Below are 115,343 nucleotides of genomic sequence, written 5' to 3' on the forward strand. Positions count from 1 at the left end.
CGCCGATGGTACTGCTAACGCGGGAGAGTAGGTCGCCGCCAGTTTTTATTTTTGAAAAGCCTTTGCATAGTAATGCAGAGGCTTTTTCGTTTTTATGAACTATCACCAATTTATCACTTCTCATTAACCTATTACAAACTTGTCAATTATTACTTATCAATTATCACTACCACCTGTCACTTTTTATTCTTGACGCCAAACAGCTAATACTGAATACAAAGTGAATGGAATAGCTACATAAGTTATAGTGATTATTGTAAACATGTAAGTTGTAAGACTTAATGCTATAAAATTATAATAACCATAAAACTTAAAAACTTACGACTAATAACTGCCTGATTATAAATTATATATATTCAAGTTTATTATTATAACTCTAATCCGTGAGAATCGGGTATACTGATTAGGATAAGGAAAAATTATTTTTATAGGATTCTCAGAGATTAATTATACAGATAAATATTATTACTTGTTTATGGCTATCCTCAAAATAATATAATAATGTCGCCATACCTTTGATTGTATAACAAATTCAATTTTAAAGTTATGACTACAAAATTTATTAAACCCGGACCTAAGCCTAATAAGCCAGATGGAACTCCGGATAGAAGAAGGAGGGTAACACCAGAAGTAAAGCCAAAGCATCCAGAATTAAAACCACATAAACATAAACCTGGAGCATAAATAAAAATCCCCGATAATATTATCGGGGATTTTTTTATAATGTATTGTTTTGATTTTAGACTTCTGTATTCAGATCCCAATTTTGAAGATAGTCATGAACATGCTTTAGGAACATTCCACCTAAAGAACCATCTACTACACGGTGATCGTAAGAGTGACTCATGAACATAAGGTTTCTGATTGCAATAACATCTCCGTCAGGAGTTTCCAATACAGCAGGTTTTTTAACAATAGCACCAACAGCTAAAATTGCAACCTGTGGCTGAGGAATAATAGGAGTACCCATTAAGTTTCCAAAACTTCCAACATTAGATATCGTATAAGTTGCACCTTGTGTATCTTCAGGTCTCAATTTTTTATTTCTTGCTCTGTAAGCCAGGTCATTAATTGCCTTTGCTAAACCAGAAAGAGAAAGCTGATCTGCATTTTTAATTACCGGAACAATAAGGTTACCATCCGGAAGGGCAGTAGCCATACCAATATTGATGTTTTTCTTTTTAATGATTTTATCACCATCAACAGAAACGTTGATTAATGGGAAATCCTGAATAGCTTTAACGACTGCTTTTATGAAAATTGGCATGAAAGTTAGCTTTTCACCTTCACGTTTTTCGAAAGCGGCTTTATGTTTGTTTCTCCATTTTACAACATTTGTAACATCAGTTTCAATAAATGAAGTTACGTGTGGAGCAATCTGCTTAGCTTTCACCATATTTTCTGCGATAATTTTTCGCATTCTGTCCATTGGAACAATCTCATCTCCTGCAGCAACAGGGATTGTAGATGTCGGAGCAGGTACCGGAGTGCTTTTAGCAGCTAGAGCAGCTGGTGTACTTGTTGTAGTATTTGCTGCATTACCTCTGTTTGGAAGGTATGCTAAGATATCTTCTTTTGTAATTCTGCCTTCAAGGCCGGAACCTTTAATAGACTTAAGTTCAGCTTCAGTAATATTTTCCTGTTGTGCAATAGATTTCACAAGAGGAGAGAGATATAAATCTGTACCAGATAATGAATCTGTAGCTACAGTTTGTGCAGCAATAGGTTGCATTAGTTCTTTCTCTACTTCTGGCTCAATAACAGTTGCAGTTGCAGCAACCGAAGCTTCTGCAGTAATATCAGCATTTCCTTCCCCGGCAATTTCCAAAATAGCGATAGCTTCGCCAACTTTTGCTACTTCTTCTTTTTGTTTTAAAATCTTTACAATTTTACCGGAAACAGGAGTCGGAACATCAGAATCAACTTTATCGGTTGCAATTTCTACAACGGAGTCATCTTCACTTACAGTGTCGCCTTCGTTATACAACCATGTGATAATCGTCGCTTCCATCACACCTTCTCCCATTGAAGGAAGTAATAATTTATATTCTGCCATAATTACTTTTTCTATATTTTACAAATATAATCAAAAAAATAGTTGTTGCAAATAATTTAATTTAGAGAGCTTTTTTTTGAAAAAAATATAATTAAAAATTCTAAATAAATAGTTCAAGTATTTGCAAAATAATTATTAATCAGGGGAGTATAAAACTATAATCTAAAAAGAATAAAAGAATTAGAAATGAAATAAATAATGGTATTTAATATTATTATATCGTCATTAAATAGTAAATCTATAGCTTTCGAAATTACAATTTATAGCAGATCTACTTTTTTATATTTACTGATATTATGGGGTTTAACCTCTTTTTTTACTAAATGAATGCATAAGGATAAATGTTATTTTCTGATGATTCTGGAAACTGAATATTTTTGGATCAATATGTGCCCCAAAAATTACGCTTGCATTTACAATTAGGTATAAAACTCCAAAAGTCAGAATTTTCAGAGACAGGAATTCTTACATTTATATATAGATTAAATCCATTCAGTTTGGAAGACTTCCTGAAAATGTTTTTTGATTTTTAATTTTACTTCTTCAATATCTACCTCCCTTTCCAGTTCTCTTTTAAGAGATGTTACCTGTTTGTCTTTTATACCGCAAGGAATAATATATTCGAAATAGCGAAGATCTGTATTTACATTTAATGCAAAGCCATGGATTGTAACCCAGCGACTGGCTTTCACGCCCATTGCACAAATCTTTCGAGCATATGGTTTGCCTACATCCAGCCAAACACCTGTTTCCCCTGGAGAACGTTCTCCTTTTAGTCCATATTCGGCAATAGTCCGGATGATAATTTCTTCCAGCTCTCTCATATAACGGTGAATATCTGTGTAGAAATTTTCAAGATCCAGAACAGGATAGCCTACAATCTGGCCATAGCCATGGTAGGTGATGTCTCCGCCACGATTTGTTTTTACATAAGTTGCATCTATTTCTTTCAGCATATCATTATTAGCAAGCATATTTTCTTCGTGCCCGCTTTTCCCCAATGTATAAACGTGCGGATGTTCAACAAAAAGCAGATGGTTTTCTGTTTCTGTTGTATCTTCCGGCTGAAGTTGTCTGTTATTTATTTTTATATCTATATTACTCTTCAGAAGCTTTTCCTGGTAGTCCCATGCAGACTGGTAATCCAATACACCAAGTTCCTGAAAAATAACATTATGATTAATTTTAGAATTCATTTTTCGTAAAAATTTCTATACAAATTTAAAGGTTTTGTAAAGGGAAAGCAAGTATATTCATTGGGAAAAACTATCTCTGTATTCGATAGCTTATTTTGTATAATTTTACAAAATAGGAATAGTAACAATGTTATTTTATAAATTTGTAAAAAAGACTTTCAATGCGAGTATTACTTTTGGAGGATGATTTAGTATTATCATCAGAGATTTCAACTTTCTTAGCGTCTAATGATATTTTGTGTGAGACATCATCTGATGGAGAGGAATTTCTGACGAAAACTACCGGGGCGGCTTATGATATCTATCTTTTGGATATTAATGTACCAAAAATAAACGGACTGGAAGCTACACAAATTGTAAGAGATACTGATCCCAATACTCCAATTATTATTATCTCTGCCTACGATGATATTTCAGATAAAAAGGAAGCCTTTTTACGTAAAGCAGATGATTATCTTGTAAAACCTTTTTTACTTGAGGAACTCCTGTTGAGAATAAATTCTTTGTTAAGAAGAAGAGAGGCTCCTAAAAAAGAGGATGAAAAGATTATTATTGATGATCTTGAAATCCTTCCTGCTGATGGAAAAGTTTACAGAGCAGGCAATGAAATTAGCCTTACAGTAAGAGAGTTCCAACTATTAAAACTTTTGGCTGATGCTAATGGAAGAACTCTGTCCAAGCAACATATATCGGATCAGGTATGGCAGAATCATTTCCAGACAACCAATAATACTATTGAGGTTTACATTAATTTTCTAAGAAAGAAAATAGATAAAGACTTTAAGCATAAACTAATCCATACTCGTCCCGGATTCGGATATTATCTTGCCAGTCTGAAATGACATTAAAACGTAAAATAGCATTTAATTTTAGTATTGCATATTCTTTGATTTTTGCAATTGTAATGGTCATTATTTATTATACCAGTTATGATTTCAGAAAAGAAAAATTTCTGGAAAGAATGCATAATAAGCTGGAATTTACAATACAGCTTATTTTAAAAAATGAAAATGTTGATGTTAAGGGGGCCAATTTCGAAGTCGATGAAATTGAGGATGAATTGTTTCATGATGAAACATTAATTTTCAATAGCAACAAGAAACTTATATATAGTACTGTTAAAGACGAAAATATTACCTGGGATGAAGGTTTACTGTATCAATTGGATCAGACAAGTGAAGTCCACGTTCAAAATAAAGATCAGGAGTTACTAGGGGCTCATGTAAAAATAAGGGATAAAGCTTATTATATTCTGGTAACTGCGCGTGACCGAACAGGGCAGCTTAAATTGGATTTCTTAAAATATGTATTAATTATAACATATCTTATTACGACTGTATTTGTCTGGGTTTTCAGTTATAATTTTGTTAAAAAGCTTTTGACTCCCTTAGACAAATTTACTCAGCAGATTACAGAAATTACAGCTCATAAGCTTACTACCAAACTGGAAGAAAACAAATCTGAAGATGAGATTAGTGTTCTGGCAAGAGCTTTTAATACGATGATGATTCGTATTAATGATGTTTTTCAAGCACAGAAAGAGTTTACAGCAAGTGCATCACATGAAATCCGAACACCATTAACGAGAATTACATTTCAATTAGAAAATCTAAGTAATAAAAGTGATATCCAGCCAGATACCAAAACTACGTTACAAAATGTTACAAAGGATATCCATCAGTTATCTGATTTAACGAGCTCACTTATTCTGCTTACAAAATTTGACAGAGAAAATATTCAACAAATTTTTAAAGAAGAACGTATTGACGAAATTATTTTTGATGCCTATGAAGTCGTTCTAAAGACTTATCCTCAGCTATATCTTGATTTTAAGATTGATGAAAATGAGGAATTAACATTAGCTGTAAGAGGAATAAGGTCGTTACTTGAGATTGTCTTTATCAACTTGTTCAAAAATGCTGTTTTATATAGTGATAATTCAGAAGTATCTGTTTCTATACATGAAAATGATAATGAGCTCCACGTTATTATGGAAAATAATGGCCCTGTTATTTCTGATGAAGACCGTAATAAACTGTTTGAAGCTTTTATAAGAGGCAAAAATTCACAGAATATCAATGGTTCCGGACTGGGATTAAAAATTGTACAACGTATCCTGGAATATCACCAGGCAAATATTTCTTATTCTGCAGATTCAAATAAGAATATTTTCACTTTAATATTTCCTACACATTCGATAAATAAATAATTTTAAGCTTATTTTAAGCTTAAATTAAGATTGTTTTAAAATAGGAATTACATTTTTGTAATGTTTAAAAAGTATAGCATGAAAAAATGTATTCCGTTTTTTCTAATGACATCCGTTTTTGTATACAGTCAGCAGCGGATGACATTGGAAGAATGCGAAGAGTCCTTTCAAAAGAATAATCTGCAACTGATTGCTGCTCAGTATAATATTAGCGAAGCGGAAGCGGATATTATTCAGGCAAAAATATGGGATCTCCCTAATTTGTCTGTTGAACTTAACGCAATAGACCCTGAAAATAAAAAGATTTTTCATATTGGCAGCACCGGAGCTAAGGAAGTGGGAATAGAACAACTTTTTGTATTAGGAAGAAAAAGAAAAAATGAAGTCGCTTTTGCCAGGTCGAATAAAGAAATTGCAGAAATGCAGTTCCAGGGACTGCTCGTAGATCTTCGTTCTCAGCTTAGAAGTACCTTTTATAATATTCTTTTTGAGCAAAAAAAAGAAGAAAGTCTGGATGTTCAGTTAAAGTATTTTACAGATTTGCTGAATGCTTATAAAGTTCAGACCCAAAAAGGGAATGTATCTCTGAAAGATATGGTAAGGCTTCAGGCATTGGTTATCAATGTACAGAATGATAAAATAGAGGTTAGTAATAATATTATTCAGCAAAAGCAAACACTGAAATTATTAACAGGCAGTGATACAGAAGTTCTTCCGGAACTTTCTGACGATAATATGAATCAACAGCTGGAAAAACAGCCGCTGATAAGTATTTCCGAATTGCAGCAAAAAGCATTGGAAAATAATGCCGATTATTTGACCGCTAAAAAAATTACGCAGAGTAGTGAACTCAATTTAAAATGGCAAAAATCACTTAGTGTACCGGACCTTACTATAGGTACCCGTTGGACACAAAGAGGAGCTGCTTTCGATAATCAGTTGGCACTTAGCTTTGGTATTCCTATTCCGCTGTGGAATAAAAATAAAGGAAATCAGATGAAAGCAGAATATCAGATTCAGGAAAACAAAAAAACTGAAGAAAGGTTGAGGCAGGAACTTGTCTCACAAGTAGATACTGCATATCAGACATGGAAGAATCAATATCAGCAATATTTTTCCTTGAAACCTCAGGACTTGCAGGATATGGAAACTGTATATAATGGAATTCTGAAGAATTTCAGAAAAGGTAATATCAGTCTTATAGAGTTCACCGATTTTATGGAGAGTTACAAGCAAAGTATTTTGCAGATCTATGAAATCCAGAAACATATTATAACATCCGCTGAAGAAATCAATCGTTTAACACAATCCAAAATCTTTTACTAGTATATGAAGCAGATAATTACAGGCTTATTGACAATCTCAATACTTGCTGCGTGCAGCAAGGAAGAGCCTCAGAAAAAAGAGAGTATTGTAAAAGGCTTTGAAATAAGCAAGGAGATGATGCAGTCTACAACCCTTGGTGAAGCCCAAAAAGAACAGATTAAAGAACAAATGAGTTTCTTTGGTAAAATTTCCGCTGACAGAAACAGTTATATAGATATTTATCCTTTGGTAGGAGGTAATGTACTGACAGTAAATGCTGAACTAGGAGATTATGTACACAAAGGTCAGGTTCTGGCTACAATACGAAGTACAGAAGTGGCAGGTTTTCAGAAAGACCTTAGTGATGCTAAAACAGATTTGGCAGAGGCAAAAAATAAACTGAGAGTAGCCCAGGAACTTTATGAAGGAAAATTGAATACCAGAAATGAAGTTTTGACAGCCAAAAGCGAACTTACAAAAGCACAGGATCAGCTAAAGCGTGCGGAAGCTGTTAGTACAATCTATAACGTAAAGAATGGCAATATTTACTCTGTCGTATCTCCAATCAATGGTTATATCGTACAAAAGAATATTAATAAAGATATGCAGCTTAGAAGTGACCGCTCGGACAATATTTTCGACGTGGCCAACACAAAAGATGTTTGGGCATTAGTTAACATCAATGAAACTGATATTGACCGAATAGATCTTGGGATGAAGGCAGAGATCACGACGCTAAGTTATCCTGATAAAGTCTTCCATGGTAGAATTGACAAGATATTTAAAATTATAGATCCGCAAACCAATGCTATGCAGGCAAGAGTGGTTTTGGATAATTCGGAAGGACTTTTGGTACCAGATAGTAAAGCAACAATTAAAGTAAATAATACGCTGAATGAAACAGCAGTAGCGATACCTACTTCTGCGGTAATCTTTGACGATAACAGATACTTTGTTGTATTATTTGCATCCCAGAGTAATATAAAAGTTCGTGAAATAAAAATACTGAGACAGACCGGAGATAAAACTTATGTAGCTGAAGGAGTGAATGAAGGTGATAAGGTTGTAACCAATAATCAGTTACTTATTTACAGATCATTAAAAGAGTAAATAAGAAATATTAAATCTGAATTGAATGAATAAGTTCATTAAAAATATAATAGCATTTTCTATCAAGAACAAGGCTTTCACCTTTATCTGGGTGGGGATTTTGGCTATAGCAGGTATTGTAAGTTTCAGGAATATGCCAATTGAAGCCTTTCCAGATGTTACCAATACCCAGATAACGATCATTACACAATGGAATGGTAGAAGTGCCGAAGAAGTGGAGCGTTTTGTAACAACACCTATAGAGCTTGCAATGAGTCCGGTGCAGAAGAAAACCAGTGTACGAAGTACCACCATGTTTGGATTGTCCATTGTCAAAATTATTTTCGATGACGGAGTAGATGATACCTTTGCCAGAAACCAGGTCAACAACCAGTTGAGAACACTAAGTTTTCCGGATGATGTCGCTCCCGAAGTACAACCACCTTACGGCCCCACAGGGGAAATATTCCGTTATACACTGGAAAGCCCGAAACGAGATTCCCGGGAGTTACTTACTTTACAGACCTGGGTTGTAGACCGTGCATTACGCGGTGTTCCGGGGGTGGCGGATATCAACGTATTCGGAGGGCAAGATAAAGTTTATGAACTGAGTATTGATCCGGTAAAATTGGAAAAATACAGTCTTACTCCTTTACAGGTTTATGATGCTGTAACCAAGAGTAATCTGAACGTAGGTGGAGATGTTATAGAAAAAAGCGGACAATCTTACGTAGTACGAGGAATTGGTCTTGTAAAAACAATAGAAGATATAGGCAATATTACAATTGAGACTAATAACGGAAACCCTGTATTGGTAAAGAATATTGCTGAAGTAAAAGAAAGCTCTATGCCACGTGTAGGACAGGCCGGATTAAACGGAAAAGATGATGTGGTAGCGGGTACAGTGGTTATGCGGAAAGGAGAAAATCCACGTGAAGTTCTGGTAGCACTGAAAGCAAAAATTGCTGAACTGAATAGTAAAACCTTACCTAAAGATGTGAAACTGGTCACTTTCTATGATCGTGATAATCTGATGGATTTCACGACTCGTACAGTAATGCACAACCTTCTTGAAGGAATTGTATTGGTAACAGTAATGGTATTGATCTTTATGGCCGATTGGCGTACAACTGTTATCGTGTCTATTATTATTCCGCTATCATTGTTGTTTGCATTCCTATGTCTTAAAATAGCAGGGATGAGTGCAAATCTTCTTTCATTGGGAGCTGTAGACTTTGGTATTATTATCGATGGTGCTGTCGTCATGGTTGAAGGCGTCTTTGTAATGTTAGATCACAAAGCCAAAAGATATGGAATGGAGCGCTTTAATAAATTGGCAAAAGGAGGTTGGATCAAGCAAACCGGAACAGGTTTGGGGAAAGCTATTTTCTTCTCAAAGCTTATTATTATCACCTCGCTAATTCCTATTTTCTCTTTCCAGAAGGTAGAAGGGAAAATGTTCTCTCCATTGGCCTATACTCTTGGATTTGCATTATTGGGAGCATTGTTATTTACATTAACATTGGTTCCTGTACTTATGCATATTTTATTGAATAAGAATGTGCGCGAAAAGCATAATCCATTTGTATCTTTCTGGGACAGGATTGTAGAAAAAGGATTTACGTTTGCATTCAGAAATAAAAAAATAAGTCTTATTGCAGCGATTTCCTTAATGGTGGTAACTATTTTCTCGGGAAAATTTCTTGGGACGGAATTCTTGCCAACCCTTAATGAAGGCTCACTATGGGTAACAGCAGAATTACCGATGAGTACATCACTGAAAGAGTCTATGAAAAAGACCAATGAACTGAAAAAAGTTATTGCTTCATTTCCCGAAGTTACTGGAGTTCTTTCCCAGACAGGGCGAAGTAATGATGGTACTGACCCTAATGGTTTTGGCTTCGTACAATTTGCTGTTGCCTTACAACCTCGTGAAGAATGGAAACGTAAGATTACTTATGACGAACTCATCAATGAGATGAATGTTAAGCTAAAGAAATTCCAGGGAATTACATATAATTATTCACAACCTATTTCAGATAACGTTGCTGAAGCAGTAGCAGGTTTCAAAGCTGAAAACGGGATTAAGATTTATGGTGACAATCTGGAAACCTTAGATCGTTTGGCCAAAGAAGTTTATAAAGAGATCCGCAAAGTGAAGGGCGTAAGAGAACCGGGGATTATCAAAAATATAGGGCAGCCAGAAGTAAGTGTTGTACTGGACAGACATAAGATGGCGGAATATGGTGTAATGCCGGCTGATGCGCAATCTGTTTTAGAAATGGCTTTTGGAGGTAAAACAGCTTCACAAATCTATGAAGGAGAACGTAAATTTGATATAAGACTTCGTTACGCCCCGGAATACCGTAAGTCGGAAGAGGATATTGCTAAACTGATGGTGCCTTGTCAGGATGGAACGCTTATTCCTATGAAGGCTATTAGTGATATTACTAAAGATAATGGAGCTGCCTTTATTTATAGGGACAATATCAAACGTTATATTGGAATCAAATTTTCGATCAGAGACCGTGACTTAGGAAGTACAATAGCCGATGCACAGAGAAAAGTGGCTTCCATAAAACTTCCAGATGGCTATTCTATCGGCTGGACTGGACAATTCGAAAACCAGCAACGTGCGTCTAAACGCTTAGGGCAAGTTGTACCTATCAGTATTATAATGATTTTCTTCCTTTTATTTATCCTGTTTGGGAATATGAAAGATTCATTACTAGTATTAGCTAACGTACCATTTGCACTTATTGGAGGTATCATCGCACTTCATGTAACAGGTATGAATTTCGGAATTTCTGCAGGGGTAGGAATGATAGCACTTTTTGGAATTTGTATTCAGAATGGTGTAATTCTTATTTCCGAATTCCATAGTAATGTAAAGAAAGGCTTCCATATAGATAAAGCTATTCTGGAAGGGGTGAAAGTAAGAACCCGTCCTGTAGTTATGACAGCTCTAATGGCTTCTATAGGACTAATGCCGGCTGCGATGTCTACAGGTATTGGTTCTGAATCTCAGAAGCCGCTGGCAATTGTAATTATCGGGGGGTTGGTTTCGGCAACTGTACTTACATTGCTCATTTTCCCAATTATCTTCTGGATCTTTAACAGAACTAAAAAAAGAGAACTTAACTAAAACTCGTTTAATATTAAATATAAACCCTGTCAGAAATTTCTGACAGGGCTTTTTATATAGTATAGCTTTAGTATAAATATACTTTGAACTATAAATTTTCTTTATCTTTTATAGTAACATCATAAAGATCCGATCTTCTGTCTTTTAGTATTTGTACAGCACCATTATGGTGAAGCTCTTTTAGCAGATTAAGGTCTACATCTACTATTAATGTCATTTCAGTATTCGGAGTAGCTTCTCCTTTTACAGCATTGGAAGGGAAGGCAAAGTCTGAAGGTGTAAATACCGCAGCCTGTCCAAATTGTATATCCATATTGCTTACACCAGGAAGGTTTCCTACACAACCCGCAATGGCAACATAGCACTCATTTTCTATTGCTCTGGCAGCGGCACAGGCTCTTACACGGGTATAAGCATTTTGAGTATCGGTAAGATAAGGTACAAATAATATCTTCATACCCTGATCTGCAAGGATTCTGGAAAGTTCCGGAAATTCTACATCGTAGCATACCATTATTCCAATTTTACCACAATCGGTATCGAAGGCTTTTACTTCATTTCCACCCAACATACCGTAGTATTTTCGCTCGTTAGGAGTGATGTGTATTTTTCGGTATTCGTCTCGCTTTCCGTCACGATGGAGAAGGTAGCTGGCATTATAGAGATTCCCATTTTCAAGTATCGGCATACTGCCTGATATGATATTGACGTTATAGCTTACGGCAAGTTCCGCAATTTTATCTACAATCTCTGCAGTCAGTTTTGAAAGTTCCTCCATGGATTCTCTTTCATTCAGATGATTATATGCTGCCAAAAGGGGAGTGTTGAATAATTCCGGGAAAACACAAAAGTCGGATTCATAATTGCTGATTACATCCACAAAGAATTCTACCTGCTGATAAAATGCCTCAATATCTCTGAATTGTCGCATCTGCCATTGCACCAGACCAATACGGATTACACTATCCAGCATTGTATTTTGCTTCTGCGTGTAATAGATGTTATTCCATTGTAATAAAACAGCATATTCTTCGGATTCAGTATCACCTTTCAGATAACCTTTCAGTATTTTAATAGGAGAAAAGTTATTGGAAAGCTGGAAAGACAGAACCGGATCGTAAATTTCTTTTTTACGGACTTTATTAATGTACTGACGTGGTGTAAGTTCCTTACTGTGGGTGTGGTAATTTGGAATTCTACCGCCAATAATAATTGACTTCAGATTTTTAATTTCACATAATTCTTTTCTGGCATCATATAATCTACGTCCCAGTCGCAGGGATCGAAACTCAGGGTGAACAAATACCTCTATACCATAAAGAACATTACCATTGTTGCTATGGGTATTGAAGGTTCCGTTTCCCGTAATCTCATCGTAAGTATGCTGATCTCCGAATAATTCGTACTGTACCATTATAGAAAGTGCCGCAGCTGCTAATTTACCATCTACAGTAATACACAATTGCCCCTCAGGGAATATAGACGTTAGTTTTTGAATATTTCTTTTTGCCCAGGTATTATCCTCTATATCGGGATAAGCCTCCTGCATGGATTCTACAAGCTCATCATAATCGTCTAAGCTTAATTTTCGGATATCTACTTGCATAATACTGTATTTTGTTTGAATATAACCATCCGAAAATCTTTATATGCTTTATGCTAAAGCATCGGACAGCGTGTTAACGAAGTTAACTAATTTACCTTTATTACATTCATAAATAAAATCTTTCAGGCTCTTACTTTCATAGCTGAAATTGCCAACAATGGCAAGTTTCATTTTATAATTAGAAAACTTCTGAAGAATATCTCCTGCCATTTTATTTTTCAAATCAAAAAAGTCGGATGTAATATTCTGTTCCCTGATAATAATTTTATCGAAGCCCTGATAATAAAGATCTGCCAAAAGGTCTAATCCATCCTGCATTTGCTGAATTAGCACTTTGTCGGAGTTCAGTTCTGCAACTTTTATTCCATTAACAGTATGTTCCTGTACAGTATACATTTTGATTTATTTATTAACTGGTTCAGCATAAATTTTATAATCAACATTTGATGAAAATGTTGTGTACTCCATCAATGCGATCTTAGAAGTAGGGGTTATCCATATTGCTAATGTTTTTTCTCCATTTAGCCTAGCTGAAAAATGATCATCAAATTTTTGATCTAAAGAACCTTCTGCTTCAACAGTATATGTGGGTTTTGAATATAGTTTGGTAATATAGTTCTTTAATATATCTTTATTTTGCTTTGTATAAAATGGATTATCCGAACTATTTGGAATATTCCAGTGATTATACAGTGTGATAGACGGAATATTATCAGTTTTTTGCTTGCGGATTGAAAATGAATAGGGTTTGGTTATATTAGAATATCCTGTATTTATAGCTTCTGGATTAAATTCTTTCCAGTTTGTATTCAGGAAATTTTTGCTATTCTTTATATTTATCTTTACAGAATCTTTTAAGACAACTTTATTGCCTTTATAGCCATACAGATATGTAGTACTGGTTTCTGGAAGGTAATAATAATTGGACCATGTTAGCATCAGTTTCAAAGAATTCTCCTTCGCATTCAGTATAACGACTCCTTTATCTTCACCTTTTGTTTTTACAACTATTGAATCATAAGACATTCTCAGGTCATATATAGACACATTCTGATCTTTTACGGTTGGTTCAAGATAGAAGTTTACAACGTCAAAAATATTAGCTTCTGATTCTTTTGTTTTTAGACTAAGTTTAGCAAAAGGAGGCTTAGATTCTTCTTTATTTTCAGATATTCCTTCTGTTCTGTCTGAACAAGCAATAAGAGAAATAAAAAAGGAAATGGATAGTATACTTTTCTTCATTTTATAGTGTAAAGGGTTTGTTACAAATATACTGTATTCATCGTGGTAACAAACAACTTTTCTATTTAATTCTCTAACTATAGACTTTTTTGTAAAGTTACCTAATCAGATTTATTATAATTGGATGTAAAGTTGCATAAAATAAATAAGGTTGCCTAAACAGACAACCTTATGAAAATCTATATATTGTAGCAATATTTATTTTGCAGCTAGTATTTTTCTGTTCGTTAGTCTAAGGAACCTGGCAACCAGGAATAGGGCAGATATAGTAAGTCCTAAGCCTAATGCAATCCACATTCCGAACGCTCCCATTTTAAGGGTGTAACATAGGAAATACCCTAATGGAATTGTAATGATCCAATATGCAACGAAAGTAATAGCACTTGGAACTTTTACATCCTGAATACCTCTAAGACATCCTAAACAAGTCACCTGAATACCATCTGAAAGCTGGAACAAAGCAGCAATAATAAGCAGCTTGGAAGCTAACGTCATTACATTGATATCATCGTTCTGTACGAAGAAATGTGGAAGTATATTTCTGCCCAGAATAAAGGCTAGCCCACAAACAATCATAAACAAGAATGAAATTTTTATATTATTGATTCCTACATTTCGAAGGCCTACAAAGTCTCTTTCTCCCAATTTTCTTCCTACCATAACTGTAGAGGCTACACTAAATCCAACACATAGATTGAAGGTAAAAGATGCCATGGATAATGCAATCTGGTGAGCCGCAATGTCAGTTGAACTAACCAGTCCACAAACAAAAGCTGCACCTGCAAAAGCACTTACTTCAAAGAATAATTGCAAAGCTGTCGGGAAACCGATTTTCAGCATTGTATTGAATATGCTTTTAGAAAATCCTGCAATTTTCAGGTGAAAAGCTTTGATGTATTGAGAAGTTCTTGGATCTCTGTACAATACAATGTACAAGAATACCACCATAAATATTCTGGCAATAAGTGTTGCTAGAGCAGATCCCCTTACTCCCATAGCTGGTAAACCAAGTTTACCTTCAATCAGTATATAATTCAGAACAATATTCAGGATATTGGCAATAATTGTTGCTTTGGTTACTCCTAAAGTAAAAGATAAACCTTCTGAAACTTCTCTGAATGTCTGGAATACCATGAATGGAATCATACTGAATGCCATAATGGTTAAGAAATGTATGGTATCCGGAATGATTTCAGTTGGTTGATCCATATGATAGAGCAGTGGCATACCAAGCAGAATACCAAGCATCATAAGAAGTCCTACTGCCAGATTAATGACAAAACCATGACGGAATACACTATTAATTTTATCATGGTCTAGTCTGGAGTGTGCTTCGGATACCAGTGGAGGTATTGCATAGGAAAATCCCATCGCAAATACGAAGAACGAAAAGAAGGTGGCATTCCCCAAAGATACAGATGCCAGGGCCTGTGCACCAAGGAGTTTACCTACGATCATATTGTCGAACAAGTTCACCGAAACTTGTCCGAGCTGTGTGATCATAACAGGTAACGCGAGCTTCAGAGAATCCCGCGTATATTTTTGATTTAAAAATTTCATAAATTATTTTTTTACAAATTTGGAGACGTCGTCTGCCGTAACGGGGCTTTGGCCTAAGATGATTAATCTTTCAACAACGTTCCTTAACTCACGGATATTTCCGGTCCAGCTAAAATTCTGTAATGCTTCAATAGACTCATCGCTGAAATTCTTTTTAGCAGTTCCCTGCTCGTCCGCAATGATCTTTGAAAAATGCTCCACCAAAAGAGGGATATCATCTTTACGGTCATCCAGCTTAGGAACACGAATTTCAATTACAGAAAGTCTGTGGTAAAGGTCCTCACGGAATTTTCCTTTTTCTATTTCTTCCTGAAGATTTTTATTGGTAGCTGCAATTACACGTACGTCTACTTTTATTTCTTTATCGCTTCCGACAGGTGAGATTTTGCTTTCCTGCAATGCACGAAGAACTTTAGCTTGTGCAACAAGGCTCATATCACCAATTTCATCCAGGAATATAGTCCCGGTATTAGCCAGTTCGAATTTACCTTGCTTGTCTTTTATAGCTCCGGTAAAAGATCCTTTTACGTGCCCGAAAAGTTCAGATTCAATAAGTTCAGACGGAATAGCAGCACAGTTAACCTCGATCATAGGACCTTTTGCACGTTCAGAAAGATCGTGAACTGCATGTGCCACCAATTCTTTTCCGGCTCCGTTTGGTCCGGTAATTAGTACACGTGCATCGGAAGGTGCTACTTTTTCAATCATTTCCTGAATGTGCTTCAAAGCTTCAGAGTCACCAATCATTTGATATTTCTTGGTAATTCTTCTTTTAAGCTGTTTGTTTTCAGTAAGCAAAACATTCTTCTGGTGTTGAAGTACTTTTCTGTCCAGGGCATTTCTTACGCTGGTAATCAGTCTGTTGATATCAATAGGCTTGGAGATAAAGTCATAAGCACCATCTTTCAGGCATTTTACAGCAGTATCGATGTCTGCGTGGCCGGATATCATAACAAATGTAGTGTCAGGCTTTATTTCCAAAGCTTTCACTAATAGTTCATTACCCGCCATTTTCGGCATTTTAATATCCGAAATAACTAAGGCAAAATCGTCCTTCTCGATTAGTTTGAATCCCTCCAAACCATCTTCAGCAACTACGATATCATAACCTTTGCATTCATCTTCAAGAATGCTGGATAAAACGCCAGAAATAGCCTTTTCATCCTCAACAATAAGAATTTTTTGCATAGTAGCAAAGATACGGAATGCTTTTGAGTTGGGAAAGTAGGGCTGTTAAATAATTTTGTATCTGATTATTACATTTTACCCTCCTAATTTTAGGTATTTTTAGTCTCATATGTTTTTGAGAAATTTGGATAATGGCAATTTTTATGAAGATCATAAAATATAAATGGAATAGTGCAGTACAAAGGATTATAATTTTTATCCTTTTCACTTTCTTGCAGATAAATATCTCTGGACAATATTATAAAAAAACAGACAGTTTATTGCGAGTTCTGAAGGTTGCTAAAAGTGATACTTCCAGAATTGTTGTTATGGGAAAACTGTCTAAGGGATATTTTTTGCAAAATGATTCTGCCAGAGCTTTTACATATGCTTATAAAGCACGTGCATTAGCCCACCGAGGTTCTTTTATACTTTATAAAGCTTATGCAGACCAAACTATTAATTATTTGCATACAGGGCTTATGCATAAAGACAGTATATATTTTTATAGCAATAAAGTACTTACACAACTAAAAGGTAATAATTCTCCGCAGGCTATAAAGCTTATTGTTCCGGCAACCAATAGTTTGGCAGTTACATATTCTGCCAGTGGGGCTATAAGAAAGTCTACAGAATTACTGATCTCTAATCTACCCAGATTAGAAAAAATAAAAGATTATAAATTATTAAGTGCTATGCTACATAACATTGCTCATAGTTTTCTCGATATGGGAGAATATGAAAAAGCATATTCTTATTTACAAAGGAGTCTCTATTTACTGGAAAAATATAAGGGAGAACCTGGCTTGAAAGCACATTTTTATTTAACCGGAGCTACTGTATTGTACAATATGGATAGCATTAACAGAATGGGAGAATATCTTGATAAAGCAAAAGTAAACATTGACAAGATAGATATCCCGATGATTAGTTTTGGAAGATATTATGCCTACAGAGCTAAATATTATGCTAAAAAAAATAGAATTAAAGAGGCTGAAGCGATGCTGAATAAAGCCTTTATAGAATATCATAAATTCAATACAAAATACCATTATTATGATGTATACTGGGCTAAGGAAGAAATTGCAGTTGCAAAAGGAGATTATGTACAAGCTAGAGAAATTGCAAAAGATATTCATCAAAAAGCTATTGCCGAGAAATTTGATGAATCGGCTTTAGCTGCTGCTAAGAAGGTTTCCGAATATTCAAGGCGTTTGGGAGATTATAAAACAGCCTATCAGTATCTGAAAAAATATACTGTATATGAAGACAGTATCAAACGTGAGAAGACTATAGTTGAAGTACATGATTTGGAAACTAAATACAAAACTTCTGAAAAAGAAAAACAGATAGCAATGCTTCAGTCGGAAAAAAAACAAACTCTTTTACAGAATAAGAATCAACAATTATTGAATTGGCTCTTAGGTATAGGATCTATTATATTTCTTCTCATTATTGCATTTTTAATTTATTTAGTTAAAAATAATAAAAAGCATAATGCACAAAAGCTGAAGGAAGTAGAAAACCAGCAACAGCTTAAAATGGCTCAGGCCATGCTGGAAGGTGAGGAACGTGAACGGGAAAGAGTGGCTCGTGATCTGCATGATGGATTAGGAGGTGCTTTATCCGGAATTAAACTAAAGTTATCTGGACAGCAGAAAAAAGAAAGCATACCAGTAATAGACCATGTTATATTACAATTGGAAAACTCTATAAATGAACTTAGAAATATCTCACGAAACCTGATGCCGGAGGCATTGCTAAGATCAGGACTGGAAGTTGCTTTACACGATTTATGCATTTCTATGACAAGAGAAGATATGTTGATAGAGTTTCAGTCATCCGGGATTCAAAAAATAAATCCGCTTAGCAGCCAAGTTAATACTTACCGTATCATTCAGGAACTCTTGTCTAATGCCATCCGGCATAGTGGGGCAAATAAGATTCTTTTACAATGCATCCAGGAAAACAAACGCTTTTATATCACAATAGAGGATAATGGTTGCGGATTCGATTCTGATAATATTCAAAATGCAAAAGGTCTGGGATGGAGCAATATCCAAAATCGCGTAAACTATATGAAAGGAAAGATGGATGTAGATTCTATTATTCATCAGGGAACCACAATTAACATAGAACTTAATATTTGATATGAAAAGTATTATAGCAGTTGTAGACGATCATCCTATTGTTACTGAAGGCGTGAGGTCGCTTTTGGAAGAAAATAAAGCGGGTAAGGATATTATAAGTTTCACAAAAGGCAAAGATCTGCTTGTTTATCTACAACAAAAGATCATAGATATTATATTACTGGACATAATATTACCCGACCTGGATGGCATTGATCTTTGTAAAACAATAAAAGAAATCGCTCCGCAGACAATTGTTGTAGGATTCAGTAATCAGGCAGAAAGAAGTATTATTTTACAACTCTTACAAAACGGAGCTTCGGGTTATTTGTTGAAAAGCGCTTCTGCTGATGAGTTGCTTAATGGAATAAAACAGGTACTGAAAGGTGAAATTGTATTGTGTAGTGAAGCAAAAAAAGTTATGGCAGCGGCGCAATTTCCGGAACATAAAAGAAAGGTATTGCCTTCTATCACCCGTCGGGAGAAACAACTTCTTCAGTTGTTGGCAGAAGGAAAGACTACTATAACTATAGCCGATGAATTGTTTCTTAGCCGTTTTACAGTAGATACCTATCGCAAAAATCTCTTGCAAAAATTCGAAGTGAAAAACACCACAGAGCTTTTAATGCTGCTGGTGCAAGAAAAGCTCATTTAATTTTTCAGCAACCTCCTAATGTTAGGAGGTGCAAAAAGCCGATAAATAGGTATTGTATCCCCACTTATGGGGATATAATTTTGTTATGACCAATCGTAAGACCCCAGAAACTAAATAACAAAATTATCGAGATGAAAAAAACATTTTTTTTGAGTATTGCTCTTACTCTAATGAGCATCTCTCTAACACAGGCACAAAGTCTGTTTGATAAAATAGACAATATAGCCAATCAGGTGAACCGGGCTGCTAATACTACTGAAGGAGCTGCCAAAACCGGAGGAGGAATTCTTTCCTTATTTGGTAAAAAAGGGAAATCCAAAACAACAGGCAATCAAACTACTATTCTGATTTCAGGCGGAAATCTTGCTTATGTAAAAAAACTAAATACTCTTATACAGGGCATAGATGGAGTCACTGAAAGCCAAATGAAATTTAATGCTGAACAATCTGCTATAACATTATTGTATAGTGGATCTACAGAAAATCTCCTGTCTAAAATTCAAGAAAAAAGCAAGGATATAGTGAAAGATGAATATGTAACAGGAATAGAACAGGGCACATTGAATATTAAACTAAAATAAAAATTTAAAATTTACAATTATGGAAAAAAATGGAATTAAGAAACTAGTGCTTGGGGCAGCATTAGTATTAGGTACTAGTCTATTTTTTATTGGCTGTAAAAGCAGTAATGATTCAGATAATAACCCGTCTGGTAGTATAGATCCTGTTGTAGGAACTTTTAAAGGAACTATTGAAGATGGTGAAAATCCTGATATAAAATATTATAACGCCGTTGTTATAGTTAGTAAGGTAGATGATTCCCGTGTAAAGGTAACACCAAAATCGGGAGAAGCCTATTCAGGTTATACGACAAAAACCATAAAGGTTGCTAACCCTGTAGGGGCGAGTGTTGTAGGAAGTGATGAACAAGGGAGTGTAGCATATCTTATTGATACAAAATCTCTTAATGTAAGTACCGAGAAAAACTCAGCACAGGATAAAACTTACATTTTTAATGGTTCAAAGCAATAAGATTTAGGATCATATCATAAATTGAATTATACAACAAAAACAAACGATGAATCAGATTTTGTATGATGAAAAAATTTGGTCATCAGAGAGACTTTTGAAAAGTTTCTAAAAGTATCCCCGGCTTAGTACCGGGGATTTTTATCAATAATATCAATAATGACTTTTGCAATCCGTTCTGCCTTAGTTTGTTCTGATTTCGCAGCATATATCCATTCTGTGATTGTTTTCTTTTCACCATCAGTATAAGTCATAAATTGATCATATACATAAGGCTCTTCCAGAAGACAAAGCTTTAGCTCTTCAGGGGTTTCAAAGGGATTATGATCTTCATATAATACAATATGTACATAATCTCCTTCCTGTTTTTTTATTCTTTTTCTTATTTCAGCTTTTATTGGCAGGAACAAACGACCGTTTCCCATCGGTTGCAGATTATAATTTTTAATCTCATAGTCGTCAATTGTTCCGCACACTTTTACCCAACCAAACGGCGTATTCTGACCTGGTGGTATTTCAGGGAGTCTTACAAAAGTCCATCCACCTTTTCCGCTGAATTTTTCCAGAAGATATATTTTATCTGTTAAAGGAATCATACTTAGTTTTATGTCTGCAAAAGTAATATAGTAAAAAGACAACAGTATGTCAGGAATTACCAAATTAACCGTGATCCTGTAAAAATATATTTTGATGTACCCACAGTGCTTCGTCTTCCGGAGTTACTTTGTCTGTTGTACTGTCTGTTCTGCTAAAAGTTGCAGCAGGATAGTCGTATGGTAAACTTCCGTTGTAATAAGGTCCTACAATACCCAGCATCCAACCATTTTCAGCAGCCCAGTGAGGTTCGTTTATTCTGTATCTGAAAACTTCATAATGAAAATCATCATCTTCCTTGTCCGAATCGATACTTACCCGTTGCAGGTATTCCAGCTCGTCGGGAAATGCATTAAGTTCTGTAGGATAGACCAGCCAGTTTACCAGATTAGATTCGGCCGCTTTCTCAATGGTGTAAAATTCCTTTGGAAATAGATCTGTCTTATTGTATTCATCCAAAAGTTGGTAGGTAAGCTCTCGGGTAGAAGGCTTAACAACAAAAGGGTAGACGTGCTGTTCGGTAACTATTTTATCACTATCCAAAAGATTCTGAAGCTCCTGTATAGATTTGTAGGTTCCCCAGGATTTCATCCACTGATAAAATTCTGCTTTATAATGATTATCGTTTAATCGGGAAATTAGATTCCTGATATACTTACTGTTAATCTCATAATCAGAAATTGTAAAGGTTAGAAATACTTCTTTTCCGGTGATCTGTGTGAAGAAATTTTCCTGTTTTAATTTTTCCAATACTTCAACACAGGTTTCATAAAGTTTGTCCTGAAAATCTAAAAACCAATCGTCATCATCACTATGTTTGTCCAGTTCTTCTCTTAGTAAGGTACTAATTTCGTTGAATTCCTGATCTGCACCCTGCATTTCATATTTCCATTCTGCTGGTTCAAATTTGTAATAGGTGACATCGTTTGTAGGAGTCTTTTCCAGATGTTTTAGGGTATTTGCAGAAGGACAAACGGTCATAGCACCTTCATCGCTATAGAGAGCAAAGGCATAAAGGCCTTCTGATCCTGCTTTTTCATATATTTCTAAGAATGCTTTTTTAGTAGCAATTTCTATTTTGTGTTTTAGTATTTCAAAATTCATATTGATGTTTTGTAGGTAACTAAAATACAAAAAAATCAATGTGATAAAGGCAGACAGAGGGTTAATAAATAAAAGCCTTGGCAAAGCTCCAAAACTCTGACAAGACCATATACCAATACCAAAGCATTGGTGTAACATAAATTGAACTTTTGATTATATTTCCGAGTGAAGACCTATTTTATTTCCTTCAGAATCCAGTATAAATGCAATAAGTCCGGCTTTAATATTTATAACAGGGGAGATTAGTTCTCCACCTGCGGGTTGGACTTTATCCAGAACAGATTGAAGGTTGGGACTTGCATTAATGTATACTACCGTTCCGTTAGCAGATGGAGAACTGTTTTCAGACTCTGTCAATACCCCCGTTACTCTGCCGGATGTCGCTTGTATTACTTCCGGATTATAAGGGAAGAAGGTAAGGGTTTCATTCGTTTCTGCAATAAATTGAGATGTCATTTCAATATCCAGAATTGTTTCGTAAAATTTTTTCGCGCGTTGTGTATTATTTACAGGAATTTCGAACCAAGTAATAATATTCGTTTCAGAACTGATCTTTTGTAATCTTTGCATAATGTCTTTTTGTAGAGACAAATGTCAAAAATATTGAGAAGTATAACCTGTGACAATTGTCACAAAATTAGCCGGTGGTTCTCCGTTTGCGTATTCTGCTGAGGGTTTCTCTTGCAACTCCCAGAAAAGATGCTAGCTGAGAGAGTGAAATTCTCTGCACCATTTCAGGATGCTTTTGTTCAATATATTCCAGGCGTTCTTGTGCAGAATATAGTTGGAATAGGGTAGCAAATTTTTCCTGCTTGGTAGCGATTAATCGGACACAGTGCCTCCCCAGATTTTCTATTTCCCGACATTCCTGTGCTGCCTGATAAAGTTTGGCTTTATCAAAGACAATAACCGTTAGTGGTTCTCCTGCAATAATATTATATGCTGATATCTGACCATTGCCAAAACTGTCAATATTGGTTGCAATCTCGTTTTCAAAGAAAAACTCGGTGTTTTTGTCTACACCGTTGATGTCATAAAAGCTTCTGCAATAGCCTTTTTCAATATAGAATAATGAAGTACAGGTTTGTCCTTCCTGTAATAATAATTCGTTTTTACGGAACTTTTTTGCCGTTAGCGCGGGCTGGAGTATCTCCCAACTTTCATCTGAAAATTCGGTAAGGGAGCGGATAAATTCCAAAAGACTATTCATGTTCAGACTTTTCTTAGTACTAAGTTTATGTTCAACCCTTATTTTTCAGTGCATTTTCTCACAAAATATATCTTGTAAGAAAATGCATTTTCTTTATGAAGAGCCTGTTTAAGTTTTATGATTGATATTCTTTTATAGTCTAGCCAGACTGAGCTGAGTTTATAGAGAGCATGACGAGCTATCGAAGCCTTTAGAATATCGAAGCAGGTTCTAAATATTATAATCTCTTGCTCCGAAAATAGAAGAACCTATTCTTACAGAAGTAGAGCCACATTCAATAGCCAACTGATAATCACCACTCATTCCCATAGATAGAGTTTCCAGTTTTTTCTGAATAGAAAGCTGGTCAAAAAGTCTTTTCAGAAATAGAAACTCTCTTTTGGTTTGTTCTGTATCATCTGTAAAAGTCCCGATTCCCATAAGGCCAGTGATTTCTATATTTTCAAAATGCCCTTGGATATATTTCAAAAAAAGCTCTTTGGTTTCTGAAACTTCCATTCCGGTTTTTGAATCTTCTTCCGCTATTTTTACCTGAAGAAGAACCTTGATTTTACGATTGTGCTTTGCGGCCTGCTTATTAATTTCTTCTAAAAGCTTTTCAGAATCTACACTTTCAATAGTATCTACGAACTCTGCAACGTACTTTACTTTATTGCTTTGCAAATGTCCGATCAGGTGCCATTGGATATCATTAGGAAGTACAGGTTGTTTGGCAACCATTTCCTGAACTTTATTTTCTCCGAAAACCCTTTGTCCAAGATTGTAAACCTCCTGGATAGCCTCAGCAGGATGGGTTTTGGATACTGCAACCAGTTTCACATTTGTAGGTAAAGATTGTATAATTTCTTCGTAGTTTTTCTGTATAGACATGTTGGGTATTTATAATGAAAATTCTTCTCTTTTTTTCTTAGGTAAACCTTTTACTACCTGGTCGTAGGAATGCTGAATAAGTTCTTTTAGAAATTTTTCAGGAAGTTTTCCTTCAAAATTTACAGTATTCCAGTGGTTTTTATTCATGTGATAGCCAGGCTGGATATCGTCATACTCTTCCCGAAGATCAATGATAAGTTCCGAATCATATTTCAGATTAACAGTGAAATTGGGACGGTCTAATCCACATAAAGCGAACACTTTATCAGCTACCTTAAATACAAGTGTATGCGGTCCGAAAGGAAAGTCTTCAGTCACTGCTTTCATCTGCAGGCAATATTCTCTAAAAGTTTCTATGTCCATGGGAAAGAGATTTGATAATCAAAATTACCGAAATATAAAGGTATAAAGCAAATTGAATCTAAAAAGAGATTTAGTTTATTAAGAAGAAATATAAAAGCTTCACAGTATTTTATTTATTTTCCATATATGGCTTTTTGGAATAATTTCATGCCCTCTGTAGCCGAAGTTTTAAAGAATTTTTTCTCATCAGTAACATTCTGACTAAGGTGAGGATCGATTACAAATATTTCACAGCCTGCCGGGACATAGTGGAGTAGCGATGCTGCAGGATATACCTGTAAGCTTGTACCTATTACAAGCAGAATATCGGCTGCAGAAGCTATAGTTGCTGCATTTTCCATTTCCGGAACCATCTCGCCAAACCATACAATATGCGGACGAAGCTGAATTCCGTTTTCATCCAGATCGCCAAGGTTCAGATCGTTTTCCCAAGGAATAATACTTTCCTCATCATTTACAGGTCTTGCTTTCTTTAGTTCTCCATGTAGATGAATAATGTTTTTGGATCCGGCTCTTTCGTGAAGGTCATCCACATTCTGTGTTATAATATGTACATCAAAATCCTGTTGAAGTTCAGCCAGGATATTATGAGCCTCATTTGGTAGGACTTCACTAAGCTGACGCCTGCGCAGATTGTAAAACTCTAGTACAAGTTCCGGATTTCGGGCAAAACCTTCCGGGCTTGCTACATCTTCAATTTTATGATTTTCCCAAAGTCCGTTAGAGTCCCTGAAAGTTTTAATACCACTTTCAGCGCTAATGCCGGCACCGGAGAGAACAACTATTTTTTTCATAAGAAATTTTAAAAGTCTGTGAGATTTAGTTATAATTATTTAATTTTTTTAACTGTAATATCATCTAATAATACGGCTGAATTGCCTGAGTTTTTTACAGAAATACGTATTGTTTTCATATTGTAGGCCTGGTCTTTTCCTGTAATGAATTCCAGATGTTGTTTAGAATAATTGTTTTGTCCCGTAAACTCCAGAGTTTTAATAGGGGACAATGCTCCAGTAACAGGTGCTACATCCTCTACACTAATGATTCCTTTATTTTTTGAGGAAAATTCTAATCGATAAGCAGTTTCTGGCATTAAATAAACATATTGTTCAATATTTTCTCCAGGATTTAGTAAAGCTGCTGTACTGTTTTTAATACCTTTTTGTGGGACTAAAGTAGCATTTCCTTCCCATGGAAGAAGACTTCCGCTATCTTCAAAACCCGGATTCGGGAGTTCGTTTCCTTTTTCCAGAGGCCAGTTGTAAGCCCGGATATAGTCAACATCCATATTTACATTTCCTTTAGAGCTATAACTTCCCAGAAATACATTCATAAAATGATTAGGCGAGTAGATCTGATGCTTGTCTGTGTAAGCTTTAATAAGTTTTCCGTTAATATAATGTTTAATACTTGTAGGTGTCCATAGGATGCCGTGTGTTACCCACTTGTTTATATGATCAATTCCCTCAGCTATATGAGTAGCCAGATTGCGCTGAAAAACGCCTTTTTGGTCTACATGACCGTGTAGAACAAACTGAGCATTAAGATACTCGAATACATCTATCTCAAATAATTGTCCTTTAGGTCTTATGCCTTTGGTACTGTTCAGATTAGTTCCCTGCTCCAGATAGTATCGCAGATCCGGACCCGGAGAATCGAACCAGAATGCAGTATTAATCCCTTCCGGATTTCCACTACTGTTTCGTCTTACTTTTACTTCAAAGTAACCGCCACGGCTATTATCCAGAAGGTTTTCATTTTTTTTCCAGTCGTAGGTTTGTATTGAAGAAATCTTTTGACCCCCGCTTGGGCTATAAGACCGCTTTGGAAGAGAATCGCTGACATATAAATTGATAAACTTACCATTGAGGTTATATGCAGGCTGTTGAAGCTGATCGGCCAGCATTTCCTGTTTGGAGGCTTCGGAAGTATAGTTGAGAGACGAAAAGTAATTTGTTGTCCATTTATTTTTGTTCAATAACTTATCATTGAATTCATCCTGCCAGAAAATTTTCATGCCTTGAGGAACTGCCTCGGAACTCGGGTTATTCTTTAGTTCATTCAACTCCGAAGTATCCAATGTCCATTGTCGTGAAGTTTTTACAATTTGCTTTTGTAATCCCTGTGGGGTTTCTGCCCATACATAATAGGTAGTTTCTGGTTTTACATTTTGTATATAGAAAGCTTCGCTATTATTGATTGTGGCATTGGGTGAGGCTGGTTTTGTATTTTCTGCAGACCAGTAAAGTTTGTAGCCTGTATTCTGCTGCATTGGAAGGTTTACCCGTATCCAGCTTCTTGTTCCCAGTAGCTGCAATGTATTTTCCGATTTTGTATACTGAGCAAATATGCTTCCGGTTGAGAAGCACAATAATAAGATCGTTTTTTTCATGGTATAGTTTTGATAAAATAAAAGCCGAAAAATTTTTCGGCTTTTATTTTGTTTATTTAATGTTCGTAGATTTTGTTGTATAAATCTATGAACTTTTCTTTAATTATTTTACGTTTCAACTTTAGAGTAGGTGTTAGCAGACCCTCATCTATACTCCATACAATTGGAGTGAGCTCAAATTTCTTAATCTGTTCCCATTTTCCGAGATGTTTGTTTAGTGCTTCTATTTCCTGTCCTATACGCTGTTTCACATCTTCATTAGCAGCAATTTCTTCGTTGGTCGAGCCAATGTTTAATCCTTTTCTTTCAGCCCATGCTTTTATGAACAAAAAATCTGGTTGAATAAAGGCAGCCGGCATTTTTTCACCATCACCAATAACCATAATCTGTTCAATAAATTTAGAGGCTTTTGCACTGTTTTCTATTACCTGAGGTGCAATATATTTACCACCTGAAGTTTTGAACATTTCTTTTTTACGGTCGGTAATTTTTAGGAATCCTTCATCGTCAATAAATCCGATATCACCTGTTTTAAAGTATCCGTCCTCGGTAAAAGCTTCTTTAGTTTTTTCCTCATCCATGTAATAACCCTTGAATACAGAAGTTCCTTTTACCAGAATTTCTCCATCCTCAGCAATTTTTACCTCGGCATTTTCGATAGGCCATCCTACGGTACCAAATTTTCTGTGTTTGAAACTGTTTACTGCAATTACCGGTGATGTTTCTGTTAATCCGTAACCCTCCAGAATTGGAATACCTGCACCGTGGAAAATTCTGTTTAATCTAGGTGACAAAGCTGCAGAACCAGAAACCAGTGCTACGATGTTACCACCAAGACCTTCTCTCCATTTTGTAAAGACCAGTTTGTCTGCGATCCATCCTTTTATACCTAGATTTTTTCCAAGATCATAATCTTCAACGAGTGACAAAGCCCAAAGGAAGATTTTAGTTTTCATACCACCAGCAGAAGCTCCCGTATTATAGATTTTGTCGTATACTTTTTCCACCAAACGAGGTACTACAGTCATAAACTGAGGTTTTACCTCTTTTAGATTATCTCCAACTTTATCTATGCTTTCTGCAAAGTAGATAGAGTAACCATTATGCTGATAAAGGTATAATAACATTCTTTCGAACACGTGACACAAAGGCAGGAAGCTAAGGCACTTCATTTCTCTGTAGTCCAGTTTTACTTCCGGAATTCGAGGATTAGAATTCAATACATTGGATACAATATTTTCGTGAGTAAGGGCTACGCCCTTAGGACGTCCGGTTGTTCCGGAAGTATAGATCAGTGTAGCAATATCATCTGTCTTAATGGTATTGGCAATATCTTCAATCTCAGATTGTGTACTGTCATCCTCACCCAGGTCCAGAATTTCCTTCCAGTTTGGTGCACCTTTTACATCATCAAATGCAAATACCCCCATCAGACTGGATATCTTTGGTTGTACAGAAACCAGTTTGTTATATAACTCTTTATCGGAAACAAAGCAGTATTTTATTTCAGCATTGTTAAAGATGTATTCATAATCTTCTTCACTGATAGTAGGGTATACAGGTACACTGATTACTCCGATCTGGGACATTCCGATATCCATTATAGCCCACTCTGTACGGTTATTATGAGAAATAAGTCCAATTTTATCTCCGGGTTTAATTCCCAGTTTAATTAGACCTCTTGATATTTTGTTTGCCTGAGTGATATATTGTAACGTAGAGGTTTTTACCCATTCGCCATTTTTTTTTGTGGCAAAGGCATCCTCTTTTGGATATTTTTCTAATGCTTTATGAGCAAAGTCAAAAATTCTTTTTGCGGACATATTGAAATTACTTTAAGGTGAGTTTCGTAAAGATAAAATATTTATTCTTTCTATCAAAAATAAAAATCTTTTTCGGATTTTTAAAAAATTGTATTTTTACGAAAAATAACTTAATAATAATATGGACTTTAATTTATCAGAAGAGCAACTGATGATTCAGCAGGCAGCAAGGGATTTTGCACAGAACGAACTTTTACCTGGGGTAATTGAAAGAGATGATCAGCAAAAATTTCCGGCCGAGCAGGTAAAGAAAATGGGTGAAATGGGCTTCCTGGGTATGATGGTAGATCCTAAATACGGAGGTGCAGGAATGGACAGTGTTTCTTATGTATTAGCAATGGAAGAGATCTCTAAGATTGATGCTTCCGCAGCTGTTGTAATGTCGGTAAATAACTCTTTGGTATGCGCAGGACTAGAGCGCTTCGCAAGTGAAGAACAAAAAGTAAAGTACCTTACACCTTTAGCAAAAGGAGAGGTGATTGGTGCTTTTGCTTTATCTGAGCCTGAAGCAGGATCTGACGCTACATCACAAAGTACTACTGCAGAAGATAAAGGAGATTACTATTTACTAAACGGTACTAAGAACTGGATTACCAATGGTAATAATGCTACTTATTACATTGTAATTGCACAAACTCACCCGGAAAAAGGACATAAAGGCATCAACGCTTTTATCGTAGAAAAAGGATGGGAAGGTTTTATAGTAGGTAAAAAAGAAGATAAGTTAGGAATCAGAGGAAGTGATACACATTCTTTGATGTTTACTGATGTAAAGGTTCCTAAAGAAAACAGAATCGGTGAAGACGGATTTGGTTTCAAATTCGCAATGGCAGTATTGAATGGAGGTAGGATTGGTATTGCTTCTCAGGCTTTGGGTATTGCTTCCGGAGCTTACGAACTAGCCTTGAAGTATGCTAAAGAAAGAAAAGCTTTTGGAACTGAAATTATCAATCACCAGGCAGTTGCTTTCAAATTGGCAGATATGCATGTGAATATTACTGCTGCAAGAATGCTATGCTTTAAGGCAGCAGTAGAAAAAGATGCTGGAAAAGATATCTCTGAAAGTGGTGCTATGGCAAAATTATTCGCATCTAAAACAGCTATGGATACAACGATTGAAGCAGTACAGATTCATGGTGGATACGGTTATGTAAAAGAGTACCACGTAGAACGTATGATGCGTGATGCTAAGATCACTCAGATTTATGAAGGAACTTCTGAAATTCAGAAAATCGTAATTTCCAGAGCGATTTCTAAATAATTAAATAAAACACTAAATTCTGCAATTATGTCTGAAACAATCTATGAAAAAAAGAAAAGTGGCTTCGGAAAAGTTATTTTCTGGGTCGTTCTGGTTTTACTTTTGATTTTTGGAGGATGGTTTTACTATAAATACTACTTTGTTTTTGGAGAAGGTGTAAAATCCGGAACTCTTAATTATGTAGTAAAAAAAGGAAATATTTTCAAAACCTATGAAGGGAAAATTATTCAGGATGGTTTCGGCAAAGTTAAAACCGGAAGCGGAATTAGTAGTTATGAATTTGAATTTTCGGTAGAGGATGAAGCCGTTTTTAAACAACTGGAAACCAATAGCGGAAAATATTTTGATCTGCATTATAAAGAGTATCACGGTGTTCTTCCCTGGAGAGGTAATACAGTATATATTGTAGACAAAGTAATCAATACAAAATAAAATAAAATTAAAGCTCCCGAAATTTTCGGGAGCTTTTTGTTTGTAATCTTATTTAGTATTAAGGTTTGTTGCATTGCGAATAATCTACATCAAAAGTGTAATTTTTATCACTTAACTTTTTAGTATTAGTATCACTTCTGGGATTTGGTTTATAAAAGAACATAGTTATTTTATAATTTTTCAGAAAGTTTTTATTTTTATTTAATATCTTTGGTTAGATAATAATTCGATTTCTAAAAAATAATCATCAAATTTTAAAAATATTTCCGCTATGAAAAGAGTAATACTTGCGTCCTGTTTTTTATTGTCTCAATTTGGGACATCTCAATTATTGAAAACTGAAGGTCAGAAAATAGTAAATGACAAAGGAGAGAACGTTTTACTAAGAGGTTTAGGATTAGGAGGATGGATGCTACAGGAAGGTTATATGCTGAAGACAGCAGATTTTGCAGGTCCACAGTATCAAATAAAGAATAAAATAGCAGAGCTTGCAGGAGAAGAAGGTATGCATGCATTTTATAAAAAGTATCTGGAAAACGGAATTACTAAAAAAGATATAGATGCACTGAAATCCTGGGGATTCAATTCTGTGAGACTGCCCATGCATTACAATCTTTATACTTTGCCTATAGAGAACGAAAAGGTTAAAGGACAGGATACATGGCTGGAAGAAGGTTTTCGTATGACCGATGATTTGTTGAAGTGGTGTGCAGAAAACAAAATGTATCTTTTTCTGGATATGCATGCTTTACCTGGTGGACAAGGAAATGATGTAAATATATCGGATAATGACAAATCGAAACCGTCTCTATGGGAAAGTGAAGAAAACAGAAGAAAGTCTGTTGCACTATGGAAGAAACTTGCAGAACGTTACAAGGACAGTCCGTGGATCGGTGGATATGATATTATCAATGAACCTAACTATGGATTTACAGGAAAGAATCTTAATGGATGTGATGAAGAATCTAATGCACCACTGAGAAAATTTATGGTAGATGTAACCAAAGCTATCCGTGAAGTGGATCAGAAACACGTGATTATAATAGAGGGTAATTGTTGGGGAAATAACTACAAAGGAATTTTCCCGCTATGGGATAGCAATATGGTACTGAGCTTTCATAAATACTGGAATAAAAATGACCAGAACTCTATCAAGCAAATACTGGACTACCGTAATCAGTACAATGTACCTATTTGGTTAGGAGAGAGTGGCGAGAATTCCAATGTATGGTTTACGGAAGCCATAAGCCTTATGGAAAATAATAATATCGGATGGGCTTTCTGGCCAATGAAAAAAATTGACAATATTGCCGGAGTAGCCAATGTTAAGATAACACCGGAGTATGAAAAATTATTACAATACTGGAAAAATGGTGGCGAGAAACCTTCTAAGGAATTTGCATCTAAAGCACTGATGCAGATAGCAAACAATTACAAATTCGAAAATACAGAAGTTAAAAAAGATGTAATAGATGCAATGTTCCGGCAAATAAAAAGCAATGAGGTGCTTCCGTTTGCAATACATAAAATACCGGGGAGAATCTTTGCTACCGAATATGATCTGGGAAGAATTGGCGTTGCCTATTATGATAAAGATGCAATTAATTATCGTATAGATACTGGTGAGCAAGTCAACTGGAACTCCGGAGATAAGATGAGAAATGATGGTGTAGATATATACAGCAATAAGGACAAAATTTCCAATGGCTATTATGTAGGAAAGATTGAGGATGGAGAATGGTTAAGCTTTACTTTGCAAAACGCAAAAGTAGGTACTTATAATCTGGAAATTCGTTATGCCAATGCTGGTAAAACAGGTACGTTATCGATAATAGATGTTAATGGGCAAAAAATAGCTGAGGCACAATTACCAGGAACAGGAGGAGATCAGGTTTGGAAAACAACAGTTATAAAAAATGTAAAGATTACTAAAGGAACCGACAGAATAAAACTTCATTTTGATAAAGGCGGGTTTAATCTGAATTATATAGATTTTAAATAAAAATACAGACCACTATCTATACCCATTTATACCAACCACAAAAGGATTATTTCTTTTGTGGTTATTTTTTATTTATAAAAAAATAGCGGATCATAATTTCTTATTTTTGCTAAAAACAAGATAATGGAATTTAATGCCTTAAAAATCTTCACAGAACAGAATCTTTACGACAGTCTGACGATGGGGCATCCATACCATCCCAATAACCCATTGTTTTTGTTTCTGAAGAAAGGGAAAATGGTAATCAAAGAACAGATTAATGTTTTTGAAATCATTGAAAATACCATTATCCTTATAGATTCCCGCTCAGTATACGAAATTATGGAAGTGAGTGATGAGCTGGAAGTAAAAGTTCTTACTTATCAGCGTTCATTTATCAGTAAAATAGGACTGAAATTCAACAGACTGAATATTTACCATAATATAAGAATGGAACTCAGGAGAGGTTATACATTTACCGACAGAGAATTTGAGGTTTTCTGGGATATACTGAAGGGTATAGACTATTTTTTGGATGAAATAGATGATCTTGAATACGCTGTTGAAAGTATTGAGAGTCTTTTTAGTGCATTTATTTATAATGTGTCCAGTTTTGTTATGCGCAACCGGAAGAATACCAAAGGTATGATGACACGTAATCAGGAAATTGTTCTGGACTTTATAGGCTTGGTAGGAGAGAATTATCTTAGCCAGAAAAGCGTAGAGTTCTATGCGCAGACTATGATGCTGTCTACACGCCACTTATCTTCAGTTATTAAAGCTGAAACCGGCAAAACAGCCGGACAAATGATTAATGAATTCATAATAAATGAGGCAAAAGCTTTGTTAGCTTCTACTTTAAAGCCTGTTAATGAGATTTCTAACCGACTAAATTTTAGTGATCAATATTCTTTCAGTCATTTCTTTAAAAAGCATCAGGGGGTAAGTCCTACAGAGTATCGAAACCAGTTTTAGTTAGGTAATCTTACTTTTGAACATCTTTATCTTTTCTTTAAGCATTACCTTGGGCATAATTTCAGCGTAAATTTGCATTGTAAATCTGATTTCTGAGATTTACGAAAAGCAAGGAAAATGAAAAACAAAGTTATAAAATATGCAATAGCAGTAACGCTTTTGTACAGTAGCCTTTTTGCTGCACAAGAAGTAAGAAGTATGACTGCAGATGAGGTGATGACTCTGGCATTACAAAATCATCAACAACTTAGATTATCCGAAAAAAACATTGATATCTCAAAACAACAGACAGTTGTTGCCAAATTACAGAAGCTGCCCACTGTTACCGCTTCTACAAGTCAGTTTTATTTAGGAAATGCACTCATAATAGACAAAGATTTTTCTAACTCTACTAATGTTGCTATGCCGCATTACGGAAGTTCTTATGGAGTACAGGCAAGCCAGCTGATTTTTAAAGGCGGACTTGTAAAGAAGTCTATTGAAATGGCAGGTTTGCGTGAGCAGCTTGCAGCACTGGATCTGGAAAAGAATCAACAGGATGTGAAATTCCTTGTATTGTCAAATTATCTGGATGTTTACAAATTAAAAAATCAGGAACAGATTTTTCAGAACAACAAAAAACTTGCTCAGGAAAGACTAAAGAATATTCAGAAGTTCAACCAACAGGGAATGGTGACCAGAAATGAAGTTATCCGTGGCGAACTGGCTATAAAAAGCTTGGATCAGGGTATCCTTACGCTGACCAATAACAAAAAGATCCTTAATTATAATCTGGATGTTGCTCTGGGACTCCCTCAGGACACCGAGATTAACCCAACGGAAAGACTTGAAGGGAAAGAATTGGTTAAAGGAACCGATTATTATATTGAGCAGGCATACCAGAACAATCCACAGCTAAAGTCAGCAAATACCAATATTGCTGTAGCAGAAAAAAATATTGAGATTATCAATACTGATAAAATGCCTACACTGTCTGGGTTTGGTGGTTACAATATGCAGCGTCCTATTACAACCAGAACACCAGTCTTGGATATGTATTCCAATAGCTGGCAGGCAGGAATCTCTCTAAGCTATAACATAGATAATCTATACAAGACCAAAGAACGTCTGAAAGTAGGAGAGTTACAGAAATCACAGGCACAGGATGCACTAACGCTTACCAGACAGAATATAGATATGACTGTAAATGCAGCTTATATAAAGTATCAGGAATCTATTGACCAGGCAAAGCTGATGGATGATGCCCAAAAACTGGCAGAGGAAAACTATAAAATTACAGAAGCTAAATATTTTAATCAGTTAGCTGTACAGGCCGAAATGATAGATGCACAGAATCAGAAGCTACAGGCAGAACTGGATTTTGTAACTGCAGAGATCAATGTATTATACCAATATTATAATCTTCTGAAATCTACAGGAAATCTGTAAAATCTACTTTTCAACTGATAATTATTAATAAAGAATAACAAGGATATAATGGAAAACAACGATAACGTACAACAAGAAAAACAAACCCAGGAGACAGGTACAAAAGTACAAATGTCAACAGGGATTGAGGCTAAAAAGAAAGCCAACAGAAAAAATAAAATAAAAAACAGAATAGCAAATACCATTGTATTTGTTATCCTTATCGGAGGCTTCTATTGGCTGATCAGAGAATATTTTCATATCGGAGACAAAGACTATACAGAAGCTGCACAGGTTGAAGAGTTCATTAACCCTGTAAATACACGTGTTGCCGGATATATTAAAGAAATTAAATTCATAGAACACCAACAGGTAAAGAAAGGTGATACGCTGCTGATACTGGATGACAGAGAAATACAGACACAATTGGGACAAGCTGAAGCAGCATATCAGAATGCTTTAGCGCAAAGAAGCGCCACAAGCTCTTCGGTAAATACAGTTTCTAATAATGTAAATGTAATGGAATCTAATATTGCAGGAGCAAAAGCACGACTATGGAATGCTGAACAAAACCTGAACAGATACAAAAACTTGCTGGCTGCAGAAGCTGTAACCCGACAACAATATGATCAGGTAAAAACAGAATATGATGCACAAAAAGCAGCATACGAAACCTTGGTGAACCAGAAGCAATCTGCAAATCTCTCTACTACAGAAGTGAAATCCAAATTAGGAATTAACGATGCAGAAATTAAGAGAACAAAGGCAGCTCTGGATATGGCTAAACTAAATCTTAGTTATACCGTGATTACAGCGCCTTATGACGGTGTAATGGGAAGAAGAGCTATATCGGATGGTCAGTTGGTACAGGCAGGTCAGCAGATCGCTACAATTGTCCTTAATGGTCAGAAATGGGTAACTGCAAATTTTCTGGAAAGTCAGATGCCTAAAATTGCTGTAGGAAAGAAAATAATGATGACAGCAGATGCATTGGGTGGACAGAAATTTGAAGGAGAGGTAACAGCTATTTCTGCGGCTACAGGTTCCAGATATTCCAGTGTTCCAACAGATAACTCTACAGGTAACTTTATTAAAGTTCAGCAGAGAATTCCGGTAAGAATAGAATTTACCTCTAGCAATGAGCAGCAAAAGCTTAATCAGCTTCGCGCCGGGATGAACATGATTATTAAACTGAAAGACTAATCTTATTACAAAAGTGAAGATGAGGTGTTGATTCTCATAAGTAGATCAATAAGCATCATTCACAACTAAATATAAAATGTATAATAAAGGACTATTTGCCAACTGGGTTCCGAAACCTCTACAATTGCTCCTTATAGCAATATTTTCGGCCTTCACAATGTCGTTGAACGGAGTGAATACCGGAAATATTACCTATATGTACAGCAGTATGGGAAGTATGACAGAGTATTTCTCCATGGCTAATTATGCAACCACAATCGGAATGGGGGCAGTAATGCCTCTTGTAATGCGTTTCAAATTTAGATTTAAAGTAAGAGACAAATTGACATTTGCATTTGTTTTTATTGCTGCTTTAAGTCTGTTGAGCGCAACAACGAATCAGCCAGAACTCATTGTTTTTACTGCATTTCTCGTAGGGTTTATGAAAATGTTTGTGATGATTGAGTTCTTTCTGCCGCTGATGATGATTCTGAGCCCGGACGGAAACAGAGGAAAGTTTTACTCTATATTTTATCCGTTTGCTATTATTGTGAGTCAGGTTATTAATTATATTTCTGTAGATATATCATTCAGATACAACTGGGAACATTTTTATATACTTACAGCTACAGGAGCTATATCCATGGCTATATTGTGCTGGATTTTCATGCACAACCAGTATTTTTCTGTAAAAATGCCGTTATATTATATCGACTGGATGAGTGTATTATTATTTGCAGCAACCTTCCTGTTTTCTTGTTATGTATTTTCATTTGGAAAACAACAGGACTGGTTGAATTCATCTAAGATAATAGATGCCAGTATTGCCGCATTTGCATGCTTTGTCATGCTGGCATTCAGACAGACAACACTAAAGAGACCTTATATATCTTTTAAAATTTTCAAAAGAAAAAATGTATATAGTGGACTGCTAATGCTTCTGATGCTCGGAATGTTTCTGGCAACCGGAACAATGCAGAATATATTTGCTGTAAGTATATTGGGGTACGATTTAGTAACCAATGCGGAGCTTAATCTATGGATGATTCCAGGAATGGTAGCTTCAGGAGCTATGGGGCTTATGTGGTTTAAACAAAACAGAAATATAAAATTCTTTGTATTATCTGGTTTTGCAGCATTAGTTGCTTATTGTATCATCATGTATTTCTCTATGGTTCCGGAGATGAACTTCGAAAGGTGGTACCTGCCGATGATTTTAAAGGGTTATGGTATGTGTAGTCTATATATCACTATTTGGTTTTATATGATGGATAAGCTTGATATCAATGATATGATGGCTGCTATTGGATTGGCGCTTGTATGGAGGTCCTTTATCGCTGTTGCTGTCTTTACAGCTTTATTTTCATGGTTTCAATACGATTTTCAGGTAAATAGTCTTGGTGATATGGCAGTTTATCTGGATGGGATAAATCTAAGCCAGCCAACAGCAATGCAAAACCTGAAAATATTTCAGATAAATGCTATTCTGGCTGCAAATAAAAAAATGTTTGGGTATATAATTATCGCCGGAATTGGAGTGATGATTTATGTATTACAACATGGTTTTGGTAAAGAAAGATTTACTTCCTACAAACGCTATGTACGTCTGATCAAAGGAAGAGGATTAATAGCACAACGACGACGAAGAGAACAGCTTATTCTGGAAAGAAGTGCTGAAGGCATAAAAGATGCAGCAGGATCTGCATTTTAGAAAAAAAATCCTTGTTTTTCATGTGAATCCCCAACGCTTCATTGCTGAGGGGATTCTTTTTTTGTAGTTTTGAGGTCTGAACTGATATTAGATTAGAAGCATGAAAGATTTGATGGGAAAGGCAATCTGGGATTATTTTCATAATCAGAATCCTGAAGATTTGCAGACAGAAACCTCTATTTCGGAATTAGATGACTTACCGATTGCTTATTTGTTTCGTGATTTTGATGAAATGAATGATCTGGAGCAGGCTGCTTTAGAATTGGCAACAGGGAAAACACTGGATGTAGGAGCGGGAGCTGGCTCACATAGCCTGTATCTTCAGGATGAAAGGAGAATGAATGTAACAGCATTGGATATTTCCCCAAAATCTGTTGAGGTTTGCAAAGAAAGAGGTATTAGCAAGGCAGTATGTAAATCTGTTTTGGACTTTTCAGGTGAAAAGTTTGATACTATCTTGATGCTGATGAACGGCACCGGAATTTTCGAGAGTTTGGCAAAGATTGATGTCTATCTTCAGAAACTAAAAACTTTGCTTAATGATGGAGGACAAATCCTAATTGACAGTACAGATATTTTGTATATGTTCGACAGAGATGATGACGGTGGTGTTTACATTCCTGCAGGAGGTTATTATGGCGAACTAGGATATACCGTTCATTATAAAGGGGAATCCGAAGAGCCTATTACCTGGTTATATTTGGATTTTAATACCCTGAAAAATGCTGCAGAGCACAATGGCTTTTCTGTAGAAAAAGTTTTGCAGGATGAAGATTCTTTCCTGGCAAGGCTGACGATTGAAAAATAATACCAGCTTATATGTAAAGTAACATTTTGTCAGGTGCTTCGACAGAGAAAGTGTGAGAGTAGTGTCTATTGAATTATAATAATAAACCCTCATAGGTATTCAGAACTTATGAGGGTTTATTTTATTTAAAGAGCTGTATTATTTCCGGGATTAAATAATAGGAAAGATACTCATTGTATGGATTAAAATACATGATTACTGCCATTACACCAGTAAGAATAGCAGGCAGAATATAAGATTCCGGTTTATAGGGTAGTTTTTTTGGCATCACTAATGCGGAAATTATAGCCAGACCTGCAACACCTAAAGCCATAACAATAAATTCCGGGCTATGCCGTGAATAGATATGGTAATCTTTCTTATAACCTATAAAAGAAGTGATAAGGTATTTTTGGGCAAAGAAATAGACAATGCCATATAAAAGAACCAGAAATGCTGCACTATACTTTTTTACTTTAATGAAATTTATAGATACGAGTATGGCACCGACAATTAAACCACAAAAAATACTTAATGCTGCAATTGGCCCGATCTGATAAAGTTTAATAGCAGAAGGATCATCTGTAATATTATCCCCCCATCGTTCCTTATTCTCATTGATTTGTGCGATTTCTGCATCTTTCTTTTCCTGAATCATTTTTTGAATCAAAGCACTTTCCTGATCCGAAAATTGATGTCCTCTTTCGTTCAGAATTTCAAAAGCCATTTGCACGGCCTCCGGAGTGAAGCGGCTTTCTGTTGATACGTATTTTTTCAGTTCAGTATCTGAAAGTTTTTCTAAAGTACTTTTCTTTACCATAATGCTCATAAAAAATGGGCACATAGTGCCCATTTATATAATTGTAATCAGAATTTATTTAATCTCGATTCCGTTTTCTACTGTTTCATCAGGAGTTACGAAAGACAATTTTCCGTCTGGTTTAGTGGTCAGAAGGAACATTCCCTGAGATTCTATTCCACGGATTTTTCTTGGAGCAAGGTTTAAAAGAATCATTACCTGCTTACCAATTAGATCTTCAGGATTAAAACTTTCAGCTACACCCGAAACAACAGTTCTGATGTCTACACCTGTATCCACTTTGAATTTTAAAAGCTTATCTGCTTTTTCTACTTTCTCAGCTTCAAGGATTGTTGCTGTTCTTAAATCGATTTTTCCAAAGTCATCAAAAGTGATTTCTTCTTTCATAGGATTAGCGTTAGAGTTGGTCTTTTTATTATCTTGTTTTGTCTGTTCCAGCTTTTGGATTTGCGCCTCAATTACATCATCTTCAATTTTTGAGAAAAGAAGAGACGCTTCATTAATCTGATGTCCACTGGCAATAAGAACATTATTATTTTCTAAATCTGCCCAGTTTGTTTTAGTAACGTTGAACATGTTCAACAACTTCTCAGAGCTAAATGGCATAAATGGTTCAGATAGCTGTGCTAATGCAACTGCTAATTGAGCGCCTACGAAAAGAGAATGTGCCGCTTTTTCCGGATTATCCTTAATCGTCTTCCAAGGCTCTTCGGTCTGTAAGTATTGGTTACCGAAACGAGCAAGATTCATCAATGCAGATAATGCATTTCTGAACTCAAATTTGTCTAAGAATTCAGCAATCTCTTTTGCAGCCTTGTTTATTTCAGCTAATTCTGGTGTATTAATATCTCCCCGAGGGATAACACCATCATAATATTTATGAATTAATACCGCAACTCTGTTGATGAAGTTTCCGAAAATACCCACCAACTCAGAATTGTTCTTTGTCTGGAAATCTTTCCAGGTAAAATTGTTATCCTTAGTCTCTGGCGCAGAAGATAATAGAGCATAACGCAATACATCCTGTTGTCCCGGGAATTCTTCTACATATTCATGTGCCCATACTGCCCAGTTTCTGGAAGTGGAAATTTTATCATTTTCCAGATTCAGGAATTCAAATGCAGGTACATTTTTAGGCATAATATAATCACCGTGAGCCTTCATCATAGCAGGGAAAATAATACAGTGGAATACAATATTATCCTTTCCGATAAAGTGGATCAGATCGCTGTCTTCATTTTGCCAGTAATCTTTCCAGTCCTTACCGTTTTTCTCAGCCCATTCTTTGGTAAAAGAAATATAACCGATAGGCGCATCAAACCATACATATAATACTTTTCCTTCAGCATCTGGTAACGGAACAGGAACTCCCCAGTTAAGGTCTCTTGTCATAGCACGAGGCTTCAGTCCGTCATTCAACCATGATTTTACCTGTCCGTATACATTAGGCTTCCAGTCATCTTTGTGACCTTCAATAATCCATTCGTTCAGGAAGTCTTCATAATCATTTAATGGAAGATACCAGTTCTTAGTTTCCTTCAGAACCGGAACATTTCCGCTTAGCATAGACTTAGGGTTTATAAGCTCGGATGGAGAAAGGGTAGTACCACATTTCTCGCACTGATCACCGTAAGCATTTTCGTTGCCACAGTTAGGACATGTTCCTACGATATAACGGTCTGCAAGAAATTCTCCCGCCTGATCGTCAAAATATTGTTCAGAAACCTCTTCGGTAAACTTTTCTTTATCATAAAGTGTTTTAAAGAAGTCTTGTGAAGTTTCATAATGTTTTTTAGAAGTCGTTCTGGAGTACTCATCAAATGAAATTCCAAGATCCGCAAAAGACTTCTTAATAATCTCGTGATATTTGTCTACTACATCCTGAGGTGTTACACCTTCTTTTTTAGCACGTATAGTAATTGGAATTCCGTGTTCGTCGGAACCACAGATAAAAGCAACATCTTTTCCTAATCTTCTCTGAAATCTCGCATAGACATCTGCAGGAATATAAACACCTGCTAAATGCCCAATATGAACCGGTCCGTTTGCATAAGGCAAAGCTGCCGTAATCATCTTTCTTGTAGACATTATTTTCTAGTTTTTTGCAAATATACGGATAATGCTAAAGAAAAAGGCCAAGCATTGCGCCTGACCTTTGCTGTATTTAAATAATAAGTGTTTAGAATCCGAAATTTAAGCCTACCTGGAATACATTATTTTTTGATTTGCTATAGAAATTTCCAATAGGATTGTCTGTTTTTCCAATATTCGTTAAACCAGCTACATAACGAGCATTTATTCCAATATTTTCCGTGATATTGAAACCAAGACCTACACCCAAACCAAAATTGAATGTATTAAGATTGTCTGTTGCAGTTTTTGACCAGTCTTCTGTGGATACATTTCCGTTGCCATCTTTTAGTTTATTTTTAGCACTTACCAGAAAGCTGAATTCAGGACCAGCTTCTAAATAGAATTGTGGTGTTGCGTTGAACTGAAACATTACCGGTACAGAAATGTAACCTAAGTTAGTACTGTAAGAATTCTGATTGTCTCTTCCGAAAGTCACCTTAGAGCCTAAATCGTTGTAAATAACCTCCGGCTGAATACTGAAATTAGAAGAAAGGGGAGCGTTTAAGAAAACACCGGCATTGAAACCTATCTTAGACTTTGTGTCGCTAAGACCTCCGTTTTCAGAAATTGAAGAAACGTTCATACCCGCTTTAATACCGAATTTCGGACCTACTTGTGAAAAGGCAAAAGTTCCTGCCAATAATCCTAGTCCTAAAAATAGTTTTTTCATAAATCAAATTTTACTTCCCGAAAACCTACAAACCAAATGCCAAAAAATAAGTTGATATCTCCGGAAATAAAAGAAGCCCGATTTAATCGGGCTTCTTTATTGAAATCAATAATTGATGTTTTTTTCTTTTCTGATTAGAAAGTGTAGCTTAATCCTAACTGGATGTTCTCATTTCTAGAATCGTTGAAGTACTGACCTCTAGGAGTATCATTCTTTCCGATTTTAGTAAATCCTGTTGTATATCTAGCGTTAACACCCCAGTTATCAGTAATTCTGTAACCTAAACCAATAGCACCTGCAGCGTTGAATCTTTTAAGATCATCTAAAGCTTTGCTATCCCAGCTGTTAGTTACAGTTTGGCTACCGCTTTTTAATTTGTTGTTAGCATTTACTAAATAACTGAATTCAGGACCTGCTTCAACATAGAATTTAGGAGTCACGTTGAACTGAACCATTAATGGAACAGAGATGTATCCTAAATTAGTTTCGCTTTTTATTTTTTCACCATTTACATCTGCAGTAGATTTTGAACCCATGTAGTTGTAAATAACCTCTGGCTGGAAGTTGAACTTGTCAGACATTGGTACATTCATAAATACACCTCCGTTAAAGCCAAATTTGTGTTGAGTATCGCTGAAGTTCCCTTCTGTAATTGTAGAAAGGTTACCACCACCTTTGATACCAAATCTGATTCCACCATTATTCGTAGTTTGGGCAAAAGCCATTGTACCTAGAACAATCCCTAGGCCTAAAAATACCTTTTTCATAATTTTAAATTTTACTTTACTTTGAGGTCATAACAATTACAAACAAAGTGCCAAAGAGGGTTTTTATAGTATATAAAAGATACTAAACATGACGAAAGTCATGTTTTTACGTGTTTTAAATTGTAGATTCAATATCTTTTTAAGATAAATTATAATATTATGATAAATAGCCTTATCGAATTGATACAGAGCATGAAAATAAATATAACAGGATAAAATTCTGGTCATCTGAAAGAAAAATAACCTGATCTAAGTTCTTTGAATTATATTTCTGATTTGGATTGGAAAAAAGAAATATCCCCAGATCTCAAAACTTATGACAAATTGTAGATTTAAAAAAGTATTGAAAAGTGGTAAACAAAAAAAGGACTGTCATTTGGCAGTCCTCTATAATAATTGATATTGTTTTCTTAGAAAGTATAACCTAATCCTAATTGGAAGTTAGTGTTTTTTGCAGTTTCTCCGCCACTATTTTTTGCAATATTAGTTAAACCTGCAACATAACGAGCGTTGATTCCTAGATTAGAAGTGAATTTATAGCCTAATCCTAGTCCTAACCCAAAATTGAAGGTATTGAATGAGTCTTTGTTATTTCCATCAAAAGATCTTCCATTAACATCACCTTTAGCTTTTGCATCTACAAGAAAGCCAAATTCCGGACCTGCCTCTAAATAAAGTTCGGGAGTTGCATTATATTGAATCATTACCGGAACATTGATATAGCCAAGATTCTGTTTCATATTGGTAATTCTATAACCTTCAATTTCATAGGTGCCATTTGCTTTCGCTCCCTGCAGGCTATATACAATTTCCGGCTGGATACTAAACTCAGCGGAGATAGGAGCATTCATAAATGCCCCGGCATAGAAGCCAAATTTAGACTTTGAGTCATTTGCTGTTATGCTTGAAAGATTTCCACCAGCTTTAATACCAAATCTTGGTCCGGCTGAAGATTGAGCGAAAGTCATAGTTCCGATAACTATGCCTAAACCTAATAGTAGTTTTTTCATATAATCAAGTTTTTTGATAAATATTTTCTAACAAATAGGATGCCAAATAAAAAGGACTGTCATTTGACAGTCCTCTATAATAATTGATGTTGTTTTCTTAGAAAGTATAACCTAATCCTAATTGGAAGTTATTGTTCTTAACAGAATCACCGCCATTATCTTTTACAATATTAGTGAATCCTGCTGTGTATCGAGCATTGATGCTTAAGTTTGGTGTAAATCTATAACCAGCACCTAGCCCCATACCGAAGTTGAAAGTGTTAAAATTATCTTTAACATCAGCTGTCTGTGTAGAACCGTTTACTTTGCCTTTTAATTTTGCATCAACCATGAAACCAAATTCAGGACCAGCTTCAAGATAGAAATCCGGAGTAGCATTATACTGAACCATTACTGGTACATTAATATATCCTAAGTTTAGTTTTGTATCTTGTGTAGTAATCCCTTCGAAAGAAGAATTTCCGAATTTAGCACCTTGCTGGCTGTATACAACCTCTGGTTGAATGCTGAAATCTGAAGAAATTGGAGCGTTCATAAATACACCTGCATAGAATCCTATTTTAGATTTTTCACGATCTAAGTTTGTTAAGTCAGAAAGGTTACCACCAGCTTTAATACCAAATCTTGGACCTGCTGTAGATTGTGCGAATGCCATTGTACCTAATACAATACCTAATCCTAAAAATACCTTTTTCATAATTTTAAATTTTACTTTTTTAATAATTTTAAACTTAATCTCTTTTTTGATGATAGCATTATTTCAAATGGAATGCCAAACTTTATTTCTTTTGACAAAAATGTCAAATTAGTTTTGTAGTCAACATTTAAAACATTGATAATTACAATGTTTATATTTTAATTTGGAATAAGTTTAAAATAATTATATAAAGCTTAAATTATGCCTTATAGGCCTCCTTATAGTACTGAATGGCAGTTTCTGTCTGACTTTTTGTAACCTCATAATCATACAGGCAATGACCTATCTTATCTATAATAGAGAACTTTATAATACCATTGCTGTTCTTTTTGTCATTCAGCATCAGATTGTAAATATCCTCATGGCTAAAATTATCAATAGGAAGGTATGGATATATTGCTGTAATGGCATTAGCGATTTCTGCAAGGATAGCTTCATCTATTAATTGATTAGAGTAGGACAGATGTGCCTCCATAATCATTCCTGCTGCTACAGCCTCACCATGCGGGACCGGAGTTTCTTGCTGAAGGAAAAGGCTTTCTATAGCATGTCCTATTGTATGTCCGAAGTTAAGCGTTTTACGAAGGTTTTGTTCTTTGAAGTCCTGTTCTACTACATACTGCTTAATATTCATAGAATCTACGACAAATGCTTCTATGTTTTCTGGTGTTAATTCCAGTTGCTTTAGATTGTTCCAATGCTGGTCAGAAGCAATTAGTCCATGCTTCAACATCTCAGCAAACCCACTTCTTAGTTCAGTAAATGGTAAAGTCTGAAGAAATTTAGGATAAGCAAAAATTTTCTCAGGTAAAGCAAATGTACCGATGATATTTTTATAATATTGATGATCTATTCCTGTTTTACCTCCGATAGAAGCATCTACCATAGACAGCAGAGTTGTCGGAATATTGATGAATTTAATACCTCTTTTATATGTAGAAGCAACAAAGCCACCCATGTCAGTAATAACACCACCACCAATATTAATCATTAAGGCATTTCTGTCAGTACCAAATTCTGAAAGGATTTCCCATAGCTGGGCTGCGGTTTCGATATTTTTCCCTTCTTCTCCGGCCTCAATCTCAATAATCTCAAACGGAATAGTGGTTTCCAGATTTGCTAATACTGTTGGAAGGCAATATTCATGAGTGTTTTCGTCTACCAGTAATAAAAGCAGACTTGGGTTGGTTGTATCAATATATTCGTTTAGCTGGCTGAAGTTGTCGTCTAAAAAGCTGATCATTCTGATTACTAATTTTTATGTTATGCAAAAATACCGTTTTTGAATTGAAAAAAGTACTTAAAAGATAGTGTATTGTCCAGCATACTTTTACTAAATTTGCGAATCATAAATTTAATAGAAATAGAGATGAGTATTTTTGATAATACACAGATTGCATTTGCAGATAAAACAACAGACCAGTTGAGAAAAGCATACTGGATGTTCAAAGGTATTGAAAACCCTACACTAACGAATATGGGCGTTTCTATGCTGAACTTTACCGTAAAGAATAACTTTCCTTTCGTAGACGGAATTGTGAAGAAGACTTTATTCGAACAATTCTGTGGCGGTGAAACCCGCGAAGAAAGTATACAAGCGGTGAACAAACTATGGAAGAGAGGAGTAGGAAGTATTTTCGATTATTCTGTAGAAGGTAAAGAAGACGAAGAAAGCTTTGACAAGATCTGTAATGAGATTAAAGATATTATCAAATTCTCTAAAGGTAATCCGGCTATTCCTTTTGTAGTATTCAAGCCAACAGCTTTCGGAAGAATAGATCTTTATGAAGAAGTAGGCAAGGGAAGAGAGCTTACAACAAGCGAAAAAGAAGAATGGGAGCGTGTAAGAACCCGTTTTGATGAAGTTTGTAAACTGTGCCATGAGAATAACATTAAAGTAATGGTAGATGCTGAAGAATCCTGGATGCAGGATGCAGCTGATCATCTTACTGAAGAAATGATGGAGAAATACAATAAGGAAACTCCTATTGTATGGAATACCATCCAGATGTACAGAACTTTAAGGTTGGAATATATGGAAGGGCACCTACAAAGAGCTCGTGAAAAAGGTTATTTCATTGGTTATAAAATTGTACGTGGTGCTTATATGGAAAAAGAACGCGACAGAGCCATAAGAATGGGGTATCCTTCACCAATTCAGCCTACTAAGCAAGCTACAGATGATAACTATAATGCAGGTATCGACTTTATTATGGGACATCAGGATATTGTTTCGGCATTCTTCGGAACTCATAATGAGAAAAGTACTGAGCTGATAATGGATAAGATGAAAGCTGCAGGATTGTTAAACGATTCATCTCATGTATATTTTGGACAGTTATACGGAATGTCCGATAATATTACATTCTACCTTTCCAGTTTACATTATAATGTAGCTAAATATTTGCCTTATGGGCCGGTGAAAGACGTAGTGCCATATCTAACACGTCGTGCGCAGGAAAACACTTCTGTGGCGGGACAAACAGGAAGAGAACTTTCTTTGATTCAGAAAGAAATCGAAAGAAGAAAGAAAAAATAAATAATCTGAAAATCTGAGATTGATAACATTTCCTGCTATAGAACTATAGAAGAAATACTCACTCTCAGATTTTTTATATTTTTAAACAAAAATGATGTTTGCTCAGATCATTTTACCATTAAATATCAAAGGAACTTATACCTATAAAGTTCCTGTTTTTTTATATGGTAAACTGACGATCGGAATGCGTGTTGTCGTTCCTTTTGGCGGAAAAAAACTTTATACGGGAATTGTTGCTGAAATTCATGACAGAGAACCGGAAGCATTTTTACCAAAAGAAATTATTTCCGCTCTGGATAATGAAGCTATCCTGCCGGAAGAGCAACTGAAATTCTGGCAATGGGTTTCGGATTACTATTTGTGTAATGTAGGCGAAGTATACCGTTTTGCATTTCCTTCCTCTTTAAAACTGGAAAGCGAAACTTATGTAAAGAGGAACCCGGATGTAGAAGTTAATTATGAAGTACTGGATGTTCATGAGATACATCTGATGCAGGCACTGGAGGTTAAGTCTGTGATTAATCTGCAGGAACTTGAAGCATTTATTCCCAGAAAAGAGGTCATGAAGACGCTTAATAGTCTGATCGATGAACGTCTGATTGTGATTGATGAAAAAATTAGCGAAAAGTATAAAGCTAAAGAAGTTTCTTATATTAGATTAAAAGAAGGATTGCTGGAAAGTGTCGCTCTTCACGAAATCCTTTCGATACTGAATAAAGCGCCTAAACAGAAAGATCTTTTTCTGGCCATTCTGGACAAGGCAACTTCCGAAAATCCGTTTGTAAAAAAATCAGAACTTTTTGAAGATAAATTTTTCAGCAGTCAGCAGCTAAAAGTACTTGTAGACAAAGGCTATGTGGAAGAGTTCTATTTACAAAAAGATCGTATAGACTCGTATGACGGGGATTTGGAACAAATAGAACAGCTTACAGATCTTCAGCAAAAAGCTTTGTGGGAAATTGTAAAGCAATATGAAGAGAAAGATGTTGTATTGCTACATGGCGTTACAGGATCTGGCAAAACACACCTGTATATTTCCAAAATTGAAGAAACAGTAGCTTCAGGGAAGAATGTATTAATGCTTTTCCCTGAAGTAGCACTCACCAAGCAGATTACCCAAAGATTAGAGAAAAAATACGGACAATTACTCGGTTTTTACCATTCCAAATTAACCGACTTCGAAAAGGTCGAAATTTGGAGAAAAGTAAAAAATAACCAGCTGAAAATTGTTTTGGGAACCCGGAATGCACTCTTTTTACCATTTCAGAATCTGGGGATGGTAATTGTAGATGAAGAACATGATTCCCAATATAAAACGACCACTGTCCAGCCTTTTTTCAATGCAAAAGATGCAGCAATTGTTTTAGGAAAGTTTTATGAGGCAAAAGTTCTGCTGGGCAGTGCAACACCTTCTGTAGAATCTTATTATTCGGCCTTAACCAATAAAATTGGACTGGTGAAATTAGATGAACGTTTTGGTGAAAGCAAAGTTCCTAAGATAAACCTGATCGATTTTAAAGAAGCTCAGAACCTGAAAACAACCAATGGCAGCTTTACAATGCAGATGATTATGGAGATCAGAGAGCAGTTGGAGCAGAAGAAGCAGGTTATCATCCTTCATAACCGCCGTGGATATGCCAATGTAATAGAATGCGAAAGCTGTGGCTATACACAATATTGTAGCAATTGCGATGTTGTGATGACTTATCATAAAGTATCCAACGAACTGAAGTGTCATTATTGTGGTCAGAGATCAGCTGTGCCTAAGCAATGTCCTTCTTGCCATTCCGAAAATCTTACAACAAAAGGTTTGGGAATCCAGCAATTGGAAGAGGAAGTTCAGCACCTATTTCCGGAAGCAGAAGTTGGTAGAATGGATCTGGATGCTATGCGGACCAAATTTGCTTACGAAAAGTTCTTTGAAAGAGTAGAAAACCAGGAGCTGGATATTATTATTGGTACCCAGATGATTTCTAAAGGACTGGATTTTGATCATGTAGATCTTGTTGTGGTTCCGAAATCGGATGCAATGCTACACATTCAGGACTTCCGGGCAGAAGAAAGAGCTTATCAGCTCTTCACCCAGATGGCCGGACGTGCCGGAAGAACTTCACAACACGGAAGAATGCTGCTACAGACTTATAATCCTTATCAGACCATTTTTGAGAAATTGTCAAAGGATCCGGATCACATATACGAATACTTTATTCAGGAAAGAAACAGATTCCTATATCCGCCTTTTGTGAAATTAATTTTCATAGAATTAAAGCACCGCCGGGAAGATAAAGTAGAAAGGGCATCACAGTTTCTAGGTTCAGTTCTAAGAAAGTATTTACCGGAAGAATGCATACTGGGACCTGAAAAATCACAGATTTTCAGGATTAATAATTTATACCAGTATCAGATTTTACTAAAACTTCCTAAAGGAAAAAAACACAATTTGTTCAAACAATTTGTCTCTACTTCAATAGATGAATTCAATGAAATTTCGGGTTACAAAAGTGTGAAATTGAATCTCTATGTTGATTTTTAACTTTTTTTAACAAAAGTTATGAAGCTTTAGTATAGCTCACTCATTGATTCGGTATAATAATTAGTATTTTTATTTCGTTATAAAATGTGGAATATTTATATTTTTTAAATATTCAGCATTTTACATGTTTTTATAAATATTTAATAAATGAATCTAGAGAAACTTATCTCGGGGAACCTGATCCTCTTCACTTCATTTCTTTTAGCACAAACCTCTGCTCAACCATCTGTACAAACATATTATCCGCAGGTATATGCGGAGCAGCAGCTTGTGGGAAAAGAAATGACGGCTGAGAAATCCCTGTTGAGCCCTAAAATTCAGTTAGACACTGAATTGAACAGAGTTCAGAGTGATCCTGTCTTGCGTTACGCAACATGGGGCTTCGCGGTTTATGATCCGCAAACGAATAAGATGATTAGCTGCTACAACGAGAATGTACCATTAGTGCCGGCCTCTACAACGAAATTGTTGACAACGGATACGGCATATTCTCTTTTTGGAAAGAAATTCCAGTGGGTAACTCAGTTGGAATATTCCGGAGAAATTACTCCGGAAGGAGCTTTGAATGGTAACCTGTATATTATAGGTAGCGGCGATCCCAGCCTTGGGACCAATCAGGCAGGAGCGGACTCTTACTGGACAATTATCGCTAATTTTAAAGATGCTCTAAACAGAGCAGGAATCAAGAGAATTAATGGCGGAATTGTAATAGAGTCGGGGATCTTTAAAACATCCGAAACAATTCTCCCTCCTAATATTGTATGGCTGGAGCATAATAACTATTATTTGCCTGTTGGGAATACTCAGAACATAAGCCCTCAGAGCGAAAAAATGGTGGTTAAAGCAAAAAGACCATCATCCGGAGAGAAAAGTTATTTCTATATTTCCCCATATAGCAAGCAGCTTGTTTATGCAGATAAGTTTGAAGGTAACACTTACTTACAAGGGAAATTACCCGATGCTCCGGCTTACTTAGCCAATAATCTGAAATCTTCTTTAATAAAAAGCGGAACGCCTGTAACAGGTGCAGTAATTACACGTACAGTAGATGCTAGTCCTGAGGAAAGAGTCTTTCTGGCAGAACAGAAATCCCCAACACTGGAAGATATAATATACTTTACCAACCAAAACAGTAATAACAGATATGCGGAAGCATTGATGCGTATTTCTGGATTTTATACTAACGGAGATCTTTCTTTGGAGTCTGGTAAAAGTGCTGTAGTAAGTCATTTAGGATCTGTAGGTTTTGACTTTGCAGGACTGAATTATGCGGATGGAAGTGGTCTTTCCAAAAGTAATACTGTAACACCTTTGGCACATGTGAAGTTTCTGGCACAGTTAATGAAACAACCTTATTTCAAAACTTATTTTGATTCATTGCCTATTGCCGGAAATTCAGGAACACTGAAAAAAATGTTTTTGTATAATGAAGCCAACGGACAAATTTTTGCAAAAACAGGAACACTGAACAGAGTGAAAACACTGGCAGGCTATATTAAAACGAGAACAGGGAAGACGCTTACATTCTCATTACTCATTAATAACTATAGTGGTTCGGTCGATCAGGTAAAGCGAAAAATGGAACAATTGCTGGAACCAACATTACAATTATAAAATTTTCTTAAATACATACGAAAGCCTTCTTTACTGGAGGCTTTTTTTATAAATTAGCATCTCAAATTAAATAATATGATTAGCCCAAAATTTTTAGAGAATCTTCAAAACGAATTGGCACAGATCGATGCTGACGGACTATACAAAAGAGAAAGAATTATTACCTCTTCACAGGATGCGGAAATAGTAGTAAATAACAAAACTTTGTTAAACTTCTGCGCAAACAACTATTTAGGATTAGCTAATAATCCTGAAGTTGTAAAAGCGTCTCAGGCTGCTATGGACACTCATGGATATGGAATGGCTTCAGTAAGATTTATTTGTGGTACACAAGATATTCATAAAAACCTGGAACAGAAGATTTCTGAATTTTTAGGAACAGAAGATACAATACTTTATGCCGCATGTTTTGATGCTAACGGTGGGGTTTTCGAACCTTTATTTACAGAACAGGATGCTATTATTTCGGATGAATTAAACCATGCTTCAATTATTGACGGAGTTAGATTATGTAAAGCTGCCCGTTACAGATATAAGAACAATAATATGGAAGACCTGGAAGCACAATTAATAGCTGCTTCTGAAAAAAATCACAGATTCAAAATTATTGTAACTGATGGTGTTTTCTCTATGGACGGTATTGTTGCCGATCTGAAAGGAGTTTGTGATCTTGCTGATAAGTATGATGCATTGGTAATGGTGGATGATTCCCACGCAACAGGTTTCATTGGCAAAACAGGCCGTGGAACTCATGAAGCTAATGATGTAATCGGAAGAGTAGACATCATTACATCTACATTAGGTAAAGCTTTAGGTGGCGCTCTTGGAGGTTTCACATCTGGTAAAAAAGAAGTTATCGATATGCTGCGTCAGCGTTCAAGACCATATTTATTCTCCAACTCATTGGCACCTGGTATTGTAGGAGCTGCAACTAAGGTATTGGAACTGATTTCTGATGATACTTCCAGAAGAGACAGAGTAATGGAAAATGCACAATATTTCCGTACTAAAATGCAGGAGGCTGGTTTTGATATTCCTGAAGGAGATGCGGCTATTGTACCGGTTATGCTATATGATGCTAAGCTTTCTCAGCAAATGGCTGATAAATTATTGGATGAGGGTATTTATGTAATCGGTTTCTTTTATCCGGTAGTACCAAAAGGTAAAGCCAGAATCAGAGTACAATTATCTGCTGCACATACACCTGAGCATTTAGATAAAGCAATTGCTGCATTCACTAAAATTGGTAAAGAACTAAGAGTGATTTAATCTAACTTAGTCTTCAATATATTGATCCCCTGCAGAAATGTCGGGGATTTTTTATTCTATCATTGTAGAATTAAATTATTTTACTATTTTTATTCTACACAAATAGAATTAATATGAATATTAAGGCTTTACTATTATTGACTGTTTTAACTGTGGCGAGTTGTTCTACCAAATACAATCAATATGATGCCAGACACCAGCGACATGGAAAGTGGAAAGAAACATTGCATACAGGTGATGGAGATATGTTGGCAACAGGTAAATATAGAAATGGTGAAAAAATAGGAAAATGGACTTATAAATATGGAGATAGGCTATATGAAACAGAGAAGTTTAAGAAAGAGACATCGGTAACCAAGTCCTATCATTCAAATGGTAGATTATCTGCTATAGGTATGTCCAGAACTAATGTTACTGATCAGTACCGGAATTGGTATAAATATGGGATATGGAAATATTATGATGAAAATGGTAAATTAGCTAAAGAAATAGATTTTAGTAAATCTGCCAAAGAAACAACTAAAGAAGTAGATCAGGCAGAGAGTAAAGAATTGCAGGATAATATGAAAAAGATAAATAAAGCATTGAATGGAGGATCGAATTAATTCATTTCCGCCTTTTATAGATAAAGACTCAAAAATTCTGATTTTGGGATCCGTACCCGGAGTGAAATCTCTGGAGATGCAGCAATATTATGCACATCCGCAAAATCATTTCTGGAAGATTATGTTTCATCTGCTGGCTGAGCCTATGACTTCGGATTATGAAGAAAAAGTAGCTATGCTTCAGCGAAATGGAATTGCAATATGGGATACGATAGAAAGCTGTGTGCGAAAGGGAAGTAAGGATACTGATATAAAGAATGAAGAAGCAAATGATATCGCAAAACTTTTAAAAGAGTTTTCAAATATAAAAGCTGTTTTCTGCAACGGACAAAAAGCATTCAAAAACCTTAGCAAACAGCTTAAAAATAAAGAAGTGGGTATTAATTTTTATGGATTACCCAGCACAAGTCCACTTCATACAGTCGGATTCGAAAAGAAACTTCCGGAATGGGAACAGATTCTTCATTATCTGTAAATTTTGATGTTTTAGAATATATAAAGCTAGCCACCAACCTTATAGCCAACAAAAGTCTGTAGATTTTTTTGCTTTATATGAGTTATTAGAGGACCTCCAGAGAGGTTATAAAATCTTTAATTCTCAAAGACTTGACAAAGGGGTATTCGATGTCGTATATTTGCAGTCTGAAATTTTTTAACTGTAACATACGATTTTATATAAATGAAAACTTCTGATTTTAATTTTAACCTACCTGATCATCTTTTAGCTGAACACCCATCCGAAAACCGTGATGAAGCAAAATTGATGGTTTTAGACCGTAAAACTCAAACAATCGAGCACAAGCTTTTTAAAGATGTAATCGATTATTTTAACGAAGACGATTTATTTATCTTCAACAATACTAAAGTATTCCCGGCTCGTCTTTATGGAAATAAAGAAAAGACAGGTGCTAAAATTGAAGTATTCTTACTTCGTGAATTAGATCGTGAAGCTCGTGTATGGGATGTATTAGTAGACCCGGCAAGAAAGATAAGAATTGGTAACAAACTTTTCTTTACAGAAGATGAAAGCTTAGTTGCTGAAGTTATCGATAATACAACATCAAGAGGTAGAACACTTCGTTTCTTATTCGATGGTAGCTACGAAGAGTTCAGAGCTAAATTAACTGAACTTGGAGAAACTCCACTTCCAAAATACATCAAAAGAGATGTAGAACCAGAAGATGCTGAGCGTTACCAAACAATTTATGCAGAAATAGAAGGAGCTGTAGCAGCACCAACTGCAGGACTTCACTTCTCTAAGCATTTGATGAAGAGAATGGAGATTAAAGGAATCAATTTTGCAAATGTAACATTGCACGTTGGTTTAGGAACTTTCAACCCAATTGAGGTAGAAGACCTTTCTAAACATAAAATGGAATGTGAGCAGGCTATCATTACTCAGGATAATGCAGATATCATTAATAAAGCAATCGAAGAAAACCGTAGAGTATGTGCTGTAGGAACAACTACAATGCGTGCTATCGAGACTTCGGTTTCTACAAACAGAAGACTTAGTGCTTACGAAGGATGGACTAACAAGTTTATCTATCCTCCTTACGATTTTGGTATTGCAAATGCAATGATTACCAACTTCCACACACCAAAGTCTACATTAATTATGATGATCGCTGCTTTTGCAGGTAGAGATTTTGTAATGCAAGCATACGAAGAAGCTATTAAGAATGACTACAAGTTCTATTCTTATGGTGATGCAATGCTTATTCTTTAATAAAGACTAAAATAAACAGTTGGCAGTAGCAGTATTTTACTGTGCGTTGCCAACTGTTTGCTTTTTTATACTATACAACTGACAACTGTCAACTAAATGAAAGACATCCGCACACTTTCCCTGGACCAACTAAAAGAATACTTTGTATCGCTTGGAGAGAAACCCTTCCGCGCGAAACAGGTTTATGACTGGCTATGGTCCAAAAATCTGCACTCTATAGACGAAATGACCAATCTCTCGAAACCTTTGAGAGAAAGAATTGCACTGGAGTATACTATCAATCCGGTATCTGTAGATTTAATGCAGAAAAGTACAGACGGAACTATTAAAAACGGAGTAAAGCTACACGATAACCTAATGGTAGAAAGTGTACTTATTCCTACAGAAACCAGAACTACTGCTTGTGTATCTTCACAAGTTGGCTGTTCGCTGAACTGTGAATTTTGCGCTACAGCGAAACTAAAACGTATGCGTAATCTTGAAGTTGCCGAGATCGTGGATCAGGTAGCTTTAATAGACAGACAAAGCCGTTTATATTTCGACAGACCGCTTTCCAATATCGTATTTATGGGTATGGGGGAGCCTATGATGAATTATAAAAACGTTGTAGAAGCTATTCATAAAATTACCAAGCCCGAAGGTCTGGGTATGTCGCCGAGAAGAATTACTGTTTCTACATCTGGTATACCAAAGATGATAAAGATGTTGGCAGATGAAGAGCTAAAAGTAAAATTAGCACTTTCCCTTCACTCTGCTATCGAGCATAAGCGTAATGAGATTATGCCATTCTCTGATAAGTTTCCTTTAACCGATATTATGGACGCTTTGCAATATTGGTATCAGAAAACAGGATCCGTAATTACTTTTGAATACTGTGTATGGAAAGGGATTAATGATGGTGATGAAGATATTAAAGCACTGATTAAATACTGTCGACAGATTCCTTCTAAAGTTAATCTTATACAGTACAATCCGATTGGTGAAGGTAAATACGACCACAGAAGTATTGCTGCTGAAGAAAAGTATGTTCGCGAGTTGGAAAAAGCGGGTATAACCGTAATGGTAAGAAAAAGCCGTGGTGGTGATATCGATGCAGCTTGTGGCCAGCTAGCCAACAAAACAACTGAAAGTGAAGCTTAAATACCTTTTCATAACTTTGGTAATGGCTCAGGTTTCCTTTGCACAGGAAGCCCGAACCTTAAAGCTAAAGCCTTTTGAAAAGACTGTCATTTCTGATACACTAAAAGAAAGTTCGGGTTTAACTATTATAAAAGGAAAACTGCTAAGCTTTAATGATAGTGGTAATCCTGCTGAAATCTATGAACTGAATCCAAATAACGGAAGCATTGGTAAAACTTATAAAACTAATGCTGTAAATATAGATTGGGAAGCAATAACCAATGACGGTGAAAATATTTATGTAGGTGATTTTGGCAATAATCTGGGAAACAGGAAGGATCTCACTATTTATAAGATTCCTTTTATTCCGGAAGCTGAAAACCTGACATATACTTCCAAAATTAATTTCTTCTATCCGGAACAACAAGATTTTTCTTCCCAAAACAGGAATAATGATTTCGATGCAGAAGCCATGATTTTCCTGAATGGAAAAATCCATCTGTTCACCAAAGAGTGGAAGAGCAAATCGGTATCTCACTATATTATAGATCCAACTATCGAAACCCTTCAGCCTGTACAAAAAACAGAATCTTATCAATCAGATTTTGTAGTGACAGATGCTACTTACTATCAGGGAAAACTATACCTTATTGGCTATACAAAAGGAGCTAATGTTTATTTGTTATCTTGCGAAGAAACAGCACCGGGAGTGTTCTTTAGCGGTAAAATGCAGAAATACTTTCTGGGGATGGCCACACGTTTTGGACAAATAGAAGGCCTTACCGCTACAGAAGAGGGATTGTATATTTCCGGAGAGCAATTCAAATTTAAAATCATTAATGCCAGACAACGTTTATATTTCTTACCGTTTAAAGAACTTAATTGATTATATTTGTGTTTCGAAAATTTAACATCATCCAGATTTAACCAGCGATCCAGTGGCTAATATTGTAGAGGAAATCAAAAGTCCGATAAAAGAAAACATGAAACTTTTTGAAAAAAAGTTTTATGAATCTATGAAAAGTAATGTTTCATTATTGGATAAAGTGACGCAGTTTATTGTAACCACCAAAGGGAAACAAATGCGTCCTATGTTTGTATTTCTATGCGCCAACCTGGTAGGAGAGGTAAATGAGAAAACTTACCGTGGAGCTTCCATGATAGAGCTTATTCACACGGCAACTTTGGTACACGATGATGTGGTAGATGAATCTTTCAAACGCCGTAATTTCTTCTCTATCAACGCACTTTGGAAAAACAAAATCGCTGTTTTAGTAGGCGATTATTTACTTTCAAAAAGTGTATTGCTTTCTACTGATAACAAAGATTTCGATTTACTGGCAGTAATCTCCAGAACAATAAGGGAAATGGCAGAAGGAGAGCTTCTCCAGCTGGAAAAAGCCCGTAAACTAGATATTACGGAAGATGTTTATTACGAAATTATCCGTCAGAAAACCGCTACCCTTATTGCTGCCTGTTGCGAAGTAGGTGTCCGCTCTAATAATGTAGATGAAGAAACGGCTCTTAAAATGAAAGAGTTTGGTACTTATACCGGAATGGCCTTTCAGATTAAAGATGATTTATTCGATTATCTGAGCAGCAATATTATAGGTAAGCCTGTAGGGATTGATATTCAGGAGCAAAAAATGACATTACCATTAATCTATACGCTAAGAACAGCTGATCCGGAGAAACGTAAATATTTTTTCGAAACGATCAAACGTTATAACAAAAAGCCAAAGCGCGTTAAAGAACTTATTGAGTTTGTAAAAACTTCTGGTGGTCTTGATTACGCTATTGGTATTATGAAGGATTTCCAACAAAAAGCTGTAGATATTCTGGATACTTTTCCGGATTCTGAAGCAAAGAAATCTTTACGTCTTATGCTGGATTACGTTATCGAACGTAAATTCTAATTTTTCTATAATTTATAAATCAAATAGTATAATCTATTAATGTTGAGCTCTTTGACTACGCTCAGAGTGACATAATAGGTTCTAAATTTAATTGGCCTGTCAGAATTTGAAACCTTGACAGGTTTTTTTATAACTTCTGGTTTGTATTAAATGTTTATTTGAAGTTTTAGAATTATCAAGTTTATAACAATGACTATATGAATACTGTGTCACTCTGAGCGTAGTCGAAAAGTATTTTAATGATCTAACATATTTAATTGGTTTTAATACTTCAAACCTTGACAGGGCTTTATAAGAAAAAGAGGCCTTTAAAAGACCTCTTCCCCTTATTTACTGTATGAAAAAAGAATAATATAATTATTCCTGATTTTCCTTTAACCATTTTAACCTTCTCTGATCAGGAAGATGTTTTACACTAAAGTTTTCAAATTTTGCCAGGAAACCTTTTCCATCCGGACTAGCTCCCATTAAGCCAACCATAACCGGAGTATTGTCCTGTAGATAGGCATTGCGCATTAGCTGGTAGTTTTTATCATCAAAAGAATAATAAATTTCTACAGCATCCAGTCTCCTTATAGCTTTTATCCAGATATACGGAAGACTTTTGTCCAGGCTAATCATGCTCCAGTCGCTTGTTTTATGTGTGACAACACTACTGATGTTGTATTTACCATCCACAAACTCAATACCGGTTTTTATATAATTTTCCTTATCAATGCGCAGCATTAGTCCGGCCTGATCAAATCTTTCTTTGTAGTCTCCAGTAATTTTCACTTTTACTTCGAATTCACCTCCATAAACCCCGTAACAGAAGGGAGCATCGTCTACAGTAAATCCATAATGGGATATTCGCCAGTAATCGCTTTGCGGAGTTACGAACATTTGAAGGCTATTATTTTTAATCTCCCATTTTTCAGGCTCGTTAAACCATTGAAGCTTTTCCAGTTTCTGAGCAGAAACTTGTTGTTGTACTAGGCTGCCAATCATAAACAATAATAGTTTTCGCATATTGATGTTGTTTTTAGCTTAATTGATTATTTTCGCAAAGCTATAATAGACCAACACAGGTAGCAATACTGATTAATAGCCATTTTATGGAAAATAATATAGGTACTACTTTAAATGAACAACTGCTTCAGCAAAACTTTGGCAAGGAAAATAATCCGCATACCCAATTGTTGGCAGGGCAGGATATCGCAAAGGTATATGCACAAACAGAAAATGCAATTGCTGTACTAAGTGATTTGGTATCAGATAAAAGTTATATTTATTACGGAAATATAGCTGCCACGTTAGGACTTACAAAAGAAGAGCAGGAAATCCCTTCTATATGGGAAAAAGATGTATTGGAGAGAATTCATCCGGACGATCTTACTGAAAAATACAGGATGGAGCTTTACTTTTTTCATTTCCTGAAAGGTATTGCACAGGATAACAGACGAGATTATTACATTTCCAGTGCTGTACGGATGAAAACTTCTCAGGGAAATTATTTGCCAGTATGGCACCGTATATTCTATATTAATAGTACGCCTAACGGAAGCATAGGTTTGGTGCTGTGTCTTTACAGTTTTTCATCACATCCGGGACAGAGTTCTTATGAAGCAATGATTGTAAATACCACTACCGGAGAGGTTGTTAAAACGAGTAAACCTGAATTAGATAATATTTTGTCAGAACGGGAAAAAGAAATTCTGACATTTATAAAAAATGGAAAGCTGAGCAAAGAAATTGCTGCTGAATTATCTATAAGCCTGCATACTGTTAACCGCCATCGCCAGAATATTCTGGAAAAACTTCATGTAAATAATTCTTTTGAAGCTTGTTATAAAGCAGAATGTCTCGGCTGGATTAGTTAAGAAAAAGCTGTATAGAGAATATATTCCATACTTTTTTTGAAATAAGTCTTTTTTTCGAAATCCGGTTTTCCAAAGAAAGGATCCAATTGATCGGCAGGTGTAAGAATTATACTTGTTTTCATACCGAGATTTGCCATCCCTACAAATATTTTAGTTTTCCTACCATCCTTCTCTAAAAATAGCAAATAAGAATAATCAGTATTATTTCTTATTTCTAGTTTTTCAATATTTTCATAAAGTACTACACTATTAATCTTTTTAGATGAGATAGCAGCTTGCTTGTCTTCAAAGCGAATCTTAAAATTACTGGCGAGAAGTTTTTTGAAAAGAAAAGAGACCATAAAGAAAACAATAATTGCACTAATACCCATTATTATAATAACCATAGATCTGGGTATTTTGTTTAGCTGGTAGCTAATAACAATAGTCATGAATATTGTTGGAATAAAAAATATTGAAAAAACAATGAAAAATATAGACAATCGGTACTGAGATTGTGTCATCCCTCTAAAACTTAAAGTAATGTTCTCGTTCATAATTTTAAAATAATAAGGGCAGAAATATTTCCTCTTGAATAAATATCAGGATTAATTAATCAAATCTAAGAAAACAATAATAATAACAGAGATGGCTAATGCAGTTAGTGCAATAATAAAAAATAAGTCAGCAATCTGTTCGAATTTATATGACTTTTTATCCGATTCTGTGCGTATGGCAAGAAAAGAGAGGATGCAACTAGCCATTAAAAGCAAACTTGCTACGGCTGCAAAATCATCCAAATAGGTTCCTTTTGACAGTTTTGCGACTTTTAGTGAAGTAATAATTACTAAACAAAATCCCAAAAGATTTGAGGATGTGTTAAGAATATGCTGTGATTTTCTTTTCATTACTAAAACTCTTGTTTTTTTTAACGAATTTATGTAAATAACTGTTACGAGGGAGTTTTTTAATAAATTTTATGATAAATAAATAAATACTAAATTCTTATATTTGTAAAAATGCTTTACAATGGAAGTTACAGATATTGAAACATCACAGGTTACTTTTGAAGATTTCAAAAAACAGATACTTGCGGATTACAAACTAGGAAGAGTCTCAAGAGAAATGAGCCTTTTAGGAAGGAGAGAGGTATTAACCGGAAAAGCCAAGTTTGGTATTTTCGGAGACGGGAAGGAACTTCCTCAGCTAGCAATGTCCAGAGTATTCAGAGATGGAGACTTCAGATCAGGGTACTACCGTGATCAGACTTTTGCGATGGCAATTCATGCATTAACACCAGAAAGCTTCTTTGCTTCTTTATATGCAGATACGGATGTAGAAAGAGATCCAGCATCTGCAGGAAGACAAATGAACGGGCACTTTGCTACGAGATCTTTAAATGAAGATGGTAGCTGGAAGGACCTTACCAAGATTAAAAACATCAGTTCAGATATTTCACCAACAGCAGGACAAATGCCTCGTTTATTAGGACTTGCTCAGGCTTCTAATTATTATAAAAATAATAATTATCCGGGATCGGAAAAATTCTCTAACGGAGGTAATGAAGTTGCCTTCGGGACTATTGGAGATGCTTCTACAGCTGAAGGACATTTCTGGGAAACGATTAATGCCGCAGGTGCATTACAGGTTCCTATGATTATGTCTATCTGGGATGATGGTTATGGAATTTCTGTATCAACTAAAAACCAGAGAGCCAAAGAAGATATAACAGAGATGCTGTCTGGATTCCAGAGAAAAGAAGGTGAGAAACAAGGTTTCGAACTTATCCAAGTAAAAGCATGGGATTATCCGGCACTACAGGATGCATATACTAAGGCAGAACATTTTGCAAGAACAGAAAGAGTTCCTGTAATTATTCATGTTATTGAGGTTACACAACCACAAGGGCATTCTACATCTGGTTCTCACGAACGTTATAAATCTGCAGAAAGATTAGAGTGGGAGCAGGAACACGATGGATTGAAAAAATTCCGTGAGTGGATTCTGAACTATGAAATTGAAGGTGAAGAAGGATCAATGGTACTAGCTTCTGACGAAGAATTGGATCTTATAGACAGAGAAGCTAAGAAAGAAGCTAAAGAAGGTCAGAAGAAAGCTTGGGACGTATATCAGGGAACAATTGTTTCGTTAAAGGATAAAGCATTACCAGCAGTAGAGAAATTAGCTGCTGTATCTGCAAACCCTGCAGGGATAAATGAAGAGATTGAAAAATTCAAATCACTTATTACTATTGCTAAAAAAGAAGTTTTCCATTTACTAAGAAGATCTCTTTGGGTAACAAGAGGTGAGAACTCTGCAGAGCGTCAGGCTGTAAAAAATATATTAAATGATTTAACAGCTGTAGAAAGAGATAATTACTCTTCTCACTTGTATAGTGAATCAGAATGGCAGGCTGTAAACATACCTGAAGTTAAACCAACTTATGCAGATGATGCTGAAATGGTAGACGGAAGAGTAGTGATAAGAGATAATTTTGATAAAATATTAGCAAAATATCCTGAATTCCTAATCTTTGGTGAAGACAGTGGAAATATTGGAGATGTAAACCAAGGCTTGGAAGGTCTTCAGGAAAAATACGGAGTAGACCGTGTTGCCGATACAGGTATCCGTGAAGCTACAATACTAGGGCAGGGAATTGGTCTTGCTATGAGAGGACTTCGTCCTGTCGCAGAGATCCAGTATCTTGACTATTTGCTTTACTGTATTCAGGGAATGAGTGATGATTTGGCGACAGTTCATTACCGTACGAAAGGTGGGCAGAAAGCTCCGGTTATTGTACGTACAAGAGGTCACCGTTTAGAAGGAATTTGGCATTCGGGATCGCCAATGGCAGGAATTCTGAACTTAATAAAAGGTATTCATGTATTGGTACCAAGAAATCTTACCAAAGCTGCAGGTTTCTACAATACAATGTTGCAGTCGGATGAACCTTCTCTTATTATTGAAACTCTGAATGGATACCGCCTGAAAGAAAAGTTGCCAAACAACTTAGGTGAATTTACGGTACCGGTAGGTAAAGTAGAAATTACAAAAGAAGGAACAGACGCTACAGTAGTAACTTACGGTTCTACGTGGAGAGTTGTAATGGAAGCAGCAGCGGAATTAGAAAAACTTGGCGTGAATATTGAAGTAATAGATATTCAGTCATTGATGCCGTTTGATATATCTGAAGATATTCTGGAAAGTGTAAAGAAAACAAACCGCTTGGTAGTGGTAGATGAAGATGTACAGGGAGGTGCAACAGCTTTCATTCTCCAGCAGGTTATTGAAAAACAAAAAGCGTTCAGACATTTAGATTCAGAACCTTTGACAATAGCAGCACAAGATCACAGACCAGCATACGCTTCAGACGGAGATTATTTCTCCAAACCTTCGGCAGATGATATAGTGGAGAAAATTTATGCATTAGTGCGTGAGTCGAATCCAACAAAATATCCGGAGATTTAATAAATATTTTATTATGAATAATATATTGAAATTTGTTTTAGCAGGTGGTTTAGGGTTAGCATTAACTTCATGCGGAACTCAGAAAAAGTTAGAAGCATTACAAACAGATTATCAGAAATGTCTGAACGATTCAGGGCAGAAAGAAAGCCTTATTCAGAGCCAGAAAGTAAGAGTTTCTTCATTGGAAGAGCAAATTAATTTGCTTAAAAATCAAAATGTAATTTTACAGGAAAGCCTAAAAGATTGTGCAAGCAACAGCAACAAAGGATCTATGAACATAGAGAAGCTGATTGGTCAGATCAAAGAATCTCAGGATTACATCAAGAGATTACAAGATGCAAGATCTAAGCAGGACTCTCTGAATATTGCAATATCCAACAAACTGAAAAGATCTCTTGATAATATCAATGATCAGGATATCGATATTAAAGTTCAGAAAGGTGTTGTATTCATTTCATTATCCGATAAAATGTTATACAAATCCGGTAGCTACGAAATCTTGCCTACAGCTGAGACTGTATTAGAGAAAGTAGCACGTGTAATCAATGATTATAGTGATTACGATGTAATGGTAGAAGGACACACTGATACAGATCCGATGAAGCCGAATGCATTAATCAGAGATAACTGGGATCTGTCCGCATTGCGTGCAACTTCAGTTGTAAGAATGCTTCAGACTAAATTCGCAGTTAATCCTTCCAGAATGACAGCCGGAGGACGTTCCGAATATGTTCCTAAAACAGATAACAATACGCCGATGGGCAAATCTGAGAACAGAAGAACAGAAATTATTGTTCTTCCTAAATTAGACCAGTTCATGCAGCTATTGGAAGCAAAAAGATAAAATTGTAAATTCCTTATAAAAGCCTGTTTCAATAACTGAAACAGGCTTTTTTTATTGACTATTGAATTGAGACATAAAGTATTGCCAGCTTTGGGTATATTCTCTTTTTTGCAAAATCTGTAATAAGCTGTTTATTCTCATTTGTTCGTTTTTAGTTTCGCTATTTTTTTCACAATCTTTTTCGTAAATTCGCAATAAAATTTTTTCCAATGAATTACGATATTATTGTTATAGGAAGTGGACCTGGTGGTTATGTTACTGCAATCAGAGCTTCCCAATTGGGTTTCAAAACTGCAATTATAGAGAAAGAGAATCTTGGTGGTATCTGCCTTAACTGGGGTTGTATTCCAACAAAAGCTTTATTGAAGTCTGCACAGGTTTTCAAATATATAGAACATGCTGAAGAATATGGTCTTAATAAAGTAGAACCAAGTTTTGAATTCCCGAACATCATCCAGAGAAGCCGTGGCGTTGCTAACAAAATGAGCAAGGGTATCGAGTTCCTGATGAAGAAAAACAAAATCGATGTAATCTTAGGTACTGCAAAAGTATTACCTGGCAAGAAAGTAGAAGTTACAGATGCTGAAGGTAAAAAACAAACTTATGCAGGTCAGAATATTATTTTAGCAACTGGTGCACGTTCCCGTGAATTGCCAAACCTTCCGCAGGATGGCAAAAAAGTAATCGGCTACCGTCAGGCACTTAGCTTACCAGAGCAACCAAAATCTATGATTGTTGTAGGTTCTGGAGCTATTGGTGTCGAGTTCGCTTATTTCTATTCAAGTCTGGGAACTAAAGTTACTGTAGTAGAATTCTTACCAAACATTGTTCCTTTAGAAGATGAAGAAGTATCTAAGCACTTAGAAAAATCATTGAAAAAAGCGGGAATCGAGGTAATGACAAATTCTTCTGTTGAAAGCGTAGATACAACAGGTGAAGGCGTAAAAGCTAAAGTAAAAACGGCTAAAGGTGAAGTTATCCTTGAAGCAGATGTTGTACTCTCTGCAGTAGGTATCCAGGCAAATCTTGAAAATATCGGACTTGAAGAAGTTGGTATTAAAACAGATAAAGGAAGAGTTTTAGTAAATGAATGGTATCAGACAAATGTACCGGGTTACTATGCAATCGGAGATATTATCCCTACTCAGGCACTAGCTCACGTAGCATCTGCTGAAGGTATTACTTGTGTAGAGAAAATCAAAGGAATGCATGTAGATAAAATCGATTATGGCAATATTCCAGGTTGTACTTACTGTCTTCCTGAAATTGCATCTGTTGGTTTAACAGAAAAACAAGCTAAAGAAAAAGGATACGAAATAAAAGTAGGTAAATTCCCGTTCTCTGCTAGTGGTAAAGCTACAGCAAATGGTGATACTGATGGTTTCGTAAAAGTAATTTTCGATGCTAAATATGGTGAATGGTTAGGTTGCCATATGATTGGTACAGGTGTTACTGAATTGGTAGCTGAAGCTGTTGTAGCAAGGAGATTAGAAACTACAGGTCATGAGATCATTAAATCTATCCACCCGCACCCAACATTATCTGAAGCGATAATGGAAGCGGTAGCAGCTGCTTATGGAGAAGTAATTCACATATAATATAAACGTAATATAAATATTATGTGAAAAATAATTAAAATCCACAGCAGTTGCTGTGGATTTTATAATTTTATAAACCAAATTTTTACAACACAAAATTATTAAATGGATTACAGAACAGGGCTCGTACTTTCGGGAGGCGGAACTAAAGGCATTGCGCATGCAGGAGTGCTGAAGTTTCTGGAAGAGAAGCAAATAAAAGTAGATGTTATTTCCGGTACATCGGCAGGGGCGTTGGTTGGAGCATTATATGCATACGGAAAGTCACCGGAAGATATTCTGGCCTTCTTTCAGTCTGTTCATTTTTTCAACTGGAAACATCTGGTATTTAATAAGCCGGGTATTGTAAGTTCAGATATCTTCAGAATTTATCTGGAACCTATATTTGGAAATTCAAAAATAAAGGAAAGCAGAATTCCGTTGTTGCTTACGGCTACAGACTTGGGAACAGGAACTTTGCATGTGTTTGATGAAGATACGGAAGTAATAGATGCTATTATTTCTTCCGCTGCAATTCCGGGAGTTGCTACACCATATAGTATTAATGAGGAAATATATTGCGACGGGGGTATTATTAATAATTTCCCTGCAGATTTATTAAACAATAGGGTAGAGAAAATGATAGGAGTATATCTTTCTCCTATGGAAAAGCTAAATCAGAATAAAATCAAGAGTATCCGTTCGGTTACTGAGCGCGCTTTGGAAATATTACTGTACAGATCGGAACACCATAAGTTTGAACTATGCGATTGGTTTATTCCATTGAATAAGCTAAGTACTTATGGGAGATTTGAGACAAAAAAGCAACGAACGCAGGAGATTTTTGATATTGGTTACATCTCTGCAGAGGATACCTTTGCAGAAAGCTTATTCTATCAGGATACGAAATCCATTATATAAGGCAGATAAACGTAAATGCCTGTTAAAACAGCCGCAAGAACTGCTATTACAACAGCTCCGGCGGCTATATCTTTTATGATACCTATATACTGATTGTATTCAGGGTGGACAAAATCACATATTTTCTCTACACACGTATTTAGAGCTTCGGTAACCAGAACGAAGAATGATGCCATCAGTATAAGCGCTATTTCCAGTCTTTCTAATTTTAGATAAACAATAAGAAACAGGTTAACCAGAAGACCTAATACTTCAATCTGAAAATTTCTTTCATTTTTCAGTAAGAACAAAATCCCTCTGAAAGCATTACCAAAACTTTTATGTAGAGAAGGTTTGCGCATTATTCCCAATATTTGTCAATCATATAGATCAGTTGAGTCATAGCACTTGCTCCCAGCAAAAGTTCTCTTCTGTTAACAGCTTCAAAAATATCAGAAGCAGAGTGGTGCAGATCAAAGTATCTTTGTGAATCAGGCATAAGTCCTACTAAAGCTACATTGTGCTTCTTCATAGGGCGAATATCTGTTCCGGAATAAGAATCAACAATATTATAAACCCCATAAGGTTCGAATAAAGGTTTCCAGCTTTTGATTTGTGCAGATTTCTCAGGATTCATTTCCAGAAAGAACCCTCTGGGAGAATATCCTCCGGCATCACTTTCTATAGCAAAAAGATGCGGTTCCTTGCTTGTATCAAGATTACTTGCATAAGTCTCTCCACCGCGATTTCCGTTTTCTTCATTGGCAAATAATACAGCACGTATTGTGTGATTATTTTTTACGCCAAGCTTTTTAAATGTTCTGAGTACTTCTATAGATTGTACAATACCTGCTCCGTCATCTTGCGCGCCTTCACCAACGTCCCAGGAATCCAGATGTCCACCAACAACGATAACTTTCTGATCTTTATTTCCGGTAATTTCTCCGATTACAGAATTGCTCATCACTTCACCTTTCATTCCACAGTTGGAATTAAGCTTAGCAGTTACTTTTTGTGTTTGTATCAGTTTAGCAAGATTATCAGCTCCTCTAGGTCCGATAGCTACCGCCGGTATTTTTTCTGTTCCGTCTTCATACTTCATAGCTCCTGTATGTGGAGCATCGTCTGTAGCAGAAGATAAAGATCGGATAATTACAGCCTTTCCGCCTTTTTTAGCAACCAGAGAAGCTGTTGTAGATCTGTATTTTCCAATATCACCATAGCCTTCAAAAGTCTGAATAAAATCCTGACGAAAAGGATAGTTAAAGAATACAATTTTACCTTTTACAGCACTTTCTGGTAATGCATTGAATTCTTCAATAGTTTTTACCAGAATTATATCTCCGGTTAAATCTTTACCATTTGTTCCTTCGGAATTTCCTAACGAAAGCATATTGACAGTCTGCCATTGTCCATTAGCTGTTTTTATATGAAGAGATTCTTTACCTCTTATCCATACCGGAACTTTTACAGGCTGAAGCCATACCTTATCTGCACCAGCATTTTTTAGTTGTTGAAGTGCCCATTGAGTTGCTTTTTCATAAGCGGCAGAACCACTTAATCTGTGGCCAACATTTTTGGTGAGATCTCTTAGTTCTTCATAAGCTTCTCCGTGGTTTAAAATTTGTCCTGATATTTTAGAGAATACCATGGCATCGTCCTTTTGTTGGGCGAAAAAAAATCCACTCGCAATGAGTGGAATAAGCATTAGTTTTTTCATTGCAATTCCTGTCAAGTTTTGAGTAAATCAAATTTAAGGAATTTTTGCAGGAAAAAATATTATTTCATGTCATACATTACCAATGCGGTAAGCAGTTTTGGTTCAATGTAAGTACATTTTGGCGGCATTTTTTGTTTAAGATCCGATATTTTTACCAAATCCGAGAATGGTAAAGGGTGGATAGCGAATCCTACTGCATATTCACCATTATCTACCAATTGCTTGATTTCAGCAATACCTTCTACTGTAGAGTTACCTTTAGAGAAGCCAATTCTATCACTTAGTTTGGTTTCCATTCCCAAAACTTCTTTAATCACGTTACGTTCCAAGAAGTAATGATCCAGATCCTCTAAGCCTCCGGTTTTATTTCTAAGATCATGTTTGATATGAAGACTGTAGAATTTACCATCTACATACATACTCAAATGATATTTTTGTGAAGGATAATAGGGTACATCTCCTTTTTCGTGAATAACGAAGAACTTGTCTAAAGACTTTAGGAATTGTTCAGTAGATAAGCCATTCAGGTCTTTTATCAGACGGTTATAATCGTGGATTTTAATAGACTGGTTAGAAACGATATAACTATACACATAATTGAAGCCTTCCTGTCCGGTATGTTTTTTACCTTTATCCAGATGGTTTTTGGCATTTAGTGCTGCCGAACCAATTCTGTGGTGACCATCGGCAATGTAGAATGAATCGATTTGTTCGATTACCTCTTTATATTGCTGAAGTTTCAGACGATTATCTATTCTCCATAACTTATGGCGAACGCCATTTTTATCTGTAAAGTTAGCAACCGGGACGTTTTTCTCTTCCAGATTCATCAATACTTCTATCTTGGAATTGGAAGGGTAGGTAAGCAATACCGGTTCAGCCTGAATTTTTACTTTATCCAGGTAATGGGCAAACTTTTCCTTTCTCTGCGTTATGGTTGCTTCGTGTTTCTTTATTTTTCCATTCCAGAAATCATCCACAGATGTTAGGCCCAGAAGACCACGGTAAACTGTTTTATCCGGCATTATCTGTTCGTAAAGATAAAATGCGGCATTGTCCTGAGATAGTTTTTTATCCTGAAACAGCTCTTCAAAATTAGTTCTGACCTTTCGTAAGTTTCGGTCTACATCTTTTGATTTGCTGCATACAAAAGGCTTTAGCATTTGGACATAAGAATCGTCCACGCCAGCTTTTAGATGTAGTTCTTCTTCTGTGAAGTTATCTATAGATGCTGTTGTAAATGTTTCAACCAAATCATGGTGAGGTCTTATGCCTCGAAAGGGTTTAAATAAAGGCATTTCTTTCTATTATAGTTTAAGTTTAATTAGTTGTTCTGCTAATTCCATTCCAATTTTTTCCTGCGCATCAATCGTGCTGCCTCCAATATGAGGACTAAGTGATAAAGCAGGGTTCATTAATAAAGGAAGTTCGGGATTAGGTTCGTTTTCAAAAACATCCAGTGCGGCACCAGCTATTTTGCCTTCTTCGATAAAGTCCAGTAGGGTAACTTCGTTCAGTACACCACCTCTGGCTGCGTTGACAATAAATACACCGTCTTTCATTTTACTGAACTCCTCAGAATCCAGAATATAATGGAGTGTTTTTGCTGTATTGATACTGATAAAATCAGATCGTGTAATTACTTCATCAAGGGAAACAGAAGTTAAGCTGAAATTCACCTTTTGTCCATCGAAAAAGTCTAGTGCTACTTCTTCGGTCTTAGGTGTTCTGTTGTAACATAAAACTTTCATTCCCAGAGAAATTCCAATTTTAGCTACTTCCATTCCAATTTTACCCATTCCAATTACCCCAAGAGTTTTTCCTTTTAGTTCAAAAGCTTTAGCAAAGGATTTCTTAAGTTCATTGAATTTGGTTTCTCCCTCCAGAGGCATCAGTCTGTTCGACTCATGCAGGTTTCTGGCCAAAGAAAAGAAATGAGCAAAAACAAGTTCGGCAACAGAACGTAAAGAGGCAAGGGGCGTATTGAATACATAGATGTCTTTCTCTCTCGCATATTCCACATCAATATTGTCCATGCCAATACCTCCTCGTCCTATAATTCTTAGTGTAGGGCAGGTGTCTATCAGTTCTTTTGTTACTTTGGTTGCGGATCTTACAAGAAGAACATCCACTTCATTATCATTGATAAACTGAGCAAGATGTCCGGATGAAACGCGATTATCCAGCAGATTAATTCCTGCTTCTTTTAATGCTTTTTCCCCCGATTCCGAAATACCATCGTTAGCTAATACCTTCATATAAGATGCAAATTTACAGATTTAAAAATTTACAGAATTTTCAAATCAATTAATTAGCTAATAGACTTCATAACGTCCACTAACACCTGTACACTTTCGATTGGCAGAGCATTGTAAAGACTTGCGCGGTATCCGCCAAGACTTCTGTGTCCGTTAAGACCACTAATGCCTGCTGCTTTCCATGCTGTATCGAAAGCTTCTTTTTTAGATTCGTCAGTAAGCCTGAAAGAAACATTCATTAATGAACGGTCCTCTTTTACAGAATAACCCTCGAATAAAGGATTTCTGTCGATCTCATCATATAATAATTTAGCTTTCGTTTCATTGCGTGTTTCAGCTGCTTCTATACCACCATGCTGCTCCAGATACTGAAGTGTAAGAAGAGAAGTGTAAACAGCAAAAACAGGTGGAGTATTGTACATACTTTCTTTATCAATATGCAACTGATAGTTTAAGTAAGAAGGCATATCTCTTCCTGTTTTTCCCAGAATATCTTTTTTTACAACAACTAATGTTGCTCCGGCAGGTCCCATATTTTTCTGTGCTCCGGCATAAATTAAATCGAACTGTGAAAAATCCAATACTCTGCTGAAAATATCGGAAGACATATCACAGACCATTAAAGTATCTGTTTTAGGAAACTCTTTCATCTGAGTTCCGTAAATTGTATTGTTGGATGTACAGTGGAAATAGTTGTATTCGGATCCTACAGTATAATCTTTAGGAATGAATGAATAGTTCTGCTCTTTGGAAGAACCAACGATATCTACTGTACCTAGTTTTTTAGCTTCTTTAATAGCTCCTGCAGCCCATGTTCCGGTGTCCAGATATGCAGCTTTACCTTCTGTTTTCATAAGGTTGAAAGGAACCATTGCAAATTGAAGGCTTGCACCACCTTGAAGGAAGAGTACTTCATAATCGTCTCCAAGCTTCATTAATCTTTTTACAATAGCACGCGCTTCATCCATTACGGCAACAAACTCTTTGCTTCTGTGTGAGATTTCCAGAAGGGAAAGTCCCATTCCGTTAAAATCTAAAATAGCTTCTGAAGCTTTCTGAAAAACTTCCTGAGGCAGAATACAAGGACCGGCGCTAAAATTATGTTTCTTCATTACTAAATTTGGTGTTATATTGTTTTTATAAAGTCTTTATTATTGAAAAAAAACGCTCACAATTAGTGAGCGGTATTTTTATTCTCCGTGTAAAAAAGCTTTTTTCTCAAGCAGCTCTTCTTCAGTTTCTACATGATCTTCATCTGGTACACAGCAGTCTACAGGACATACAGCAGCACATTGAGGCTCTTCATGGAAACCTTTACATTCAGTACATTTATCTGTTACAATGAAGTATACATCATCACTAACAGGTTCTTGTGGGGCATTAGCATCTATAGTCAGACCTGATGTCATCGTTACGGTTCCTTTTAGGTTGGTTCCGTCAGCGGCTTTCCAGTCTACAGCTCCTTCATATATCGCAGTGTTAGGGCATTCAGGCTCACAAGCTCCACAGTTAATACATTCATCCGTTATTTTAATGGCCATTGCTCTTTAATTTTTGTTAAATTTGCACAAAGATAAAAATTTTTCACCAGATTATGAATAAGGAAGCTAAAATTCGGGGGTTAGGAGGTTTAGGAAGTTTTTTGAAAAAGTTCTTAAAAAAAAATAATAACAATTATACACCTCTGGAAGAGGAATTTCAGGGATTGTTGTTAAGATCAGAAATAGAAAATCCATGGTTTACTCAGGATAGTTTGAGATATGCTTTGGAAAGTTTAGCAGAAGTTCTTAATGAGACTGCAATCAGCAGTTGGACAGATAAATACCCATTTTCAGATACTTCAAAAAGAGTAGGGCTTATCTTAGCTGGTAACCTGCCATTGGTAGGATTTCACGATGTAATGTGTGTTGTATTATCCGGACATATTCCGGTGATAAAACTTTCTTCCAAAGATAGATTATTAATTCCGTTTCTGATGAAAATATGGAATGATTCTACAGAAGATGGAGTTGAGTATGAATTTGTAGAAAGACTTGAAAATTTTGATGCTGTAATTGCTACAGGAAGTAATAATACGGCAAGGTATCTGGAGTTTTATTTCAAAGATTATCAAAATATTATTCGTAAGAACCGTACATCAGTAGCTGTTTTAAATGGAGATGAAACCGATGAAGAGTTGCAGTTATTAGCGGAAGATATTTTCCGTTATTTCGGGTTAGGATGTCGTAACGTTACAAGGCTCTTTATTCCTGAAGACTTTAAATTAGAGCGCCTTTTTGAAAATTTCTTGAATTTTAAAGATGTTATTAACCATAATAAATATGCCAATAATTATGATTATAACAGAGCTGTATATTTATTAAACCAGGAAGCTTTCTGGGATAATAATTTTGTAATGCTTCGTGAGGGTGAAGATTTGTTTAGTCCGCTTTCGGTAATTAATTTTAGCAGGTATAAAAGCCTTGATGATGTAAAAGCTTTTATTAGTGAACATCAGGAAGAAATACAATGTGTAGTTGCTAAAGACACATTGGGATTAGCATCAGTTTCTTTCGGTGAAGCTCAGAAACCAGGACTGGATGTTTATGCAGATAATGTAGATACAATGGCTTTTCTTAGTGTTGTATAAAACATTAACTATAAAGTTTTAAAATATTTTCAGATTCCTTATCCGTTTATGGCTGGGGAATTTTTGTATTTAAGAGTATATTGGATGGTATGCTATAAAATAAATTTGTAGTTTAGTTCATCGTATAATTTATACCTGAGAATGCAGCGTATCCCTCAATATGAACCTGATAAATTCAAATCTATTCTTGATGTAGAAAGAGTTGGAACCGGAAAAATATTTAATAAATTTTTTATAGAACCTCTTTCTGTACTGAGTAGTCATGCCAGAATGCCGTCTCTGCCACACCGAAAAACAGTTAATGATTTTGTATTTGTAAGTAAAGGAGAGTTGGAGAAAATGGTGTGTTCGGATTCTTATATTATTGGCGAAGGTATGTTTATGTTTTTGCCGGTATATAAGATAAGAACAATTATTCGTAATACTCAAGATGTTCAGGGATTTTACTGTCATTTCTCAGATGAGTTTATTGTAGAAAGCGGAATTGTTGCAAAGCAACTGAAAGAAATTTTTCATTACACTGAACTGACGAGTAGCCCGGCTGTTCAATTGGACAATGATCACAAATACAGAGTGAAATGGATATTAGGGCAGATTTTTCAGTTATATGAAGAAGATAATAATGTTAATCTGATTCGGGCATACTTTTCTACACTGATAAGTGAGCTTCACCATTTTATACAAAGCAAACCACTGCCTGTATTTTCTCCAAAGGAAACGCTTACGCTACGTTTCAGGAAGCTTATCACAAGTCATATTCAAGATATCCATACTGCACAGGAGTATGCTAAATTACTCAATGTATCCCCTAATCATCTGAATAAATGTGTGAAAAGCACTATAGGTAAAACTGCATCTGATCTTATTAATGAAGCTTTACTAATGGAAGCAAAAGCTCTATTGTCTATGTCACAATATTCTGTTGCAGAAGTAGCTTTTACATTAGGATTCGAAGATGCTTCTTATTTTTCCCGTTTTTTTAAAAAACATGCAGTACAAAGTCCTACTGAATATAGACAAATGATTGATTTGTCCTATTAATTGATTTTTCTGTTTTGGTTATGCAATGTTCAGTAGCAGAACTTTGCAGGATAATAATTAGCCAGAAATGGAAACGTTAAAACGAAATACTATCGGGTTTTTTTTCTTATCCTGTTTTATGTCCTTTGCTCAGGAAGAAAGGAGCGAAAAAATTCTGAATCCACCTGTAACAATAGAAGTTCTTACCGGAGACGTTGGAATAGCATCTCAGATGATTATCAATAAATCTTTCCGGTTAGTTCCCTGGTTAGGATTTTTCAGTGTTACAAATATTTCCTCAAAATGGAATGAAACAAATTCAAAGGATGCCATGAGTCAGGCAAATATCACTTTTGAAATAGTAAAAGGATTGCGGCTATTTGGTGGTATGCATTATACGCCAACCACAGGATTGCGGCCTACTTCGGCTTTAATGTATACACTCAATTATAAATCTCTTTTACTGAGTATAGGACCACGGATTGATTTGTCAAAGAATAGTAATGCAGAAGGTTTTGTAATGGCAGAATATAAGCCGGAAATTAATGAGAATTGGAAAATATATTCCAGAGTACAGGGACTTTATGCACAAAATCCAAATTCCGGAGAACATGCAAGAAGTTACCTTATGCTAAGATTAGGTCTTAGTTACAAAGATATCCGTTTTGGATTTGGGGCAAACTGGGATGCGTACGGTCCGGAAAAGCAGAGTAAGCAAAATTATGGTGTTTTCCTGGCTGCTAGTATATTTAATTAGGCTTAGAGTAGTTAATTATTCGAATGAAAATATATTTAAAAAAATGAAAGAAAAATTATTTAAAACATCAGATTCTTTAACTGGTTTTATTTTAAGATTTAGTTTGGGTGTGGTTTTTATTCCGCATGGCTTGCAAAAAACTTTTGGATTGTTTGGCGGAATGGGATTTACCAATACATTGCATCTTTTTACAGAAAAAATGGAACTTCCCTGGATTGTTGCGCTGCTTGTTATCCTGATCGAGTTTTTGGGTTCTCTATGCTTTCTTATTGGTTTTGCAACACGCTTTTGGGCAGCTGCATTTACTGGATTAATGCTTGGAATAATGATAACTTCTCATCTGCAAAACGGTTTTTTTATGAACTGGTTCGGGACACAAAAAGGAGAGGGGTGTCAGTTCGATTTATTAGTGATAGGAATTTCCGTTGCACTGTTTATAGAAGGAAGCGGAAGGTTTTCTATTGATAGATTTTTATTGAAAAATATTTCAAAGAATAGATAAAATTAAATTTTGAATAAATTGAAAAGAGCCGGAGATTATAATTTTCTCCGGCTCTTTTGTTATTTATAATCTTTTGGTAATCGGATTCAGCTCCGTAATGAAGATCATTACTTGTTCCTGAGAGAATTTTTTGTGAATAATTTCGCTTAAATTCTGCATTTCATTCAACAGGAATCCGCTTCTGATTTCATGATCATTGAAGATTAGTAATAGATTATAATTTTTACCTTCCTGGATATAATCGCTGTCCACTTCTGAGAAAATAAACTTTTCTACATCATACAGATTTTCTACTAATGCCGGAAATTCCTTCTCCAGAAAATCATACCATTGCGGCTGTACTGTACTTTCAACATGAAAGGTAACGCTAAGAACACTCATTTTTAAGAAATTTTATGATTTTTAAAATTAAATATGCTTCATTTCAGGGGCAATATTAGGTAAAAAAAACGTAAATTAGCCCGTTGTTTAAATCCTGAACTTCAGGAGTGTGAAAATCAGTTTTTTGTATGATTTTCCCGATTTATTTTAAATATAAAGAATGAATACAGAAGGAGAAAAGCTAATTCCTATCAACATTGTTGATGAAATGAAATCCTCTTACATCGATTATTCGATGTCGGTTATCGTGTCCAGAGCGTTACCGGACGTAAGAGATGGTCTGAAACCTGTACACAGAAGAGTACTTTACGGTATGTACGGTTTAGGCGTTTTTTCTAACAGAAAATACTTAAAGTCTGCCAGAATTGTTGGAGATGTATTAGGTAAGTACCACCCGCATGGTGATAGCTCGGTTTACGATGCTATGGTGCGTATGGCGCAGCCATGGTCTCTACGCTATCCATTGGTAGACGGGCAGGGTAACTACGGTTCCATGGATGGTGACCCGCCTGCAGCAATGCGTTATACTGAAGCAAGACTTAAAAAGATTTCAGATGAGATACTTTCTGATCTGGATAAGGAAACAGTTGATTTTCAGAATAACTTTGATGACTCTTTACAGGAACCAAAAGTGCTTCCTACAAGAGTGCCAGCTCTTCTAGTAAACGGTACTTCCGGTATTGCAGTAGGTATGGCTACCAATATGGCGCCACACAACCTTACAGAATCTATAAATGCAATCTGCGCTTATATTGATGATAAAGAGATAACGATAGATGATCTGATGCAGTATATTATTGCACCAGACTTCCCAACCGGAGGTATTATCTATGGTTATGATGGTGTAAGAGATGCTTTCCATACAGGAAGAGGAAGAATCGTTCTTCGTGCTAAAGTAAGCTTTGAACAAATCGGTAACCGTGATGCAATTATTGTATCCGAAATTCCTTACCAGGTAAACAAAGCTGAGATGATTGCCAGAACTGCGGAACTGGTAAAAGAAGACAAAATTCCGGGTATCTATGAGATTCGTGATGAATCCGACAGAAAAGGTCTTCGTATTGTATACGAACTGAAAATGGATGCTATCCCAAATGTTGTACTAAACCTTCTTTATAAATATACATCGCTTCAGACTTCTTTCAGCGTTAATAATATTGCATTGGTGGCAGGCCGCCCGCAACAGCTGAACCTGAAGGAGATTATTCATCATTTCGTAGAGCACCGTCACGAGGTAATTATCCGCAGAACGGAATACGAACTGAAGAAAGCAAAAGAAAGAGCGCATATCCTTGAAGGTTTCATGAAGGTTATCGGAACTCAGGATGCTTTAGATAAAGCTATTTCAATCATCCGTCATTCTGCAAACCCTCAGGAAGCAAAAACAGGTTTAATTGAAGAGTTCGAACTTTCTGATATTCAAGCACAAGCGATACTTGATCTAAGGTTGGCGAGACTAACCGGAATGGAGCTGGATAAGATCCGTGAAGAATATGAAGAGATTATGAACTTAATCAAGCGTTTGGAAGATATTCTTGCAACTCCGGATTTACAATATGAGATCATTAAAAGTGAATTAATCGAAATCAGAGATAAATACGGTGACGAAAGAAGAACTGAGATCGACTATGCTGGTGGAGAAATGAATATTGAAGATTTCATCCCGAATGAGCAGGTTGTTCTTACTATTTCTCACGCTGGTTATATTAAGAGAACGCCGGTAAACGAATATAAAGTTCAGTCCAGAGGAGGTGTTGGTAATCGTGGTGCAACGACTAGAGATGCTGACTTCCTTGAATATATTGTAGCTGCTACAAACCACCAGTATATGTTATTCTTTACTGAAAAAGGTAAATGTTACTGGTTAAGAGTATTCGAAATTCCGGAAGGATCTAAAACGGCTAAGGGAAGGGCAATTCAGAACCTTATCAATATAGAACCGGATGATAAGATTAAAGCTTATCTAAGAACGGATGATCTTAAAAATACTGAGTATGTAGAGAAGATGAGCGTTGTGATGATTACCAAAAACGGAACCATCAAAAAAACCTCATTGGAAGCATATTCCAGACCTCGTGTAAATGGTATTAATGCAATTGAAATCCGTGAAGACGACCAATTACTGGGAGCAAGATTAACAGACGGAACTTCCGAAATTATGATTGCTACTAAGAATGGTAAGTGTATCCGTTTCCCTGAAGAGAAAGTAAGATCAGTAGGTCGTACTTCTATCGGTGTGAAAGGTATTACTATGGAAGACAACGATGAAGTAATCGGAATGATCGCGATTAGTGATAAAGAAAACGAAACTGTATTGGTTGTTTCTGAAAACGGATATGGTAAGCGTACAGCTGTAGAAGACTACAGAATCACTAACAGAGGTGGTAAAGGTGTTATTACATTAAATATTACTGATAAGACAGGACAATTAATTGCAATAAATAACGTTACTAATGAACATGACCTTATGATTATTAACAAATCTGGGGTTGCTATTAGAATGAGCGTTGAAGAAATGCGTGTAATGGGTAGAAATACTCAGGGTGTTCGTCTGATCAACCTTAAAGGTAATGATGCAATTGCTGCGATTGCTAAAATCGAAGTAGATAAATCTGTAGAGGACGAAGAAGAATTGGAAGAAGGTGATGAGAACACTGTGATCCCAAATGCTTCGGATGATATCGCTACCGGAGAATTATTTAAGGAAGACGGGACAGAAAATATTGAAGAATAAAAGTTTAATAATAGAAATATGAAAAAAATCCTTTTGAGTGCAGCATTAGTATCAGTTTCACTGGCTTTTGCACAGAAAAAAGAAATTCAGAACGCTGTAAAAGCAGCAGACGGAGGTAATGCTTCAGAAGCTTTATCTCAGATTTCGGCTGCAGATAGTGCCTTACAGGGAAAAATGTATTTGTTAGAGCCTTCTGTACAAGAGCAATACTACTATGCAAAAGGTATAGCTTTAATAAAGTCTGGCAAAACATCTGAAGGTGCAGCAGTTTTAGCTAAAATTTCTGATCTTAAGACGAATAAAATATTTGCAGGTAAAGACAACAATAAAAATAAAGTTTATTTCGTAGGTAAAGCAGAAGCTGATAAAGACGGAGCTGGACTACAGTTGAAAGAAGAAACTTATTCTCCTTCATTAGCAGGAAACGTTGGTGCAGCTGTAAACCCTTTATTACAAAAAGTAAGTGGAGAAGCTCAGAAAGAATATGATGCTAAAAACTATCCGGTTGCAGCTGAAAAATTTCTTCAGGTAAACGATTTACTTAAAGCAGCAGGTCAGCCTGATGATATTTACAAATATTATGCAGCAATCAGCTATGCTTTAGGAAACAAAAAATCAGAATCTATTGCTCTTTATCAAGATCTTATCAATTCTGGATATACGGGTATCAAAACAACTTATTCAGCACTTAACAAGAAAACTAACCAGAGAGAAAACCTGGATAAGTCTTCTTTCGAATTAGTGAAAAAATCTCCTGACTATGCAGATTTTAAAACTGATACATCTAAAAGTGTTGAAGAAGAATTATATGAAACTGCAGTTGCTTTAATGTTGGATGATAACAAGAACAGCGAAGCTGTAGCTCTTATTGAGAAAGGTCTTGCTAAGTTCCCGAACAATGCTAAGATGAATGATCTTAAATTATCTGCTTATTCAAGAACTGGTGATAGCTCTAAGCTTGAACAAACAATTAAAGAAGCAGTTGCTAAGAACCCGGGTGATAAATTAAACTGGTCTAACCTTGGTGTTATTCAGTCTAACAATCCTGCAACTGTAACAGATGCTGAAGCTTCATTTAAAAAAGCTTTAGAAATTGACCCTAACTATGTACCTGCATTACAAGGATTAGTATTCAACCTTTACTTAAACGGTAAAGCTGATGCTAAAATTGTAGATGCTTACAATGTTGCAAGAAAAGCTGGTAAAATTGATGAAGCTAACAAAATCATTGCTGAAAGAAAAGTAAGATTCTCAAAAGCTTTACCATACTTAGAGAAACTAAATACTCTAACACCTAACGAAGCGGATGTTGTAGATACTCTTAAGACTGTTTATAACAGCTTAGGTAAGCAAGATAAAGCTAAAGAACTAAAAGGAGGTAAATAAGCCAATCTTTAAGTTATAAAATAAAAAAACTCCCGAAAGGGAGTTTTTTATTTTGAGAAAAACCTTGACAAGGTTCATTTAAAATTTTTTCACTGCTTTTTTACTAGTATTTTTTCGAGAACAACCTGACTGAAGCTTTCTTCCTGATCGTCGTATTTTACACGTTTACTACCATCAAAAGGCTCATTTTCTAAGATTGTGATAGAGGTGCCCAAAGGCAATTTTTTGTTATTCAGGAATCGTAAAAAATCATCCGAAGAAGCTGTTAGTCCTACAAATTCTACAGACTCACCAATTTTACATTCACTAAGTTTGAAATAATTATTTTTAATGATATTTCCTTCCTTGTCCGGAATAGGAGAGCCATGAGGATCTGTTTTTGGAAAGTTCAGAATTTCATCAATTTTATCAAAGAAAACAGGTGATTGGATATGTTCTATTTCCTCTGCAATATCGTGTACTTCTTCCCATCCAAATCCCATTTTTTCTACCAGAAACATTTCTGTAAGACGATGCTTTCTTACAATTAAAGCAGCTTTTCGCCTTCCTTGTTCAGTAAGGATAAGCGGTTTATAACTTTCGTAGATGACCCAGCCTTCCGTTGAAAATTTCTTCATCATACTATTTACACTGGGCATACGTATCCCCAGATTATCGCTAAGGTCTTTTACCGATATTTCATTTTCGCTATTGGCTAAATGGAATAAGGCTTTCAAGTAATTTTCTTTAGTCAGAGAATTCATACCCCAAATTTAAACCAAAAAAATAATTAGACCAATTTTGCCATCTACAGACTTTGTTTTAATCTATTTTTAAGCAGTGTTAATTATGTAATAATTTTCCGTGTATTATAAAAAACGGTATAATATTTATTGCTCGTGAAGTATCTTTGTAACACTACTTATTAATTAAATGCAAATTTTTCAGACCAACAGTCCTACACGATGGAAACGGTTCAAATGGGCTTCCCGCATTCTCGTGTTTATACTAATTCTTTCAGGGATTATATTGTTTATCGCTTTTAGAAAAGCCTTCATACCCAGCATTCCGAATCTGAATACGTCTGGTAAAATCTCTCAGGATGTACTTCTGAGTAAAACCACAGCGAATGAAAGTAAAAGTATTCGTAAATATCAGGGATTTAGAGAATATATTAAAAAGCATCAGAAAAAGGGACTAAAAGTTCATAATTCTAAACTAAAAGCGGCAACTATAGATTATAATATGGCCGCACCTATCCGTGCTGCTTATTATGTTGCGTGGGATGCACAATCTTATTTTTCCCTCAGAAGAAGTATCAACAAGCTAAACATGATTATTCCGGAATGGTTTTTTATCCATCCCGATGGAAAGCTGCAATTGGATATAGACAAACGAGGCTTCAACCTTATAAAGGCATCTAAGGTTAAAGTTTTACCGATGCTTTCAAATAATTACAAAGGTAATTTCGATCCGAGAGGAATTCATATTATTCTGACTGATCAGAAAAAGCAGGATCAATTCATTAAAGATCTCTTGCATTATGTAAAGGTCAATGATTTTAGCGGTATCAATATAGACCTGGAGAATTTATCAGAACCTACGAATGAGCCACTGATTAATTTTCAGAAAAATTTATATAACGCATTTCATAAAGAAGGTTTATTGGTAACTCAGGATGTAATGCCGTTCAATGAAGATTATAATTATGACCAGCTTAACCGTTACAACGACTATATTTTTCTGATGGCCTATGACGAGTTTAGCAATGATACCAAGCCTGGTCCGGTTTCCAGCCAGAAATGGATAGAAGCTGCAGTAGATCAGGTGGCTAAAAATATTCCTTCCGAGAAAATAGTATTAGGACTGGCTGGCTACGGTTACGATTGGAAAGCAGGAGCTAAAGCAGCAACAGACGTTACTTATCAGGAAGCTTTGTCCACAGCGCGGGAGACAAACTCAAAAGTTGTATTTGATAATGACACTTATAACCTGCATTATGATTATAAAGATCAGCAGGGGAGTTTACACCATGTAGAATTTACTGATGCTGTAACCAATTTCAATACACTAAGATTTGCTGCCGAGTATGGACTTGGAGGGACAGCGTTGTGGAGATTAGGAAGTGAAGATAACAGATTGTGGAGTTTTTATAAAAGAGATGTCAGCAAAAAAGGAATGCAGGATTTCGACTTTAACAAACTTCAACATGTTGCCAGCAGTTCTGATGTAGATTACATGGGAGAAGGAGAAATTTTGGATGTGGCCTCCCGCCCGGATACAGGACTTATAAGACCAGTTGTAGATAAAGAACATATGCTGATCACAGATGAGCAGTATGTAAAGCTGCCATCTATGTTTGTGGTAAAAAAATGGGGTAAGCCGAAAGATAATGAAAAGGTAATGGTTCTTACTTTCGATGATGGGCCAGATCCCGAATATACACCGAAAATTTTGGATATCTTGTCTAAATATAAGGTTCCGGCAACATTCTTTGTATTGGGTATTCAGGCAGAGCAGAATATACCTTTGGTAAAACGCATTTACCGTGAAGGGCATGAAATAGGTAACCATACTTTTACTCACCCGAATATGGCGGAAGTAAGCCCACAACGGAGTAAAATGGAAATGGATGCTACCCGTTTGCTGATAGAAAGTATTACCGGGCATAGTACAATTTTGTTCCGGGCACCTTTCAATGCAGATAGTGAACCCGAAACATTACAGGAAATAATTCCTGTGGCAGATAGCAGAGAGCGAAATTATCTTACTGTAGGAGAAAGTATAGACCCGGAAGACTGGCAGGCAGGCGAAATAAAAGGCTTCAATGCTGATACTATTGTCAATAGAGTAATCAGAAGTCAGGGGAATGGTAATATTATTTTGTTACATGATGCCGGTGGTCCAAGAGAAGCTACAATACAAGCTTTGCCAAGAATAATAGAATACTTTCAGAAAAAGGGCTATAAGTTTACAACAGTAGCCAATCTTCTTGGGATGAAGAAGGATCAGGTAATGCCACCAGTACCAAAAACTAAGGGTTATTACATTTTCCAGGTTACAAGTGCTATTGCCATAGGCGGATATTATTTGGGATACCTTTTCTTTGCTATGTTTATTGTTTTTATGGTGTTGGGGGCACTTCGTTTCATATGGCTGATGGTATATTCTTACAGATCATATCAAAAGGAAAAACATCAGGTTAAAGTTATATTAACCGAGTTTCCGCAGGTCGATATTATTGTGCCAGCATACAATGAAGAAGTAAACATTGTAAAATCGCTTAAAAATTTATTGAAATGTGATTATCCTAACTTCCATATTATCTTTATTGATGACGGAAGTAAAGATGAAACCTACAGTAAAGCATTTGAAGCTTTTAATGGGCATGCCAATATCACTTTATTGAGCAAAGCAAACGGAGGCAAAGCTTCTGCACTTAACTATGGTATAGCCTGTTCGATATCGGACTATGTAGTATGTATAGATGCGGATACCCAGTTGATGCCTAATGCGGTGCGTCTGATGATGGAAAACATGTACCGTAATGCTGATAAAAATGTTGGTGCTGTTGCTGGTAATGTAAAAGTTGGAAACGAGATCAATCTAATTACTCAATGGCAATCTACGGAATATATAGGTAGTCAGAATTTTGACAGAAGAGCATTCGAAGCTTTCAATGCAATTACTGTAGTTCCGGGAGCAATAGGATTGTTTAAAAAACAAGCAATTGAAGAAGTTGGCGGATTCAGTACAGATACGCTGGCTGAAGACTGTGATCTTACCATAAAGATTTTACGTAAAGGATATTTCGTAAGTAACGAAACGGAAGCTATTGCCTATACCGAAGCTCCGGAAAAACTGAAACAGTTTATGAAACAACGTTTCCGTTGGACATTTGGGGTATTACAAACCTTCTGGAAGAATAAAGATGCTTTCTTTAATCCGAAGTTTAAAGGCTTAGGAATGATAGCGTTACCAGATATGTTAGTCTTCAAATATATTATACCTTTCTTTTCTCCTTTGGCAGATCTGCTGATGGTGATAGGATTGTTCACAGGAAGTGCTGAAAAAATAGGGATTTATTACTTATTATTCCTTATTATTGATGCCCTGGCTTTAGGCTTTGCTCTTGTTATGGAGAAAGCAAGCTTTATGAAGATTATATGGCTAATTCCACAGCGTATTATTTACCGTTGGTTGATGCTTATTGTATTATTTAAATCACTGAGAAAAGCACTGAAAGGAGAGTTACAGAGCTGGGGAGTATTGAAGAGAACAGGTAACGTAAAAGATATTACTGAAACGGTATAAATGATAATGAATAGATTTAGTTTTAAAAATGATTATGCAGAAGGATGTCATGCAAATATTCTGAAAGCATTGGTTGAGACAAACAGAGAACAACAAGTTGGTTATGGTGGCGATCAATATTCTGCCATAGCAAGAGATATGATCAAAGAAAGGTTTAATACCCCGGAAGCAGATATTTACTTTGTTTCCGGAGGTACACAAGCAAACCTTCTTATGATTTCTTCAATACTAAGGCCACATCAGTCTGTTATCTCTGCAGAGTCCGGACATATATTTACCAACGAAGCAGGAGCTATAGAGGCTACGGGACACAAAGTTCATGCAGCACGGTCCGAAGATGGGAAACTTTCTCCGGAAGCTTGTAGAGAAGTTCTGGATACGGTAACCAATCAGCCACATGTTGTAAAGCCCAAGATGTTGTATATTTCGAATACAACAGAATTAGGAACACATTATACTCTTGAAGAGCTGGAAGCTTTGTCTGAATTTTGTAAAGAGAATAATTTATACTTATTTATAGATGGAGCTCGTCTTGGTCATGCACTGACTGTAGAAAATGCTAATGTAACTCCGGAAGATATAGCACGTCTTGCAGATGTATTTTATCTGGGCGGAACCAAAAACGGAGCATTGATAGGAGAAGCTATTGTTATTGTAAATCCGGAATTGAAGGAAGATTTTGGATTTCATGTAAAGCAGAAAGGAGCATTACTGGCCAAAGGAAGACTAATTGGTATTCAGTTTATGGAACTGATGAAAGATAATCTTTATTTTGACCTTGCAAAATCCGCTAATCAGAAAGCAATGAAAATAAAAGCTGCATTTGAAGCTTATCATTGTAGTTTCCTTACAGATTCCTATAGCAATCAGCTATTTCCGATTATTCCAAATTCCTGGATTGAAAAGCTTACTGAAGAATTTGATTTTTATGTCTGGAAGAAAATAGACGAAGAAAAATCAGCAATAAGACTCATAACTTCATGGGCAACACCGGAAGCAGAAGTTGACAGCTTTATAGCATCATTAAAACGTTTAGCATAAAAAAAATGGCCTCAAGATCTTGAGGCCATTTCTCCGTAAAATTATAATTAAAAATGATTGGCAGTTTAGGGCCTATTTTCCTTTTATATTGTCTTGGATGTCATTAGCAGCATCCTTTGTTTTGTCCCAAGCATCATCTGCAAAGTTTTTAGTGCTTTCCCATGCATTTTCTGCTGCGTCTTTGGTGTCTTCCCATGCGTCGGATACCTGTTGCTTCAGATGGGCAAAGAAACCTTCCTTCGTTGGTTCTTCATTTTCATTCTTTTTTTGATCAATGTAGCTTTTTACTTTATCTGACAAATTGCCAATAGTATCCTGTGTTTGTTTTGTGAAATCTTTCAGATTGTTTTCGGCATCATTTACAAATTGTTTTGCTTTGTCCAGATTCTCATTTTGTTCATTAGTATTCATTGTTCGTGAATTTTGGGGTTAATGCTTACTATACTTTCAATAAGCATTCCGAAAGGATGTTAGCGAACGTTAAAACTTTCCTAATGATATACTAAATGTTTATTTTTGGGTAAATAAATTTAATATGGAAAAAACAAGATGTGCATGGTGCGGAACTGATGAATTGTACCAGAAATATCATGATGAAGAATGGGGGAGACTGGCAACGGATGATGCTACTATGTTCGAGTTTATAATACTTGAGAGTTTTCAGGCAGGATTGAGCTGGATTACCATTCTCCGTAAGAGAGAAAGCTTTAGAAAAGCATTTGATAATTTTGATTATAAGAAGATTGCCAAGTATGATGAGAAAAAAATTGATGAATTGCTTCAGGATACAGGAATTGTAAGAAACAGGCTCAAAGTACTAGCAGCAATAAGCAATGCAAAGCTATTTATGGAACTTCAGAAAGAATTCGGAAGCTTCTATAACTATATCTCGACTTATACTAATGGTGAAAGAATTATAAACACCTGGAAACATCATACAGAAGCACCTGCTACAACACCTTTATCGGATGCTATAAGTAAAGATTTGAAAAAAAGAGGATTCAAGTTTTTAGGATCAACAGTAATTTATTCTCATTTACAGGCGACCGGGGTTGTGGATGATCATATAGAAAGTTGCTTTGTAAGGAATAATTAAAAGAAACTATTATAATTGAACAATAAGAGACTGTCCTGAACGATTAAAGGTATTTCGACATGGCTCGATATTATATTTTGGACAGCCTCTTAGTTATTACAGTTGTATTAGTACTGCTCTAATAAGTAATTTAATATATCAGTGGTGGTTACAATTCCTTTTATTTCATCATGATCTACCACAGGAATTGAATGGAAGCTTTGCTGGGCTAAAATTTCAACCACTTCTTTAATTGTAGTCTCTGTGTTTACTGTCAAAGGAGCTTTGGTCATAATCTGCGGAATACTAAACATATCGTACACAACTGTAGAAACAGAAGTACCTTCTGCTTCATCCGAATCATCGACATCTGCATAACTTATCTTTAATAAATCAGAATAACTAAGCATACCTAATAATTTTAGGTTTTCAACGACAGGAATATGTCTGATATTATTCTTTTTAAATAGCTTTTCAGCTTCATATAATGACTCTTTCGGATTAAGAGTGATGAGCTCTTTGGACATAATTTGGGATACGGGAACTCTTTGTTTCATAATTATTTCTTTAATTTAATTTCGATAAATTGACAGATAATAAAGGGCCCTTTTATTAATCCTTCTTAAAGATAGCCTGAAAAACAGGCATTACAAAAAAACTACTTATGATATATTTCAGAAATATATATCACTATGTTTCTTTAGTTATTTTCAATTTGACTATGTAACTTAGTAGGAGCAATACGATAGTTCACGAATATATTTTTCGTATTGAGAGAATCCTGGTCCTGATATCAATAAAATATCAGGGCCATTTTGTTGAGAGCAAAATTCCAGAATATTTATTCGAAGAAAAGAAACTTTATACCAAACAGCTAAAAGCCTTTTAAAAAGCTATTGACGAAAATATGAGGATATTGTACTATGCTTATAACAAGATAGAGAATGATAAAGGCGAAAAAGAGTTTAAAAGACTGATTGAATTTTGTTGGAGTATTCATTTGTTTATTCTGTTTTTGAGTCTTTTCTTTCATTAAAAAATAAAAATATAGTTCCTAAAATTCCGATTGTTGCTGTTGCAATTACAATACTATCGAATGTAAAATCATATTTTATAAATCTCCCAATAGAAAAGAATATAAGGAATACAGGCAATGCTTTGATGAAAGTTTTCATATTCAGTGTTTTGTGTGACTCTAAGATAATAAAAAAAATCCCCAAATCGGGGATTTTTTTATTTTACATTTTTAGCTTTATACAACTCATATAAACCGCGCGTCATAAAAATAATTCCTATGGCTACTGATAAGCCTTCCAAAAAACTATATAAAGTATTATCACTGCCCTGAAAATAGAGCGTAAGGAAAATAATTAAAAATACCAATCCTGTAATGGTTCTTGTAAAAGGCTTCATATAATTAATGTTGTATAAATAAAATATTACTTAATAATTCTGTCTAACACCCACTGAATTGTCATCTTTTCAGATGCATGGTGGTCTGCTGAGAATTCTCCACGGCGTCTGTTTGCAATAACGCAGTTAACTGTAATAGCCTTATGGCCTAATAGCTTTGATAATCCATAAATAGCAGATGTTTCCATTTCAAAATTGGTTACACCAAGATCATTAAGTGTTTCCAGGAATTGGTCATCCAGAGCTTTCAGTCTTAGTTGTCTTCCCTGAGGGGCATAGAATCCTGGGAAAGTAGCTGTATTACCAATATATTTTGCGTCCTGATAATAATGTGCACTTTCTTTAGCCCAATCAGAGAAATAAAGTAGAGGCTTGATGTTTTGATAAGGGAATTTCTCTAAAAAATTTTTAGAAAACTCGTTTTCAAACTGATAATCCTGATAAAAATGAAGAAGACCGTCTAATCCTACAACATTCTCTGTTACCAACATATTGTCTACTTCTACATCAGGATTTACGCTACCACAAGTCCCCAGACGGAATAATTCTAAAGAACTGTGTTCTTTTTTAAATTCCTTTTCCTTTAGATCTATATTTACCAGAGCATCCAGTTCATTCATTACAATATCTATATTCTCGGTACCGATACCTGTAGACATTACCGTAATTCTTTCACCTCTCAGCGTTCCGGTGTGGGTGTAAAATTCACGCTTATTTTTTTTGATTTCAACTTTATCAAAATATTGAGATACTTTAGGAACCCTGTCCGGATCTCCAACCAGTATGATTTTTTCAGCGATATCTTCAGGAAGAAGATTCAGGTGGTATACACTTCCGTCCTCATTCAGCACTAACTCTGATGCTGCTAGTTTGTTCATCATAATTTCCAATTTTAAAAAGGAATTGAAGTTAAAAAGAATTTTGGAGATAAAAAAATACTTTTCGTATTTCTAGTCCCTTACTTCTGCGCTTCATATTTTCTTATTTCGTACTTCTAATTTTGTACTTAAAAATGTTATCCGCCTACACGTTTGGTTTTGTAGCCCATTTCCTGTAGAAGCTTCATAATCTTATCTCTGTTGTCTCCCTGGATAATAATAACGCCGTCTTTTTCGGAGCCACCAATCCCAAGAGAAGTTTTGATCTTTTTAGAAATTTCTTTCAGTTCTGCATCACCACCTTCAAAGCCTTCAATTAAAGTTACAGGTTTACCATTGCGCCCTTTCTTCTCAAACTTACAGACAAGGGCACCTTTTTGCTCAAACTTTTCTTCAGGCATTTCAAAATCCTGCTCCTCATGTTCAGGAAAAAGATTTTTTAACTGATCTCTTAAATCCATTTTATTTTATAATACTAATAAACAAAAGTAAGAAAAGTTACAATTTTTCAGAGTATTTACCACATAAAACCTGTGAAATTCCTTACTATTTAGTGCATTGTTTCGTATATTTGTTAAGTTAAATATAATTCTGAAATGTCTAAAAAAGCAATATTAGCCATCCTGGATGGCTGGGGGTTAGGTTTGGATCCCAAAGTTTCTGCCATTGCGCAGGCCAATACACCATTTATTGATTCATGTCTGCAAAAATATCCTCACAGCAAACTAGAAGCTAGTGGCTTGGCTGTAGGTTTACCAGCGGGACAAATGGGGAATTCTGAAGTAGGGCACATGAATCTTGGAGCCGGACGTGTAATTTTTCAGAATCTTGTAAAGCTAAATATGGCAGTGGAAAACAAAACACTGGGGAATGAACCGGAAATCCTTGCTGCCTTTAAATATGCAAAAGACAATCATAAGAAGATTCACTTTATAGGATTAGTTTCCGATGGAGGAGTGCATTCACATATTAATCACCTGAAAGGGCTTTTGGAAGCTGCAGATGATTACGGATTAGAAAATGTTTTTGTTCATGCTTTTACAGATGGACGCGACTGCGACCCACATTCCGGAAAAGGATTTATTCAGAATCTTATTGAGTTTATGGATGCTAAAACTGGAAAACTGGCAACTATTGTTGGCCGTTACTATGCAATGGACCGCGATAAGCGTTGGGAGCGTGTTCGTGTTGCTTACGATGCTATGGTAAATGGTATTGGATTAGCAACCAATAATCCGGTAGGAGCTATTCAGAAATCTTATGAAGAAGATATAACGGACGAATTCCTGAAACCAGTTATCTGTACTCAGGATGGAATGCCGGTTGCTAAAATAGAAGCTAACGATGTTGTATTCTGTTTCAACTTCAGAACAGATAGAGGCCGTGAGATTACAATGGCTCTTTCTCAGGAAAATTTCCCTGACTACGAAATGCATAAACTTCCTTTATACTATGTGACTTTAACCAACTACGATAAAACTTTCCATAATGTAAAAGTGGTGTATGATGAAAATATCATTACTCACACCATGGGACAGATTTTGGAAGAAAACAACAAAACGCAGATTCGTATCGCTGAAACTGAAAAATACCCACACGTTACATTCTTCTTTTCAGGAGGACGTGAAGAGGAATTCAAAGGTGAGAGAAGAATTTTATGTCCAAGTCCTAAGGATGTTCCTACTTATGATTTCAAACCGGAAATGTCAGCTTATGATATTACCAATGCTATTGTTCCGGAACTAGAAAAAGGAAGCGCAGATTTTATCTGTCTGAATTTTGCTAATACCGATATGGTAGGGCATACAGGTGTCTTTCAGGCTGCTGTTCAGGCTGCTGAAACGGTAGATAAGTGCATTGAGAAGGTAGCTACTACGGCTTATAACCACGGATATGCAGTATTTATTTTGGCAGACCATGGTAATTCCGATGTAATGGTAAATCCGGATGGATCTCCTAATACACAGCATTCAACCAACCTTGTTCCTTTCATTGTAATGGATAAAGATCATACATGGAATGTAAAAGATGGTAAATTAGGAGATGTAGCGCCTACAATCCTTAAAGTAATGGGCGTAAATGTCCCTGAAGAAATGACTGGAGATATTCTTGTTTCTTAATTTCAGAAATGAATAGAGAAATAATAATTACAACTATACAAGCTGCGGATGATAATGCTTTGGCATCTATGATCCGCGGTGTTTTTGATGAATACGGAGCACCTACGGAAGGTACTGTTTATGTAGATCCTACAACAGATCATTTGTCTAAAGTATTTGATGCTAGTGGTTCTGTGTTATTTGTTGCTAAAGATGGAGATAAAGTTGTAGGAAGTTGTGGGCTTTATCCTACAGAAGGATTACCTGAAGACCATGTAGAATTAGTGAAATTTTATATTTCCGGAGAAGCCAGAGGAACTGGAATTGGAAGATTGTTTATGGAGAAATGCTATGAGCAGGCAGAAAAATTCGGGTATACCCATATTTATCTTGAAAGCTTGCCGGCTTTTGGTAAAGCAATCAATATTTACGAAAAGCAAGGATTCGAGCAATTGTCTGCTCCATTAGGAAATTCGGGGCATACAGGATGCGATATCTGGATGTTGAAAAAAATTGTGTAGATAAACCGATATGAAAAAGAATATACAGGTAGTTGTACTATTGTTAATTTTTTCCAATTTATTATTGGCGCAGTCTGGTACTGCAGATAGTAACTCTGATATCAGAGATACTGTGACAAATTCCGGACTGGGTTTAGGAGCTATTATAGCGGTAGTAATATCATGGGATAGAAATAAATCTATTTTGTGGGCAATTATCCATGGTGTATTGGGATGGATTTACGTTATTTATTTTGCGATAATTCGTTTAATAAAGGGACGGGATTAAGTTCTATATTTTCGTATCTTTGCACTCAAATTTTTAATACAGATGATAAATAAAAAACTAGCGATAGACTTCGACGGTACAATTGTAGACGATGCATATCCAGGAGTAGGACCTGCTAAAATTTTTGCATTCGAAACATTGTTGAAATTACAATCAGAAGGTTATCGTTTAATTTTATGGACATACAGAAGTGGACAAGCGCTACAGGATGCTGTTGATTTCTGTAAGAAAAACGGATTAGAATTTTATGCTGTAAATTCCAGTTTTGAAGGTGAAGTTTTTGATTCAGAGACACATAGTCGTAAAATAGACGCTGATATATTTATTGATGACAGAAACCTTGGCGGATTCCCAGGCTGGGGCGAAATTTACAACATCATTAAAGAGAAAATTGAATTCCGTGTGGCAGGCGGTGAAGTTTTAGCTTATTCAAAGCTGAAAAAAGAAAAGAAAAAAGGTCTTTTCTGGTAGGCAATATTGAAGAAACAAAATTCAGGGTAAAAGAAACAGATGAAACAAAATGATTTACTAAAAAGGATTTTTCACTTTGGAGTAGATTGTTTAAAGTTTACAAGATCTTTACCTAAGTATCCTGAATTTAATGTTATCAGAATTCAGTTATGTAAGTCAGGGACTTCAATAGGGGCTAACTATGAGGAAGCCCAGGCAGGCTCATCAAGAGCAGATTTTAAAAATAAAGTAAGGATTTCTTTGCGCGAAGCTCGTGAAAGTAATTACTGGTTAAGAATATTGAAAGAATTAGAAATATCTAGTCCGGAATTAGACAGATTGCTTCAGGAAAGTAAAAAAAATAAAAATATTTTAGGTACAATTTTAAATAAAACACAGATATAGAACTTGGTTCTTTTGCCTTGTTTTCTGTATCTTTTTAATAGGACAATGATTCAGTTAAAAACAATAGACGAAATCAAATTAATGCGTGAAAGCGCTCAGTTGGTTTCAAAAACTTTAGGTATGTTGGCTAAGGAAATTAAACCTGGCGTAACAACTAAACATTTAGATAAACTTGCATTCGAGTATATTAAAGATCATGGTGCAGAACCTGCATTTCTTGGATACGGAGGCTTTCCAAACTCTTTGTGTATGTCTCCGAATGAGCAGGTTGTTCATGGTTTCCCTACAGATGAACCATTGAGAGATGGTGATATTATCTCTGTAGATTGTGGAACGTATATGAATGGCTTTGTTGGAGATCATGCATATACTTTTGAAGTTGGAGAAGTATCTCCTGAAACTAAAAAGCTTTTGCAAGTAACTAAAGAAAGCCTTTATAAAGGTATTGCTCAGTGTATCCGTGGAAAGAGAATCGGAGATATCTCTTATGCAGTTCAGGAACATGCAGAAAAACATGGTTACGGAGTAGTACGTGAGTTAGTAGGGCATGGTGTTGGAAGACAAATGCACGAAGAACCACAGGTACCTAACTATGGTAGAAAAGGTTCCGGAAAAGTAATTAAAGACGGATTAGTTATTGCTATTGAGCCTATGATTAATATGGGAACGGAAAAAGTAAAATTTCATTCTGATGGCTGGACTGTAACAACTCAGGATAATAAACCTTCTGCACACTTTGAGCACGATGTAGCTGTAGTAAATGGAAAACCGGTTTTATTATCTACATTCCAATACATCTACGATGCATTAGGTATTAAATCCGATGAGGAAAAAGCTTTCCAGATGGATTTCTAACAAATGAAGAAAGTAGCAAAATTTCTTTTAAATAAATTACCGCGCCCTATGCTTATTCGATTAAGCATTGTGGCGCGTCCTTTAATTATATCCTTTTTTAAAGGAGATAAATTTACTGATCCTATAGACGGTAGATCTTATCGTAAATTTCTTCCGTATGGTTATGGCAAACAACGGGAAAATGCACTTTCTCCCGGTACACTTTCACTGGAAAGGCATCGCCAGATGTGGCTTTATCTGGAACGTGAAACTGATTTTTTTACCAAAAATTACAAAGTACTTCATATCGCTCCTGAGCAGGAGTTTTTAAGAAAATTCAAAAAACAAAAAAATCTGGAATATACTTCTGCAGATCTTTTCTCTCCGATTGTGGATGTAAAGGCAGATGTACTGGATCTTCCTTTTGAAGATGAATCCTATGATATTGTTATTTGCAATCATGTATTAGAACATATTGTAGAAGATTCCAAAGCCATGTCCGAATTATACCGTGTAATGCGAAAAGGCGGATGGGGAATTTTGCAGGTTCCTATGAGAACCAGTCTGGGGCATACTTATGAAGATTTTAGCATAACAGATCCTAAAGAGCGCCAGAAGCATTTTGGTCAGTACGATCATGTCCGTTGGTATGGGATGGATTATTTTGATCGTCTTAAAAAAGTCGGGTTTGATGTAGATATCAATTTATATTCTCAAAAGTTTTCAGTAGAAGACCAGAAACGATATGGTTTGCTGGTGAACGAAATTCTTCCAGTAGTTTTTAAAAGATAAAATCTGGATTAAAAGGGAAGGCTTACTAAGTGTATTTTTAATTCTGAAATCTTTTATTATTATTGTATTGGGGCAATTAACAATAATAAAACATTATCTTTTTTAGTATTAGAATTTGAGTTAATTCATTAAATTAGCTTAAAATCTAATTTATTATGAAAAAAATATTTTTGTTACCTGTCTCTTTTTTTTCAATCTTAATTTTTGCCCAAACGGGAAGTGATAATATGTCTGTTTCGGCACAAGGTGAAATGTTCTTCATGATGGGGAAAAAGAATATTATAAATGAAAAAGCAATTGATGGATCACCTTACGTCAATGGAACTAATTTTATTAAAGTTCAAATTCCTAATTATAATAAATCTATTCCTGATTTAAGATATAATGCAAACAGTGATGAAATGGAATTCAGAAATGATAATGATATTTATTTTGTAAATAAGCAACCTCAAATTAAAATTGATTTTTTATCTCTTAATAAATCATACGAATGCCTTAATTATAAAATTAATGATAAAAACTATTTTGGGTATCTGGTTGTATTAGTAGATAATGCTAAATATTCTTTATATAAAAAAGAGTCTATAGAAATTATAAAAGGTGAAAAAGGTTCTAATCCATTTGTAACAGATCAGAACGATTTTTATGGCAAAGTTAAAAATCAGTACTTACTTAAAAAAGGAAACTATTTTTCTAAGATTTCAAAAAATGTAAAAGATATTATCGATCTATTTGATAATAAGACAGGTGTTGAAAATTATATCAAAACCAATAAAATTGATCTTTCTAAAGAAAATGATTTGATCAAATTTGTGAAATATGCTAATGAATAATAGTAGTGAATATAATATATTTAATTATTAATTATTCCTGCTTAGTTTTTTGATTATTTTCTTATTATTTTAAAAGATATACCTGAAAATTATTGACTAGTCATTCTTTTATTTATTGTTAACTTTGCAAAAGATTTAAAAACTTAAATCTTTTTTAATATTTCAATTTTAAATTAAATAATGCACAGAGCAGGTTTTGTTAATATAGTGGGGAAACCCAATGCAGGAAAGTCTACGCTTCTTAACCAGTTAATGGGAGAGAAGTTGGCTATTGTTACCCAGAAAGCACAGACAACCAGACATCGTATTTTTGGTATTTATAACGAAGACGATGTACAGATTGTTTTTTCTGATACTCCGGGAGTACTAGATCCTAAGTATGGATTACAGGAAAAAATGATGGAGTTTGTGAAGGAAAGTTTGCAGGATGCCGATGTTTTCCTTTTCATCGTAGATATTACAGATAAAGCACAACCTTCAGAATTCCTTATTGAAAAGCTGAATAAAATACCGGTTCCGGTACTTATCCTTATCAATAAAGTAGATAAGGCGGATCAGAAAGTTCTTGAAGAAACAGTTGCCTTATGGCATGAAAGAATTCCGAAAGCTGAGATATTGCCAATATCTGCATTAAATGCTTATAACACGGAATATATTCTTCCTAAATTAAAATCTTTATTACCAGAAAGTCCTGCTTATTACGATAAAGATCAGTTTACAGATAAGTCTGAAAGATTCTTTGTAAACGAGACTATTCGTGAGAAAATCCTTCTTAACTACGAAAAAGAGATTCCGTATTCTGTAGAAGTTGTTACAGAGTTGTTCAAAGACAAAGGGGAAATGATTTTTATCGACAGTATTATCTATGTAGAAAGAGATACCCAAAAAGGAATTCTTATTGGACATAAAGGAGAATCTATAAAGAAAGTAGGGACTGAAGCCAGAATGGATTTGGAAAAATTCTTTGGAAAGAAGCTTCACCTTAATCTTTTTGTAAAAGTTAAAAAAGACTGGCGTAAAAATGACAGAGACCTGAAAAATTTTGGTTATCGCTAGATAAATTCAGTAATTTCATTTATCTTTAAATAAAGAATTTCAAAGATGAACGAATATTTAGATTCAGAATTTGACCGTGCGGATGACCTGATCAGTCAGGATCTAAACGAAGAAGCTAAGGCGGTACTCAATAATATTTTACTGGAAGATCCTAAATATGGCAAAGCACATAACCATATAGGCTGGCTTTTAAAAAATAAAGAGAATGATGCTGTGGAAGCTGAAAAGCATTATAAATTAGCTATAGATTTTACTCCGGAATATGGAGCTTCTTATCTTAACTATTCTTATCTTTTATCAGAAGCAAAACGCTACGAAGATCTTCGGGATATTCTGACAAAAGCAGAATCTGTTGAAGACGTCAATAAAAGTAATCTTGCAAGGGAGTGGGCATATTATTATGAAGATACCCGGCAATATGAAAAAGCAATTGATAAGTATAAAGAATATGCACTATCGCTTTATGAAAACTCATACATTGAGAAAGCAAAAGAAGGTATCGAAAGATGTAAAATGAAAATAGATATACAAAAGATGTAATAAAAAGGCCCTTTATCAGGCCTTTTTAATTTAGGTAAACTAATTATTAATTCATAATTTCGTAATTATAAGTTAATATGTTCATATGAAGAGAAAGTTTACAATGCTTTTAATAGCAGCAATGAGTTTTAGCTATGCTCAGGAAAGCTCCAGTTATCAAAAACCTTCTGCCGAAATTTTTAAGCTGGCAGATTACACAAGACCACCATCTGTATTGATGGACAGCAAAAAAGAATGGATGGTATTTACCTATCGTCCAACTTATAAGAATCTAAAAGATCTTTATGAGGAGGATGTTAAGCTGGCAGGATTGAGAATAAATCCTTTGACTAATATCTCGAGTACGATAACATATATTGATAATCTGAAAATAAAGAATCTGAAAGGGAAATCTGAAGTTCAGGTTAAGGGACTTCCACAGAATGCAAGCCTTGCTTATTTTTCATTTTCACCAGACGAGAAATCTCTGGCATTTACAAATACAACATCAAAAGGTGTTGAACTTTGGATAGTGGATTTGGCAACGGCAACAGCTAAAAAAGTTACTTCTGACAATCTGAATGCAAATCTAGGTTCTCCTTTTACTTGGTTCAAGGATTCAAAATCATTTTTAATTAATGTTTTGCCGGCAAACAGACCTGCACTACTGAGTGATAAAAATGATATTCCAACAGGGCCAACTGTAGCAACCAGTACCGGAAAGGTATCACAGAATGCTACTTTCCAGGATTTGTTAAAAACTCCAAAAGATGAAACTAATTTTGAAAATCTTGCAACTTCTGAATTAGCCAGAGTAGATCTGAATGGTAATGTATCAGGATTTGCAAAAAGCGGAATGTATACTTCAAAGACATTTTCACCAGATGGTAACTATATTATGATTTCCACTATTAAAAAACCGTTTTCATATATTGTTCCATTATATCGTTTCCCTTCAGAAACTGTTGTTTTTGATAAAACTGGTCAACAGATAAAAGTAGTAAACGAAATGCCTCTAAATGAGATTATGCCTAAAGGATTCTCTTCTGTAAGAACAGGTAAGAGAAGTATAGCATGGAGAAGCGACATGCCTGCTACTTTGTACTATGTTGAAGCATTGGACGGAGGAGATCAGTCGAAGAAAGCAGAATACAGAGACCAGATCTATACATGGGATGCTCCTTTTAATGCAGAAGCTAAAGCATTCTATAAAACTAAAGAAAGATTTTCTGATATAGATTGGGGAAATGCTGATAATGCTTTTGTTACCGAAGGATGGTATGATACAAGAAGTACCAAGACTAGCTGGATTAATCCAAAAACAGGAGATGCTAAACTTATTATAGACAGAAATTTCCAGGATGTATACAGCAATCCGGGGAATCTTGTTTCCGAACGAAATCAATATGGTCGAAATGTTGTTGAGATTAAAGACGGAAAAACATATTGGATAGGAGATGGATTTACCAAAGAAGGACAATTTCCTTTCATCAATGAAATGGATCTGAAAACATTTAAAACAAACAGACTTTATACTTCGAAATCTACAACTGTAAAAGAGAGAATTCTGGATGTTTTAGATGCTAAAAAGGGTGATATTCTGGTAATGGATGAATCCAGTACAGACTATCCTAATTACTTTATTAAAAACTTTAAGACTAATAAAAGTACACCTGTAACAAATTTCCAGAATCCTTTTGAAGGTCTGAAAGGTGTGCATAAAGAGGTGATTACCTACAAACGTAATGACGGCGTTACCCTTACAGGGAATTTATATCTTCCGGCAGGTTACGATATGAAATCTAAAAAAGAAAAACTTCCATTACTAATCTGGGCTTATCCGGCTGAATATAAAGACAAAGCAACGGCAGGGATGAGTACTAAAAATGCAAATACTTTCACTTTCCCTAGTTATGGATCTTTCATCTACTGGGTTTCTAAAGGATATGCAGTATTGGATGATGCATCTTTCCCTATTATTGGCGAAGGAAAAACTGAACCTAATGATACCTTTATCCCACAGTTGGTAGCAGATGCTCAGGCAGCCATTGATGCTGTAGACAAACTAGGTTATATAGACCGTAAAAGGGTAGCTGTAGGCGGCCACTCTTATGGTGCATTTATGACGGCTAATCTTTTAACACATTCTAATCTTTTTGCGTGTGGTATTGCAAGAAGTGGTGCATATAACAGAACTCTTACTCCGTTTGGTTTCCAGAGTGAGCAAAGAAACTACTGGGATGTACCAGATGTGTATACCAAAATGTCACCTTTCATGAATGCTGATAAAATGAAAACACCATTATTATTAGTACATGGTGAAGCAGATAACAATCAGGGAACATTTACAGTGCAGACGGAACGTTATTTCCAGGCACTGAAGAATCTGGGAGCTCCAGTAAAAATGGTATTGCTGCCTAAAGAAGCGCATGGTTATGTAGCAAAAGAAAATATTCTTCATTTATTATATGAACAGGATATCTTCCTGGAAAAATGCTTAAAGAATAAGTAAATAAAAAACTCCCGAAAGGGAGTTTTTTATTTTATATATATTAAAAATTGCTTATTCTGCTACAGCACGGAATCTTGCTAAAGGAGCCACGCGTCCTTTGTTGATTGACAATACATCTCCTTCTTTGCTTACTGTATAATTGTCAGCGGTTACCAAAGCCTTGCTTAGGCCTTGCTCTATGCTCATATCCTCACAAGCCATCATAGTAGACATTCCCTGAGCAAACTGAACTTTGAAGCCGGATAATTTAAGGTTTCCACCAATACCATTACAGCCGCCGGAAGCATCATAAGAATAATCTTTTTCCTGTTTTATAAGTTTCAGGTAAGGTTCTTTTCCGTTAACTTTATCCGCTACAGGTTTCCCATTTAGCTCAATTAACTTCCATCTTTTTCCAAGAATTGTATTTTCAGGCATTGTACTTTGTTGTGAGGTATTATTGTTGTTCGTATTCTGAACGGTATTACAAGAATTTGCTAATAATAAGATTCCTGCAGCAATAAGTGTAAGATGTTTTTTCATAATTTATTTTTAAAAAACTTTATGTTTATTATTTACTAAGATACTTTTTTTTATAAATAGGTTGGAAAAGAATCCGTTTTCTTTACAATTTATTTTAATCAAATAATCATTGACCTGATTATAAATATTTTACTACATTTGTTTTATAATTAAAAATTCCGATAGTAAGCATGTAGAATTAAATTTCTTTCCGTAATTATCTAATCCTGATGTCAGGGTTAGTTTCTATTTATTCATTTTTTAAGAAAGAAATAATGCTTACGTTACAAAATATTACTTATCAGCATCCTGATAAGGAGATTCTTTTTGAGAACCTTAATTTTATAGTTAATAAAGGCGAAAAAATTGCAATTGTCGGAAACAATGGTTCCGGGAAATCTACATTGTTGAAACTAATCTCCGGATTATTAATTTCTGTTGCAGGAGATATAAGAGCAGAAGGAACTGTTTATTATCTTCCACAAATTCTGGAGCAGTTCGATACAAAGAGTATTGCAGCGGCTTTAGGAATAGAGGAAAAGCTTACAGCTTTAAAAGAAATTTTGGATGGTACTGTTACCGAAGAAAATATGGCTATTCTGAATGATGACTGGGACTTGGAAGAAAGAATCAGGCAGGCTATGGAAAAATGGGGGCTGTCTGACTTTACAGCATCTGATCTTATGGGCAGGTTAAGTGGGGGACAGAAAACAAAAGTTTTAATTGCTGGCATAGAGATCCATCAGCCAGATATTATACTGATGGATGAACCTACCAATCATCTGGATAGAAAGAGCAGGGAACAGTTGTATGAATTTATTGAGAATACAAATAAAACGCTTCTAGTCGTTAGTCATGATAGAACTTTACTAAACTTGCTGCCTAAAACAGCAGAGCTAAGTCGTAAAGAAATAGTGCTTTATGGTGGTAACTATGATTTTTATAAAGAACAAAAACAGATACAGCAAAATGCATTGCAGAATAGTATTAAGAATACTGAAAATGCACTGAAAAAAGCCAAAGCTACTGAACGGGAAACTCTGGAACGCCAGCAAAAGCTTGATGCAAAAGGGAAAAAGAAACAGGAAAAAGCAGGTGTCGCCAAAATAATGATGAATACCATGCGTAATAATGCTGAAAATAGTACTGCAAAAATAAAAGATATCCATTCAGATAAAATAGACGGTCTTAGTCAGGAGCTTCAACAATTACGGAGAGGCGTTCCGCTTACAGATCAGATGAAATTAGGGTTTGATCAGACCAATCTGCATCGTGGGAAAATACTGATAAAAGCAGATCAGATTAACTTTGCTTACAGTGAAAAGAATATTTGGAAACATCCTTTGGATATTATTGTTACCAGTGGGGAGAGGATTCTGATAAGCGGAGAAAACGGATCGGGAAAAACAACACTGATTAAACTGCTTTTGGGAAGAGTACAAACCACTGAAGGTAGTGTCGAAAGAGCAGATTTTTATTCGGTTTATATTGATCAGGATTACTCTATGATCAATCATTCTTTCAGTGTGATTCAGCAGGCAGAATCTTTTAATCAGCTTCCCTTACCTGAGCATGAAGTAAAGACAATACTCAGTCGATTTTTGTTTGGGAAAGAAACATGGGACAAATTCTGTAGTGTATTAAGTGGTGGTGAGAGAATGAGACTATTACTTGCATGTTTGTCAATTGCGGGAAAAGCTCCGGATATTATTATTCTGGATGAGCCTACTAATAATCTTGACATTCAGAATATTGGAATTCTTACCAATGCTATTAGGGATTACAAAGGAACATTACTGATAATCTCACATGATGATGTCTTTTCTAAAGAGATAGATGTTGAAACCATTATTGAATTATAAAACTAAAAATCCTTGTTAAGGTTTAAAAACCTGACAAGGATTTACATACGTACTTGTGTTGAAAGGTATAAACTCATTGCTACTACAATATAGTATAAGATAATATTTACAACTAAGTACATGATTTCATCGGTAATAACTGATTTTCGGTTAATGCTTTTTACACTTTCATAAATAAGTACTGCCGGAGAAATGAGAACTGTAAAGGCAGATAGTATGAATACACTTAAAATAATGTATTCATAGAAAATCCATTTGAAATTATAGTTGCTGAAAATAAGATGCTGGATTCCAAAAACCAAAATAAAAAGATATAGGAATATCTGAATTTTATGAATCTTTATAATCGTCATTACATTCTTGATTTATAGATTATCGGACCATGCTGATAGGGTATAGAGTCGTTAACCAGCTTTACTGTAATGGAATCAAAATATTTCTTTTGTCCAAATTTGGTTTTGAAGTCATCTATATACTGATGTACTTTTTTTATATCATCAACTTTACCATCTTTAGTATATAGCAGAAGCTCAAAATGCTCTGATTTTACTTCTTTTTCATTATCAACATCTCTGTAATACCAAATATTACCTATAACATCCCCAATAGTCATTTTTAGATTATATTTTTCATTCAATCTTCCGAGAAGTTCTGTTGTTTCTGGGGAAGGTTCATAACTAGGTTGTTTGCGTACCCAGGCAAATGGATTTAAATACAAAAACAAAGGGAGAAGGATAAGAATAATGAAAACAAGAGTTAGAAATTTCTTCATTTTTATAGTTACAGATTTTTTGTCTAATTTAATTAATCAATGCGTATTTCCGAGATATCTAGCACAAAAAATCCGGAAGAAACTCCTCCGGATTTTTTATATATCTATAAGGTTTACTTTATTTTTTTACTCTTCTTTACCAGAAGGTAGCAGATGTATAAAAATGCTACCCATATCGGGATAAGCTCTACAGAAATTTTTAACCCTGTAAACCACATAATGACTAAGATTCCGAAAAGAAATATTAAGCATATATAATTGGTTATCGGGTACAGGAAGGACGGAAATTTGGTTTTTTCTCCTTCGTGTGCCTGTTTGAATTTAAAATGCGTAAAACTGATCATAATCCAATTGATAACCAGTGATGATACAACAAGAGACATCAGTATACTAAGTGCCTTTTCCGGAATAATTTTATTGATAACAATACAAATTGCTGCAAATATTGCAGAAACTAATATTGCCATTACCGGAACGTGGTTTTTATTCAGTTTGGATAAAAATTTAGGAGCATTACCTTGCTCGGCAAGCCCGAATAACATACGGCTGTTACTGTATACACTACTGTTGTATACAGACAAGGCAGCAGTCAGTACAATAATATTCAGCACATTTGCAATGAAACTTGTGAAATATACAGTATGCCCGAATAGATTAAACTGAAATCCTTTTAATCTCTCAAAAACCATTACAAAAGGACTGCTTCCTTCTGTAATATTGGCCCATGGAGATAGTGAAAACAGTATGATCAATGCTCCTACATAGAAAATAAGAATCCTGTAAATTACCTGATTAGTTGCCTTAGGGATATTCTTTTCAGGGTTCTCAGCTTCAGCAGCTGTTATTCCTACAAGCTCTAATCCGCCAAAAGAGAACATAATAAGCGCCATAGCTGCTAATAATCCTTGAAAACTCCCACCCGAAGAAGTACTGATCCAGCCTTTAGGGAAGAAGCCACCATTATTCCAAAGATTGCTTATCGTTGCATTTTCTCCACCAGTACCACTAATAAGCAGATAACTACCGAATAAAATCATAGCAATAATAGCCACAACTTTTATAATAGAAAACCAGAACTCGGCCTCTCCATATACTTTTACAGAAGCCAGGTTTAGTGCATTAATTACAAAGAAGAAAAATAGGCTGGACACCCACAACGGAATTTCAGGCCACCAGAACTGTACATAAACTCCTATAGCAGTAAGCTCAGACATACTTACTAAAATATACAACATCCAATAATTCCAACCGGAAGCAAATCCGGCAAAAGGTCCCCAATATTTGTATGCGAAATGGCTAAAGCTACCCGAAACAGGCTCCTGAACAACCATTTCTCCCAGTTGACGCATTATAAAAAAAGCAATGAAACCAGCCATTGCATAACCTAAAATTACAGAAGGACCTGCCAATACTGCTGCAGGACCAATACCCAGGAACAACCCGGTGCCTATTGCTCCGCCTAAAGCAATAAGCTGAATGTGACGATTTTGTAAACCGCGTTTTAATTCTTTCTTGTCTGAATTCTCCAACGTTTAATTTTTTACAAGTTTATTATTATTTTTCAGGCTTAAAAATAACATTTTAATTATATTAAATCACATTTTGATTATATTTTTGCTGAAATAACAGAAGAAAAACAACAAATGCCCGAAAAAAATATTTTCGGAATTAAATAAGAGCGTGAATAATGATTATGGATAAGGAACATTTATTGGAGCAGGTAAGAGCCCTGGCACAGGAAAAAGTAAAGCATCTTGAAGAACTGATTGTATCTACCAGAGCATCTAATAACGATACAAAAAGCAGTATGGGTGATAAATATGAAACCTCCCGAGAAATGTTGCAACAGGAGATCAACAGACTTCTATCTCAACAATCAGAAGTAAATAATCAGTTAGAGGTTTTACAGAATATTAATACAAAAGCTTCTGCCGTTGCAGGTTTAGGAGCCTATGTTGAGACTTCTATGGGGAATTTTTATATCTCAGAAAGCCTTGGTAAACTGAATGTTAATGGAAAAGCCGTTATAGCCGTCTCTGCAAACGCTCCGCTGGTGCAATCTATGCTGAAGAAGAAAGCTGGAGATGAGTTTGAACTCAATGGTAAAAGTCAGAAGATTCTATCGATTGGATAATTGATATTATTAATGATTAACATTCCCTGCAAATGCCCTTTAATTCGTACATTTGAGTATTCCTAAATTTTTCCGATAACACTAAAATCATATTACAGTGGGTTTACTCCGTATTTATGCCGATTCTTTCAAGGGATTGTCAAAAGAAGCCTGGATGCTTTCTATCGTAATGCTAATCAACAGATCTGGATCAATGGTACTGCCTTTCTTGGGTGTGTATATGACGGATCAGTTAGAATTTAGTATTAAAGAATCGGGGATTGTACTGAGTTTTTATGGTGTAGGATCTGTTATTGGTTCCTGGCTTGGGGGATATTTTACTGATAAGTTTGGTGAATACAGGGTACAGTCTACCAGTTTATTCCTCAGTGCACCTCTCTTTTTGCTGATACCAATTTTTACTTCAGTAGAAGGAATGGCCTTAATTATTCTTTTACAAAGTATTATTAGTGAGACTTTCCGTCCGGCAAACTCCGTGGCGATTACCAAATATGCACGACCCGAGAATCTGACAAGAGCTTTCTCTCTAAACAGAATGGCAATTAACCTTGGTTTCTCTATAGGTCCTGCTTTGGGCGGGATTTTGTCTTCATTCTCATACGAATTGCTTTTTATTACCAATGCTGTAGGAGCGATTATGGCAGGAATATTTTATGTGAGATTTTTTAGAAAAAGACATAAAATCTACCAAAAGAGAAATAAGGAAAAGAAGATTACAAATGAAGCCATACAAAAAGAACTTTCACCATACAAAGATTTTCCGTTCCTGGTATACTGTCTGTTGTGTGCTATATTTTCGGTATGTTTCTTCCAGTTTTTCAATACCATTCCTATTTTCTATAAAGAGGTAGCGCATCTGGATCAGAAAAGTATAGGTTACATCCTTGGGTATAGCGGATTTATTATCGTTGTGCTGGAAATGTTGGTTGTAAATTTTGCAGATAAATATCTGACTATTGCTAAAACTCTTTTGTATGGAATTCTGATGTGCTCAGTTGCTTATGCAATGCTTGCAATAAACCATCATATATCATTGATACTGTTGTCTATATCTATACTGAGCGTAGGTGAAATATTAGTGCTTCCGTTTATGTCTACTATTACGGCATTACGGTCCGGGAAAACCAATCAGGGTGCCTATATGGGGCTTAATGGTATGACGTTCTCTATTTCATTTATTATTACACCCTTACTGGGAACCAGTGTAGCAAGTGACTTAGGCTTTAATACATTATGGATAGGATCGGGAGTTGTTCTTGCATTAGCTGCTATTGGGATGTACTTTGTCGTAAACTGGCTTCTTCCGGGTAAGGTGAAAACAGCACATTAATCCAGAATATTACATTTTTAAATACAAAGGCACAATAGTTTATATTGTGCCTTTATTTATGTGGATATCAGCTAAACCTTATTTCTGTTTTTGTTGCTTGATAAAATCGATCATTTTCTGATCTGCATAATTGGTAATACCTTCAGATTGGAAGACAATAGCTCCCTTTTTATCCAGAATGACAGTAGTAGGTAAAGTTCCTTTGTAGAATTCACGAGGTATGGCTCCGTTTGGGAATGCTACAGGAAGAGTAAGCCCTTTGTCGCTGAATAGCTTTCTGGCTTTTTCCTGGTTGCCTTCTACTTCCAGAATAACAAATTTAACCTCATCATCATTTTTAAAGTTTTCATAAAGGCTTTGTATTGTCGGCATTTCAGCGATACATGGCGGACACCACGTTGCCCAGAAGTTTATAAAAACAACCTTGTCCTTTAGATTCTCAAGGCTGATATCTGCTCCTTTTTCATCTTTTAGCTGCATTGTATAAGCTGCAGGAGTAGCTTCCTTAGGTTTGTTATTGAATTTAGGACCAAAGAGACCAATTTTCATAAGTGTACTTTGTACAAAGACTTTTACGCCCGGAACGAAAATAATACCAAGAACAAAAACAATAAGGATAATATTAATAAAACGTTTCATACAGGTAAAGATAAGCATTTTAAGAGCATAAAAAAGACTGCCCAACTGGAGCAGCCTTACAGATTATATTCTAAAATTAAATACTACTTTCCCGGTTCTTTGTGAGTAGTTGGTGTATGGATAATGTCGAAGTATACAGCCTTATCATTTGCATTCGGGTATATTCTATAGGTAAATTCGGATCTCGTTAAAACAGTGATATCCACTACACGGGTAAATAAAGTTTCACCTTTATCATTCTTAGCAACAATAGTTCTGGTTTTTCCGTCAGCAGTAACAGACCAGTCTCCATGCATTTTAGGAGAATCGTCCAGATTGTACATCGTAAATGTACCATCTGTTTTGAAGTAAGCATAACCTACAAAGTTTACTACATTAGGATCTTTAAGATCTACATTAGCACCGGCAGCATTTCTGGAGTTAGTAGTTAACCATGGAGTAGAAGCTAATGTCTGACTAGGTATAAGTTCTGGTTCTCTGTCATTATTGTCATTGGAACAAGAGATAAAGAATATGGCTAATAGTAATAAAGCCAATACTGAGAATAATTTTCTGTTTTTCATTATCAAAATATTAATTGCAGCAAAAATATTTTATAATGAGTCAGCGGTTATTGTATATATGCTTGTAGTTGTTGTACAAATTATAACAAACGCTGTTTAAGGAAAATCTATCTGGAATCCAATTCCGCGAAGTGACTGAATCTTAATACCTTCATCGAGCTGGAAATATTTACGAAGCCTGCTGATAAATACATCCAGGCTTCTTCCTGTAAAATAATCATTTGTTTCCCATAGCTCATCCAGAATAATTTCTCGTTTAATTGTTTGGTTATTGTGCTGCAACAGAAACAAAAGCAAATCCAGTTCCCGTTGGGTAAGCCGGATTTCTTCTTTGGGATGACTGAGTAATAATTTATCAGAATGAAGGGTGTAAGTACCTATATTGATTGCAGATAATGTTGTAGAGGCTGGTTGTGTTCTTTTCAGAATGTTTTGTATTCTCAGCGTGAGCTCTTCGGGGTCGCAAGGCTTGGCCAGATAATCATCAGCTCCTAGTTTTAAACCTGTTATACGGTCTATTTTCTGATTTTTAGCCGTTAAAAATAATAATGGAAAATCCTTTTTTTCTTTTAGAATAGCTTTTGCCAGAGAGAACCCGTCAATATTAGGCATCATAATATCTAAAATACCAATATGGAAAGAAAACTCACCTTTCAGTAGTTCCATTACATCTTCAGGGTTTTGGTACCAGAATACTTCGAAATCACTCAGTTCCAGATATTGCTTCAGAATCAATCCAAAATCGAAATCGTCTTCAGCCAAGAGTATTTTAGTTTTCATAAGGTAATGCGATTTTAAAAGTTGTCCCTTTACCAGGTTCGCTAATTAATTCGATACTTCCGTTATATCTGGTAACAATATCTTTCACAAGAAAAAGACCCAATCCCAGTCCTTTTGTATTGTGAATATTGTCGGACTGTATTCTGTAAAATTTCTCGAATATACGCTGCTGCTCCTTTTTGGGAATACCATTTCCGTTATCAGTTACTTTTATATTCAATGTATTCTGTATCGCTCTCAGATCAATTTCGGCTCTTGTTGCTCCATATTTGGCACTGTTTTCACAAAGATTCTTTATAAGTGTTTCCATAGCCGTTCTGCTAAACGGTAGTGTATTGGGAGTTGTGTTGTGCAAAACAAATTCAACTTTGGCATTAGCAAACTGTAGGTCTTCAATGTAGTTGTTCCAATCATCATAATATGTCTCTGCATTTTCATCATCATCATCTTCCTGTAACTGCTGCATCAGACTTTCCAATCTGTTGATTTGCCTTTCCACTAATGGGAGATTCTCCGGGTTCCAGTCTTTTCTCAGAGACTTTGCAGCAATCTTTAAAGTTGCAATAGGTGTTCTAAATTCATGAGCGATATTATCTACTACAGTGTGCAAAATCTCAACCTGTTTTTGTTGCGAAATTAAATTCTTAATAGTCAGTATAAAGAGCCATAACACAGCAGCAAGTATAAGTATACAGGATATAATAAGAATAGTAAGATCTCTGAATACAATGGACTTAATATTAAGTATCTGAATATTGTAATAGGTTTTTACTTTAAATGAGTAGAATTTTTTCAGCTTATTTGTTTGATCATCCCTATTCTCATTCGAGGTTTCCCACTCACCACCATACCTTCTTCCGACTTCAGTAATTGACCTATTGGTTTCGTAAATAGTGACTGTTGAGTCCAAAATATACTTATTGTCGGGCGTACTTAATATGTTTCTGAACTGGTGAGATACGGCAACTTGTAACTTGCTTCGGGAAGCGACACTATCAACGTAGTGGGAAAAATAAGGTTTGATGGCTTCCTTGTTTTTTGTGAAAAAATCCAAAAGTTGCTTTTTGGTAATCTCGCCTTTATTAAAACGGATAAGCATTTTCTGAACTGTATCCTCGCTGACCTCTAATTTTTTTCGGAGAATTGGCTGGTATTGTCCAAGATCCTTATCTAATTTGTCATAGATGTTATTTTCTTTTATCTGATACGTCTTATAAAGAAAGTATATCTGAATTCCTACCAGAAGTAGAAATAAGAGCGCAAACACAGATACAAGCCATTTATAGTTTTTTAGCATAAAACAAAGATAAAATTTTAACGAATGCTAAAAACACATTAACTCATCATTAACCTTTCATTAACCTGGTTATTTTCTTTTATATAACATATTTGCTATAAAAAACTTTATGAAGCGATTATTATATTTTTTTACAACAATTATTACTGTCATTTCGTATGCTCAGACCAAGCGTTTTATTTATGAATACAAGTATAAACTGGATTCAACAAAGGAAGAATATCAAAAAGAAGAAGTAGTATTGGATATTAATCCGGATAATGTAAAGTTTTACGATTATAATTTTTTAGCAGTAGACTCTCTGAACATTCTTCATGGAAATTACAATGAAGGTTATACCAGCATGACAGAGCAGGTGCTGTTACGAAAAAAGAATTCTTTTCAGAATAATAATTATTTACAAATCTGGATGATGCCTTATTATTATCTCATGCAAACTAAAGATGAAATGAAATGGGACATCTGTAGTGAGGTTAAAGTAGAAAATGGCTTTAATATGCAGAAGGCGACAACTGATTTTGGTGGAAGAAAATGGATCGCATGGTTTACTCAGGATATACCGATTTCCGAAGGTCCTTATAAATTTAGAGGGTTACCCGGGCTCATTCTTAAGATTGAAGATGACAAACATAATTTTATTTATACTTTCTCACGAAATAAAAATCTTCCAAAAACCTTTGACACCAAAAGCTTTGTGGAGAATCATTATGATATGAAGCCTGTTCTTATAACTTTTCCGGTATGGATAAAGCTAAAAAAAGATTTTTATAATGATCCTTATGCACGGATGAGGGCGGATTTTAAACCCGACTGGGATGTTAATATTAACGGCCGGAAAATAAAGAGTAAAGAAGAATTTTCAGAGCTTAACGCTAGCATGCAAAAATCAATCAGGGACAACTATTCCAATCCTATAGAACTGGATAAAGCAATTCGGTATTAACCCATCATTAACCTTTTATTAACCCTGTTTCAGGAGTTTTAACCGCATTTTTGCCATGTAGTTCAGACCAGATCTGGGTACCTAAGATCATGAAAAAAATAGTATTATCAATTTGCCTGTTACCTGTAATGTTATGGGCGCAGCAACAAAAAACAGAAGGTATTGTTACAAATAGTAAAAAAGAAAGAATTCCACAGGCTAAAGTCTATATATATGACCAGAACAATATCTTATTAAAATCTTTGACAACTGATGAAAAAGGTAGTTTCACCGTAGAAGGTATAGATGCACAAGAAGTAAAAATAGTAGTAGATGATCTGGAGTATGATAAGCTTGAGAAAGTTATAAAGCTTGGTGATTTGGCTGCTAACCCGAATTTTGTTCTGAAGAAATCTACAACCGAGATTCAGGAAGTATCTATGACTAAACAAAAGCCGGTTGTAAAAAGAAAAATAGACAGATTGGAGTTTAATGTAGAAAATAGTAATATTTCCAGTCTTAATGGGTGGGAGATTCTTAAAAAAACACCCGGAGTTGTATTTTCCAATGATGCTTTTAAAATTAAGGGAAGTTCCGCTATTCTGGTTACAATCAATGATAAAAGAGTGTCGCTTTCCAGTGAAGAACTAAAAAACCTGTTGGAAAATACTCAGGGCAGCGATGTTAAATCTGTAGAAGTTATTACTAATCCACCAGCTAAATATGAAGCTTCCGGAAGTGCTGTGCTGAATATTGTCCTGAAGCAAAATAAATTGGAAGGATACCGTGGGTATATTTCGGGCAAATATGTACAGTCTATTTATCCGAAAGGAGTTGGATCAATTGGGCAATATTATAAAAAAGGTAAAATTTCGGCTATGGCCAGCTATTCCCGTGGAGCCGGAGCCTATTATCGGGAAGAGTCCAATTATATTTATTATCCGGAAAATCAAACAACATGGCGTGGTATTATGAACCGGAAAGATATTAATAACAGTCAGAATAGTGTTAACTCCAGTTTAGAATATACACCAGATGATAAAACCACATTCACTTTAAGCTATCGGGGATTTTTTGCACCCAGATCGGCCGGACTTTATTTTGTGCCCAATACAATATACAATGCCCAAAATGTTGCTGAATCTTATTACAATACTATTAATGATCACAATAGCCGAAATATAAATAACAATATAAGTTTTCAGGCGGAACGGAAGTTTGATAACAGTACGTTGTCGTTAACAACATATTACATCACCAGTAATTATAAAAAGTACGAGAATGTGCTTACTGACCTCAACTTTGCCAATCAGCCGCCTTCTACACAAAACTTCATTAGTAACAACTGGCAGGATGTAAAGCTTTTTTCTCAGCAGGTAGATTATGGCTGGAAAAAAGATAAATGGGAATTGGAAGCAGGAGGTAAATACAGCTTGGTCAAAACCACCAGTACACTTGATTTCTCTGATGATGAAAACGGAAAATTGGTATACCGCCCGGATAAAAGTAATATATTCAATTACACGGAAGGCTATATTGCTGCTTATGCATCTGCCTCTTTAAATCTGAAGAAATGGGCTTTCAAAGCTGGGCTGAGAACAGAGAATACAAACCTGAATGGAGTAGTCTCTACACCTTATGAGAAGAATACCAATGATTATTGGAAGCTTTTTCCTACAGCTTATGTTCAATATACAACCGACAGCAAGCAACAGTTCGGAATTTCTTATGGCAAAAGAATCAGTAGGCCTTCTTATTCCTGGCTGAATCCTGCCAAGTCATATTATAACCTGTTCTCTTATTTTCAGGGGGATCCTAAGCTGAAAGCTACTATTTCTCACAATCTAAGCTTTACCTACAATGTTAAAGATTGGAATTTTGAAGCTTATTATCGGAAAGATATCGATCCGTCTATGGAAATATCTTACCAGGTTCCACAAACTAATACTTTGGTATTTCATTATACCAATATTCAGAAAGCAAATGCTTATGGCGCAAGTTTGTATAAAAACTTTCAGCTAAAACCTTGGTGGACTCTTAGCGTTTCGGAAGATTTCAGTTACAATGAGAACTATTTCTTTGGACAGGATCAGCAATTGTATAAAAACAAAATTTATAGTCTTAACTCCAGTATTTCTACAAGTTTTACACTGAATAAAGCTTCGGATTGGACACTGGAAATTGGACATCAATATTATTCACCAGCTATTCAGGGAACATTTAGAATTTCCGGCGCGTGGGAAGCCTATCTGGTAACCAATAGGAAATTCTTCAATAAAAAGCTTGAAGCAAGCTTGTTCTTCCTTGATATTTTCAAAACTTCCAAGCAGAAAGTGGCAACCAAATATGCCAATCAGGATAACTATTTTATTGATTACAGGGATACACAGCAGTTTGTGCTTCAGCTAAAATATAATTTTGGGAATCAAAAAGTAAAAGGAACCAAGGCTATAAAGAAAACGGATGAACAAAACAGAATGTAACAAGTTGTGAGCGAGACAAAAATCAGGTTTACTCATACTCAGATATTCCGTAAATTTACACGTCAAATAAATTGCAGTATATGAGTACTACGGAGATTCTGATAGACGAAAAAGAAAAGGTTAATTGGGAGGATGTTTTTCTGGATGAAGAAAACAGAAAAGAGCTGAATCAGCTAATGAAAGAGTTTACCTATATCGACGAACTGAAAAAATATAATCTCCCGGTAAATAACAAGGTTCTTTTGCATGGATATTCCGGATGTGGTAAGACAACCACAGCAAAAGCTATTGCTACATCGCTGAATAAGCCTTTATACATACTGGATCTTAGTAATTTTATTTCATCCAGAATAGGAGATACCGCAAAGAATATCAGGCTGATTTTTGATAAAGTAAATCGAGAAAATGCAGTACTGTTTCTGGATGAATTCGATCATATCGGAAAGATGCGGGGCAATGATGATAAGGATGTTGGAGAGATGCGTCGCCTTGTAAACAGTATTATTCAGATGGTAGATAACTTCTCTGAAAAAGCTCTCTTGATAGCAGCAACTAACCATATTGATATTTTGGATGTTGCACTCATCAGACGCTTCCAGCTTAGGATAAGTTTTGCTATGCCTACCGAAGAAGAGCTGGACAGGTATTATGAATTTCTGTTGTTTAAATTTCCTGAAGAATTGCAGGCAGTATCAAGGCGTTATGGAATTTCTTTTGCTGAGGCCAGAGATTACATTTTTACGGAAATTAAGTCTAATCTTATCAATGAACTGGAGCGTAAAAATCAAAAAATAGTAAGCTAAGGATATTCTGAAAAGTTCACCATATTCTCAGTCTGTTTTTTTTGTACTTTTAGGACAATTAATTGCTTTCTGAATATTAAAAGTTAAACAATACATTGATGTCTGACCAGGATATAAATATGAAAAGAAGTAAAGAAATCCTTACTAGCTATTTTGCATTTCTGGATCAGCATATCGATGATGTCATTCAGGGTAGGGTTTCTGAATTTATGGAACTAAACCAAATTGCTCGTGAACTGGCCGTTTCGCATCAACATCTTTCCGATACTGTCCAACTAGAGACCGGACATCATCCGTGTCATTTCTACGATGAGAAAATTATAGACCAGGCAAAGAAGCTTTTAAAAGAAACAAAAGTCCCTATTGCTCGGGTTGCTACACAGCTTACATACGATCCGTCTAATTTTTCCAAATTCTTCAAAAAATGGACAGGGCAAACACCTGGATATTTTCGAAAAAGTATATCAGATCAATAGTATCTAAACAATAAATATAATATTGTCTGATTTCTTTTAATCATAAAGCCCTTTTGTAGCGGTATTTTCCTTATTTTTGATACTTATCCGTAAATTTTAAAAATGAAAAAAATATTTTTCAGCATAGCTTTGTTGGGAATGTTAGGTCAGGTTACAGCTCAGGAGTTGTATATGCCAAGAAACATTAAGAAAGCTTATGCTAATGGTACTCGTGATCTGTCGGGAGCACCCGGTAAAAATTACTGGCAGAATAAAGGAATTTATGATATTCAGATAAAAGTAAATGCTGATACTAAAATTGTTTCCGGCAGCGAGACTATTTTGTATGACAACAACAGCCCGGATCAGCTGGATATATTGGCAATCCGTTTTGTAAATAACATGCATAAACCACAGTCACCACGTTCAGGATTTGTATCGAAAGACTTCCTAAGCTCGGGACTGAAAATAAAATCATTTAGTGTAAACGGTGAAAGCTATAATATTGATAGTGATGACTGGAGTACTGTAGAAGCTGTAAAGCTTAATAAGCCATTAGCATCTAAGGCTAAAGCTGAAATAAAAATAGAGTGGGAATATCCACTTTCTGTGCAGAGTGGAAGAGAAGGGCAGATAGATCCGAATACGTTTTATGTAGCCTATTCTTACCCAAGAGTGTCTGTATATGATGATTATAATGGTTGGGATTTTATTCAGCACTCCGACAGACAAGAGTTCTATAATGATTTCAATGATTACAGCTTCGCAATTTCTGCTCCGAAAAACTATGTTGTATGGTCTACAGGAGATTTCCTGAATCCGGAAGAGGTATTGCAACCAGAATACTTAAAGCGCTTTAAGGAATCCCTGAAGAGCGATAAAATAATACATGTTGCCAACGAAGCCGAGATGAAGTCTGGCAAGGTTACTAAGCAAAATGACTGGAATGTTTGGAAGTTTAAGGCGAACCATATTTCCGATTTCTGTTTTGCACTAAGCAATCACTATGTATGGGATGCTTCCAGTGTACAGCTCAAATCAAAAAGAGTAAGTGTGCAGGCTGGCTACAAAGCCGGAGCGAAGGATTTTGAACAATACACAGGATGGATGCGCTACAATATTGACTGGTTTTCCAAAAACTGGCCGGGTGTAGAATATCCATATCCGGTAATGACAGCTATCCAAGGATATGCAGATATGGAATATCCTATGATGATTAATGACAGCACAGTTCCGGATAATTTTCAGGATGCACGTTTGACAGCAGATCATGAGATCGCTCATACTTATTTCCCTTTCTATATGGGAATTAACGAAACCCGCTATGCTTATATGGATGAAGGCTGGGCAACAACACTGGAATACCTTATCGGAATTGATGAGAACGGAAAAGAAGCTGCAGATACTTTCTATAAAAACTTCAGAACCAAAAGATGGATCACCAGTCCTGCAACTGAACAGGATCAGCCATTAATTACGATGAGTACACAGGTTTCAGGAGCAGGGTATGGAAATAATTCCTATGTTAAATCGTCTTTGTCCTATCTGGCGCTGAAAGATTATTTAGGTGATGCTCTGTTTAAAAAAGCACTTCACCATTATATGGACAATTGGAATGGCAAACATCCGGTGCCTTGGGATTATTTCTTTTCCATGAATACGGGATCCGGAAAAGATCTTACCTGGTTTTGGAATAATTGGTTCTATAGTAACAATTATATAGATCTGAAAATAGCCAATGCTACTCAGCAAAATAATAAACTAAATATCAATATAGAAAACGTAGGCGGATTTGCAATGCCATTCGATGCCGTAGTAGCTTATACTGACGGAACCAAAGAAATCAAGCACTTCACACCAGCTATTTGGGAGAAAGACCAAAAGAAAACGATATTGGA

The 115,343-nt window shown here is 35.5% G+C and carries 109 protein-coding genes (1 of these 109 running past the window's edge); 61 read left to right on the forward strand and 48 right to left on the reverse strand.

Translation table 11 applies throughout. From position 1 onward, the window contains the following. Positions 1-546: 546 nt before the first annotated feature. Positions 547-684, forward strand: a complete 138-nt coding sequence (locus C8J95_RS18810) for a hypothetical protein (protein WP_168189527.1) — start codon at positions 547-549, stop codon at positions 682-684. A 55-nt stretch (positions 685-739) separates the two neighbouring features. On the opposite strand, the gene C8J95_RS15720 is transcribed toward C8J95_RS18810, so the two are convergent. Further along, complete coding sequence (locus C8J95_RS15720; protein ID WP_107809691.1) at positions 740-2,056, reverse strand: dihydrolipoamide acetyltransferase family protein; 1,317 nt, start codon at positions 2,054-2,056, stop codon at positions 740-742. A 482-nt stretch (positions 2,057-2,538) separates the two neighbouring features. Further along, entirely contained in the window at positions 2,539-3,252 is a 714-nt protein-coding gene (lipB, locus tag C8J95_RS15725) for a lipoyl(octanoyl) transferase LipB (protein WP_059322596.1), read from the reverse strand. 161 nt (positions 3,253-3,413) lie between these two features. Here lipB and C8J95_RS15730 point away from each other — a divergent pair, with 161 nt between their 5' ends. The 5 genes from C8J95_RS15730 (at position 3,414) to C8J95_RS15750 (ending at position 11,000) form a co-directional block, all read left to right on the forward strand. After that, on the forward strand, positions 3,414-4,094 hold the full coding sequence (locus tag C8J95_RS15730; protein WP_078779963.1) for a response regulator transcription factor: 681 nt from the start codon (positions 3,414-3,416) through the stop codon (positions 4,092-4,094). Beyond that, a complete protein-coding gene (locus tag C8J95_RS15735) occupies positions 4,091-5,461 on the forward strand; it encodes an ATP-binding protein (RefSeq protein ID WP_107809692.1) in 1,371 nt (456 codons plus the stop codon). The genes C8J95_RS15730 and C8J95_RS15735 overlap by 4 nt, the downstream gene beginning before the upstream one ends. Before the next feature lie 78 nt (positions 5,462-5,539). Then, on the forward strand, positions 5,540-6,787 hold the full coding sequence (locus C8J95_RS15740) for a TolC family protein (RefSeq protein WP_107809693.1): 1,248 nt from the start codon (positions 5,540-5,542) through the stop codon (positions 6,785-6,787). 3 nt (positions 6,788-6,790) lie between these two features. Beyond that, positions 6,791-7,876, forward strand: a complete 1,086-nt coding sequence (locus C8J95_RS15745; protein ID WP_107809694.1) for an efflux RND transporter periplasmic adaptor subunit — start codon at positions 6,791-6,793, stop codon at positions 7,874-7,876. A gap of 25 nt (positions 7,877-7,901) precedes the next feature. After that, positions 7,902-11,000: an efflux RND transporter permease subunit gene (locus C8J95_RS15750; RefSeq protein WP_107809695.1), complete on the forward strand. Its 3,099-nt coding sequence runs from the start codon at positions 7,902-7,904 to the stop codon at positions 10,998-11,000. An 88-nt stretch (positions 11,001-11,088) separates the two neighbouring features. Here the strand turns inward: C8J95_RS15750 and C8J95_RS15755 are convergent, their stop codons facing one another. From C8J95_RS15755 to C8J95_RS15775, 5 genes are all read right to left on the reverse strand, one after another. Next, positions 11,089-12,606 (reverse strand): carbon-nitrogen hydrolase family protein, encoded by a 1,518-nt coding sequence (locus tag C8J95_RS15755; RefSeq protein WP_107809696.1) that lies wholly within the window; start codon positions 12,604-12,606, stop codon positions 11,089-11,091. Between the two features lie 48 nt (positions 12,607-12,654). Further along, complete coding sequence (locus C8J95_RS15760) at positions 12,655-13,002, reverse strand: DUF4180 domain-containing protein (RefSeq protein WP_107809697.1); 348 nt, start codon at positions 13,000-13,002, stop codon at positions 12,655-12,657. A gap of 6 nt (positions 13,003-13,008) precedes the next feature. Then, entirely contained in the window at positions 13,009-13,848 is an 840-nt protein-coding gene (locus C8J95_RS15765; protein ID WP_255412841.1) for a hypothetical protein, read from the reverse strand. Between the two features lie 198 nt (positions 13,849-14,046). Beyond that, positions 14,047-15,408, reverse strand: a complete 1,362-nt coding sequence (locus tag C8J95_RS15770; protein WP_107809699.1) for an MATE family efflux transporter — start codon at positions 15,406-15,408, stop codon at positions 14,047-14,049. Between the two features lie 3 nt (positions 15,409-15,411). Further along, the gene (locus C8J95_RS15775; RefSeq protein WP_034867613.1) at positions 15,412-16,596 is read right to left on the reverse strand and encodes a sigma-54 dependent transcriptional regulator; all 1,185 of its coding nucleotides are present in this window, start codon (positions 16,594-16,596) and stop codon (positions 15,412-15,414) included. A 143-nt stretch (positions 16,597-16,739) separates the two neighbouring features. On the opposite strand from C8J95_RS15775, the gene C8J95_RS15780 reads away from it, so the two are divergent. From C8J95_RS15780 to C8J95_RS15795, 4 genes are all read left to right on the forward strand, one after another. Further along, positions 16,740-18,725, forward strand: a complete 1,986-nt coding sequence (locus tag C8J95_RS15780; protein WP_107809796.1) for a sensor histidine kinase — start codon at positions 16,740-16,742, stop codon at positions 18,723-18,725. A 1-nt stretch (position 18,726) separates the two neighbouring features. Then, positions 18,727-19,359 carry a response regulator transcription factor gene (locus C8J95_RS15785; protein ID WP_107809700.1) on the forward strand — a complete coding sequence of 211 codons (633 nt, stop codon included), beginning with the start codon at positions 18,727-18,729 and terminating at the stop codon, positions 19,357-19,359. Between the two features lie 131 nt (positions 19,360-19,490). After that, a complete protein-coding gene (locus C8J95_RS15790) occupies positions 19,491-19,940 on the forward strand; it encodes a hypothetical protein (protein ID WP_107809701.1) in 450 nt (149 codons plus the stop codon). Positions 19,941-19,959: 19 nt separating this feature from the next. After that, positions 19,960-20,391: a hypothetical protein gene (locus tag C8J95_RS15795; RefSeq protein ID WP_107809702.1), complete on the forward strand. Its 432-nt coding sequence runs from the start codon at positions 19,960-19,962 to the stop codon at positions 20,389-20,391. A gap of 122 nt (positions 20,392-20,513) precedes the next feature. On the opposite strand, the gene C8J95_RS15800 is transcribed toward C8J95_RS15795, so the two are convergent. The 9 genes from C8J95_RS15800 to C8J95_RS15840 all read right to left on the reverse strand — a co-directional run bounded on the left by C8J95_RS15800 (position 20,514) and on the right by C8J95_RS15840 (position 28,744). Beyond that, positions 20,514-20,984 carry a YdeI/OmpD-associated family protein gene (locus tag C8J95_RS15800; protein ID WP_107809703.1) on the reverse strand — a complete coding sequence of 157 codons (471 nt, stop codon included), beginning with the start codon at positions 20,982-20,984 and terminating at the stop codon, positions 20,514-20,516. A 64-nt stretch (positions 20,985-21,048) separates the two neighbouring features. After that, the gene (locus C8J95_RS15805) at positions 21,049-22,086 is read right to left on the reverse strand and encodes a DUF4303 domain-containing protein (protein ID WP_107809704.1); all 1,038 of its coding nucleotides are present in this window, start codon (positions 22,084-22,086) and stop codon (positions 21,049-21,051) included. A 153-nt stretch (positions 22,087-22,239) separates the two neighbouring features. Continuing rightward, on the reverse strand, positions 22,240-22,656 hold the full coding sequence (locus tag C8J95_RS15810; RefSeq protein WP_107809705.1) for a VOC family protein: 417 nt from the start codon (positions 22,654-22,656) through the stop codon (positions 22,240-22,242). Positions 22,657-22,723: 67 nt separating this feature from the next. Next, positions 22,724-23,296 (reverse strand): Crp/Fnr family transcriptional regulator, encoded by a 573-nt coding sequence (locus tag C8J95_RS15815; protein WP_107809706.1) that lies wholly within the window; start codon positions 23,294-23,296, stop codon positions 22,724-22,726. Between the two features lie 210 nt (positions 23,297-23,506). Then, the gene (locus tag C8J95_RS15820) at positions 23,507-24,166 is read right to left on the reverse strand and encodes a YggS family pyridoxal phosphate-dependent enzyme (protein ID WP_107809707.1); all 660 of its coding nucleotides are present in this window, start codon (positions 24,164-24,166) and stop codon (positions 23,507-23,509) included. A 9-nt stretch (positions 24,167-24,175) separates the two neighbouring features. Continuing rightward, positions 24,176-24,529: an MmcQ/YjbR family DNA-binding protein gene (locus C8J95_RS15825; protein ID WP_107809708.1), complete on the reverse strand. Its 354-nt coding sequence runs from the start codon at positions 24,527-24,529 to the stop codon at positions 24,176-24,178. Between the two features lie 113 nt (positions 24,530-24,642). Next, a complete protein-coding gene (locus C8J95_RS15830) occupies positions 24,643-25,323 on the reverse strand; it encodes an NAD-dependent deacylase (RefSeq protein ID WP_107809709.1) in 681 nt (226 codons plus the stop codon). A 35-nt stretch (positions 25,324-25,358) separates the two neighbouring features. Next, positions 25,359-26,921, reverse strand: a complete 1,563-nt coding sequence (locus C8J95_RS15835; protein WP_107809710.1) for a glycoside hydrolase family 16 protein — start codon at positions 26,919-26,921, stop codon at positions 25,359-25,361. 56 nt (positions 26,922-26,977) lie between these two features. Next, entirely contained in the window at positions 26,978-28,744 is a 1,767-nt protein-coding gene (locus C8J95_RS15840) for a long-chain fatty acid--CoA ligase (RefSeq protein WP_107809711.1), read from the reverse strand. A gap of 121 nt (positions 28,745-28,865) precedes the next feature. On the opposite strand from C8J95_RS15840, the gene C8J95_RS15845 reads away from it, so the two are divergent. From C8J95_RS15845 to C8J95_RS15880, 8 genes are all read left to right on the forward strand, one after another. Further along, positions 28,866-30,005, forward strand: a complete 1,140-nt coding sequence (locus tag C8J95_RS15845) for an acyl-CoA dehydrogenase (RefSeq protein ID WP_107809712.1) — start codon at positions 28,866-28,868, stop codon at positions 30,003-30,005. 27 nt (positions 30,006-30,032) lie between these two features. After that, positions 30,033-30,437, forward strand: a complete 405-nt coding sequence (locus tag C8J95_RS15850) for a hypothetical protein (protein ID WP_107809713.1) — start codon at positions 30,033-30,035, stop codon at positions 30,435-30,437. Positions 30,438-30,708: 271 nt separating this feature from the next. Then, positions 30,709-32,439, forward strand: a complete 1,731-nt coding sequence (locus C8J95_RS15855; protein ID WP_107809714.1) for a cellulase family glycosylhydrolase — start codon at positions 30,709-30,711, stop codon at positions 32,437-32,439. Positions 32,440-32,562: 123 nt separating this feature from the next. Next, positions 32,563-33,393 carry an AraC family transcriptional regulator gene (locus C8J95_RS15860; protein WP_107809715.1) on the forward strand — a complete coding sequence of 277 codons (831 nt, stop codon included), beginning with the start codon at positions 32,563-32,565 and terminating at the stop codon, positions 33,391-33,393. A 117-nt stretch (positions 33,394-33,510) separates the two neighbouring features. Then, positions 33,511-34,821, forward strand: a complete 1,311-nt coding sequence (locus C8J95_RS15865) for a TolC family protein (RefSeq protein ID WP_107809716.1) — start codon at positions 33,511-33,513, stop codon at positions 34,819-34,821. A 48-nt stretch (positions 34,822-34,869) separates the two neighbouring features. Continuing rightward, positions 34,870-36,003 carry an HlyD family secretion protein gene (locus tag C8J95_RS15870; protein ID WP_107809717.1) on the forward strand — a complete coding sequence of 378 codons (1,134 nt, stop codon included), beginning with the start codon at positions 34,870-34,872 and terminating at the stop codon, positions 36,001-36,003. Positions 36,004-36,079: 76 nt separating this feature from the next. Next, positions 36,080-37,693 carry an MFS transporter gene (locus tag C8J95_RS15875; protein ID WP_185124627.1) on the forward strand — a complete coding sequence of 538 codons (1,614 nt, stop codon included), beginning with the start codon at positions 36,080-36,082 and terminating at the stop codon, positions 37,691-37,693. Positions 37,694-37,793: 100 nt separating this feature from the next. Next, positions 37,794-38,501, forward strand: coding sequence for a bifunctional 2-polyprenyl-6-hydroxyphenol methylase/3-demethylubiquinol 3-O-methyltransferase UbiG (locus tag C8J95_RS15880; RefSeq protein WP_107809718.1), 708 nt, complete (start codon positions 37,794-37,796; stop codon positions 38,499-38,501). A 121-nt stretch (positions 38,502-38,622) separates the two neighbouring features. On the opposite strand, the gene C8J95_RS15885 is transcribed toward C8J95_RS15880, so the two are convergent. The 7 genes from C8J95_RS15885 to aroB form a co-directional block, all read right to left on the reverse strand. Continuing rightward, positions 38,623-39,324 (reverse strand): hypothetical protein, encoded by a 702-nt coding sequence (locus C8J95_RS15885; protein ID WP_255412842.1) that lies wholly within the window; start codon positions 39,322-39,324, stop codon positions 38,623-38,625. Between the two features lie 30 nt (positions 39,325-39,354). Further along, positions 39,355-41,388 carry a methionine--tRNA ligase gene (gene metG / locus C8J95_RS15890; protein WP_107809719.1) on the reverse strand — a complete coding sequence of 678 codons (2,034 nt, stop codon included), beginning with the start codon at positions 41,386-41,388 and terminating at the stop codon, positions 39,355-39,357. A gap of 91 nt (positions 41,389-41,479) precedes the next feature. Then, a complete protein-coding gene (locus C8J95_RS15895; protein ID WP_107809720.1) occupies positions 41,480-42,103 on the reverse strand; it encodes a porin family protein in 624 nt (207 codons plus the stop codon). A 134-nt stretch (positions 42,104-42,237) separates the two neighbouring features. Continuing rightward, on the reverse strand, positions 42,238-42,870 hold the full coding sequence (locus C8J95_RS15900) for a porin family protein (protein ID WP_107809721.1): 633 nt from the start codon (positions 42,868-42,870) through the stop codon (positions 42,238-42,240). A gap of 410 nt (positions 42,871-43,280) precedes the next feature. Beyond that, entirely contained in the window at positions 43,281-43,880 is a 600-nt protein-coding gene (locus tag C8J95_RS15905) for a porin family protein (protein WP_107809722.1), read from the reverse strand. Positions 43,881-43,977: 97 nt separating this feature from the next. After that, a complete protein-coding gene (locus tag C8J95_RS15910; protein WP_107809723.1) occupies positions 43,978-44,577 on the reverse strand; it encodes a porin family protein in 600 nt (199 codons plus the stop codon). Between the two features lie 199 nt (positions 44,578-44,776). Next, entirely contained in the window at positions 44,777-45,820 is a 1,044-nt protein-coding gene (gene aroB, locus C8J95_RS15915) for a 3-dehydroquinate synthase (RefSeq protein ID WP_107809724.1), read from the reverse strand. Between the two features lie 126 nt (positions 45,821-45,946). Between aroB and C8J95_RS15920 the strand changes: the two genes are divergently transcribed. The 10 genes from C8J95_RS15920 (at position 45,947) to C8J95_RS15965 (ending at position 57,901) form a co-directional block, all read left to right on the forward strand. Continuing rightward, the gene (locus C8J95_RS15920) at positions 45,947-47,116 is read left to right on the forward strand and encodes a proline dehydrogenase family protein (protein WP_107809725.1); all 1,170 of its coding nucleotides are present in this window, start codon (positions 45,947-45,949) and stop codon (positions 47,114-47,116) included. A 91-nt stretch (positions 47,117-47,207) separates the two neighbouring features. Beyond that, entirely contained in the window at positions 47,208-49,649 is a 2,442-nt protein-coding gene (priA, locus tag C8J95_RS15925) for a primosomal protein N' (protein ID WP_107809726.1), read from the forward strand. Positions 49,650-49,796: 147 nt separating this feature from the next. Then, positions 49,797-51,263, forward strand: a complete 1,467-nt coding sequence (gene dacB / locus C8J95_RS15930; protein ID WP_107809727.1) for a D-alanyl-D-alanine carboxypeptidase/D-alanyl-D-alanine-endopeptidase — start codon at positions 49,797-49,799, stop codon at positions 51,261-51,263. A 75-nt stretch (positions 51,264-51,338) separates the two neighbouring features. After that, complete coding sequence (locus C8J95_RS15935; RefSeq protein ID WP_107809728.1) at positions 51,339-52,532, forward strand: glycine C-acetyltransferase; 1,194 nt, start codon at positions 51,339-51,341, stop codon at positions 52,530-52,532. 113 nt (positions 52,533-52,645) lie between these two features. Continuing rightward, positions 52,646-53,137, forward strand: coding sequence for a hypothetical protein (locus C8J95_RS15940; protein ID WP_107809729.1), 492 nt, complete (start codon positions 52,646-52,648; stop codon positions 53,135-53,137). After that, the gene (locus C8J95_RS15945; RefSeq protein WP_107809730.1) at positions 53,121-53,612 is read left to right on the forward strand and encodes a DNA-deoxyinosine glycosylase; all 492 of its coding nucleotides are present in this window, start codon (positions 53,121-53,123) and stop codon (positions 53,610-53,612) included. The genes C8J95_RS15940 and C8J95_RS15945 overlap by 17 nt, the downstream gene beginning before the upstream one ends. 204 nt (positions 53,613-53,816) lie before the next feature. Beyond that, on the forward strand, positions 53,817-54,866 hold the full coding sequence (queA, locus tag C8J95_RS15950; RefSeq protein WP_034867672.1) for a tRNA preQ1(34) S-adenosylmethionine ribosyltransferase-isomerase QueA: 1,050 nt from the start codon (positions 53,817-53,819) through the stop codon (positions 54,864-54,866). A gap of 96 nt (positions 54,867-54,962) precedes the next feature. Further along, complete coding sequence (gene rlmN, locus C8J95_RS15955; protein WP_059153846.1) at positions 54,963-56,006, forward strand: 23S rRNA (adenine(2503)-C(2))-methyltransferase RlmN; 1,044 nt, start codon at positions 54,963-54,965, stop codon at positions 56,004-56,006. Next, on the forward strand, positions 55,996-56,871 hold the full coding sequence (locus tag C8J95_RS15960) for a hypothetical protein (protein WP_107809731.1): 876 nt from the start codon (positions 55,996-55,998) through the stop codon (positions 56,869-56,871). The genes rlmN and C8J95_RS15960 overlap by 11 nt, the downstream gene beginning before the upstream one ends. 52 nt (positions 56,872-56,923) lie before the next feature. Next, positions 56,924-57,901, forward strand: coding sequence for a polyprenyl synthetase family protein (locus C8J95_RS15965; RefSeq protein ID WP_107809732.1), 978 nt, complete (start codon positions 56,924-56,926; stop codon positions 57,899-57,901). A 357-nt stretch (positions 57,902-58,258) separates the two neighbouring features. Here the strand turns inward: C8J95_RS15965 and C8J95_RS15970 are convergent, their stop codons facing one another. Next, positions 58,259-58,909, reverse strand: coding sequence for a DUF1349 domain-containing protein (locus C8J95_RS15970; RefSeq protein ID WP_107809733.1), 651 nt, complete (start codon positions 58,907-58,909; stop codon positions 58,259-58,261). 86 nt (positions 58,910-58,995) lie between these two features. Here C8J95_RS15970 and C8J95_RS15975 point away from each other — a divergent pair, with 86 nt between their 5' ends. Beyond that, positions 58,996-59,760, forward strand: a complete 765-nt coding sequence (locus C8J95_RS15975) for a response regulator transcription factor (protein ID WP_107809734.1) — start codon at positions 58,996-58,998, stop codon at positions 59,758-59,760. On the opposite strand, the gene C8J95_RS15980 is transcribed toward C8J95_RS15975, so the two are convergent. Continuing rightward, positions 59,757-60,296: a hypothetical protein gene (locus tag C8J95_RS15980; protein ID WP_255412843.1), complete on the reverse strand. Its 540-nt coding sequence runs from the start codon at positions 60,294-60,296 to the stop codon at positions 59,757-59,759. The two genes, C8J95_RS15975 and C8J95_RS15980, sit on opposite strands and share 4 nt — an antisense overlap. A 51-nt stretch (positions 60,297-60,347) precedes the next feature. Next, positions 60,348-60,647 carry a hypothetical protein gene (locus C8J95_RS15985; protein ID WP_107809735.1) on the reverse strand — a complete coding sequence of 100 codons (300 nt, stop codon included), beginning with the start codon at positions 60,645-60,647 and terminating at the stop codon, positions 60,348-60,350. 121 nt (positions 60,648-60,768) lie between these two features. On the opposite strand from C8J95_RS15985, the gene C8J95_RS15990 reads away from it, so the two are divergent. The 4 genes from C8J95_RS15990 (at position 60,769) to C8J95_RS16005 (ending at position 66,549) form a co-directional block, all read left to right on the forward strand. Then, a complete protein-coding gene (locus tag C8J95_RS15990; RefSeq protein ID WP_107809736.1) occupies positions 60,769-63,207 on the forward strand; it encodes a transketolase C-terminal domain-containing protein in 2,439 nt (812 codons plus the stop codon). Between the two features lie 13 nt (positions 63,208-63,220). Beyond that, positions 63,221-64,051, forward strand: coding sequence for an OmpA family protein (locus tag C8J95_RS15995; protein ID WP_059322545.1), 831 nt, complete (start codon positions 63,221-63,223; stop codon positions 64,049-64,051). 209 nt (positions 64,052-64,260) lie between these two features. After that, positions 64,261-65,649, forward strand: coding sequence for a dihydrolipoyl dehydrogenase (gene lpdA / locus C8J95_RS16000; RefSeq protein WP_078402051.1), 1,389 nt, complete (start codon positions 64,261-64,263; stop codon positions 65,647-65,649). A gap of 105 nt (positions 65,650-65,754) precedes the next feature. After that, positions 65,755-66,549 carry a patatin-like phospholipase family protein gene (locus C8J95_RS16005; RefSeq protein ID WP_107809737.1) on the forward strand — a complete coding sequence of 265 codons (795 nt, stop codon included), beginning with the start codon at positions 65,755-65,757 and terminating at the stop codon, positions 66,547-66,549. Here the strand turns inward: C8J95_RS16005 and C8J95_RS16010 are convergent. The 6 genes from C8J95_RS16010 to C8J95_RS16035 form a co-directional block, all read right to left on the reverse strand. Continuing rightward, positions 66,525-66,890, reverse strand: a complete 366-nt coding sequence (locus C8J95_RS16010; RefSeq protein WP_107809738.1) for a diacylglycerol kinase family protein — start codon at positions 66,888-66,890, stop codon at positions 66,525-66,527. The two genes, C8J95_RS16005 and C8J95_RS16010, sit on opposite strands and share 25 nt — an antisense overlap. Then, complete coding sequence (locus C8J95_RS16015) at positions 66,890-68,248, reverse strand: M20/M25/M40 family metallo-hydrolase (protein WP_255412844.1); 1,359 nt, start codon at positions 68,246-68,248, stop codon at positions 66,890-66,892. The genes C8J95_RS16010 and C8J95_RS16015 overlap by 1 nt, the downstream gene beginning before the upstream one ends. Before the next feature lie 59 nt (positions 68,249-68,307). Then, positions 68,308-69,546 carry a DUF1015 domain-containing protein gene (locus C8J95_RS16020; RefSeq protein ID WP_059153856.1) on the reverse strand — a complete coding sequence of 413 codons (1,239 nt, stop codon included), beginning with the start codon at positions 69,544-69,546 and terminating at the stop codon, positions 68,308-68,310. A gap of 9 nt (positions 69,547-69,555) precedes the next feature. Beyond that, a complete protein-coding gene (locus tag C8J95_RS16025; protein ID WP_107809739.1) occupies positions 69,556-70,506 on the reverse strand; it encodes a D-2-hydroxyacid dehydrogenase in 951 nt (316 codons plus the stop codon). A 53-nt stretch (positions 70,507-70,559) separates the two neighbouring features. Further along, positions 70,560-71,618: a 3-phosphoserine/phosphohydroxythreonine transaminase gene (gene serC, locus C8J95_RS16030; RefSeq protein WP_107809740.1), complete on the reverse strand. Its 1,059-nt coding sequence runs from the start codon at positions 71,616-71,618 to the stop codon at positions 70,560-70,562. 78 nt (positions 71,619-71,696) lie between these two features. Then, on the reverse strand, positions 71,697-72,047 hold the full coding sequence (locus C8J95_RS16035) for a 4Fe-4S dicluster domain-containing protein (protein WP_009088212.1): 351 nt from the start codon (positions 72,045-72,047) through the stop codon (positions 71,697-71,699). Between the two features lie 53 nt (positions 72,048-72,100). Between C8J95_RS16035 and C8J95_RS16040 the strand changes: the two genes are divergently transcribed. From C8J95_RS16040 to C8J95_RS16055, 4 genes are all read left to right on the forward strand, one after another. Beyond that, positions 72,101-73,135, forward strand: a complete 1,035-nt coding sequence (locus C8J95_RS16040) for an acyl-CoA reductase (RefSeq protein WP_107809741.1) — start codon at positions 72,101-72,103, stop codon at positions 73,133-73,135. A 141-nt stretch (positions 73,136-73,276) separates the two neighbouring features. After that, a complete protein-coding gene (locus C8J95_RS16045; protein ID WP_107809742.1) occupies positions 73,277-74,176 on the forward strand; it encodes an AraC family transcriptional regulator in 900 nt (299 codons plus the stop codon). 67 nt (positions 74,177-74,243) lie between these two features. Continuing rightward, entirely contained in the window at positions 74,244-74,912 is a 669-nt protein-coding gene (locus C8J95_RS16050) for a hypothetical protein (RefSeq protein ID WP_255412845.1), read from the forward strand. A 43-nt stretch (positions 74,913-74,955) separates the two neighbouring features. Further along, a complete protein-coding gene (locus C8J95_RS16055; protein WP_107809744.1) occupies positions 74,956-75,414 on the forward strand; it encodes a DoxX family protein in 459 nt (152 codons plus the stop codon). 63 nt (positions 75,415-75,477) lie between these two features. Here C8J95_RS16055 and C8J95_RS16060 read toward each other — a convergent pair whose 3' ends face one another. After that, on the reverse strand, positions 75,478-75,795 hold the full coding sequence (locus C8J95_RS16060; RefSeq protein WP_059322535.1) for a DUF4286 family protein: 318 nt from the start codon (positions 75,793-75,795) through the stop codon (positions 75,478-75,480). Between the two features lie 160 nt (positions 75,796-75,955). Between C8J95_RS16060 and gyrA the strand changes: the two genes are divergently transcribed. Continuing rightward, a complete protein-coding gene (gyrA, locus tag C8J95_RS16065) occupies positions 75,956-78,529 on the forward strand; it encodes a DNA gyrase subunit A (RefSeq protein WP_107809745.1) in 2,574 nt (857 codons plus the stop codon). Positions 78,530-78,547: 18 nt separating this feature from the next. Further along, positions 78,548-79,915 (forward strand): hypothetical protein, encoded by a 1,368-nt coding sequence (locus C8J95_RS16070; protein ID WP_107809746.1) that lies wholly within the window; start codon positions 78,548-78,550, stop codon positions 79,913-79,915. Positions 79,916-80,004: 89 nt separating this feature from the next. Here the strand turns inward: C8J95_RS16070 and C8J95_RS16075 are convergent, their stop codons facing one another. Beyond that, positions 80,005-80,658 (reverse strand): metal-dependent transcriptional regulator, encoded by a 654-nt coding sequence (locus C8J95_RS16075; RefSeq protein ID WP_107809747.1) that lies wholly within the window; start codon positions 80,656-80,658, stop codon positions 80,005-80,007. Positions 80,659-80,827: 169 nt separating this feature from the next. Between C8J95_RS16075 and C8J95_RS16080 the strand changes: the two genes are divergently transcribed. Both C8J95_RS16080 and C8J95_RS16085 read left to right on the forward strand, forming a co-directional pair. After that, positions 80,828-84,208, forward strand: coding sequence for a polysaccharide deacetylase family protein (locus tag C8J95_RS16080; RefSeq protein ID WP_107809748.1), 3,381 nt, complete (start codon positions 80,828-80,830; stop codon positions 84,206-84,208). A 6-nt stretch (positions 84,209-84,214) separates the two neighbouring features. Next, complete coding sequence (locus C8J95_RS16085) at positions 84,215-85,249, forward strand: low specificity L-threonine aldolase (RefSeq protein ID WP_107809801.1); 1,035 nt, start codon at positions 84,215-84,217, stop codon at positions 85,247-85,249. Positions 85,250-85,321: 72 nt separating this feature from the next. On the opposite strand, the gene C8J95_RS16090 is transcribed toward C8J95_RS16085, so the two are convergent. Further along, positions 85,322-85,660 carry a hypothetical protein gene (locus tag C8J95_RS16090; protein WP_107809749.1) on the reverse strand — a complete coding sequence of 113 codons (339 nt, stop codon included), beginning with the start codon at positions 85,658-85,660 and terminating at the stop codon, positions 85,322-85,324. A 124-nt stretch (positions 85,661-85,784) separates the two neighbouring features. Between C8J95_RS16090 and C8J95_RS16095 the strand changes: the two genes are divergently transcribed. Next, positions 85,785-86,345, forward strand: coding sequence for a DNA-3-methyladenine glycosylase I (locus tag C8J95_RS16095; protein WP_107809750.1), 561 nt, complete (start codon positions 85,785-85,787; stop codon positions 86,343-86,345). Between the two features lie 107 nt (positions 86,346-86,452). On the opposite strand, the gene C8J95_RS16100 is transcribed toward C8J95_RS16095, so the two are convergent. The 5 genes from C8J95_RS16100 to C8J95_RS16115 form a co-directional block, all read right to left on the reverse strand. Continuing rightward, positions 86,453-86,881, reverse strand: coding sequence for a CBS domain-containing protein (locus C8J95_RS16100; protein WP_107809751.1), 429 nt, complete (start codon positions 86,879-86,881; stop codon positions 86,453-86,455). A 447-nt stretch (positions 86,882-87,328) separates the two neighbouring features. Then, the gene (locus C8J95_RS18725; RefSeq protein WP_158267958.1) at positions 87,329-87,499 is read right to left on the reverse strand and encodes a hypothetical protein; all 171 of its coding nucleotides are present in this window, start codon (positions 87,497-87,499) and stop codon (positions 87,329-87,331) included. Between the two features lie 58 nt (positions 87,500-87,557). Then, positions 87,558-87,737, reverse strand: coding sequence for a hypothetical protein (locus tag C8J95_RS16105; RefSeq protein WP_107809752.1), 180 nt, complete (start codon positions 87,735-87,737; stop codon positions 87,558-87,560). A 26-nt stretch (positions 87,738-87,763) separates the two neighbouring features. Further along, positions 87,764-88,618, reverse strand: coding sequence for a nucleoside phosphorylase (locus C8J95_RS16110; protein ID WP_059322529.1), 855 nt, complete (start codon positions 88,616-88,618; stop codon positions 87,764-87,766). 134 nt (positions 88,619-88,752) lie between these two features. Further along, positions 88,753-89,076, reverse strand: coding sequence for a translation initiation factor (locus C8J95_RS16115; protein WP_009088237.1), 324 nt, complete (start codon positions 89,074-89,076; stop codon positions 88,753-88,755). Between the two features lie 135 nt (positions 89,077-89,211). Between C8J95_RS16115 and gpmI the strand changes: the two genes are divergently transcribed. From gpmI to C8J95_RS16170, 11 genes are all read left to right on the forward strand, one after another. Further along, entirely contained in the window at positions 89,212-90,735 is a 1,524-nt protein-coding gene (gene gpmI / locus C8J95_RS16120; RefSeq protein WP_107809753.1) for a 2,3-bisphosphoglycerate-independent phosphoglycerate mutase, read from the forward strand. Between the two features lie 8 nt (positions 90,736-90,743). Beyond that, positions 90,744-91,235 carry a GNAT family N-acetyltransferase gene (locus C8J95_RS16125; RefSeq protein ID WP_107809754.1) on the forward strand — a complete coding sequence of 164 codons (492 nt, stop codon included), beginning with the start codon at positions 90,744-90,746 and terminating at the stop codon, positions 91,233-91,235. 10 nt (positions 91,236-91,245) lie between these two features. Further along, a complete protein-coding gene (locus C8J95_RS16130) occupies positions 91,246-91,503 on the forward strand; it encodes a hypothetical protein (RefSeq protein WP_107809755.1) in 258 nt (85 codons plus the stop codon). A gap of 42 nt (positions 91,504-91,545) precedes the next feature. Beyond that, positions 91,546-91,974: a BT0820 family HAD-type phosphatase gene (locus tag C8J95_RS16135; RefSeq protein ID WP_107809756.1), complete on the forward strand. Its 429-nt coding sequence runs from the start codon at positions 91,546-91,548 to the stop codon at positions 91,972-91,974. A gap of 39 nt (positions 91,975-92,013) precedes the next feature. Beyond that, positions 92,014-92,358 carry a four helix bundle protein gene (locus tag C8J95_RS16140; RefSeq protein ID WP_107809757.1) on the forward strand — a complete coding sequence of 115 codons (345 nt, stop codon included), beginning with the start codon at positions 92,014-92,016 and terminating at the stop codon, positions 92,356-92,358. A gap of 45 nt (positions 92,359-92,403) precedes the next feature. Continuing rightward, positions 92,404-93,213: a type I methionyl aminopeptidase gene (gene map / locus C8J95_RS16145; RefSeq protein WP_034867721.1), complete on the forward strand. Its 810-nt coding sequence runs from the start codon at positions 92,404-92,406 to the stop codon at positions 93,211-93,213. Between the two features lie 3 nt (positions 93,214-93,216). Then, positions 93,217-93,984: a class I SAM-dependent methyltransferase gene (locus tag C8J95_RS16150; RefSeq protein WP_107809758.1), complete on the forward strand. Its 768-nt coding sequence runs from the start codon at positions 93,217-93,219 to the stop codon at positions 93,982-93,984. Positions 93,985-94,139: 155 nt separating this feature from the next. Then, positions 94,140-94,817, forward strand: a complete 678-nt coding sequence (locus C8J95_RS16155) for a hypothetical protein (protein ID WP_146165466.1) — start codon at positions 94,140-94,142, stop codon at positions 94,815-94,817. A 180-nt stretch (positions 94,818-94,997) separates the two neighbouring features. Next, a complete protein-coding gene (gene era, locus C8J95_RS16160; RefSeq protein ID WP_059322521.1) occupies positions 94,998-95,873 on the forward strand; it encodes a GTPase Era in 876 nt (291 codons plus the stop codon). 45 nt (positions 95,874-95,918) lie between these two features. After that, positions 95,919-96,413, forward strand: coding sequence for a hypothetical protein (locus tag C8J95_RS16165; protein WP_107809760.1), 495 nt, complete (start codon positions 95,919-95,921; stop codon positions 96,411-96,413). Between the two features lie 85 nt (positions 96,414-96,498). Beyond that, positions 96,499-98,904 carry a S9 family peptidase gene (locus C8J95_RS16170; protein WP_107809761.1) on the forward strand — a complete coding sequence of 802 codons (2,406 nt, stop codon included), beginning with the start codon at positions 96,499-96,501 and terminating at the stop codon, positions 98,902-98,904. A gap of 51 nt (positions 98,905-98,955) precedes the next feature. Here C8J95_RS16170 and C8J95_RS16175 read toward each other — a convergent pair whose 3' ends face one another. Further along, complete coding sequence (locus tag C8J95_RS16175; protein WP_107809762.1) at positions 98,956-99,426, reverse strand: META domain-containing protein; 471 nt, start codon at positions 99,424-99,426, stop codon at positions 98,956-98,958. A 254-nt stretch (positions 99,427-99,680) separates the two neighbouring features. Between C8J95_RS16175 and C8J95_RS16180 the strand changes: the two genes are divergently transcribed. Further along, entirely contained in the window at positions 99,681-101,267 is a 1,587-nt protein-coding gene (locus tag C8J95_RS16180; protein ID WP_107809763.1) for an ABC-F family ATP-binding cassette domain-containing protein, read from the forward strand. A gap of 41 nt (positions 101,268-101,308) precedes the next feature. On the opposite strand, the gene C8J95_RS16185 is transcribed toward C8J95_RS16180, so the two are convergent. The 3 genes from C8J95_RS16185 to C8J95_RS16195 form a co-directional block, all read right to left on the reverse strand. After that, a complete protein-coding gene (locus tag C8J95_RS16185; RefSeq protein ID WP_107809764.1) occupies positions 101,309-101,620 on the reverse strand; it encodes a hypothetical protein in 312 nt (103 codons plus the stop codon). Next, positions 101,620-102,039: a hypothetical protein gene (locus tag C8J95_RS16190; RefSeq protein ID WP_107809765.1), complete on the reverse strand. Its 420-nt coding sequence runs from the start codon at positions 102,037-102,039 to the stop codon at positions 101,620-101,622. Before C8J95_RS16190 ends, C8J95_RS16185 begins: the two co-directional genes overlap by 1 nt. Positions 102,040-102,152: 113 nt before the next feature. Continuing rightward, positions 102,153-103,568 (reverse strand): amino acid permease, encoded by a 1,416-nt coding sequence (locus tag C8J95_RS16195; protein WP_107809766.1) that lies wholly within the window; start codon positions 103,566-103,568, stop codon positions 102,153-102,155. A 164-nt stretch (positions 103,569-103,732) separates the two neighbouring features. Here C8J95_RS16195 and C8J95_RS16200 point away from each other — a divergent pair, with 164 nt between their 5' ends. Together C8J95_RS16200 and C8J95_RS16205 are read left to right on the forward strand one after the other, a co-directional pair. Continuing rightward, positions 103,733-104,173, forward strand: a complete 441-nt coding sequence (locus C8J95_RS16200) for a hypothetical protein (protein ID WP_107809802.1) — start codon at positions 103,733-103,735, stop codon at positions 104,171-104,173. A 154-nt stretch (positions 104,174-104,327) separates the two neighbouring features. Continuing rightward, the gene (locus C8J95_RS16205) at positions 104,328-105,503 is read left to right on the forward strand and encodes an MFS transporter (RefSeq protein WP_078721965.1); all 1,176 of its coding nucleotides are present in this window, start codon (positions 104,328-104,330) and stop codon (positions 105,501-105,503) included. Between the two features lie 78 nt (positions 105,504-105,581). Here the strand turns inward: C8J95_RS16205 and C8J95_RS16210 are convergent, their stop codons facing one another. The 4 genes from C8J95_RS16210 to C8J95_RS16225 all read right to left on the reverse strand — a co-directional run bounded on the left by C8J95_RS16210 (position 105,582) and on the right by C8J95_RS16225 (position 108,782). After that, positions 105,582-106,142: a TlpA disulfide reductase family protein gene (locus C8J95_RS16210; RefSeq protein ID WP_107809767.1), complete on the reverse strand. Its 561-nt coding sequence runs from the start codon at positions 106,140-106,142 to the stop codon at positions 105,582-105,584. An 83-nt stretch (positions 106,143-106,225) separates the two neighbouring features. Continuing rightward, positions 106,226-106,705 (reverse strand): DUF4822 domain-containing protein, encoded by a 480-nt coding sequence (locus tag C8J95_RS16215; RefSeq protein WP_107809768.1) that lies wholly within the window; start codon positions 106,703-106,705, stop codon positions 106,226-106,228. Between the two features lie 96 nt (positions 106,706-106,801). Then, positions 106,802-107,485 (reverse strand): response regulator transcription factor, encoded by a 684-nt coding sequence (locus C8J95_RS16220; RefSeq protein ID WP_107809769.1) that lies wholly within the window; start codon positions 107,483-107,485, stop codon positions 106,802-106,804. Continuing rightward, positions 107,475-108,782: a HAMP domain-containing sensor histidine kinase gene (locus C8J95_RS16225; protein ID WP_107809770.1), complete on the reverse strand. Its 1,308-nt coding sequence runs from the start codon at positions 108,780-108,782 to the stop codon at positions 107,475-107,477. The genes C8J95_RS16220 and C8J95_RS16225 overlap by 11 nt, the downstream gene beginning before the upstream one ends. Positions 108,783-108,891: 109 nt before the next feature. Between C8J95_RS16225 and C8J95_RS16230 the strand changes: the two genes are divergently transcribed. The 5 genes from C8J95_RS16230 to C8J95_RS16250 all read left to right on the forward strand — a co-directional run. Beyond that, entirely contained in the window at positions 108,892-109,725 is an 834-nt protein-coding gene (locus C8J95_RS16230; protein ID WP_107809771.1) for a GLPGLI family protein, read from the forward strand. 89 nt (positions 109,726-109,814) lie between these two features. Beyond that, complete coding sequence (locus C8J95_RS16235) at positions 109,815-112,187, forward strand: outer membrane beta-barrel family protein (protein ID WP_255412846.1); 2,373 nt, start codon at positions 109,815-109,817, stop codon at positions 112,185-112,187. A gap of 80 nt (positions 112,188-112,267) precedes the next feature. Then, entirely contained in the window at positions 112,268-112,990 is a 723-nt protein-coding gene (locus tag C8J95_RS16240; protein ID WP_107809773.1) for an AAA family ATPase, read from the forward strand. Between the two features lie 98 nt (positions 112,991-113,088). Then, on the forward strand, positions 113,089-113,466 hold the full coding sequence (locus C8J95_RS16245) for an AraC family transcriptional regulator (protein WP_107809774.1): 378 nt from the start codon (positions 113,089-113,091) through the stop codon (positions 113,464-113,466). A gap of 102 nt (positions 113,467-113,568) precedes the next feature. Further along, on the forward strand, positions 113,569-115,343 hold the 5' portion of the coding sequence (locus C8J95_RS16250; RefSeq protein ID WP_107809775.1) for a M1 family metallopeptidase. Its footprint extends 91 nt past the window's final position; 1,775 of the gene's 1,866 nt are visible here — the first part of the coding sequence; its start codon is at positions 113,569-113,571; its stop codon lies beyond the right edge, outside the window.

Source organism: Elizabethkingia sp. YR214 (genome assembly GCF_003058195.1).
GTDB lineage: Bacteria > Bacteroidota > Bacteroidia > Flavobacteriales > Weeksellaceae > Elizabethkingia.

Excerpts from the sequence above, each read along its gene's own strand:
- C8J95_RS15895 (WP_107809720.1), bottom strand. The coding sequence starts at position 42,103 with ATGAAAAAACTATTTTTAGGACTAGGATTATTGGCAGGAACTTTTGCC.
- C8J95_RS15945 (WP_107809730.1), top strand. The coding sequence starts at position 53,121 with ATGGAGGATCGAATTAATTCATTTCCGCCTTTTATAGATAAAGACTCA.
- C8J95_RS16025 (WP_107809739.1), bottom strand. The coding sequence starts at position 70,506 with ATGAAGGTATTAGCTAACGATGGTATTTCGGAATCGGGGGAAAAAGCA.
- C8J95_RS15985 (WP_107809735.1), bottom strand. The coding sequence starts at position 60,647 with ATGAAAAGAAAATCACAGCATATTCTTAACACATCCTCAAATCTTTTG.
- C8J95_RS16150 (WP_107809758.1), top strand. The coding sequence starts at position 93,217 with ATGAAGAAAGTAGCAAAATTTCTTTTAAATAAATTACCGCGCCCTATG.
- C8J95_RS15810 (WP_107809705.1), bottom strand. The coding sequence starts at position 22,656 with ATGCAAAGATTACAAAAGATCAGTTCTGAAACGAATATTATTACTTGG.
- C8J95_RS16090 (WP_107809749.1), bottom strand. The coding sequence starts at position 85,660 with ATGAATACTAATGAACAAAATGAGAATCTGGACAAAGCAAAACAATTT.
- C8J95_RS16075 (WP_107809747.1), bottom strand. The coding sequence starts at position 80,658 with ATGAATTCTCTGACTAAAGAAAATTACTTGAAAGCCTTATTCCATTTA.
- C8J95_RS15775 (WP_034867613.1), bottom strand. The coding sequence starts at position 16,596 with ATGCAAAAAATTCTTATTGTTGAGGATGAAAAGGCTATTTCTGGCGTT.
- C8J95_RS15850 (WP_107809713.1), top strand. The coding sequence starts at position 30,033 with ATGTCTGAAACAATCTATGAAAAAAAGAAAAGTGGCTTCGGAAAAGTT.
- C8J95_RS16240 (WP_107809773.1), top strand. The coding sequence starts at position 112,268 with ATGAGTACTACGGAGATTCTGATAGACGAAAAAGAAAAGGTTAATTGG.
- C8J95_RS16130 (WP_107809755.1), top strand. The coding sequence starts at position 91,246 with ATGAAAAAGAATATACAGGTAGTTGTACTATTGTTAATTTTTTCCAAT.
- C8J95_RS15900 (WP_107809721.1), bottom strand. The coding sequence starts at position 42,870 with ATGAAAAAGGTATTTTTAGGCCTAGGGATTGTTCTAGGTACAATGGCT.
- C8J95_RS15970 (WP_107809733.1), bottom strand. The coding sequence starts at position 58,909 with ATGCGAAAACTATTATTGTTTATGATTGGCAGCCTAGTACAACAACAA.
- C8J95_RS16205 (WP_078721965.1), top strand. The coding sequence starts at position 104,328 with ATGCTTTCTATCGTAATGCTAATCAACAGATCTGGATCAATGGTACTG.
- C8J95_RS15825 (WP_107809708.1), bottom strand. The coding sequence starts at position 24,529 with ATGGACATAGAAACTTTTAGAGAATATTGCCTGCAGATGAAAGCAGTG.
- C8J95_RS16020 (WP_059153856.1), bottom strand. The coding sequence starts at position 69,546 with ATGCCTTTATTTAAACCCTTTCGAGGCATAAGACCTCACCATGATTTG.
- dacB (WP_107809727.1), top strand. The coding sequence starts at position 49,797 with ATGAATCTAGAGAAACTTATCTCGGGGAACCTGATCCTCTTCACTTCA.
- C8J95_RS16140 (WP_107809757.1), top strand. The coding sequence starts at position 92,014 with ATGAAACAAAATGATTTACTAAAAAGGATTTTTCACTTTGGAGTAGAT.
- C8J95_RS16055 (WP_107809744.1), top strand. The coding sequence starts at position 74,956 with ATGAAAGAAAAATTATTTAAAACATCAGATTCTTTAACTGGTTTTATT.
- C8J95_RS15790 (WP_107809701.1), top strand. The coding sequence starts at position 19,491 with ATGAAAAAAACATTTTTTTTGAGTATTGCTCTTACTCTAATGAGCATC.
- C8J95_RS15745 (WP_107809694.1), top strand. The coding sequence starts at position 6,791 with ATGAAGCAGATAATTACAGGCTTATTGACAATCTCAATACTTGCTGCG.
- C8J95_RS15910 (WP_107809723.1), bottom strand. The coding sequence starts at position 44,577 with ATGAAAAAGGTATTTTTAGGATTAGGTATTGTATTAGGTACAATGGCA.
- rlmN (WP_059153846.1), top strand. The coding sequence starts at position 54,963 with ATGAAAGACATCCGCACACTTTCCCTGGACCAACTAAAAGAATACTTT.
- C8J95_RS16045 (WP_107809742.1), top strand. The coding sequence starts at position 73,277 with ATGCAGCGTATCCCTCAATATGAACCTGATAAATTCAAATCTATTCTT.
- C8J95_RS15805 (WP_107809704.1), bottom strand. The coding sequence starts at position 22,086 with ATGAATTTTGAAATACTAAAACACAAAATAGAAATTGCTACTAAAAAA.
- C8J95_RS15770 (WP_107809699.1), bottom strand. The coding sequence starts at position 15,408 with ATGAAATTTTTAAATCAAAAATATACGCGGGATTCTCTGAAGCTCGCG.
- C8J95_RS16190 (WP_107809765.1), bottom strand. The coding sequence starts at position 102,039 with ATGAAGAAATTTCTAACTCTTGTTTTCATTATTCTTATCCTTCTCCCT.
- C8J95_RS16035 (WP_009088212.1), bottom strand. The coding sequence starts at position 72,047 with ATGGCCATTAAAATAACGGATGAATGTATTAACTGTGGAGCTTGTGAG.
- C8J95_RS16155 (WP_146165466.1), top strand. The coding sequence starts at position 94,140 with ATGAAAAAAATATTTTTGTTACCTGTCTCTTTTTTTTCAATCTTAATT.
- C8J95_RS15840 (WP_107809711.1), bottom strand. The coding sequence starts at position 28,744 with ATGTCCGCAAAAAGAATTTTTGACTTTGCTCATAAAGCATTAGAAAAA.
- C8J95_RS15800 (WP_107809703.1), bottom strand. The coding sequence starts at position 20,984 with ATGATTCCTTTAACAGATAAAATATATCTTCTGGAAAAATTCAGCGGA.
- C8J95_RS15855 (WP_107809714.1), top strand. The coding sequence starts at position 30,709 with ATGAAAAGAGTAATACTTGCGTCCTGTTTTTTATTGTCTCAATTTGGG.
- C8J95_RS16095 (WP_107809750.1), top strand. The coding sequence starts at position 85,785 with ATGGAAAAAACAAGATGTGCATGGTGCGGAACTGATGAATTGTACCAG.
- C8J95_RS16135 (WP_107809756.1), top strand. The coding sequence starts at position 91,546 with ATGATAAATAAAAAACTAGCGATAGACTTCGACGGTACAATTGTAGAC.
- C8J95_RS15785 (WP_107809700.1), top strand. The coding sequence starts at position 18,727 with ATGAAAAGTATTATAGCAGTTGTAGACGATCATCCTATTGTTACTGAA.
- C8J95_RS16115 (WP_009088237.1), bottom strand. The coding sequence starts at position 89,076 with ATGGATTTAAGAGATCAGTTAAAAAATCTTTTTCCTGAACATGAGGAG.
- C8J95_RS16185 (WP_107809764.1), bottom strand. The coding sequence starts at position 101,620 with ATGACGATTATAAAGATTCATAAAATTCAGATATTCCTATATCTTTTT.
- C8J95_RS18725 (WP_158267958.1), bottom strand. The coding sequence starts at position 87,499 with ATGAAAACTTTCATCAAAGCATTGCCTGTATTCCTTATATTCTTTTCT.
- C8J95_RS16070 (WP_107809746.1), top strand. The coding sequence starts at position 78,548 with ATGAAAAAAATCCTTTTGAGTGCAGCATTAGTATCAGTTTCACTGGCT.
- map (WP_034867721.1), top strand. The coding sequence starts at position 92,404 with ATGATTCAGTTAAAAACAATAGACGAAATCAAATTAATGCGTGAAAGC.
- C8J95_RS15875 (WP_185124627.1), top strand. The coding sequence starts at position 36,080 with ATGTATAATAAAGGACTATTTGCCAACTGGGTTCCGAAACCTCTACAA.
- C8J95_RS18810 (WP_168189527.1), top strand. The coding sequence starts at position 547 with ATGACTACAAAATTTATTAAACCCGGACCTAAGCCTAATAAGCCAGAT.
- C8J95_RS15815 (WP_107809706.1), bottom strand. The coding sequence starts at position 23,296 with ATGAATAGTCTTTTGGAATTTATCCGCTCCCTTACCGAATTTTCAGAT.
- C8J95_RS15835 (WP_107809710.1), bottom strand. The coding sequence starts at position 26,921 with ATGAAAAAAACGATCTTATTATTGTGCTTCTCAACCGGAAGCATATTT.
- C8J95_RS15820 (WP_107809707.1), bottom strand. The coding sequence starts at position 24,166 with ATGTCTATACAGAAAAACTACGAAGAAATTATACAATCTTTACCTACA.
- C8J95_RS15995 (WP_059322545.1), top strand. The coding sequence starts at position 63,221 with ATGAATAATATATTGAAATTTGTTTTAGCAGGTGGTTTAGGGTTAGCA.
- C8J95_RS15735 (WP_107809692.1), top strand. The coding sequence starts at position 4,091 with ATGACATTAAAACGTAAAATAGCATTTAATTTTAGTATTGCATATTCT.
- C8J95_RS15845 (WP_107809712.1), top strand. The coding sequence starts at position 28,866 with ATGGACTTTAATTTATCAGAAGAGCAACTGATGATTCAGCAGGCAGCA.
- C8J95_RS16230 (WP_107809771.1), top strand. The coding sequence starts at position 108,892 with ATGAAGCGATTATTATATTTTTTTACAACAATTATTACTGTCATTTCG.
- C8J95_RS16210 (WP_107809767.1), bottom strand. The coding sequence starts at position 106,142 with ATGAAACGTTTTATTAATATTATCCTTATTGTTTTTGTTCTTGGTATT.
- C8J95_RS16110 (WP_059322529.1), bottom strand. The coding sequence starts at position 88,618 with ATGATGAACAAACTAGCAGCATCAGAGTTAGTGCTGAATGAGGACGGA.
- serC (WP_107809740.1), bottom strand. The coding sequence starts at position 71,618 with ATGAAGAAACATAATTTTAGCGCCGGTCCTTGTATTCTGCCTCAGGAA.
- C8J95_RS15740 (WP_107809693.1), top strand. The coding sequence starts at position 5,540 with ATGAAAAAATGTATTCCGTTTTTTCTAATGACATCCGTTTTTGTATAC.
- C8J95_RS16050 (WP_255412845.1), top strand. The coding sequence starts at position 74,244 with ATGGAAACGTTAAAACGAAATACTATCGGGTTTTTTTTCTTATCCTGT.
- era (WP_059322521.1), top strand. The coding sequence starts at position 94,998 with ATGCACAGAGCAGGTTTTGTTAATATAGTGGGGAAACCCAATGCAGGA.
- C8J95_RS16100 (WP_107809751.1), bottom strand. The coding sequence starts at position 86,881 with ATGAAACAAAGAGTTCCCGTATCCCAAATTATGTCCAAAGAGCTCATC.
- C8J95_RS16015 (WP_255412844.1), bottom strand. The coding sequence starts at position 68,248 with ATGAAAAAACTAATGCTTATTCCACTCATTGCGAGTGGATTTTTTTTC.
- C8J95_RS16060 (WP_059322535.1), bottom strand. The coding sequence starts at position 75,795 with ATGAGTGTTCTTAGCGTTACCTTTCATGTTGAAAGTACAGTACAGCCG.
- C8J95_RS15720 (WP_107809691.1), bottom strand. The coding sequence starts at position 2,056 with ATGGCAGAATATAAATTATTACTTCCTTCAATGGGAGAAGGTGTGATG.
- queA (WP_034867672.1), top strand. The coding sequence starts at position 53,817 with ATGAAAACTTCTGATTTTAATTTTAACCTACCTGATCATCTTTTAGCT.
- C8J95_RS15975 (WP_107809734.1), top strand. The coding sequence starts at position 58,996 with ATGGAAAATAATATAGGTACTACTTTAAATGAACAACTGCTTCAGCAA.
- C8J95_RS16040 (WP_107809741.1), top strand. The coding sequence starts at position 72,101 with ATGAATAAGGAAGCTAAAATTCGGGGGTTAGGAGGTTTAGGAAGTTTT.
- lipB (WP_059322596.1), bottom strand. The coding sequence starts at position 3,252 with ATGAATTCTAAAATTAATCATAATGTTATTTTTCAGGAACTTGGTGTA.
- C8J95_RS15860 (WP_107809715.1), top strand. The coding sequence starts at position 32,563 with ATGGAATTTAATGCCTTAAAAATCTTCACAGAACAGAATCTTTACGAC.
- C8J95_RS16085 (WP_107809801.1), top strand. The coding sequence starts at position 84,215 with ATGAATAGATTTAGTTTTAAAAATGATTATGCAGAAGGATGTCATGCA.
- C8J95_RS15795 (WP_107809702.1), top strand. The coding sequence starts at position 19,960 with ATGGAAAAAAATGGAATTAAGAAACTAGTGCTTGGGGCAGCATTAGTA.
- C8J95_RS16200 (WP_107809802.1), top strand. The coding sequence starts at position 103,733 with ATGGATAAGGAACATTTATTGGAGCAGGTAAGAGCCCTGGCACAGGAA.
- C8J95_RS16170 (WP_107809761.1), top strand. The coding sequence starts at position 96,499 with ATGAAGAGAAAGTTTACAATGCTTTTAATAGCAGCAATGAGTTTTAGC.
- C8J95_RS15730 (WP_078779963.1), top strand. The coding sequence starts at position 3,414 with ATGCGAGTATTACTTTTGGAGGATGATTTAGTATTATCATCAGAGATT.
- C8J95_RS15980 (WP_255412843.1), bottom strand. The coding sequence starts at position 60,296 with ATGAACGAGAACATTACTTTAAGTTTTAGAGGGATGACACAATCTCAG.
- C8J95_RS15920 (WP_107809725.1), top strand. The coding sequence starts at position 45,947 with ATGAGTATTTTTGATAATACACAGATTGCATTTGCAGATAAAACAACA.
- C8J95_RS15880 (WP_107809718.1), top strand. The coding sequence starts at position 37,794 with ATGAAAGATTTGATGGGAAAGGCAATCTGGGATTATTTTCATAATCAG.
- C8J95_RS15865 (WP_107809716.1), top strand. The coding sequence starts at position 33,511 with ATGAAAAACAAAGTTATAAAATATGCAATAGCAGTAACGCTTTTGTAC.
- C8J95_RS15755 (WP_107809696.1), bottom strand. The coding sequence starts at position 12,606 with ATGCAAGTAGATATCCGAAAATTAAGCTTAGACGATTATGATGAGCTT.
- C8J95_RS16215 (WP_107809768.1), bottom strand. The coding sequence starts at position 106,705 with ATGAAAAACAGAAAATTATTCTCAGTATTGGCTTTATTACTATTAGCC.
- C8J95_RS16105 (WP_107809752.1), bottom strand. The coding sequence starts at position 87,737 with ATGAAGCCTTTTACAAGAACCATTACAGGATTGGTATTTTTAATTATT.
- C8J95_RS16235 (WP_255412846.1), top strand. The coding sequence starts at position 109,815 with ATGAAAAAAATAGTATTATCAATTTGCCTGTTACCTGTAATGTTATGG.
- C8J95_RS15870 (WP_107809717.1), top strand. The coding sequence starts at position 34,870 with ATGGAAAACAACGATAACGTACAACAAGAAAAACAAACCCAGGAGACA.
- C8J95_RS16010 (WP_107809738.1), bottom strand. The coding sequence starts at position 66,890 with ATGCGCAAACCTTCTCTACATAAAAGTTTTGGTAATGCTTTCAGAGGG.
- C8J95_RS16080 (WP_107809748.1), top strand. The coding sequence starts at position 80,828 with ATGCAAATTTTTCAGACCAACAGTCCTACACGATGGAAACGGTTCAAA.
- gpmI (WP_107809753.1), top strand. The coding sequence starts at position 89,212 with ATGTCTAAAAAAGCAATATTAGCCATCCTGGATGGCTGGGGGTTAGGT.
- C8J95_RS15885 (WP_255412842.1), bottom strand. The coding sequence starts at position 39,324 with ATGTGCCCATTTTTTATGAGCATTATGGTAAAGAAAAGTACTTTAGAA.
- priA (WP_107809726.1), top strand. The coding sequence starts at position 47,208 with ATGATGTTTGCTCAGATCATTTTACCATTAAATATCAAAGGAACTTAT.
- C8J95_RS15935 (WP_107809728.1), top strand. The coding sequence starts at position 51,339 with ATGATTAGCCCAAAATTTTTAGAGAATCTTCAAAACGAATTGGCACAG.
- C8J95_RS16245 (WP_107809774.1), top strand. The coding sequence starts at position 113,089 with ATGTCTGACCAGGATATAAATATGAAAAGAAGTAAAGAAATCCTTACT.
- gyrA (WP_107809745.1), top strand. The coding sequence starts at position 75,956 with ATGAATACAGAAGGAGAAAAGCTAATTCCTATCAACATTGTTGATGAA.
- C8J95_RS15830 (WP_107809709.1), bottom strand. The coding sequence starts at position 25,323 with ATGAAAAAAATAGTTGTTCTCTCCGGTGCCGGCATTAGCGCTGAAAGT.
- C8J95_RS16225 (WP_107809770.1), bottom strand. The coding sequence starts at position 108,782 with ATGCTAAAAAACTATAAATGGCTTGTATCTGTGTTTGCGCTCTTATTT.
- C8J95_RS16175 (WP_107809762.1), bottom strand. The coding sequence starts at position 99,426 with ATGAAAAAACATCTTACACTTATTGCTGCAGGAATCTTATTATTAGCA.
- metG (WP_107809719.1), bottom strand. The coding sequence starts at position 41,388 with ATGTCTACAAGAAAGATGATTACGGCAGCTTTGCCTTATGCAAACGGA.
- aroB (WP_107809724.1), bottom strand. The coding sequence starts at position 45,820 with ATGATCAGCTTTTTAGACGACAACTTCAGCCAGCTAAACGAATATATT.
- C8J95_RS16125 (WP_107809754.1), top strand. The coding sequence starts at position 90,744 with ATGAATAGAGAAATAATAATTACAACTATACAAGCTGCGGATGATAAT.
- C8J95_RS15990 (WP_107809736.1), top strand. The coding sequence starts at position 60,769 with ATGGAAGTTACAGATATTGAAACATCACAGGTTACTTTTGAAGATTTC.
- C8J95_RS15760 (WP_107809697.1), bottom strand. The coding sequence starts at position 13,002 with ATGTATACTGTACAGGAACATACTGTTAATGGAATAAAAGTTGCAGAA.
- lpdA (WP_078402051.1), top strand. The coding sequence starts at position 64,261 with ATGAATTACGATATTATTGTTATAGGAAGTGGACCTGGTGGTTATGTT.
- C8J95_RS16005 (WP_107809737.1), top strand. The coding sequence starts at position 65,755 with ATGGATTACAGAACAGGGCTCGTACTTTCGGGAGGCGGAACTAAAGGC.
- C8J95_RS16165 (WP_107809760.1), top strand. The coding sequence starts at position 95,919 with ATGAACGAATATTTAGATTCAGAATTTGACCGTGCGGATGACCTGATC.
- C8J95_RS15750 (WP_107809695.1), top strand. The coding sequence starts at position 7,902 with ATGAATAAGTTCATTAAAAATATAATAGCATTTTCTATCAAGAACAAG.
- C8J95_RS15765 (WP_255412841.1), bottom strand. The coding sequence starts at position 13,848 with ATGAAGAAAAGTATACTATCCATTTCCTTTTTTATTTCTCTTATTGCT.
- C8J95_RS15780 (WP_107809796.1), top strand. The coding sequence starts at position 16,740 with ATGAAGATCATAAAATATAAATGGAATAGTGCAGTACAAAGGATTATA.
- C8J95_RS15940 (WP_107809729.1), top strand. The coding sequence starts at position 52,646 with ATGAATATTAAGGCTTTACTATTATTGACTGTTTTAACTGTGGCGAGT.
- C8J95_RS16220 (WP_107809769.1), bottom strand. The coding sequence starts at position 107,485 with ATGAAAACTAAAATACTCTTGGCTGAAGACGATTTCGATTTTGGATTG.
- C8J95_RS15905 (WP_107809722.1), bottom strand. The coding sequence starts at position 43,880 with ATGAAAAAACTACTATTAGGTTTAGGCATAGTTATCGGAACTATGACT.
- C8J95_RS16180 (WP_107809763.1), top strand. The coding sequence starts at position 99,681 with ATGCTTACGTTACAAAATATTACTTATCAGCATCCTGATAAGGAGATT.